This is a genomic window from Faecalibacterium sp. BIOML-A1 (assembly GCF_009679715.1).
Lineage (GTDB): Bacteria > Bacillota > Clostridia > Oscillospirales > Ruminococcaceae > Faecalibacterium > Faecalibacterium taiwanense.
Genome location: NZ_WKZJ01000002.1, coordinates 115344 through 229416, shown reverse-complemented (window position 1 = coordinate 229416; position 114073 = coordinate 115344). Strand labels below are relative to the sequence as shown.

The 114073-nt window shown below is 58.1% G+C and carries 106 protein-coding genes, 3 tRNA genes and 2 other annotated features (2 of these 111 only partly in view); of the genes, 53 read left to right on the top strand and 56 right to left on the bottom strand.

What is annotated here, in order from left to right; genetic code table 11:
• The 9 genes from GKG36_RS03320 to ybaK all read right to left on the bottom strand — a co-directional run.
• A protein-coding gene (locus tag GKG36_RS03320; RefSeq protein WP_154259103.1) for a phosphoribosylformylglycinamidine synthase crosses the window boundary here: on the bottom strand, nucleotides 1-394 show its 5' end (the start). It extends 3299 nt beyond the left edge of the window; 394 of the gene's 3693 nt are visible here — the first part of the coding sequence; the start codon lies at nucleotides 392-394; the stop codon falls past the left edge of the window.
• A 202-nt stretch (nucleotides 395-596) separates the two neighbouring features.
• Entirely contained in the window at nucleotides 597-1901 is a 1305-nt protein-coding gene (purD, locus tag GKG36_RS03315) for a phosphoribosylamine--glycine ligase (protein ID WP_154259101.1), read from the bottom strand.
• Between the two features lie 200 nt (nucleotides 1902-2101).
• Complete coding sequence (locus GKG36_RS03310) at nucleotides 2102-3283, bottom strand: phosphoribosylaminoimidazolecarboxamide formyltransferase (RefSeq protein ID WP_097775217.1); 1182 nt, start codon at nucleotides 3281-3283, stop codon at nucleotides 2102-2104.
• Between the two features lie 29 nt (nucleotides 3284-3312).
• A complete protein-coding gene (locus tag GKG36_RS03305) occupies nucleotides 3313-4119 on the bottom strand; it encodes an IMP cyclohydrolase (protein ID WP_097775216.1) in 807 nt (268 codons plus the stop codon).
• Between the two features lie 120 nt (nucleotides 4120-4239).
• On the bottom strand, nucleotides 4240-4836 hold the full coding sequence (gene purN / locus GKG36_RS03300) for a phosphoribosylglycinamide formyltransferase (RefSeq protein WP_005944461.1): 597 nt from the start codon (nucleotides 4834-4836) through the stop codon (nucleotides 4240-4242).
• The gene (gene purM, locus GKG36_RS03295; protein WP_097775215.1) at nucleotides 4830-5876 is read right to left on the bottom strand and encodes a phosphoribosylformylglycinamidine cyclo-ligase; all 1047 of its coding nucleotides are present in this window, start codon (nucleotides 5874-5876) and stop codon (nucleotides 4830-4832) included. The genes purN and purM overlap by 7 nt, the downstream gene beginning before the upstream one ends.
• Before the next feature lie 4 nt (nucleotides 5877-5880).
• Nucleotides 5881-7359 (bottom strand): amidophosphoribosyltransferase, encoded by a 1479-nt coding sequence (gene purF, locus GKG36_RS03290; RefSeq protein ID WP_097775214.1) that lies wholly within the window; start codon nucleotides 7357-7359, stop codon nucleotides 5881-5883.
• A gap of 10 nt (nucleotides 7360-7369) precedes the next feature.
• The gene (purE, locus tag GKG36_RS03285; protein ID WP_097775213.1) at nucleotides 7370-7870 is read right to left on the bottom strand and encodes a 5-(carboxyamino)imidazole ribonucleotide mutase; all 501 of its coding nucleotides are present in this window, start codon (nucleotides 7868-7870) and stop codon (nucleotides 7370-7372) included.
• Between the two features lie 446 nt (nucleotides 7871-8316).
• On the bottom strand, nucleotides 8317-8799 hold the full coding sequence (gene ybaK, locus GKG36_RS03280) for a Cys-tRNA(Pro) deacylase (RefSeq protein ID WP_005944468.1): 483 nt from the start codon (nucleotides 8797-8799) through the stop codon (nucleotides 8317-8319).
• A 363-nt stretch (nucleotides 8800-9162) separates the two neighbouring features.
• Here ybaK and aroF point away from each other — a divergent pair, with 363 nt between their 5' ends.
• Nucleotides 9163-10176, top strand: a complete 1014-nt coding sequence (gene aroF / locus GKG36_RS03275; protein WP_005944470.1) for a 3-deoxy-7-phosphoheptulonate synthase — start codon at nucleotides 9163-9165, stop codon at nucleotides 10174-10176.
• Between the two features lie 179 nt (nucleotides 10177-10355).
• Here aroF and GKG36_RS03270 read toward each other — a convergent pair whose 3' ends face one another.
• Nucleotides 10356-11711, bottom strand: coding sequence for a hypothetical protein (locus GKG36_RS03270; protein ID WP_154259099.1), 1356 nt, complete (start codon nucleotides 11709-11711; stop codon nucleotides 10356-10358).
• Nucleotides 11712-12594: 883 nt separating this feature from the next.
• Between GKG36_RS03270 and GKG36_RS03265 the strand changes: the two genes are divergently transcribed.
• The gene (locus GKG36_RS03265) at nucleotides 12595-13017 is read left to right on the top strand and encodes a DUF3783 domain-containing protein (RefSeq protein ID WP_154259097.1); all 423 of its coding nucleotides are present in this window, start codon (nucleotides 12595-12597) and stop codon (nucleotides 13015-13017) included.
• Nucleotides 13014-14096, top strand: coding sequence for an FAD:protein FMN transferase (locus GKG36_RS03260; RefSeq protein ID WP_005944473.1), 1083 nt, complete (start codon nucleotides 13014-13016; stop codon nucleotides 14094-14096). The genes GKG36_RS03265 and GKG36_RS03260 overlap by 4 nt, the downstream gene beginning before the upstream one ends.
• Before the next feature lie 54 nt (nucleotides 14097-14150).
• On the opposite strand, the gene GKG36_RS03255 is transcribed toward GKG36_RS03260, so the two are convergent.
• The 3 genes from GKG36_RS03255 to fucO form a co-directional block, all read right to left on the bottom strand.
• The gene (locus GKG36_RS03255; protein ID WP_154259095.1) at nucleotides 14151-15113 is read right to left on the bottom strand and encodes a calcium/sodium antiporter; all 963 of its coding nucleotides are present in this window, start codon (nucleotides 15111-15113) and stop codon (nucleotides 14151-14153) included.
• A gap of 239 nt (nucleotides 15114-15352) precedes the next feature.
• Nucleotides 15353-16660 carry a putative ABC transporter permease gene (locus tag GKG36_RS03250; protein ID WP_154259093.1) on the bottom strand — a complete coding sequence of 436 codons (1308 nt, stop codon included), beginning with the start codon at nucleotides 16658-16660 and terminating at the stop codon, nucleotides 15353-15355.
• A 236-nt stretch (nucleotides 16661-16896) separates the two neighbouring features.
• On the bottom strand, nucleotides 16897-18045 hold the full coding sequence (fucO, locus tag GKG36_RS03245) for a lactaldehyde reductase (RefSeq protein WP_154259091.1): 1149 nt from the start codon (nucleotides 18043-18045) through the stop codon (nucleotides 16897-16899).
• Nucleotides 18046-18306: 261 nt separating this feature from the next.
• On the opposite strand from fucO, the gene GKG36_RS03240 reads away from it, so the two are divergent.
• From GKG36_RS03240 to GKG36_RS03230, 3 genes are read left to right on the top strand one after another with little or no spacing between them, the layout of a single operon-like run.
• Nucleotides 18307-18684: a GntR family transcriptional regulator gene (locus tag GKG36_RS03240; RefSeq protein ID WP_005944480.1), complete on the top strand. Its 378-nt coding sequence runs from the start codon at nucleotides 18307-18309 to the stop codon at nucleotides 18682-18684.
• Nucleotides 18677-19378, top strand: a complete 702-nt coding sequence (locus GKG36_RS03235) for an ABC transporter ATP-binding protein (RefSeq protein WP_097775205.1) — start codon at nucleotides 18677-18679, stop codon at nucleotides 19376-19378. Before GKG36_RS03240 ends, GKG36_RS03235 begins: the two co-directional genes overlap by 8 nt.
• Nucleotides 19372-20172 carry a hypothetical protein gene (locus tag GKG36_RS03230; protein WP_154259089.1) on the top strand — a complete coding sequence of 267 codons (801 nt, stop codon included), beginning with the start codon at nucleotides 19372-19374 and terminating at the stop codon, nucleotides 20170-20172. Before GKG36_RS03235 ends, GKG36_RS03230 begins: the two co-directional genes overlap by 7 nt.
• Nucleotides 20173-20333: 161 nt before the next feature.
• Here GKG36_RS03230 and GKG36_RS03225 read toward each other — a convergent pair whose 3' ends face one another.
• The 9 genes from GKG36_RS03225 to GKG36_RS03185 form a co-directional block, all read right to left on the bottom strand.
• On the bottom strand, nucleotides 20334-21182 hold the full coding sequence (locus GKG36_RS03225; protein WP_154259087.1) for a sugar phosphate isomerase/epimerase family protein: 849 nt from the start codon (nucleotides 21180-21182) through the stop codon (nucleotides 20334-20336).
• Nucleotides 21183-21353: 171 nt separating this feature from the next.
• Nucleotides 21354-21761, bottom strand: coding sequence for an ATP synthase F1 subunit epsilon (gene atpC, locus GKG36_RS03220; RefSeq protein ID WP_154259085.1), 408 nt, complete (start codon nucleotides 21759-21761; stop codon nucleotides 21354-21356).
• Entirely contained in the window at nucleotides 21761-23173 is a 1413-nt protein-coding gene (atpD, locus tag GKG36_RS03215; protein WP_097775203.1) for a F0F1 ATP synthase subunit beta, read from the bottom strand. Before atpD ends, atpC begins: the two co-directional genes overlap by 1 nt.
• 33 nt (nucleotides 23174-23206) lie before the next feature.
• Nucleotides 23207-24088, bottom strand: a complete 882-nt coding sequence (gene atpG / locus GKG36_RS03210) for an ATP synthase F1 subunit gamma (RefSeq protein ID WP_097781573.1) — start codon at nucleotides 24086-24088, stop codon at nucleotides 23207-23209.
• Nucleotides 24075-25829, bottom strand: a complete 1755-nt coding sequence (gene atpA, locus GKG36_RS03205) for a F0F1 ATP synthase subunit alpha (RefSeq protein ID WP_005944488.1) — start codon at nucleotides 25827-25829, stop codon at nucleotides 24075-24077. Before atpA ends, atpG begins: the two co-directional genes overlap by 14 nt.
• Nucleotides 25819-26310, bottom strand: a complete 492-nt coding sequence (locus tag GKG36_RS03200; RefSeq protein WP_005944489.1) for an ATP synthase F0 subunit B — start codon at nucleotides 26308-26310, stop codon at nucleotides 25819-25821. Before GKG36_RS03200 ends, atpA begins: the two co-directional genes overlap by 11 nt.
• 15 nt (nucleotides 26311-26325) lie before the next feature.
• Complete coding sequence (atpE, locus tag GKG36_RS03195; RefSeq protein ID WP_005944490.1) at nucleotides 26326-26553, bottom strand: ATP synthase F0 subunit C; 228 nt, start codon at nucleotides 26551-26553, stop codon at nucleotides 26326-26328.
• 39 nt (nucleotides 26554-26592) lie between these two features.
• Nucleotides 26593-27276: a F0F1 ATP synthase subunit A gene (locus GKG36_RS03190; protein WP_154259084.1), complete on the bottom strand. Its 684-nt coding sequence runs from the start codon at nucleotides 27274-27276 to the stop codon at nucleotides 26593-26595.
• A 504-nt stretch (nucleotides 27277-27780) separates the two neighbouring features.
• Entirely contained in the window at nucleotides 27781-28245 is a 465-nt protein-coding gene (locus tag GKG36_RS03185) for a DUF2798 domain-containing protein (protein WP_154259082.1), read from the bottom strand.
• A 1163-nt stretch (nucleotides 28246-29408) separates the two neighbouring features.
• On the opposite strand from GKG36_RS03185, the gene GKG36_RS03180 reads away from it, so the two are divergent.
• The 8 genes from GKG36_RS03180 to GKG36_RS03145 all read left to right on the top strand — a co-directional run bounded on the left by GKG36_RS03180 (nucleotide 29409) and on the right by GKG36_RS03145 (nucleotide 35124).
• Entirely contained in the window at nucleotides 29409-29726 is a 318-nt protein-coding gene (locus tag GKG36_RS03180; RefSeq protein WP_154259080.1) for a hypothetical protein, read from the top strand.
• 19 nt (nucleotides 29727-29745) lie between these two features.
• Nucleotides 29746-30057, top strand: a complete 312-nt coding sequence (locus GKG36_RS03175) for a hypothetical protein (protein ID WP_154259077.1) — start codon at nucleotides 29746-29748, stop codon at nucleotides 30055-30057.
• 9 nt (nucleotides 30058-30066) lie between these two features.
• Nucleotides 30067-30288, top strand: a complete 222-nt coding sequence (locus GKG36_RS03170; RefSeq protein WP_120081217.1) for a hypothetical protein — start codon at nucleotides 30067-30069, stop codon at nucleotides 30286-30288.
• A 76-nt stretch (nucleotides 30289-30364) separates the two neighbouring features.
• Nucleotides 30365-30667 (top strand): Dabb family protein, encoded by a 303-nt coding sequence (locus tag GKG36_RS03165; RefSeq protein ID WP_097781569.1) that lies wholly within the window; start codon nucleotides 30365-30367, stop codon nucleotides 30665-30667.
• Between the two features lie 45 nt (nucleotides 30668-30712).
• Nucleotides 30713-30954 (top strand) — a binding site (T-box leader).
• A gap of 69 nt (nucleotides 30955-31023) precedes the next feature.
• Nucleotides 31024-33021, top strand: a complete 1998-nt coding sequence (gene metG, locus GKG36_RS03160; RefSeq protein ID WP_154259075.1) for a methionine--tRNA ligase — start codon at nucleotides 31024-31026, stop codon at nucleotides 33019-33021.
• A gap of 6 nt (nucleotides 33022-33027) precedes the next feature.
• The gene (locus GKG36_RS03155) at nucleotides 33028-33990 is read left to right on the top strand and encodes an EamA family transporter (protein WP_154259073.1); all 963 of its coding nucleotides are present in this window, start codon (nucleotides 33028-33030) and stop codon (nucleotides 33988-33990) included.
• On the top strand, nucleotides 33987-34802 hold the full coding sequence (locus GKG36_RS03150) for a TatD family hydrolase (RefSeq protein ID WP_154259071.1): 816 nt from the start codon (nucleotides 33987-33989) through the stop codon (nucleotides 34800-34802). The genes GKG36_RS03155 and GKG36_RS03150 overlap by 4 nt, the downstream gene beginning before the upstream one ends.
• Before the next feature lie 88 nt (nucleotides 34803-34890).
• Nucleotides 34891-35124: a hypothetical protein gene (locus GKG36_RS03145; protein ID WP_005944505.1), complete on the top strand. Its 234-nt coding sequence runs from the start codon at nucleotides 34891-34893 to the stop codon at nucleotides 35122-35124.
• Between the two features lie 148 nt (nucleotides 35125-35272).
• On the opposite strand, the gene GKG36_RS03140 is transcribed toward GKG36_RS03145, so the two are convergent.
• The 4 genes from GKG36_RS03140 to GKG36_RS03125 form a co-directional block, all read right to left on the bottom strand.
• Nucleotides 35273-36085, bottom strand: a complete 813-nt coding sequence (locus tag GKG36_RS03140; protein WP_347563021.1) for an ATP-binding cassette domain-containing protein — start codon at nucleotides 36083-36085, stop codon at nucleotides 35273-35275.
• 7 nt (nucleotides 36086-36092) lie between these two features.
• The gene (locus GKG36_RS03135) at nucleotides 36093-37037 is read right to left on the bottom strand and encodes an ABC transporter permease (RefSeq protein ID WP_154259067.1); all 945 of its coding nucleotides are present in this window, start codon (nucleotides 37035-37037) and stop codon (nucleotides 36093-36095) included.
• A 373-nt stretch (nucleotides 37038-37410) separates the two neighbouring features.
• Nucleotides 37411-38496: an ABC transporter substrate-binding protein gene (locus GKG36_RS03130; protein WP_154259065.1), complete on the bottom strand. Its 1086-nt coding sequence runs from the start codon at nucleotides 38494-38496 to the stop codon at nucleotides 37411-37413.
• A gap of 446 nt (nucleotides 38497-38942) precedes the next feature.
• The gene (locus GKG36_RS03125; RefSeq protein WP_154259063.1) at nucleotides 38943-41330 is read right to left on the bottom strand and encodes a YfhO family protein; all 2388 of its coding nucleotides are present in this window, start codon (nucleotides 41328-41330) and stop codon (nucleotides 38943-38945) included.
• Between the two features lie 131 nt (nucleotides 41331-41461).
• Between GKG36_RS03125 and yfbR the strand changes: the two genes are divergently transcribed.
• Nucleotides 41462-42052 carry a 5'-deoxynucleotidase gene (yfbR, locus tag GKG36_RS03120; protein ID WP_005944511.1) on the top strand — a complete coding sequence of 197 codons (591 nt, stop codon included), beginning with the start codon at nucleotides 41462-41464 and terminating at the stop codon, nucleotides 42050-42052.
• An 8-nt stretch (nucleotides 42053-42060) separates the two neighbouring features.
• Here yfbR and dusB read toward each other — a convergent pair whose 3' ends face one another.
• The 5 genes from dusB to GKG36_RS03095 form a co-directional block, all read right to left on the bottom strand.
• Entirely contained in the window at nucleotides 42061-43080 is a 1020-nt protein-coding gene (gene dusB / locus GKG36_RS03115) for a tRNA dihydrouridine synthase DusB (protein ID WP_154259061.1), read from the bottom strand.
• A gap of 198 nt (nucleotides 43081-43278) precedes the next feature.
• Nucleotides 43279-45093, bottom strand: a complete 1815-nt coding sequence (argS, locus tag GKG36_RS03110; protein WP_154259059.1) for an arginine--tRNA ligase — start codon at nucleotides 45091-45093, stop codon at nucleotides 43279-43281.
• 33 nt (nucleotides 45094-45126) lie between these two features.
• A complete protein-coding gene (locus GKG36_RS03105; RefSeq protein ID WP_097775187.1) occupies nucleotides 45127-45603 on the bottom strand; it encodes a DUF1934 domain-containing protein in 477 nt (158 codons plus the stop codon).
• 15 nt (nucleotides 45604-45618) lie between these two features.
• Nucleotides 45619-46446: a glutamate racemase gene (murI, locus tag GKG36_RS03100; protein WP_005944516.1), complete on the bottom strand. Its 828-nt coding sequence runs from the start codon at nucleotides 46444-46446 to the stop codon at nucleotides 45619-45621.
• The gene (locus tag GKG36_RS03095) at nucleotides 46439-47530 is read right to left on the bottom strand and encodes a D-alanine--D-alanine ligase family protein (protein WP_154259057.1); all 1092 of its coding nucleotides are present in this window, start codon (nucleotides 47528-47530) and stop codon (nucleotides 46439-46441) included. Before GKG36_RS03095 ends, murI begins: the two co-directional genes overlap by 8 nt.
• A 308-nt stretch (nucleotides 47531-47838) precedes the next feature.
• On the opposite strand from GKG36_RS03095, the gene rpmG reads away from it, so the two are divergent.
• From rpmG to GKG36_RS03055, 8 genes are all read left to right on the top strand, one after another.
• Complete coding sequence (rpmG, locus tag GKG36_RS03090) at nucleotides 47839-47988, top strand: 50S ribosomal protein L33 (protein WP_005920501.1); 150 nt, start codon at nucleotides 47839-47841, stop codon at nucleotides 47986-47988.
• Nucleotides 47989-48004: 16 nt separating this feature from the next.
• The gene (gene secE, locus GKG36_RS03085; RefSeq protein ID WP_005944520.1) at nucleotides 48005-48256 is read left to right on the top strand and encodes a preprotein translocase subunit SecE; all 252 of its coding nucleotides are present in this window, start codon (nucleotides 48005-48007) and stop codon (nucleotides 48254-48256) included.
• Nucleotides 48257-48286: 30 nt separating this feature from the next.
• Entirely contained in the window at nucleotides 48287-48820 is a 534-nt protein-coding gene (gene nusG, locus GKG36_RS03080) for a transcription termination/antitermination protein NusG (RefSeq protein WP_005944521.1), read from the top strand.
• A 136-nt stretch (nucleotides 48821-48956) separates the two neighbouring features.
• Entirely contained in the window at nucleotides 48957-49382 is a 426-nt protein-coding gene (rplK, locus tag GKG36_RS03075) for a 50S ribosomal protein L11 (protein ID WP_005920496.1), read from the top strand.
• Nucleotides 49383-49439: 57 nt separating this feature from the next.
• Nucleotides 49440-50132: a 50S ribosomal protein L1 gene (rplA, locus tag GKG36_RS03070; protein ID WP_005920494.1), complete on the top strand. Its 693-nt coding sequence runs from the start codon at nucleotides 49440-49442 to the stop codon at nucleotides 50130-50132.
• Nucleotides 50133-50411: 279 nt separating this feature from the next.
• Complete coding sequence (rplJ, locus tag GKG36_RS03065) at nucleotides 50412-50927, top strand: 50S ribosomal protein L10 (RefSeq protein ID WP_005944524.1); 516 nt, start codon at nucleotides 50412-50414, stop codon at nucleotides 50925-50927.
• A gap of 73 nt (nucleotides 50928-51000) precedes the next feature.
• Nucleotides 51001-51375, top strand: coding sequence for a 50S ribosomal protein L7/L12 (gene rplL / locus GKG36_RS03060; protein ID WP_005944525.1), 375 nt, complete (start codon nucleotides 51001-51003; stop codon nucleotides 51373-51375).
• A gap of 340 nt (nucleotides 51376-51715) precedes the next feature.
• Nucleotides 51716-52852: an aldo/keto reductase gene (locus GKG36_RS03055; protein WP_154259055.1), complete on the top strand. Its 1137-nt coding sequence runs from the start codon at nucleotides 51716-51718 to the stop codon at nucleotides 52850-52852.
• Nucleotides 52853-53008: 156 nt separating this feature from the next.
• Here GKG36_RS03055 and GKG36_RS03050 read toward each other — a convergent pair whose 3' ends face one another.
• Complete coding sequence (locus GKG36_RS03050) at nucleotides 53009-53668, bottom strand: GntR family transcriptional regulator (RefSeq protein ID WP_154259053.1); 660 nt, start codon at nucleotides 53666-53668, stop codon at nucleotides 53009-53011.
• Between the two features lie 343 nt (nucleotides 53669-54011).
• Between GKG36_RS03050 and GKG36_RS03045 the strand changes: the two genes are divergently transcribed.
• Complete coding sequence (locus GKG36_RS03045; RefSeq protein WP_097775183.1) at nucleotides 54012-54497, top strand: transcriptional repressor; 486 nt, start codon at nucleotides 54012-54014, stop codon at nucleotides 54495-54497.
• A gap of 14 nt (nucleotides 54498-54511) precedes the next feature.
• Nucleotides 54512-54774 (top strand) — a binding site (T-box leader).
• A 64-nt stretch (nucleotides 54775-54838) separates the two neighbouring features.
• On the top strand, nucleotides 54839-56413 hold the full coding sequence (asnB, locus tag GKG36_RS03040; protein ID WP_154259346.1) for an asparagine synthase B: 1575 nt from the start codon (nucleotides 54839-54841) through the stop codon (nucleotides 56411-56413).
• Nucleotides 56414-56909: 496 nt separating this feature from the next.
• Here the strand turns inward: asnB and GKG36_RS03035 are convergent, their stop codons facing one another.
• The 3 genes from GKG36_RS03035 to GKG36_RS03025 all read right to left on the bottom strand — a co-directional run bounded on the left by GKG36_RS03035 (nucleotide 56910) and on the right by GKG36_RS03025 (nucleotide 59514).
• Nucleotides 56910-57461, bottom strand: a complete 552-nt coding sequence (locus GKG36_RS03035; RefSeq protein ID WP_097776457.1) for a TetR family transcriptional regulator — start codon at nucleotides 57459-57461, stop codon at nucleotides 56910-56912.
• Nucleotides 57462-57557: 96 nt separating this feature from the next.
• The gene (locus tag GKG36_RS03030) at nucleotides 57558-58076 is read right to left on the bottom strand and encodes a transcription repressor NadR (RefSeq protein ID WP_005944532.1); all 519 of its coding nucleotides are present in this window, start codon (nucleotides 58074-58076) and stop codon (nucleotides 57558-57560) included.
• Between the two features lie 79 nt (nucleotides 58077-58155).
• The gene (locus tag GKG36_RS03025) at nucleotides 58156-59514 is read right to left on the bottom strand and encodes an alpha-amylase family glycosyl hydrolase (protein WP_154259051.1); all 1359 of its coding nucleotides are present in this window, start codon (nucleotides 59512-59514) and stop codon (nucleotides 58156-58158) included.
• Between the two features lie 236 nt (nucleotides 59515-59750).
• Here GKG36_RS03025 and glgB point away from each other — a divergent pair, with 236 nt between their 5' ends.
• From glgB to GKG36_RS02970, 11 genes are all read left to right on the top strand, one after another.
• Nucleotides 59751-61700 carry a 1,4-alpha-glucan branching protein GlgB gene (gene glgB, locus GKG36_RS03020; RefSeq protein WP_154259049.1) on the top strand — a complete coding sequence of 650 codons (1950 nt, stop codon included), beginning with the start codon at nucleotides 59751-59753 and terminating at the stop codon, nucleotides 61698-61700.
• 135 nt (nucleotides 61701-61835) lie between these two features.
• Nucleotides 61836-63755: a mechanosensitive ion channel family protein gene (locus GKG36_RS03015; protein WP_154259048.1), complete on the top strand. Its 1920-nt coding sequence runs from the start codon at nucleotides 61836-61838 to the stop codon at nucleotides 63753-63755.
• 36 nt (nucleotides 63756-63791) lie between these two features.
• Nucleotides 63792-64766: a trigger factor gene (gene tig / locus GKG36_RS03010; protein WP_005944537.1), complete on the top strand. Its 975-nt coding sequence runs from the start codon at nucleotides 63792-63794 to the stop codon at nucleotides 64764-64766.
• A 3-nt stretch (nucleotides 64767-64769) separates the two neighbouring features.
• On the top strand, nucleotides 64770-66140 hold the full coding sequence (locus tag GKG36_RS03005) for a 4Fe-4S dicluster domain-containing protein (protein ID WP_154259046.1): 1371 nt from the start codon (nucleotides 64770-64772) through the stop codon (nucleotides 66138-66140).
• A gap of 154 nt (nucleotides 66141-66294) precedes the next feature.
• On the top strand, nucleotides 66295-68328 hold the full coding sequence (locus tag GKG36_RS03000) for an ABC transporter substrate-binding protein (RefSeq protein WP_243138971.1): 2034 nt from the start codon (nucleotides 66295-66297) through the stop codon (nucleotides 68326-68328).
• Nucleotides 68329-68584: 256 nt separating this feature from the next.
• Entirely contained in the window at nucleotides 68585-69526 is a 942-nt protein-coding gene (locus tag GKG36_RS02995) for an ABC transporter permease (protein ID WP_097776451.1), read from the top strand.
• Nucleotides 69526-70557, top strand: coding sequence for an ABC transporter permease (locus GKG36_RS02990; RefSeq protein ID WP_005944541.1), 1032 nt, complete (start codon nucleotides 69526-69528; stop codon nucleotides 70555-70557). Before GKG36_RS02995 ends, GKG36_RS02990 begins: the two co-directional genes overlap by 1 nt.
• Nucleotides 70558-70569: 12 nt before the next feature.
• On the top strand, nucleotides 70570-71622 hold the full coding sequence (locus tag GKG36_RS02985; protein ID WP_005944542.1) for an ABC transporter ATP-binding protein: 1053 nt from the start codon (nucleotides 70570-70572) through the stop codon (nucleotides 71620-71622).
• Nucleotide 71623: 1 nt separating this feature from the next.
• Nucleotides 71624-72553, top strand: a complete 930-nt coding sequence (locus GKG36_RS02980) for an ATP-binding cassette domain-containing protein (RefSeq protein ID WP_154259042.1) — start codon at nucleotides 71624-71626, stop codon at nucleotides 72551-72553.
• Nucleotides 72554-72774: 221 nt separating this feature from the next.
• Nucleotides 72775-74511 carry a class I adenylate-forming enzyme family protein gene (locus GKG36_RS02975; protein ID WP_120081238.1) on the top strand — a complete coding sequence of 579 codons (1737 nt, stop codon included), beginning with the start codon at nucleotides 72775-72777 and terminating at the stop codon, nucleotides 74509-74511.
• Nucleotides 74512-74716: 205 nt separating this feature from the next.
• Nucleotides 74717-75754 (top strand): GDSL-type esterase/lipase family protein, encoded by a 1038-nt coding sequence (locus GKG36_RS02970; RefSeq protein WP_154259040.1) that lies wholly within the window; start codon nucleotides 74717-74719, stop codon nucleotides 75752-75754.
• A 62-nt stretch (nucleotides 75755-75816) separates the two neighbouring features.
• On the opposite strand, the gene GKG36_RS02965 is transcribed toward GKG36_RS02970, so the two are convergent.
• The 8 genes from GKG36_RS02965 to GKG36_RS02930 form a co-directional block, all read right to left on the bottom strand.
• Nucleotides 75817-77487, bottom strand: a complete 1671-nt coding sequence (locus GKG36_RS02965) for an ABC transporter ATP-binding protein (RefSeq protein WP_154259038.1) — start codon at nucleotides 77485-77487, stop codon at nucleotides 75817-75819.
• A gap of 2 nt (nucleotides 77488-77489) precedes the next feature.
• A complete protein-coding gene (locus GKG36_RS02960; protein ID WP_173012870.1) occupies nucleotides 77490-79220 on the bottom strand; it encodes an ABC transporter ATP-binding protein/permease in 1731 nt (576 codons plus the stop codon).
• Complete coding sequence (locus GKG36_RS02955; RefSeq protein ID WP_005944549.1) at nucleotides 79217-79621, bottom strand: MarR family transcriptional regulator; 405 nt, start codon at nucleotides 79619-79621, stop codon at nucleotides 79217-79219. Before GKG36_RS02955 ends, GKG36_RS02960 begins: the two co-directional genes overlap by 4 nt.
• Nucleotides 79622-79739: 118 nt before the next feature.
• Nucleotides 79740-79922 (bottom strand): FeoB-associated Cys-rich membrane protein, encoded by a 183-nt coding sequence (locus tag GKG36_RS02950; RefSeq protein ID WP_044954063.1) that lies wholly within the window; start codon nucleotides 79920-79922, stop codon nucleotides 79740-79742.
• Between the two features lie 33 nt (nucleotides 79923-79955).
• Nucleotides 79956-82142: a ferrous iron transport protein B gene (gene feoB, locus GKG36_RS02945; RefSeq protein ID WP_154259036.1), complete on the bottom strand. Its 2187-nt coding sequence runs from the start codon at nucleotides 82140-82142 to the stop codon at nucleotides 79956-79958.
• 25 nt (nucleotides 82143-82167) lie between these two features.
• Nucleotides 82168-82389, bottom strand: a complete 222-nt coding sequence (locus GKG36_RS02940; protein ID WP_005944554.1) for a FeoA family protein — start codon at nucleotides 82387-82389, stop codon at nucleotides 82168-82170.
• Nucleotides 82390-82471: 82 nt separating this feature from the next.
• Nucleotides 82472-82687: a FeoA family protein gene (locus GKG36_RS02935; protein WP_005944556.1), complete on the bottom strand. Its 216-nt coding sequence runs from the start codon at nucleotides 82685-82687 to the stop codon at nucleotides 82472-82474.
• 445 nt (nucleotides 82688-83132) lie between these two features.
• On the bottom strand, nucleotides 83133-83717 hold the full coding sequence (locus GKG36_RS02930) for a DUF3793 family protein (RefSeq protein ID WP_154259034.1): 585 nt from the start codon (nucleotides 83715-83717) through the stop codon (nucleotides 83133-83135).
• 446 nt (nucleotides 83718-84163) lie between these two features.
• Between GKG36_RS02930 and GKG36_RS02925 the strand changes: the two genes are divergently transcribed.
• Nucleotides 84164-84763, top strand: coding sequence for a uridine kinase (locus GKG36_RS02925; protein WP_154259032.1), 600 nt, complete (start codon nucleotides 84164-84166; stop codon nucleotides 84761-84763).
• A 279-nt stretch (nucleotides 84764-85042) separates the two neighbouring features.
• Entirely contained in the window at nucleotides 85043-85579 is a 537-nt protein-coding gene (locus tag GKG36_RS02920) for a hypothetical protein (protein ID WP_154259030.1), read from the top strand.
• A 96-nt stretch (nucleotides 85580-85675) separates the two neighbouring features.
• Here GKG36_RS02920 and rfbB read toward each other — a convergent pair whose 3' ends face one another.
• The 7 genes from rfbB to GKG36_RS02885 all read right to left on the bottom strand — a co-directional run bounded on the left by rfbB (nucleotide 85676) and on the right by GKG36_RS02885 (nucleotide 95394).
• Nucleotides 85676-86740 (bottom strand): dTDP-glucose 4,6-dehydratase, encoded by a 1065-nt coding sequence (gene rfbB, locus GKG36_RS02915; RefSeq protein WP_154259028.1) that lies wholly within the window; start codon nucleotides 86738-86740, stop codon nucleotides 85676-85678.
• 18 nt (nucleotides 86741-86758) lie between these two features.
• Nucleotides 86759-87676 carry a dTDP-4-dehydrorhamnose reductase gene (rfbD, locus tag GKG36_RS02910; protein WP_120020950.1) on the bottom strand — a complete coding sequence of 306 codons (918 nt, stop codon included), beginning with the start codon at nucleotides 87674-87676 and terminating at the stop codon, nucleotides 86759-86761.
• A gap of 21 nt (nucleotides 87677-87697) precedes the next feature.
• Nucleotides 87698-88585, bottom strand: a complete 888-nt coding sequence (gene rfbA, locus GKG36_RS02905; protein WP_005944568.1) for a glucose-1-phosphate thymidylyltransferase RfbA — start codon at nucleotides 88583-88585, stop codon at nucleotides 87698-87700.
• A gap of 329 nt (nucleotides 88586-88914) precedes the next feature.
• Nucleotides 88915-89706: a glycosyltransferase gene (locus tag GKG36_RS02900; RefSeq protein WP_154259025.1), complete on the bottom strand. Its 792-nt coding sequence runs from the start codon at nucleotides 89704-89706 to the stop codon at nucleotides 88915-88917.
• Nucleotides 89707-89711: 5 nt separating this feature from the next.
• Nucleotides 89712-92135 (bottom strand): glycosyltransferase family 2 protein, encoded by a 2424-nt coding sequence (locus GKG36_RS02895; protein WP_097775165.1) that lies wholly within the window; start codon nucleotides 92133-92135, stop codon nucleotides 89712-89714.
• A 130-nt stretch (nucleotides 92136-92265) separates the two neighbouring features.
• Nucleotides 92266-93315, bottom strand: coding sequence for a sporulation protein SpoIID (locus tag GKG36_RS02890; RefSeq protein ID WP_154259023.1), 1050 nt, complete (start codon nucleotides 93313-93315; stop codon nucleotides 92266-92268).
• Between the two features lie 156 nt (nucleotides 93316-93471).
• Nucleotides 93472-95394 carry an HD domain-containing phosphohydrolase gene (locus GKG36_RS02885; protein ID WP_173012869.1) on the bottom strand — a complete coding sequence of 641 codons (1923 nt, stop codon included), beginning with the start codon at nucleotides 95392-95394 and terminating at the stop codon, nucleotides 93472-93474.
• 351 nt (nucleotides 95395-95745) lie between these two features.
• Here GKG36_RS02885 and GKG36_RS02880 point away from each other — a divergent pair.
• Nucleotides 95746-95829: transfer RNA gene (locus GKG36_RS02880), tRNA-Leu, on the top strand.
• 332 nt (nucleotides 95830-96161) lie between these two features.
• Here the strand turns inward: GKG36_RS02880 and GKG36_RS02875 are convergent.
• Nucleotides 96162-97007, bottom strand: a complete 846-nt coding sequence (locus tag GKG36_RS02875) for a MurR/RpiR family transcriptional regulator (protein WP_097775097.1) — start codon at nucleotides 97005-97007, stop codon at nucleotides 96162-96164.
• Between the two features lie 473 nt (nucleotides 97008-97480).
• On the opposite strand from GKG36_RS02875, the gene GKG36_RS02870 reads away from it, so the two are divergent.
• The 10 genes from GKG36_RS02870 (at nucleotide 97481) to GKG36_RS02825 (ending at nucleotide 106506) form a co-directional block, all read left to right on the top strand.
• Nucleotides 97481-98830 (top strand): ABC transporter substrate-binding protein, encoded by a 1350-nt coding sequence (locus tag GKG36_RS02870; protein WP_154259019.1) that lies wholly within the window; start codon nucleotides 97481-97483, stop codon nucleotides 98828-98830.
• 112 nt (nucleotides 98831-98942) lie between these two features.
• Nucleotides 98943-99866, top strand: coding sequence for a sugar ABC transporter permease (locus GKG36_RS02865; protein ID WP_173012868.1), 924 nt, complete (start codon nucleotides 98943-98945; stop codon nucleotides 99864-99866).
• Between the two features lie 15 nt (nucleotides 99867-99881).
• Nucleotides 99882-100856 (top strand): carbohydrate ABC transporter permease, encoded by a 975-nt coding sequence (locus GKG36_RS02860; protein WP_005944590.1) that lies wholly within the window; start codon nucleotides 99882-99884, stop codon nucleotides 100854-100856.
• A 253-nt stretch (nucleotides 100857-101109) separates the two neighbouring features.
• Nucleotides 101110-102039 (top strand): dihydrodipicolinate synthase family protein, encoded by a 930-nt coding sequence (locus tag GKG36_RS02855; RefSeq protein ID WP_154259015.1) that lies wholly within the window; start codon nucleotides 101110-101112, stop codon nucleotides 102037-102039.
• 71 nt (nucleotides 102040-102110) lie between these two features.
• Complete coding sequence (locus GKG36_RS02850; protein ID WP_097776406.1) at nucleotides 102111-102560, top strand: YhcH/YjgK/YiaL family protein; 450 nt, start codon at nucleotides 102111-102113, stop codon at nucleotides 102558-102560.
• A 3-nt stretch (nucleotides 102561-102563) separates the two neighbouring features.
• Nucleotides 102564-103268, top strand: coding sequence for an N-acetylmannosamine-6-phosphate 2-epimerase (locus GKG36_RS02845; protein WP_097781539.1), 705 nt, complete (start codon nucleotides 102564-102566; stop codon nucleotides 103266-103268).
• 15 nt (nucleotides 103269-103283) lie between these two features.
• A complete protein-coding gene (locus GKG36_RS02840; protein ID WP_097781538.1) occupies nucleotides 103284-104213 on the top strand; it encodes an ROK family protein in 930 nt (309 codons plus the stop codon).
• Nucleotides 104214-104219: 6 nt separating this feature from the next.
• The gene (locus GKG36_RS02835; protein ID WP_154259013.1) at nucleotides 104220-104858 is read left to right on the top strand and encodes a GDSL-type esterase/lipase family protein; all 639 of its coding nucleotides are present in this window, start codon (nucleotides 104220-104222) and stop codon (nucleotides 104856-104858) included.
• A 561-nt stretch (nucleotides 104859-105419) separates the two neighbouring features.
• Nucleotides 105420-105899, top strand: coding sequence for a hypothetical protein (locus tag GKG36_RS02830; RefSeq protein ID WP_097775090.1), 480 nt, complete (start codon nucleotides 105420-105422; stop codon nucleotides 105897-105899).
• 298 nt (nucleotides 105900-106197) lie between these two features.
• On the top strand, nucleotides 106198-106506 hold the full coding sequence (locus tag GKG36_RS02825; RefSeq protein WP_005944609.1) for a DUF6465 family protein: 309 nt from the start codon (nucleotides 106198-106200) through the stop codon (nucleotides 106504-106506).
• Nucleotides 106507-106639: 133 nt separating this feature from the next.
• Here the strand turns inward: GKG36_RS02825 and GKG36_RS02820 are convergent, their stop codons facing one another.
• Both GKG36_RS02820 and GKG36_RS02815 read right to left on the bottom strand, forming a co-directional pair.
• Nucleotides 106640-107296 (bottom strand): metallophosphoesterase family protein, encoded by a 657-nt coding sequence (locus GKG36_RS02820; protein ID WP_005944611.1) that lies wholly within the window; start codon nucleotides 107294-107296, stop codon nucleotides 106640-106642.
• A gap of 37 nt (nucleotides 107297-107333) precedes the next feature.
• Nucleotides 107334-109259, bottom strand: a complete 1926-nt coding sequence (locus GKG36_RS02815) for a BMP family ABC transporter substrate-binding protein (protein ID WP_154259011.1) — start codon at nucleotides 109257-109259, stop codon at nucleotides 107334-107336.
• Between the two features lie 172 nt (nucleotides 109260-109431).
• Between GKG36_RS02815 and GKG36_RS02810 the strand changes: the two genes are divergently transcribed.
• From GKG36_RS02810 to GKG36_RS02795, 4 genes are all read left to right on the top strand, one after another.
• A complete protein-coding gene (locus tag GKG36_RS02810; protein ID WP_005944615.1) occupies nucleotides 109432-109995 on the top strand; it encodes a DUF1643 domain-containing protein in 564 nt (187 codons plus the stop codon).
• Between the two features lie 32 nt (nucleotides 109996-110027).
• Complete coding sequence (locus GKG36_RS02805) at nucleotides 110028-110564, top strand: phosphatase PAP2 family protein (RefSeq protein WP_243138972.1); 537 nt, start codon at nucleotides 110028-110030, stop codon at nucleotides 110562-110564.
• A gap of 144 nt (nucleotides 110565-110708) precedes the next feature.
• Nucleotides 110709-110782, top strand: a tRNA-Arg gene (locus GKG36_RS02800).
• An 8-nt stretch (nucleotides 110783-110790) separates the two neighbouring features.
• Nucleotides 110791-110867 (top strand) — tRNA-His (locus GKG36_RS02795).
• Nucleotides 110868-111451: 584 nt separating this feature from the next.
• Here the strand turns inward: GKG36_RS02795 and GKG36_RS02790 are convergent.
• The 3 genes in view from GKG36_RS02790 to GKG36_RS02780 are tightly spaced (at most 14 nt apart) and all read right to left on the bottom strand, a layout consistent with a single transcriptional unit that may run on beyond the window.
• On the bottom strand, nucleotides 111452-112816 hold the full coding sequence (locus tag GKG36_RS02790) for a cell envelope biogenesis protein TolA (protein ID WP_154259008.1): 1365 nt from the start codon (nucleotides 112814-112816) through the stop codon (nucleotides 111452-111454).
• A gap of 14 nt (nucleotides 112817-112830) precedes the next feature.
• Complete coding sequence (locus tag GKG36_RS02785) at nucleotides 112831-113016, bottom strand: hypothetical protein (protein WP_005944623.1); 186 nt, start codon at nucleotides 113014-113016, stop codon at nucleotides 112831-112833.
• Nucleotides 113017-113019: 3 nt separating this feature from the next.
• Nucleotides 113020-114073, bottom strand: partial view of a hypothetical protein gene (locus tag GKG36_RS02780; protein WP_120120597.1) — the 3' portion only. The gene runs 830 nt beyond the window's last position; only the last 1054 of its 1884 coding nucleotides appear in the window; its start codon lies off the right edge, out of view — the gene reads right to left on this strand; it ends in the stop codon at nucleotides 113020-113022.

The window sequence follows — 114073 nt, the reverse complement described above, 5'->3', positions numbered from 1 at the left end:
TGATCTCGGCCACCTGCTCGTCGGTCAGGGTGCCTTCCAGCAGATAGACGCGGGCAGAGCGCACCAGCGGGCGCTCGCCCTGACTGATGAGCTGGATGCACTCAGCAGCGGAGTCGGCGCGCTGGTCGAACTGGCCGGGCAGATACTCCACTGCAAAGGACACGCCGTCGCTGGCGGGCAGCTCGGCATAGGTGTTATCCACCGGCGGCTCACTGAACACGGTGTTTGCACACTGGTTGAACAGTTCTTCGTCGATGCCTTCCACATCGTAGCGGTTCAGCAGACGCAGACCGGTAAGCGACTGGATGCCCAGCAGGCTGGTCAGCTCATTTTTCAGGCCGGTGGCTTCCACATCAAAGCCGGGCTTTTTTTCCACATAAATACGATAGACCATTGGGTAGGTTCCCCCTTTGTATTCTTTGAACCGACCCTCTCAGTCACGGCTTACGCCGTGCCAGCTCCCCCGAAAGGGGGAGCTTTTTCTGCTGGCGGAAAGTACCGCGTTCGATGGCAAACCTAGGCTTGCCCATTTTCCCGCATAAAGCTCCCCCTTCGGGGGAGCTGTCGCCGCCAGGCGACTGAGAGGGTTTTCTTTCTTACTGCTTCTCTGCCAGTGCCTTCAGGGCTCGCAGGCCGATATCGCTGCGCTTGTGCAGCTTTTCAAAGCTGATCTTCTCTGCCGCCTCATAGGCATGGCTCAGCGCATTGGTCAGCCGCGGGCCGGTGGCGGTGACACCCAGCACACGGCCGCCGGCCGTGACAAGGGTGCCATCCTCGGTGATGGCGGTGCCGGAGTGGTAGACCGTCACATTCTCTTCGCCGGGCAGCTGGCCGTCCACAAGGCCGGTGATGGGCTTGCCCTTCTCGTAAGCCACCGGGTAGCCGCCGGAAGCCAGAATGACGCAGGCGGCAGCACCGTCCGAGAACTTGACCTCCTCGTTTTCCAGCGTGCCGTTGGTGCAGGCCTGCATGATGTGCAGCAGGTCACCTTCCAGCAGGGGCAGCACCACCTGCGTCTCCGGGTCACCAAAGCGGCAGTTGTACTCGATGACCTTCGGGCCGTCCGGGGTGAGCATCAGGCCGAAGTAGAGGCAGCCCTTGAAGGGGCATCCCTCGGCGTTCATGGCCTTGATGGTGGGCAGGAAAATTTTCTCCATGCACTCAGCGGCCACTTCCGGAGTGTAGTAGGGGTTGGGAGCAATGGTGCCCATACCGCCGGTGTTCAGGCCGGTGTCGTGGTCGTTGGCACGCTTGTGGTCCATGCTGGACACCATGGGCTTGACCACCTTGCCGTCCGTAAAGCTCAGCACACTGACCTCGGGGCCGGTGAGGAATTCCTCCACCACCACATGGTTGCCAGATGCGCCGAATTTCTTATCCAGCATGATCTCCTTCACGCCGTCCGCAGCCTGCTGCTCGTTTTCGCAGATGAGCACGCCCTTGCCCAGTGCCAGACCGTCGGCCTTGATGACCACCGGGTACTTGCCCTCGGCCTTGATGTACTCCATGACCTTGGCGGGGTCGTCAAAGGTCTCGTACTTTGCGGTGGGGATGCCGTATTTCTTCATCAGGTCCTTGGAGAACACCTTGGAGGCCTCGATGCGGGCAGCGGCCTTATCCGGGCCAAAGGCCGGGATGCCCACTGCTGCCAGCGCATCCACCATGCCCAGAGCCAGCGGGTCGTCCTGCGCCACCACAACGTAATCGAACTTTTCTTCTACGGCAAAGCCCACCATGGTGTCCACATCGGTAGACTTGATGTTTTTGCACTTTGCGTCATAGCTGATGCCGCCGTTGCCGGGTGCGCACCAGATCTCGCCGCAGTCAGGGCTCTTTTTCAGTGCCTTGATGATGGCGTGCTCGCGGCCACCGCCGCCCACTACCAGAATTTTTTCAGCCATATCATTCACCTTCCCGTTTTTGAATGTCCCTCTCAGTCATTGCTGCGCAATGCCAGCTCCCCCGAAGGGGGGAGCTTTTTTCTGCTGACGGCAGGAGCTGCATTCAACGGAATGCTTGTTTCTGTCCGTTTTCTCGCATAAAGCTCCCCCCTCGGGGGAGCTGTCGCCGTCAGGCGACTGAGAGGGTTCGTTCTTTTCCCTTAGTGATGGAACAGCCGCAGGCCGCAGAAGGCCATTGCGATGCCGTACTTGTTGCAGGTGTCAATGACCTGCTGGTCGCGGATGGAGCCGCCGGGCTGCACGATGGCGGTCACGCCGGAGCGGCGGGCACGCTCGATGTTGTCGCCGAAGGGGAAGAAAGCATCCGAGCCAAGGCACACGCCGGTCACTTTGCTCAGATATTCCTTCTTTTCCTCAGCGGTCAGCGGGGCGGGCTGCTCGGTAAAGGTCTCGGCCCACACATCGTCGCCAATCACATCCTCGGGCGTATCGCCGATGTAAACATCAATGGCGTTGTCGCGGTTGGGCTTTGCCACATCGTCGCGGAAGGGCAGGTTGAGCACCTTATCCATGTGGCGCAGCTGCCAGTTGTCGGCCTTCTGGCCTGCCAGACGGGTGCAGTGGATGCGGCTCTGCTGGCCTGCGCCCACGCCGATGGTCTGTCCATGATAGGTGTAGCACACGCTGTTGGACTGAGTATACTTCAGGGTGATGAGTGCAATGACCAGATCACGCTTCTGCTCCTCGGTCACGTCCTTGTTCTCGGTGACCCAGTTGTTCAGCATGGTGTCGGCGTTGATGACCAGCTCGTTGCGGCCCTGCTCAAAGGTGATGCCGTACACCTGCTTGTGCTCGATGGGAGCGGGCTTGTAGGCCGGGTCGATGGCGACCACATTGTAGTTGCCCTTTTTCTTGCCGGACAGGATAGCCAGTGCCTCCGGCTCGTAGCCCGGGGCGATGATGCCGTCGGACACCTCGTGCTGGATCAGCTTTGCGGTGGGCACATCGCAGATGTCCGAAAGGGCGATCCAGTCGCCAAAGGAGGACATGCGGTCCGCACCGCGTGCACGGGCATAGGCATTTGCCAGCGGCGACAGCTCCATATCCGGGGCAATGTGGTACATTTTGCGTTCCACATCGGTCAGGGGCAGCCCCAGCGCTGCGCCTGCCGGGGAAACGTGCTTGAAGGAAGCTGCTGCGGGCAGACCACAGGCAGCTTTCAGCTCCTTGACCAGCTGGATGGAGTTGAGCGCGTCCAGAAAATTGATGTAGCCGGGCTTGCCGTTCAGCACAGTGACCGGCAGGTCAGAGCCATCTTCCATATAAATGCGGCTGGGCTTCTGGTTGGGGTTGCAGCCGTACTTCAGTGCCAGTTCGTTCATTGGTGCATCCTCCTTATTTCTCTATTGTTTTAGTCCTGTTTTTCCTCTGCGTCAAGCTTTTTGAGCAGTTCCAGCTCTTCGGGCAGCAGCTCCGGCTCCTCGGGGTCGTCCAGATCGCTGCACACGGCATCGTACTTGTTAAAGATCATGTCGCCGGTCTCGCCGGAGTCCAGATCAATGACCCGGGCAAACAGGCTCACCTTGTTGTCCGGGTTCAGGCTGCTCCACAGACCCTGTGCAAAATCGCCGATGGTGCGGGGGCAGGCAAAGCGCAGCGGCTCACCCTCAAAGCTGGGGATGGGATTTCCGTTGTGCTTGTAGGTGCTGATGAAATGGCCCTCGCCTGCAACGGGCTGCGGGTAATCAAAGAAATAGCGCTGCACGCTGTCGCCATTGCCGTCCGCAGACTTGAGAATGCTCATCTGATAGCTGCCGTCGGCGTACACCACAGCGGAGATGCGGGGGGTGTAGTTGGGGCCGTCCGGCTCAAAGGTGCGGGTGCGCAGGGCATCGGCAAAGCTCTTACCCTGACTCATCAGGTCATAAATGGTATCGGTCTGGTCACCGTTGGTCACGATATGGGTCTTGCCCAGCGTCAGCACCGGATTGTAAATAATGAGGCTGGGGTCCTCCAGCTTTGCGGGGTCCGCTGCGATGGTGCAGATGCCGCCGCGCTCGGGCACGGGGTCAAACACGCGGTTGCGGCTGTTCTCGCTGCGGCCCATGATAAAGTAGCCAATGAACATCTGGCGGCCATCCGGAGCCATTGCCACAGCAATGCCGCGGCCGGGATACTCGTTGGATGCCAGATACTCGTTCAGGTTGATCTTTTCCATGTCAAATTCTCCTATTACGGAACTCCCCCAGTCGCCTGCGGCGACAGCCCCCTCGGAGAGGGAGCCTTGCCTCCCTCCTTGAGGGAGGTGGCACGCCGTCAGGCGTGACGGAAGGAGTTTTCACTCGATCTCTCCGCTGCACACCATAGCCACGGCCTTGGGCAGCAGCTTCCACTCGGCCTGCTCCATCACACGCTTCTGCAGCACCTCGGGGGTGTCGCCGGGCAGGATGTCCACGGCCTTCTGCAGCAGGATGGGCCCGCCGTCGCACTCTTCGTTCACGAAGTGGACGGTGGCACCGGTCACCTTGCAGCCCCGGGCCAGAGCCGCCTCATGCGGACGCAGACCGTACATGCCGGGCCCGCAGAAAGACGGGATGAGTGCCGGGTGCACATTCAGGATGCGGCGGGGATACGCTTCAATGACACTGGGCCCCAGCACGGACAGAAAGCCTGCCAGCACCACCAGATCGATGTTGTGGTCTTTCAACGTTTTCAGCAGAGCTGCGTCAAAATCCTCACTACTGGCGTAATCCTTGCGGCGCACCACGCAGCCTTCCACACCGGCCTTTGCGGCCCGTTCCAGCGCATAGACACCGGGCTTGGAGGCCACCACGAGGGTGATCCTGCCGTTGGGGTTCTCGCCTCGGGCTTCGCTGTCCAGCAGAGCCTGCAGGTTGGTGCCGCCGCCGGAGACTAAAACTGCAATGTTCAGCACAGCTCCACGCCCTCACCTTCTGCAATGACGCCCAGACGGTAAGCTTCCGGCTCGCCATTTGCGTGCAGGATGTCCAGTGCCTTGTCGGCCTGCTCTGCGGGGACGGTGAGCACCATGCCAACGCCCATGTTGAAGGTGTTGAACATATCGTGCTCGGAGATATTGCCGGTCTTCTGCATCAGCTGGAACAGAGCCGGGGTGCGGACATCTGCCTTGTTGATGCGTGCGCAGCAGCCCTTTTTCAGGCTGCGGGGAATGTTCTCGTAGAAGCCGCCGCCGGTGATGTGGGAAATGCCCTTCACATCCACCTCTTCCAGCACCTTGAGCACAGGCTTGACGTAGATCTTGGTGGGAGCCAGCAGGGCCTCGCCCAGCGTCTTGCCGCCCAGCTCTGCAGGGGCAGTGTGCAGCACATCGGGGTTTGCGTCAATGTCAAAGATCTTGCGCACCAGCGAGAAACCGTTGGAGTGCACACCGGTGGAAGGCAGGGCAAGAATCACATCACCGGCTGCCATGGTCTCGTTGCTCAGGATCTTTTCCTTATCCACAACGCCCACGGTGAAACCGGCCAGATCGTACTCCTCCTCCGGCATCATGCCCGGGTGCTCGGCAGTCTCGCCGCCCACCAGAGAGCAGTCGGCCTGCACGCAGCCCTCAGCCACACCCTTGACGATCTCTGCGATCTTCTCGGGAATGTTGCGGCCGCAGGCGATGTAATCCAAGAACACCAGCGGCTTTGCACCGGCGCAGATGACATCGTTCACGCACATAGCCACGCAGTCGATGCCGATGGTATCGTGCTTGTCCATGATCATGGCAATTTTCAGCTTGGTGCCCACGCCGTCGGTGCCGGAGATCAGCACCGGGTGCTTGTAGCCGGTGCAGTCCAGCTCAAACAGGCCACCAAAGCCGCCCAGACCGCCAATGCAGTGCTCGTTCATGGTGCGGGCCACATACTGCTTCATCAGTTCAACAGAGCGATAACCGGCGGTGATATCCACACCGGCGGCTGCATAGCTTTCAGAATAGCTTTTTTCCATGGTCTTACTCTCCTAACTTTTTCTCGTCCTTGGGACGGTCGTTCAGGTGGCGTTCGTGAATATCGGTGGAAAGCACCTCGTCCGGCTTCACGGCATATTCGCCGGTAAAGCAGGCGGTGCAGAATCCGCATTTTGCGTTCTTTGTAAGCTGGACAACATGCTCAGTGGAAAGGTAGCCCAGCGTATCGGCCCCGATCACTTCATTGATCTGCTCGACCGTGCGGCCGGTGGCCACCAGCAGCTTCTGATCCGGGATGTCAGTGCCGAAGTAGCAGGGGTACTTGAACGGCGGTGCCGACACCATAAAGTGCACCTCGGTGGCACCTGCGTCCCGCAGCAGCTTGATGATGCGGGCAGATGTGGTGCCGCGCACGATGGAATCATCCACCAGCACCACGCGCTTGCCCTTGACCGTGCTGGAAACGACGTTCAGCTTGATGCGCACGCTGTTCTCGCGCTGCTTCTGGCTGCCCTGAATGAAGGTGCGGCCGATGTACTTATTCTTAATAAAGCCGATGCCATAGGGGATGCCGCTCTCCTGCGAGTAGCCGAGAGCGGCATCCAGACCGGAATCCGGCACGCCGATGACCACGTCCGCTTCCACGGGGTGTTCCTGTGCAAGGAACCGGCCTGCCTGCTTGCGGGCCTCGTGCACCGAGCTGCCCTCGATGATGCTGTCCGGGCGGGAGAAATAGATGAACTCGAACACGCACATCTGGGTGTCCGGCCGTCCGCAGTGATCCTTGATGCTGCGCAGCTCACCGGTTTTTGCGTCTGCCACCACGATCTCGCCGGGCTCCACGTCCCGCAGCAGGGTGGCACCGGCGGCATCCAGTGCACAGCTCTCGCTGGCAAACACATAGCCGCCGCCGGGCAAGGTGCCGATGCACAGGGGCCGGTAGCCGCGGGGGTCACGCACTGCAATGAGCTTGGTGGCCGACATGATCACCAGACTGTAGGCACCCTCCAGCACATCCATCGTCTTGCTGATGGCGGTCTCGATGCTGCCCATGCGCAGGCGGTTGCGGGTGATCAGGTAGCAGATCACCTCGGTATCGGAGGAGCCGTGGAAGATGGCACCTTCATTTTCCAGCTGGCGGCGCAGCTCGATGGCGTTGGTCAGGTTGCCGTTGTGGCACAGTGCCATGGTGCCGCGGCCATGGCGCACTATCATGGGCTGTGCGTTGGCCCGCACACGGCTGCCTGCCGTGGCGTAGCGCACGTGACCGGTAGCCATGTGCGCATTGGGGTTTGCCAGACTTGCCAGCACCGCCGGGGTGAACACCTCGTTCACAAGGCCGAGGTCGCGGTGGCCGTTGATCACGCCATCATCGTTCACGGCGATGCCGCAGCTCTCCTGACCACGGTGCTGCAGGGCATACAGAGCCGAGTAGGCCGCAGCGGCCACATCCTCGGTACCGGCACGGTCGTAAATGCCGAAAACGCCGCATTCTTCGTGCAGCGGATATGCAAAATCAGACATTGGTTCTCCTTTACAGCTGGGCGATCTCAGCCTGCAGCTTTTCCTCTTTGGCAGCGATCTGTGCGGCCATGGCGGTGCGCTCTGCTGCCAGCTTTTCGGCCAGAGCGTCGTCACTCAAAGCCAGAATTTCCGCAGCCAGCCATGCGGCGTTCTTGGCACCGTTCAGAGCCACCGTTGCCACCGGGATGCCGCTGGGCATCTGCACCGTGGCAAGCAGGGCATCCATGCCGTCCATGGCACCGCCCTTCATGGGAATGCCGATCACCGGCAGGGTGGTGTTGGCAGCAAAGGCACCCGCCAGATGTGCTGCCATGCCTGCTGCGCACAGGATCACGCCGAAGCCGTTGGCACGGGCGCTTTTGGCAAACTCCGCTGCCCCGGCAGGGGTGCGGTGTGCCGAAAGGATGTGCGCCTCAAAAGGGATGTCCAGCGCTTTCAGCTGGGCACATGCGCCCTTTACCACCGGCCAATCGCTGTCAGAACCCATGATCACAGCCACTTTACGAACCATATCCAAACCTCTCTTTCTCAACCAACAAACAAAAAAGGCTGCGGTACACCCGTACCACGGCCTTTAATTCTGCGTATGCTCTCCCGACGCTTTGCACAAAGTTGCACGATGCCCCTGACATGCCCGAATGTTGTTTCGACCCATGAGACCCGGCAGCATCTTCATCATTGAAGTTCTCCTCCGCAGTTCCTTGTGCTTGCGTTTTCAGGCGGCGGAAAAGCCCTTTCTGCGGGCCGCCGTCCCTGTACTACATACAGTTTACGGCAAAAAAACATCTTTGAAAAGAGTGTTCCCACAAATTCTACCTTGTGTTTTCATGCCGTCAAAAAACTTTCAAAAGTTTTGTGCAGTTTCGACATTGTTTTTCTTTTTAAGTATGACTTATAGTTTAAGTATATTTTATGTAAATAGGATGCGTTAACTTTTTGTACAATAGACGGACTTTTTTAAAAAATAATTTTTGCTGTAATTGCCCGTGCAGCGCGGATGAGGTCCGCCGGGGCACAGCACACCTGCGTGCCGATGCGCCCGCCGGAGACATAGACCTTCTCCTGCGTCAGCACGCTCTCATCGAACACAGTCTTATACTGCTTTTTCATGCCTACCGGGCTGCAGCCACCGCGCACATAACCGGTGACCTTGTTGATATCGGCCACATGGATCATGGCAACGCTTTTTTCGCCCACACTGCGGGCAGCGGCTTTCAGATCCAGCTCTGCTGCCACCGGAATGACGAACACAAAATAGTTTTTGCTATTGCCCTGCGTCACCAGCGTCTTATACACGCAGGCAGGGTCTTCGCCCATGCTGCCTGCCACATCCACACCTGCCACGGCAACGCCCTCTTCATGAGCGTACTCGTGGGCGGTGTAGGGCACCTTCTCGCGCTCCAGAATGCGCATGGCATTGGTTTTTGCTTCTTTTCCCATCTCTGATATCCCCTTCTGATTGCATTGAACCCTCTCAGGCCGCTTCGCGTCCAGCTCCCCCAAAAGGGGGAGCTTATGCGCGGTAACTGGCAGATCCTCTTTCACCGTGAAGTAATGCCCCATAGAAAGCAGTAAAAAGCTCGCCCTTCGGGAGAGCTGTCATTGCGCAGCAATGACTGAGAGGGTTCTTTTCTATTCTACCACTTTCTTCAAAAAAATTCAAAATTCTCTTGACTTCAGTTTCCTGAAGTGATATCATAGCGTCACACACTTCAGAACCCTGAAGTTTGACACTGCAAGCTGCGGCAAAGGAGCCGGTCTCCCTCGCCGTTTCACACGATAAGGCAAAGGAGACAAAGCACTATGATCATCGTACTCAAACAGGACGCACCTGAGGTACAGGTACGCGAGTTCTGCCACGAACTGCAGGATATGGGCCTGCAGATCAACGATTCCAAGGGCAGTGAGAGCCACATTCTGGGCCTGATTGGCGACACCAAGGCCGTGGCCGAGAGCTGGGTGCTGGCAAACCCGGTGGTGGAGACCTGCCGCCGCGTGACCGAGCCTTATAAGAAGGCCAACCGCAAGTTCCACCCGGACGACAGCGTGATCGATGTGGACGGCGTAAAGATCGGCGGCGGAAACTTTGCGGTCATTGCAGGCCCCTGCAGCATTGAGAGCGAGGAGCAGATCACCTACTGCGCACAGCGCGTGAAGGCTGCGGGTGCTTCCCTGCTGCGCGGCGGCGCATTCAAGCCCCGCACCTCGCCCTACTCCTTTCAAGGTATGCGCAGCGAGGGCCTCGACCTGCTCAAGCTGGCACGCCGCGCCACCGGTGCTCCCATCGTGACCGAGATCATGAACACCGAGCACCTGCCCCTGTTCGAGAATGTAGACCTCATTCAGGTGGGTGCCCGCAACATGCAGAACTTTGAGCTGCTCAAGGCCGTTGGCCGTCAGAAGAAGCCGGTGCTGCTCAAGCGCGGCCTTGCCAATACGCTGGAAGAGTTCGTGATGAGCGCCGAGTACATCATGGCTGAGGGCAACGAGAACGTCATCCTCTGCGAGCGCGGCATCCGCACCTTTGAGACCAGCATGCGCAACACCCTCGACCTTGCCGGTGTGGTGATGCTGCACAAGATGACCCACCTGCCCGTTATTGTGGACCCCAGCCATGCCTGCGGCCACGCATGGATGGTGCCGGATCTGGCAAAGGCCGCTGTTGCTGCCGGTGCCGACGGCCTGATGATCGAGGTGCACAACAACCCCGCCAAGGCAAAGTGCGATGGTGCCCAGAGCCTGACCCCCGACCAGTTCGATGAGCTGATGCAGTTCATCGGCAAAGAGGTGGAGTTCTTCGGCAAGAAGCTGAACTGATGATTTGAACTATCCTCTGCGGAATTATTATTTTGTGTTTGCAACGAGGAAGATCCTGCGGGATCTTCCTCGTTGCTTTTTCACACTGCATCTTCCGGTTCTGCCCCTTTTCCTGTGAAAAAAACAACCCCGGGGCGCTTGCGGTCACCCCGGGGTTGTTACAAGAATGATCTACTTTTTCAGGAGATCAGGCTCTCTTCCTTGGCCTTATCCCAGACAAGGCAGGTTTGGAGCTTGGTCACATAGCGATAGGGGCGGAACTCGTTTTCCTTCACATCGTCCATCAGACCCTGCTCTTCCATCCAGCTGGCAGCCTGCCGCAGATGAAGGTCGGCGTCATCGATGTCGCTGAAGCTCTTCACCGTCTGCGGTTCCGGGCAGCCGGCCTTTTCCCAGATCAGGGTCGCCAGACCGGCGCGGTTGGAGGGCATGGGGACGTCGGGCATATTCAGCACGCGATAGATGCCGGTTCCGGTTTCGTAAATGCCCCACACGGCTGCACCGGTCAGCGCAACAGCCGCAATGCCGGCCACCACATCGCTGCTGCTGCCGCCGCCGGGATTGACAGGGTCAACATTTCCGCCCTGATACAGCGCTTCGACGGTCACGTTGCAACCGGGCATCTTAAACTGTGCAGTCTGATCATCGCCCAGATCCAGCTCTTTGCCATCGTCACGCACGGCGCTCCAGCCGAGGAACTCTGCGCCCTCTGCGCCCTCCGGGAGGTTTGCCGTCACGGTCACGGTGGTGTTTTCCGGCACAACGGTGGCAGTATCCAGCTCCTGCTCCCCGGCACCGAGGTCAGCGGTTGCCTTCGCATTTACAGCGTTGACGATGTTGCCGTTGGCATCTGCCAGATAGCGGTATTCCACGCCATCATCGCCGCGCTTATAGCCGATGATGTAGCCAGAATTCATGCTGAAGAGTTTCAGCTTGTTCTGATAGCTGAGATCCTCGTTTTCCAGCGTGATATGACGGCCGCGGCTTGGATCGTCGGTCAGGATCGTTGCCGTACCGGTAAAGGTCTTTTTGATGTTGATCGTCTGACCCTCACCCAGATGGATATTGCTTTGGGTGTTGTTCTCAAAGGCCGCGTTCTTCAGGGTCACTTCGGAACTGCCAAGGTCCGCCAGACGGATGCCGTCTTTTCCGCCCTTGATGGTGCCGCCGTTGATCTGTGTATCGCCGAAATCGCCGTTGCAGTCAATGCCCGTGCCTTCCGCATTCGAGGTAGCCACCGTGCCGCCGTTCATGCGCAGGCCGCCGCGGTTTTTGATGGTGCAGTCGGCATCCGAGGTAATGGTGCCGTCGTTGATCTCCACCCGGCCCCAGTTGTTATTGATGCAGCTGGCACCCTCAGACTCGAAGTTGCCTTCTGTTGTAGCGCCCTTGTTAATGGTCAGGTTTGCAGAGCTGTTGACAAAGCAGCTGTTGCTGCCGGTGGTTTTGAAGTCGCCGCCGTTGACGGTTACTGTACTGGCGTTGTTTATGACGACAGTCTTTACGGAGGTTGCGGTCACATCATTCAAAGTCACACTACTGCCGCCCTCACAAAAGAATGCAGATCTATCCTTCAGGTTTGTATGAGTATATTTGCCTCTATTAACTGTTACATTGCTGCTAGAGCCTCCTGCATAAATGCAGTAGCAGTTAGACTCCATCTCTGCATCATTTACAATAAGGGTTCCCGCCCAAACCATAATCGTATTGAAGGTTACTGATTTGTATCGGCCTTTCGTAATCGTCACCTGTGCTGCCGCATCTTTCACATACATGAAATGTCTCGCGACTGTGACACCGTCAACCTCATAGTTTCCTTCATTATTGATGTTTACGACACCTGCTTTTACAACATCAATAAAAGGGTCAGAACCCGTAACTTTTACATTTCCCTTAATGGTAATGTTCACAGGCTCCTTCGTATCCGTTACATCGATCGTAACATTGCCAGTATAAGTTTCCTCCGGGATCTCGTAATTGCCGCCTTCGGTGATTTTCATGCCCGTAGTGGGGATCGTCGTGGCCGTTTCCGCGTTTTCCTGCGCAGTTACGCCATTTTCAGACGTACCCCCCCAGAGCAAGTGCATTGACCGGAAGGACAGATGTCATCATGCATGCCGCAAGCACTGCACTGATGAGCCGCATCTTCTGTTTTTTCATCCTCAAAACCTCTGCTTTCTGTTGAATTTTACGAGACGACCGTCTCTTTACACTCAGTATAGCACCCGCATTTTGGGCAAACAAGCTTCATCTGCACTGAAATTTTCCTTGTAATTTCTTCTAATTTTTGTTACCTTTGTTCGAAATTTTACGAAACTTTAACCGGTAGTTCCGGAACAGTTCCCGCGCATTCCTTTTTTTGCGTATTTGTGTTATACTATAGTGTATTTGCAATCCACCCTGAAATGAGGTTTTTTTATGAAAGCACATATCGCACGCAACCAGAACGCCGGTGTCCCGCTGGTTCTGGGCTGGAATCTTTCCTCCGCCGACCGCGGCAAGCTGGAAGGCATGGCTCCTGCTTTTGGCATGAAGCTGCTGCTCGTCTCCCCTGCCGATGCGGGCAAGACCGTGGCACAGCTGCTGGGCGAGGTGGAGACCAAGGCCGCACGCACGCTGGTGCTGGAACCGGGTGCCTACCCGCCGGCAGTGGTTCTGGCCAACTTCAAGGAGAAGGACGTGGACACCCTGCTGGATCTGATGAAGCAGGCACAGGTCACCATTCCGCTCAAGGCCGTTGTGACTCCCTCCAACCGCAGCTGGGTGTTCGGCGATCTGCTGGCCCACCTGCAGGAGGAGCACGCCGCCTTTACCGCCGCAAAGGAGAACCACACCGTATGAAGACCCGCGCAAAACGTTTCGTCAGCGCCCTGCTGGCCGGGGTGCTCTGCCTGAGCCTGCTGGCAGGCTGTGCCTCCAAAAAGAAAGAGCTTACCCGCTATTCCACCGTTTTTTATGATGTGTTCGATACCGTAACGCAGGTGATTGCCTACTGCGAGAGCGAGGAAGAATTCAATACCCAGATGGATGCCCTGCACGCAGACCTTATTACCTATAACCAGCTGTATGATATCTACAACGATTACCCCGGCGTGACCAACGTCAAGACCATCAACGACAATGCCGGCAGCGCTCCGGTGGAGGTGGACGACCGCATCCTCTCCATGCTGGAGCTGGCCGACCAGATGTACCAGACCACCAACGGCAAGCTGAACATTGCCATGGGCAGCGTGCTGAATATCTGGCACAATTACCGCGAAGCTGCCGAAGCCGCCGAGACGGATGCCGACAACAAGCTGCCCACCATGGAAGAGCTGGAAGCAGCCGCCCAGCACTGTGATATCAACAACGTGATCATCGACGCAGATGCCAAGACCGTTTATCTGGCCGACCCGGAAATGCTGCTGGATGTGGGCAGCGTGGGCAAGGGCTACGCCGTGGAAATGGTGTGTCAGGCTGCCGAGGCCCGCGGCCTGACCAGCGCTCTGGTGAGCGTGGGCGGCAACCTGCGCGCCATTGGTGTAAAACCGGACGGCAGCCAGTGGACCGGCGGCGTGGAAAACCCATGGAGCTCTTCGGATGTATACACCTCGGATTCCATGCTGGACGGTGCCATCAACATGAGCGATATGGCCCTTGTGACCAGCGGCGACTACCAGCGCTACTACGTGGTGGACGGCAAGCGCTACCACCACCTGATCGACCCGGACACCCTGTTCCCCGCCGCCTACTTTAACGGCGTGACCGTGCTGTGCAGCGACTCCGGCCTTGCCGACTGCCTGACCACCGGCCTGTTCTGCCAGCCGCTGGAGGACGGGATGAAGATCGTGGAAAGTCTGGACGGCGTGGAAGCCATGTGGTGCACACCGGATCAGCAGGTCATCACCTCTTCCGGCTGGGATTCCCATTTGAAAAAATAACCCTTAAAACGGCAAAAGGCCGACGCAGTACTGCGTCGGCCTTTTGCTGTTTTATCAGATGGTGAACTGCACCACACAGAATGCCGCGTAAATGCACAGCAGCGCAATGCCCTGCGGGCGGCTCAGCTTGCCCTTGAAGAGGGCGGGCAGGGTGAGCAGCAGCATCACGGCGAACATGACCGGGAACTCCAGCACCAGCGATGCATTGTGGCCGAAGAGCATGGAGTTCTGCGGGATGGTGAAGGGTGCCACCGTGGCGGAAACACCGCTCACCAGCACCAGATTGAACACGTTTGCACCAATGACATTGCCCAGCGAAAGTGCACCGTGGCCCTTTGCCAGCGAGGTGATGGCCGTTACCAGCTCCGGCAGCGAGGTGCCCAGTGCCACAAAGGTGAGCGCGATCACCGACTCCGGCACGCCCAGTGCCTGTGCGATCAGGGTACCGTTATCCACCAGCAGGTTGGCACCCACGGCAATGAGCACAGCGCCCACGGCCAGCAGACCCAGCTCCTTGGCAAAGGATGCACTTTCTTCCGGTTCTTCCTCTTCTTCCGGGGCGGGGGCGTTCTTCATGGCCATCACGTTGCAGATGATATACGCTACGAACATGGCCAGAAGGATCAGGCCCACCGGGCGGGAGAAGTAGCCGGTGGTGTAGGCCACACCGGCATAGAAGGCCGCTGCCACAAAGAAGAACAGCACCGGCGTGCGCAGGCTCTTGGGGTCTACCTTGCCCGGCTTTACCGCAATGGTGAGGGCCGCAATGAGCGATGCATTGCAGATGATCGAACCGATGGCGTTGCCGTAGGCGATCTCGCCGTGGCCGGTAAAGGCCGAGGTGGTGGAGACCATCACCTCCGGCAGGGTGGTGCCGATGGACACCACGGTGGCACCGATGAGCAGCTCCGGCACATGGAAGCGGCGGGCAATGCCCGTGGCACCATCCACGAACCAGTCACCGCCCTTGATGAGGCACAGCAGGCCCACGATGAACAGCAAAACAGGAATGAGCATAGTTTTCTCCTTTTGTTTTTGGCAGAGCAGCAATAAAAAAGAGGCCTTTATTACATCCTGCCCAAAAACGGGAAAGTGTAATAAAAGTCTCAAGCTTCCGGTGACACAGCGGGCATTTCTGCCGGGATGTCGCTGCGCCACAGCGCACCGTTTTTGCAAAACGAGCGCCCTTTACTCCCTTTTATCCGAAAAACATTATACCGGTTTTTGCACCAAAGTGCAAGAGGAGCGTTGAAATTTCATCCGGCCTTGGTCACTTTCTTCGCGTTGGGATAAATACGCTCCATGCGGGCATCATCAAAATGCGCATCCAGCAGCATATCGATGCTGCTTTTGGGCGCTTCACCGCTGGTGCGGGCATCGTACCGGGCCAGCGCCAGCGCACTGGTGAGCATGTTCACCGCCATGAACACCGCCAGCAGGACGGTCATCCATGGGCGGACGCGGCTGCGCACCTTCTTCATGCCTCTGAGCACCAGCGGATAGCCGTAGCGCATCCATACCACCGCCGCAATGCCCCAGAAAAAGCAGTACAGCAGGTTGATGCGCCCGCCCAGATTGAACTTGAACTTGCTGTAGTCCCAGAACACGGTGCCGAACAGCAGCTCGGTGACGGCGCTGCATACGTATTCGTACACACCGCCCATGACGGTGCCGAAGGCGAACAGATAGCGGTCGCTCCGGTCCTTTTCCTGACGCAGCAGCACCGTTGCCAGCACCAGCGCCAGACCCCACACCACGCTGAACGGCCCCCAGACCAGACTGGAGCGGCTCATCCAGACCCCGGCGGTCACGCGGCAGAACACCGTCTCCACCATGTCGCCCAGAAACGCGCCGATCACGAACAGCCACAGCAGGTCGGACACGCTGAGGAAGTTCTTTTCCCCCTTCCGGAGCGCAGTCTGCTCCTGCCGGGCCGCAGCCGGGTAAGCATACTGGATGCGTTTTTCAATGTAAAGCGCGATCCTGCGGCGCAGCGTATCTGACCGCTCCCCCAGTCTCTGGTTGAGTTGCTCCAGCATCGGGTGCCGGGCCGCATACTGCTGCACCAGCACCGCCGAACCGATCTGGTCCAGCACCGCCACCGTCAGCGAGACCCATACTGCCGGACGCAGCAGCCAGACCGGGATATGCGCACACAGCCGCAGCAGCACATTATTGCCCCACAGCACACTTGCCGTGCCCAGTGCACCCCACAGCAGCGAATACTGCAGGCACACATAGCCGTTCAGATTGAATTTTTTGCCGGAATAGTCCCACCACTTGCGGCGGTGCAGGCGTTCCAACAGCTTGGCGGTGATCCATTCCATCACCGTTGCCGCCATCATACAGGCAAAGAACAGGTAGACCGGCTCGGTGCGCAGGTCGCCGAAACTCACGGCCAGCAGCACGCCGGTGGTACCGTAGATAAAGCAGAACGGGCCTGCCGCCGCACCGCGGTTGGCAAACCTTCCGCCCCGGATGGTCGCGACTACCGTCTCAGCCACCCAGCCCAGAAAGGAATATACAAGATAAATAACACTCAGAGTATAGAAGTTCAGCGTCATAAGGTTCCTTTCGCTTCCAGTTTTTTCTTACTGCATTGATTGTACCCGTTTTGGGCGCTGTGTACAAGAGCCGTGCAGAAATTTTGTCACTCTGCGACGCGGCAGGCTCTCCGGGCATCTCTGAAAAGACGAAGATCCGGTCTGTTGCTTTGTTTTCAGATACATCTTAGAAAAAGGCCCTGCCATCCCGAAGGACAGCAGGGCCCAAAATTACAGCTTGAATTTACAGAGCGGAATCACAGCTGGCTCTTATACAGCTCCACGATCTCTTCCACGCTGGTGTCGCGGGGATTGCCGGGACGGCAGGCGTCTGCAAATGCGGACTCGGCGAGGAACTGGATATCCTCTTCCTTCAGGATGCCGTGCAGATTTGTGGGGATGCCCACGTCTGCGCTCAGCTGCTTGACGGCGGCGATGGTTGCATCGGCGGCTTCCACATCGTTCATCTCATCGATGCCCACAACGCCCATGGCCTTGCCCACGGCGCGGTAGCGCTCACCGGCAACGCTCTTGTTGTACTCCAGACCCACCGGCAGCAGGATGGCGCAGGCCACACCGTGCGGGGTGTCATACAGAGCGGACAGGCCGTGTGCCATGGAGTGGACGATGCCCAGACCCACATTGGAGAAGCCCATGCCGGCGATGTACTGGCCCAGAGCCATGCCCTCGCGGCCTTCCGGGGTGTTCTGCACTGCGCCGCGCAGGCTCTGGCTGATGAGCTTGATGGCTTCCAGATGGAACATATCGGAGATGACGCAGTGACCCTTGGTGATGTAGCCCTCGATAGCGTGGGTCAGAGCGTCCATGCCGGTGGCGGCGGTCAAGCCCTTGGGCATGGAGGACATCATATCGGGATCGACCACGGCGATCTCGGGGATATCGTTGGTATCCACGCAGACGAACTTGCGCTTCTTCTCCACATCGGTGATGACGTAATTGATGGTGACCTCAGCAGCAGTGCCGGCAGTGGTGGGAACAGCGATGGTGAACACCGCGTGCTTCTTGGTGGGAGCAACACCTTCCAGAGAGCGAACATCCGCAAACTCGGGGTTGTTGATGATGATGCCGATGGCCTTTGCGGTATCCATGGAGGAGCCGCCGCCGATGGTCACGATGCAGTCAGCCTCAGCAGCCTTGAAAGCGGCCACGCCGTCCTGCACGTTGGCGATGGTGGGGTTGGGCTTGATCTCGCTGTAAACAGCATAGGCAAAGTTTGCAGCTTCCAGCAGATCGGTGACCTTCTTGGTGACGCCGAACTTGATCAGGTCGGGGTCGGAGCAGACGAATGCCTTCTTGTAGCCGCGGGCGGTCAGTTCGGGAACGATGTTCTCAATGGCACCGTGGCCATGGTAGGAGATGGTATTCAGAACGATGCGGTCAGCCATAGTTATTTTTCCTCCAAATCTCTTTTCCGCCGCTTTCCGGGCGGAGCTCTCTGTTTTTCAGCATAGCACATTGTCAAAAGCTTTGCAATGTGAAATTGTTTGAATTTATTGTAAATTTTCATCTATGTGCAGTGTTTTATGGGTACTTTTTTCCAATTTCCCGCAGTTTTATGGTGTTTTTTCTTTTTTCCCTTGACAAACAGAGCAAATCGTGTATTATTGTATCAAGCGCTTAATACAGCAAGACAAGGAGATGATACCATGGGCGAACAGTTTGATGCCAGCCGCCCGATCTATGCCCAGCTTGTGGAACGGCTGAAGGCCCGGATCCTGGCCGGCACCTACCCGCCGGGCGGGCATCTGGATTCGGTGCGTGATCTGGCCGCAGCCGCCGGGGTGAACCCAAACACGATGCAGCGGGCCCTTGCCCAGCTGGAGACGGAAGGGCTGGTGCGCACCGAACGCACTGCAGGCCGCTATGTTACGGAGGATACTGCATTGATCGAACAGCTTCGCGCCGACACCGCCCGGACGCTGGCGTCGGATTTTCTGGAAAAGATGCGCGGCATCGGCTACAGTCCCGCACAGGCAGCCGCGCTTTTGGAACACTGGGACGCAAAGGAGGACCGCAATGAATGAACTTTTGAGCTGTGAAGCACTGACCAAGTGCTACCAGAAGGATAAGACCGCACTGGAAAATGTAGACCTGCACATCGGCTTTGGCCGCATCGTGGGGCTGCTTGGCCCCAACGGCAGCGGCAAGACCACCCTCATCAAGCTGGCGAACGGTCTGCTGCAGCCCAGTGCAGGCAGCATCCGGATCGCCGGCATGACCCCCGGGCCGGACACCAAAGCCATCGTGTCCTATCTGCCGGACGCCGACTGGCTGCCGGACTGGATGCGTGTGGAGCAGCTGGTGGAAATGTTCCGCGAATTTTATGCCGATTTTGACCCCGCTAAGGCAAACGAAATGCTGGCCCGGCTGGAACTGGAACCGAAGGCACGGCTCAAGACCCTCTCCAAGGGCAGCAAGGAAAAGGTGCAGCTGATCCTGGCCATGAGCCGCGCCGCAAAGCTCTACCTGCTGGATGAGCCCATTGGCGGCGTGGACCCTGCCGCCCGGGACTACATCCTGAGCACCATCCTGAACAACTACAGCCGGGATGCGACCGTCATTCTTTCCACCCACCTCATCGGCGATATCGAGCCCATTCTGGACGAAGCCGTCTTTTTGAAGGATGGCCGGGTGTTCGCCCACCGCAATGCCGAAGAGCTGCGCGAGACCGAGGGCATGAGCGTGGATGCATATTTCCGGGAGGTATTCAAATGCTGAAACAACTGTTAAAATATGAATTCAAGGCCACCGGCCGCACCTACGGCGGGCTGTATCTGGCCCTTGTTGCGCTGGCAGTGCTGAGCGGCTTTTCCCTGCGCAGCTCTTCCAAGGACAACTTTGCATCTCTGCTGCTGTTCGCCTACATGGTCGTAGCCGTTGCGGTGGCAGTGGTGTCCGTGATGACCATTGTCACCCGCTTCACCCGCAATCTGCTGGGCCGCGAAGGCTACCTGATGCACACCCTGCCGGTGACGGAAAGCCAGCTCATCCTTTCCAAGCTGATCTCCAGCGTGGTTTGGATGCTTTGCAGCAGCATCGTGGGTATTTTCTCCTTTGCGGTGATGCTGCTGGCTCTGTCTCTGAACAGTGCGGCCCTGCAGCAGCTGCCGGAGCTGTGGCAGAAAGTGGTGGAGATCTTCCGCATGACCGGCAGCTCCGGGTGGCTCTGGCTGATCTTTGAAACGCTGAATGGGCTGGTGGCACTGGTGTCCAGCATCCTGTGCATCTATGCCGCATGCATGATCGGCCACCAGTTCAAAAAGCACATGGTCCCGGCCGGTATTCTGGCATTTTTCCTGCTGTCCTTCCTGCAGAACTGGCTGAGCTCCGGTGTCAGCAGTGCCGACATGCTGCAGGCTGTTTCCGATCCCACCCTTGGCGGCGTGGACATCTCCATCGCTGCGCCCAGTGCGTTCACCACCCTGTTCGGGCTGGCGGTCAGCATTGCCTTTGCCGCAGGATACTTTCTGCTGACCCGCTGGCTGATGGAGCATAAGCTGAATCTGGAATGATCTTAATGTCCTCCGCTTTCGTTCTGGGCATTTTCAGCGAAACTACTTCTTAATTGCAATTTGTAAAAGGCTGAACCATAAACTTCATCTGATACAAAAAACATCTGCAAGCTGCCCCATTCCGGGCAAAGCTTGCAGATGTTTTTCTTGTTATAAAGTGTTCAGCACTCGTCGTACTGCTTTTTCAGGTAGTTCAGGCATTCCACCGCGTTTTCCGGGGTGGTATTCTCCAGCGTTGCAAAGATATAGGGCTTTTCCTGCTTTGCAAAGCGCAGGATGGTGCGGTAGTCCTCCATGCCTCCCTGCCCTGCACCCGTAGCAGCCAGCTGGCCGCCCGCATCCTTGCGCAGGAAATCCTTAAAGTGGATCATGGCGATGTCCTTGCCCAGAAGCTCGATGGCCTCGGCGAACACTTCCTCGCGGCGGTCCACATTTTCCATGTTCAGCAGGTTGACGGGGTCGAACAGGATCTGCAGGTTCGGGCTGCCGATCTCATCCAGCACGGTGCGGGCGCGTCTGGCATCGTACACGATGTGCTTGACCACCGGCTCAATGGCAATGGTCACGCCGTACTGCTCGGCACAGCGCACCACCGGCTTGAAGTTCTTGATAAAGGTGGAAAGTGCGGCATCGCTGCGGCACTCCGGACAGAATTTGTACTCCGCGTTGGGCGCACCGGTCTCGGTGCCCACCATGCCGCAGCCCAGAAGACTTGCAAAGCGGATATGGGCATAGTATTTTTCCTGAATGGCGTGCAGGGCATCCGCATCCGGGTGGGCAAGGTTCAGGTAGTTGCCCAGCACGGCAATGTCGATGCCGTTTTTCTCAAACAGATGCCGCAGATACAGCGCATAGCCGGGGGTCAGGGCGCTGGGGGTGCAGGGCAGCTCCTTGAAGGATTTGCTCAGAGCCACATGGGCGCAGGTAAAGCCTTTCTGGCGCACCAGCGGCAGCACCTGTTCAACGCGCAGCTTTTCCGCGTCATGCAGACGCAGGCCGAATTGGATCATGGAAAACCTCCTCCTTTCCCGCACAACACGCGGGGTTGCATTGACCTTATTATACACGAAAGCTGCGTTCCATGGAACAGCCTGAAACAAAAAAGAGCATCACTTTGCACCCTCACCGGATACAAATGATGCTCTTTTTTCAGATCTGGTCCTGGCAGATGCGGCTCATTCTCAGCGCCGGTACTTTGCAGCGGCCTGCAGGCGCTGCATCGCACGGTCGAGCGCGATCTTGCTCTGATAATATTCATGCATGCTCTGCTGATGCTGCAAACGCTCCTCGGCACGGATGCGGGCAGCCTCGGCACGGTTCTTGTCGATATCCTCCGGACGCTCGGCGCTGTCCACCAGCACCATCACGTAGGCAGGCGTCACCTCGGCAATGCCATCGCCTACCAGGATGTCCTGGCTTTCACCGTTCACCTCAAAGTGCAGGATGCCCATGTGGATGGCCACCAGCACCGGGCTGTGTCCGGCCTGTATGCCGTACACGCCATCGCTGATGGGCAGCACAAGGTCTTCGCAATCGCCCTGATAGTACTCACCGCTGGACGCAGTGATGTTCAGCATGAACTTGTTCATCAGACGGCACCGCCCTTTTCCTCAGCCAGCTTTTCCGCTGCCTTCTGGCGGGCATCTTCCAGCGTACCAACGTTGAAGAAAGCCCACTCCGGCAGATCATCGGCCTCGCCGTCCACAATGGCGGCAAAGCCGCGCACGGTATCCTGCAGCGGCACATACTTGCCCTTCAGGCCGGTAAAGTTCTCGGCCACAGCAAAGGGCTGGGACAGGAACTTCTGCAGCTTGCGGGCGCGGGCAACGGTGAGCTTGTCGTTCTCGTCCAGCTCGTCCATGCCCAGAATGGCGATGATGTCCTGCAGTTCCTGATAGCGCTGCAGAATGGACTGCACCTTGCGGGCCACGCGATAGTGCTCCTCGCCCACGATATCCGCTTCCAGAATGCGGGAGGTGGATGCCAGCGGGTCCACGGCCGGGTAAATGCCCTGCTCCACGATCTTACGGGACAGCACGGTAGTGGCATCCAGATGTGCAAAGGTGGTGGCGGGGGCCGGGTCGGTCAGGTCGTCGGCGGGGACGTAGACGGCCTGCACAGAGGTGATGGAGCCTTCCTTGGTGGAGGTGATGCGCTCCTGCAGAGCGCCCAGCTCGTTGGCCAGAGTGGGCTGGTAGCCCACAGCAGAAGGCATACGGCCCATCAGAGCGGACACCTCGGAGCCTGCCTGCACGAAACGGAAGATGTTATCAATGAACAGCAGCACGTCCTTGTGGGTCTCCTCACGGAAGTACTCTGCCATGGTCAGGCCGGTCTCGGCAACACGCATACGTGCTCCTGGGGGCTCGTTCATCTGACCAAAGACCAGTGCGGTCTTATTCAGAACACCGGACTCGTTCATCTCGCCCCAAAGGTCGCAGCCCTCGCGGGAGCGCTCGCCGACGCCGGTGAAGATGGAGTAGCCGCCGTGCTCGGTGGCCACGTTATGGATCAGTTCCTGGATCAGCACGGTCTTGCCGACGCCTGCACCGCCGAACAGACCGATCTTGCCGCCCTTTGCATAGGGGGCCAGCAGGTCGATGACCTTGATGCCGGTCTCCAGGATCTCGGTCGCGGGCTTCTGCTCTGCAAAGCTGGGGGCCTTGCGGTGGATGGGCCAATGCGGCACATCATCCACAGAGCCCTTGCCGTCGATGGGTCTGCCCAGCGGGTCGAACATGCGGCCCAGCGTGGCTTCGCCCACCGGTGCGGTCAGGCCGTGGCCGGTAGCGGTCACGGTCATGCCCTTGCCCAGACCCTCGCTGGCGGAAAGCATGATGCAGCGCACAGTGGTCTCGTTGACATGCTGTGTCACTTCCATCGTGCGCTCGGTGCCCTCGGCGGTCACGGTAAGCGCTTCCTGCAGGGCAGGCAGCTTGCCTGCGGTGAACTGCACGTCCACCACAGGGCCGGCTACGCGAATAATAGTTCCCTGTATCATACGATTGCCTCTATACTAATTTGTAAATACGTTTTATTCCGCCCGGTTCTGCACGGCAGCCGCACCGCCGATGATCTCGGTGATCTCCTGTGTAATGGAGCCCTGACGGGTGCGGTTGTATTCCAGCTGCAGCTCCCGGATCATATCGTTGGCGTTCTTGGTGGCGGAATCCATGGCGGTCATGCGGGCGCTCTGCTCTGCGCAGAAGCTCTCGGTCATGGCACCAAAGATCATGCCGTGCATATAAATGGGCGCGATCTGTTCAAACACCGTCCATGCAGACGGGAACATCTCCACATCGCCCTTCGGATCGCCCAGACCCTTGGGGGCAGGCTGCAGATGGGCGCGGTCCAGCGGCAGCAGACGCACCATGGTGGGCTCGCTGGTCAGTGCATTCTCGATGCGGGTATAGATGAGATAGATCTCATCCAGCTTGCCGGTCTTGAAATCATCGATGGCGTCCATCGTGATATCGCGGGCACGCTGCAGCGTAGGCTCCGTGGCACCGTAGTGGAAATCCTCCACCAGCCGCGGATCCTTGTGGTACAGGGCGCGGTAGCCGGTCTGGCCGATCACATAGAACCGGTCGTTCTCATCCGCATTTTCCTTGAGGAACTTGATGATGTTCTGGTTGTAAGCGCCTGCCATGCCCTTATCTGCCGTCAGCACGATGTAGGCCCGCTTGGGGTTTGCGATATTACGCTCGTGGAAGAACGGATGCACCGGCTCTTCCGGCAGGTGGGGCACCACGCGGGAAATGGTATCGCGCATACGGTTGAAGTAGGGCGATACATTCTGGTAGTTCTTACGTGCCTTGCGTAGCTTGGACGAGGAGATCAGGTACATGGCGTTCGTGATCTTCATGGTGTCCTGAATGCTCTCGATGCGCTCCTTCAGCAGCTTACTGGACGGCATGGCTGTCGCCTCCCGCATAAGCTTTCCAGGCGTTCAGGATGGCATCGACCATTTCAGGTTCCAGCTTGCCGGTGGCGGTGATCTTATCCATCGTACCGGACACATCCGCGCGGAACTGACGCACAAATGCGGAAGTTTTGGCGCGCAGCTCGGCAGTGGGCAGTTCGTCCAGCACGCCGTGGGAAGCCAGCACCAGCGTGACCACCTGCTCGGCGTCGGACTTGGGCTGATACAGCGGCTGCTTGAGCATTTCCATCAGAGCCTTGCCGTGATCCAGCTGGCGGCGGGTCTCCGCGTCCAGATCCGAGCTGAACTGTGCAAAGGACTCCATATCCTTGTACTGTGCCAGCTCGATACGCAGGTTGGCGTTGGCCTTCTTCATGGCCTTGGTCTGGGCAGCGCCGCCCACACGGGACACCGACAGACCCACATTGACGGCCGGGCGGTTGCCTGCATTGAACAGGGCGCTCTCGAGGAAGATCTGACCATCGGTGATGGAAATGACGTTGGTGGGGATGTAGGCGGAAACATCGCCTGCCTGCGTCTCAACGATAGGCAGTGCGGTGATGGAGCCGCCGCCCAGATCGTCGCGCATCCGGCAGGAGCGCTCCAGCAGACGGGAGTGCAGATAGAACACGTCGCCGGGGTAAGCCTCACGGCCCGGAGAGCGGCGCAGCAGCAGAGAAATGGCACGGTAGGCCACTGCATGCTTGGACAGATCGTCGTAAACGATCAGCACGCTCTTGCCCTGACTCATGAAGTACTCGGCCAGTGCGGTACCGGCATAGGGTGCGATGTACTGCAGGGGAGCGGAATCCGAAGCAGTAGCCGCCACGATGGTGGTGTAGCTCATGGCACCGTGCTTCTGCAGATCGCCTGCCACGCGGGCAATGGAAGAAGCCTTCTGGCCGATGGCCACATAAATGCACAGCACACCGGTGTTTTTCTGGTTCAGGATGGCGTCCGTGGCGATGGAGGTCTTGCCGGTCTGGCGGTCGCCGATGATCAGCTCACGCTGGCCGCGGCCGATGGGGAACATGGAATCGATGGCGAGGATGCCGGTGTGGAGCGGGGTATCCACGCTCTGACGCTCCAGAATGCCGGGGGCCTGCTTTTCGATGGGGTTGTAGCCCACAGCTTCAATGGGGCCCTTGCCATCGATGGGCTCGCCCAGCGGGCTGATGACACGGCCCAGGAAGGCATCGCCCACCGGGATGCCGGCACGCTTGCCGCTGCGGGTCACCATGGTGCCCACACCGACGGTCTCAGCTCCGTCGAACAGCATGATGCCCAGCTGTTCGGGGTCCACGCTCTCCACCATGCCCTTGGCACCGTTGTCGAAGGTGACGATCTCGCCGTACACGGCGCGGTTCATGCCCTCGACGTGCACGATGCCGTCGGCAGAGGAGATGACCACACCGCCCTCGGCAGAGGTCTCGGCGGGCTTGTAGTCCTCAATGCGGGTCTTGAGGGTAGCCAGCGAGGGCTTGCCCTCCATCATCTTGTCCAGCTGATGACGGCCGGAGTTATCGAACACACGGTCGCCCACCTGCAGGACATAGCCGGACAGCAGGCTCTCGTCCACCGTCACGTTCAGGATGACCTCGGTGGCATCATACAGCTTGCGTACCTCGGCGCGGATCCGGTTCAGCTCCTCTTCCCGGGGCTTGCGGGCGCTGCGCAGCTCGGCCTTGACGATGCGGTTGTCCGCAAAAAATTCACGACTGAATTCAGTTGCCATTGCCTGCACCTGCTTTCTCCAGCAGATCGTCCAGCAGACGTGCGTCGTCCTGGGCGGTCAGATTGCGGGCCAGCAGCTTCTCGCACATCGCACGGGCCAGTGCCGTGGTCTGGGCATCGGCTTCCCGCAGCTTGCTCTGGCGTTCGGCCTCGGCGCTCGCCTTGCCGGCGGCCACGATGGCGTCCGCCTGCTTGCGGGCATCTGCCAGCAGCTGCTGCTTTTCGACCTCAGCCTGCTTTTCGTAGGCTTCGCGGCGGGCAGCGGCCTCATTGTCCACATTGCGCAGTTTTTCCTGCGCGGCGTTCATGGTCTCTGCGGCTTCCTTCTTGGAGGTCTCCGCATCGGCCAGGTTTGCGTCCACCATCTGCTGGCGCTTTGCGATCACGTCCTGAACAGGCTTGAACAGGAACTTGCGCAGCACCGCATACATGACGAGGACGTTCACGACGGTCCACAGCAGGTTAATATCCAACTTCAGCATTCGTCTGCGCCTCCGTTACTGACCCAGGAACAGGATGATCAGCAGTGCAACGACGAAGCCGAAAATTGCAGTACCCTCTGCCAGAGCAGCGCCCAGCAGCAGGTTGGTCTGGATCTTGCCGGATGCCTCGGGCTGACGGGAGATTGCCTCCGTTGCCTTACCCGTTGCGATGCCGATGCCGATACCGCCGCCAATGCCGGTCAGCGCTGCAATGCCAGCGCCCAGAGCAATCAAACCATTCATAGTAATAATCTCCTTTTAAATTCAGTAAATATCAATGGATCAGTCTTCTCCGCCCATGGTCTCTTTCATGAACAGCGAAGTCAGGAACACGAACACGTAGGTCTGGATCAGACCGTCGAACAGGTCAAAATACAGGCTGAACACCGCCGGGACGAACACGGGCACCACGAGCTTGATCAGCTCCATGATGACGAATGCGCCCAGCACATTGCCGAACAGTCGCATGCACAGGCTGGTGGGGCGGATGGCGATCTCGAGGATGTTCATAGGGGTCATGACCGGAGTGGGGGCAGACAGACTCTTGAGGAAGCCAACGCCGCCGCGTGCACGGATGCCGGCACCCTCGATCAGGACGATGCTCATCAGCGCCAGCGCTGCGGTCACATCCAGATCCTTTGTGGGGGGCTTGACGCCGAACACGCCGATCAGGTTGCTGAAGGCGATGTAGATGGCCACGGTCATCAGGTAAGGCACATAGCGCCTGCCCTTTTCGCCCAGCAGACCTTCAAAGAAATTAGTGCCTGCGAGGTAGGCCATTTCCAGCACGGCCTGACGCTTGCTGATATGGTCCACCTTCAGGTTTCTGGTAAGCAGGATCGAGCCGATGGTGACGATGGCCAGGATCACCCAGCTGATGACCACGGATTCCGGGATCTGCAGCGGGCCGACCTTGACGTATTCGACGGTCAGCTCTTCCATCAATGCTTTGGTCAGATTATTCAATTGTTTTTCCTCCTTCCTGAAGAATAGGGTTCCGGGGGTAAGACCGCCGCACCGCCCCGGCGGCGCAGCGTCCTTCTTATCGCTCGAAGAAAAGGCGCAGCTTTGTGAAAAAAGTAAGGAAGGTGTTCGGCTCTGTCCGGTCACACCCTCCCTCCTGCACGGGTCACTTCGTCTTTTTTCGTTGTGTATGATAGTACGATTGACGAAAATTGGCAAGTGGCTTTGTGCACATTCTACATTTTAGGTGGTTCTACTGCATTGATATACAAAAAAAGTTGTGCATCTTGTCCAATAAAACGTTCTTCACATGTACTTTTTCCACAAATTTCTTAGCCAATTCTTAGGTTTCAATGGCTTTTTCAGGGCATTCCGGGGAATATTTCCATCAAAAATGCCCCATTGTACATACTTTATATGCCCGATATATAAAATTCGTATAGGCGTCTCGTCCGGTATTACACCCGCTCCTATACATATTTATTATAACTGCATATCTAAAATCTGTCAGTCCGCCTGTTTTGCGCCGCGGCGGAACACCAGCCGGAAGATGGCACGGGCAAGCGGCCCGCAGTACAGCAGCTGCCAGCACAGGGCCATGGGCATATTGCAGCCCCATGTATGCGCCCAAGTGCCAAAGCCGGGTTCTTTAAACAGCACCGTTGCGATCAGGCTCATCACCGGGCACATGATGCACACGATCATCAGCGAGATGGCATAGGTGATGAACTGCGGACGATCTGTGGGCCGCATGAACATAAACGCCAATCCGGTGGCCAGTTTCTCCACCACGAAAAATTCCAGCACGCAGGCAATGGGAACCATGATCGGCATCTCGTGCAGAGCCATAACAAAGGTGGCATTGGTGACACCGCCTGTGTTCAGCGCCACATTGTAAACGATCATGCCATAGACCATAATTGCAGCCATGACAATGGTAAAGAAGATACGTTCCGGTAAAGTTTTAGGCATTTTGATTCTCCGTTTCTTTTGTGTCTAAATTTTTGCCGCAAAAAAGCCGCCCCGCGAAACTTTCATCTCGGGGGGCGGCGGCGACTACCATTCATTGACGCTATTTTAGCACAAATCGATCTGACGCATAATACCCTGTGGACACTTTCTCCCGTTTTGCGCAAAATCCTCCACAAACGGCCCGGAACTTCTGGGCAGCTTTGCTGTTGACTTCCTCGGCAGCCCTCCCTGCAGGGCACAGAGTTCCTCTCCAAAGGGCCCGATCGCCCGGGCACACCGCACAGAAAGCAGCATTTTGCACGTTCTATCTGCTGTTTTTCAAGAACTGCACAATTTTATATTTATATCCTTGTGCACTCTGCGAATAGACAAATCAATCAGGAATATGTATAATAAAGCCAGAAACCAGAGAAGTACAGCAGAAGCTCAAGAGAGAGCTAATCCCGCTGACTTGAAGCAGAAAGGAGCGAGACCGATGGTCGATATGGAACCCGCACAGCAGGGACAGGCTGTCGGGATTCGCTGAGAAGCAAAATAGAGGCTCACCACAAACGGGATGTTTCCCCCGTATAAAAACACAACAAAAATGAGCCAGTCTTGAGCATCAAAAATGCGATTACACGACAACCTGTCGATAAACTTAACCCCCAGCGATTCAAATAGATCCGCCGGAGATGATTCCTATGAAGGTATCTTTTGTACGGAGAACATTATTTGAATAGCAAAAAAGGAGTTCTACCAATGTACTAAGTAGTTTGCCCCTAGCGAATCTAACTCGAAAGAATGTGGTAATATGAAATTCATCTTTAGAATCTCGGTGCCGCACTCCATCAGTTAAGAGAAGGGTCAATCCAATGTACTAAGTAATCAGTCCCCTTGAAATAGATTCTCAGTTTCCAGTAGTTTCTAAGGAGAGTCACCCTATGAAACGTTTACTCCGAAAATGAGGAACCCCAAGGAGAAGAGGCTTATGACTCCGAAGAAGTAAGTATCCAGCCGGACGAGGGCTTGCAACCGCCTCGTCCGGCTGGTTTTATTTTGTGCTGTTTTCACCAACAGTCAACGCCCGATTTGTGCAAATTTTACGCTGCGCGGTTGAATACCGTCCTTTGTTTTTGCACTTTTCTGTGGTATACTGTGGAAAAAGATGGGAGGTGCATTTCATGGAGTCGTTCGTTTCGTTTTCCACTCTGTTCAACCTTGTGCTGACCGTTATCTGGTTCATCTCCGGCATTCGGGATCTTCAAGGCAAAGACCCGTTCCTCGATCTGCCGTTCAACCAGTATCACCGCGACCCGGAGTACCGCGCCTTCTGGCAGAAAAAGAACGGCGTGTTTTACATGCTCAACAGCATCGCCTTTCTGATCTTAGCCTTCACACCTGTTACATCGCTGATTTACCGTATCATCTTCGGCATCGCCATCGTGGGAGACCTTCTTTATCTTGTCGCTTACGAAAGCTGGAACCATAGTGCGGATTGACAGCCGGAAAGGGGCCACCATGAATTTGAATCTTTCGGACTGGGATTGGCTGAACGCCGCGCTGGGTGTGCTGTTTTTGTACCGCGGCATCCGGGATCTGTACAATGGCACCGGCACCGGATGGAGCACCGAGGACGAAAAGAAGCACTTCCGCAAATTTTACGGCATTGCTTCGATCCTTTGCGGTGCACTCTATCTGGTCAACACCTTTCTTCCCAGGGTCGAGCCGCTGCACTCCATTTTGATGGTGGCAGCGCTCGTGTTGTGCGCTGCCCTGCTGATCTCGTATCTGTGCTATACTCTGAGCAGGGACGACAAAAACAAAAAGTGAGAGGTTGCTATGGAAGTCATCTGTGCGATCTTAACCGCACTTTTCGGCATCGGGTTCGGCATTTTTATGGCGCTGCATCCGGAAGATGCCATTGCCCTGCGCTCCCGCAGGCGGTACACGCAGGTACCTGAGCCCACGGAAGAGTACATCAAATTGACCCGGCTGGAGGGCATCGTAGTTTCGGTGCTCTGTGCCGTGCTTCTGGTGGTTCTGCTGTTCGCACCCCAATAATACTTTGCAGCTTTCCTCTTGCGGATTTTTTCTCACCCTGTTACAATGAGAAAAAAACGCAGGAGGTTTTTTTATTATGGTCAAGCATGTGATCCTGTGGCAGCTGAAGGACGAGCTGTCCGATGCCGAAAAAGCCGCCGTCAAGGCAGGCATCAAGGAGGGTCTGGAAGGTCTGGCAGGCAAGGTCCCGGGCCTTGTGGAAGTGCATGTCAACATCAACGGTCTCCCCTCTTCCACCGCCGACCTGATGCTGGACACCACCTTTGAAAGCGCCGAGGCCCTCAAGGGCTACTCCGTCCATCCCGCCCATGTGGCTGTGGCCGACGGCAAGGTGCGGCCCTACACCAAGGCACGGTTCTGTCTGGATTACGAGATTTAATGTTGACAAACCCACCGTTTTTGCGTATTATAGACATAACAATGTAAATTGGCTGTGAAGAGAAGAGTACGCACCGTCTGCGCCTGACAGAAAGCCCGAAGGATGGAACCGGGCAGGCCGCGCGATGCCGAAGATGGTCTCGGAGCTGCGCAGGTGAAAATTGAGCCTGCGACGGGTGCGCCCGTTACCGCGCTGCGCCGTGCTTTTTGGCCCGGCAAAAGGCTGCGCCCGCAAGGGTGCGGCGAAGCAAGGTGGTACCACGAAAGTTTCAGGCTCTCGTCCTTGTCCGGCTCAGTCCGGCAGGATGAGGGCTTTTTTCGTCCCCCGCCAAATCAGGAAAGGAAGAGTATCAACCTATGAGTGAGCACAAGACATTCTACATCACCACTCCCATCTACTACCCCAGCGACAAGCTGCACATCGGCCACAGCTATACCACTGTCGCCTGCGACGCACTGGCACGCTTCAAGCGGATGCAGGGCTATGACGTCATGTTCCTGACCGGCACCGATGAGCACGGCCAGAAGATCCAGGACAAGGCTGCCGATGCCGGTGTGACCCCCAAGGAGTATGTGGACAAGATCGTAGCCACCGTCAAGGATCTGTGGAAGCTGCTGGACGTCAGCTACGACCGCTTCATCCGCACCACCGACGACTACCATATGGAGTCCTGCCAGAAAATTTTCACCAAACTGTATGAGCAGGGCGACATCTACAAGGGCGAGTACATCGGCCACTACTGCAAGCCCTGCGAGAGCTTCTGGACCGACAGCCAGCTGGTGGACGGCAAGTGCCCGGACTGCGGCCGCGAAGTGTACGACGCACACGAGGAAGCCTACTTCTTCAAGACCAGCAAGTATGCCGACCGCCTGCTGAAGCTCTACGAGGAGAACCCCCAGTTCATCCAGCCCGAGAGCCGCAAAAACGAGATGATCGCCTTCATCAAGCAGGGCCTGCAGGATACCTGCGTGTCCCGTACCTCGGTCAAGTGGGGCATCCCGGTGCCCTTCGACCCCAAGCACACCATGTATGTGTGGGTGGATGCCCTGAGCAACTATATCTCCGCGCTGGGCTACGGCAACGAAAAATATCACGACTACGACAAGTTCTGGCCTGCCGACCTGCACATGGTGGGCAAGGAGATCCTGCGTTTCCACACCATTCTGTGGCCCGCCATGCTGATGGCTCTGGATCTGCCTCTGCCCAAGCGGGTGTTCGGCCACGGTTGGCTGCTGATGAACGGCGGCAAGATGTCCAAGTCCGTGGGCAATGTGGTGGACCCTGTGATCCTGTGCGACCGCTACGGCGTGGATGCCATCCGCTACTTCCTGCTGCGTGAGATTCCCTTCGGCAACGATGGCATGTTCACCAACGAAGCCCTGATCACCCGCATCAACAGCGATTTGGCGAACGATTTGGGCAACCTGCTCAGCCGCACCGTTGCCATGTGCGAGAAGTACTTCGGCGGCACCGTGCACAATGTGGCCGGTACCGAAGCCATCGACACCGAGCTGGAGACCATGGTCAACGAACTGACCGCCAAGGTCACGGCCGACATGGACAGCCTGACCATCCCGCAGGCCCTGATGGAGATCTTTGCGGTCATCCAGCGCGCCAACAAGTACATCGACGAGACCGCTCCCTGGGCGCTGGCCAAGGACGAGGCCAACAAGGCCCGTCTGGAGAGCGTGCTGTACCACCTGTGCGAGGCACTGCGCGTGTGCGGCATCCTGCTGAACGCATACCTGCCCACCACCGCACCCAAGATGATGGAACAGCTGGGTCTGGACGCGTCTGCTCTGGACCTGACCAAGACCACCTACGGCGTACAGGAGACCTACACCGTGCACAAGGGCGAGGCACTGTTCCCCCGCATCGATGTGGCAAAGGAAATTGCCCACCTGAAGGAAGAGGACGAGAAGCGCAAGGCCGCTGCCGAAGCTGCCAACAAGGCCAAGGCTGAAGCTGAGAAGAAGGCTGCCGCCCCCGCCGAGGAGAGCACCGTGGACTTTACCCACGAGGAAGAGATCGACTTTGACACCTTCTGCAAGGTGGAACTGCGCGTGGCCGAAGTGCGCGCCTGCGAGAACCTGAAGGAAAGCAAGAAGCTGCTGCACCTGACCGTGTTTGACGGCGAGCGGGAGCGCTGCATCCTTTCCGGCATTGCAAAGTGGTTCAAGCCGGAAGACCTGATCGGTAAGAAGATCGGCATTGTGTGTAATCTGGCACCTCGCCCCATGATGAAGGGCAAGTATGTCAGCGAGGGCATGATCTTTGCTGCTGATACCGCCGACGGCGGCTGCTCCATCGCTTTCTACGGTGACGACACCCCCGTAGGCAGCCGCATCCACTGAGCCGCCATGCAGGAAAACAAAACGCTTTCCCGCGCGGAATGGCTGGATAAGATCTTCGGCACGCCGGTGTTCGCCGTGCTGCTGGCCATTTTCTGCAATGTGCTGTGGGGCTCGGCCTTCCCCTTCATCAAGCTGGGCTACCGGCTGTTCTCCATTGAGACCAGCAACACCGCCTCCATCTTCTGCTTTGCCGGTGTGCGGTTCATGCTGGGCAGCTTTCTGGTGCTTCTGGGCAGTGTTCTGCTGCAGAGCCGCCTGCCCAAGTTTCCCCGCGGCAAAGTGGCAGCGGAGTGCTGTGCTCTGGGCCTGTGGCAGACCACGACCCAGTACGCATTCTATTACATCGCTGTTGCTATGCTCACGGGTGCCTTTGGCGGCATCCTGAACAGCACCCAGAGCTTTCTGGGCGTGATCTTTGCCCACTTCATCTATGGCAATGCCGACCGCATGACTCCTGCCAAAACGCTGGGCTGTGTCATCGGCTTTGCGGGCGTGCTCATCGGCACGCTGGGCAACCACGGCAGCGGCAGCGGCTGGGGCGTGTTCTGCATGATGGCCGCTACCATCATCTTTACCCTGTCCGGCCCGTGGAACAAATCCGTGACCAAAAAAGCAGACAGCTTTGCCGTCTGCTTCATCAACCTGTTCGTGGGCGGTCTGGCACTGTTCGTGCTGGGCACTGTGCTGGGCGGCAGTCTCCATGTGCAGAGCGCACTGGCGATGGTGGTCATGCTGTATCTGGCCTTCATCTGCGGGGCAGGCTATGTGCTGTGGGCTCTGCTGATGAAGAACAACCCGGTCAGCCGCATTGCCATCTTTGGCTTCGTGAACCCGGTGGTCAACGTACTGCTGAGCGCCGTGCTCAACGGCGAACCCCTGTTCCGCTGGCAGTATCTGGCGGCGCTGGTGTTCGTGTGTGTTGGCATCTGGCTGGTGAACAAGGCCCCCGCCAAAAAGGAGGGCAAATGACCGGCCCCATTTTTGACACCCACGCGCACTACAGCGCCCGCGCCTTTGACGCCGACCGCTATCCCCTGCTGGACAGCCTGCCCGGTAAAGGCGTGGTGGGCGTGTGTGAACAGGCCACCCACTCCGGGGATGCACCCAAAGTGCTGGAGCTGGCGCACCGCTACCCGTGGGTGGTGGCAGCTGTTGGCATCCACCCGGAAAGCCTGCTGCCCGCCGCCGACTGCGGCGAGGAAGGCCCGGCTCCTACGGTCTCGGTGTACGGCGGAGACTGGGCCGCAGAGATGCGCGCTCTGGCCCTGTATTACGAGGACCCCAAGGTGGTAGCTGTGGGTGAGTGCGGGCTGGACTACCACTGGCCTGTGCCCAAGGATGCCCAGCTGGCCATGTTTGAGGCACACATCCGGCTGGCGCTGGAGCTGGACAAGCCCATCATCGTGCACGACCGCAACGCCCACGCCGACGTTTACGCCCTGCTCAAAAAATACCAGCCCAAGGGCATCGTCCACTGCTATTCCGGCAGTGCCGATGACGCGGTGTGGCTGGCAAAGCAGGGACTGTTCATCGGTTTTGGCGGGGCGTGTACCTTCAAGGGTGCCAAGCGGGCGGCAAAGGCCATCAGTGCCCTGCCGCTGGAAAGCATCGTGCTGGAGACCGACTGCCCCTACATGGCACCGGAGCCGGTGCGCGGCACCCGCTGTGACAGCTCCCTCATCCGCTATGTGGGCGAGTATATCGCCCAGCTGCGGGGCATCTCTGCCGAAGAGGTGTTCCGCACCACAGCCGAAAATGCCCGCCGGGTATACGGGCTGTGATCCGTTTTTCGCAAGTTGCACAGGTTTTTCTCTGTGCTTCTGTATAAATCAACAATCAAAATCCAAACTGTTATAAGGAGAACCTACCATGAAAGCACGTATTCCTAAGCACCGCGAGTTCATCATCAACTTCCCCGACAGCATCGACCAGAACAAGGCCAACGAGGGCTGGGCAAAGCTGCAGCAGATCGTTGAGGACTACAAAAAGGCCCACAACGGCGCTTCCGTCTACGCCCCCACCTTCATCGAGGACTGCGAGGCCGAGGTGAAGAAGCTGCAGGAAGAGTACGGCTTCGAGTACACGGTCGAATACGTTCAGTAATTTCTGATATTTAAAATCCCCTCTGTGCATCTGCGCAGGGGGGATTTGCAGTTTCAGGGGGAACCGCTTTTTCCCTGCGGTGTGCTCCTGCAAAAATACAGCCCCGGCAGACTGCATGGTCTGTCGGGGCTGTGCTTTCCTGTCCGGGTCACTTTTCCACTTTACTCAGCAGGATGCGGTCATTGTCCAGATTCTTGCCGGCATTCTCGCGGAACTTTTCAAGCAGGTCGTCCACGGTCATCCGGCTGCGTTCCTCGCCCTTCACGTCAAAGACGATGCGGCCGGAATCCATCATCAGGGTGCGGTTGCCCAGCTCCAGTGCCTGATGCATGTTGTGGGTGACCATCAGGCAGGTGATCTTCTTTTCAGCCACGATGCTCTTGGTCAGCTCCAGTACCTTTTCGGCGGTGGCGGGGTCCAGTGCGGCGGTGTGCTCGTCCAGCAGCAGCAGCTTGGGGGTGACGAGGGTGGCCATGAGCAGGGTCAGCGCCTGCCGCTGACCGCCGGAAAGCAGTCCCACCGGCTGCTTCATGCGGGCTTCAAGGCCCATATCCAGCAGCGCCAGCTTTTCGCGGAACACTTCCTTGTCCTTGCGGGAGATGCGGGAGAAGATGGCGTGGGGCGCGGTGCCGGCACGCAGATAGGCCAGTGCAAGGTTTTCCTCAATGGTCATGTTGGGTGCCGTGCCCTTGAGCGGGTCCTGAAACAGGTGGCCGATGACCTTGCTGCGCTGGTGCTCCGGCGCAAAGGTGATATCCTGTCCGCCCAGCAGGATGCTGCCCTCATCCGCGATGAAGCCGCCGGTGATGGCGTTGAACAGGGTGGATTTGCCCGCGCCGTTGGAGCCCACGATGGTGGCAAAGTCCCCGGCTTCCATGTGCAGGCTGACACCGTTCAGGGCCACTTTTTCATTGACCGTGCCGGGGTTGAAAGTCTTGTGCAGGTCGTTCAGCTGAAGCATTTCCATCTTACTTTTCCTCCTTGCCGGTAGTCACGCGGCGGCGGCATGCCCCATGCTTGCGCTGCTCAAAGGCGATTTTTTCCTTGATGGCCGGCATCGAAATGGCGATGGCCACGATGATGGCAGACACCAGCTTCATGGCGGCGGCAGGCACATTGAAGCGCAGGGCCACAGCCACGATAAAACGGTACAGGCAGCTGCCGAACACCACGCCGATGATCCGGCGCGGCATGGTGCGCTTACCAAGCAGAGTCTCGCCGATGATGAGGGAAGCCAGTGCGATGGTCACCATGCCGGTGCCCACATTGATATCGCAGCTCTTCTGATACTGTGCCAGCAGGCCGCCGGAGAGGGCGCACAATGCGCCGGAAATGCACAGGCCCACCGTAATGGTGAAAGCCGGGTTAATGCTGGAAGCACGCACCATAGCAGCGTTGTCACCGGTGGCGCGGATAGACAGGCCCAGCCGGGTGCCCAGAAAGCCCAGCATCGCCGCACCGGCAAGCAGGATCATGGCCAGCGCGATGGCCAGCTTATACCAGCCGCCAAGGAAGCTCAGTGAGCCCTTTGCCAGCGAGAAAACAGTGTCGGTCTTGACCAGCGACATGGTGGAGGAAAAGCCCATCACGGCCAGATTGATGGTGTAAAGGCCGGTGTTGACGATGATGCCTGCCATGATGCTCTCCACGCCAAGGCGGGTCTGCAGAAAAGCCGTAACAAAGCCGGAGCACACGCCTGCCGCCATGGCTGCGAACAGGGCCAGAATGGGGTGGCCGGTCAGTGCTACCTGACAGGCCACGGCGCAGCCCAGCGTGAAGCAGCCGTCAGTGGAAAGGTCTGCGATGTTCAGGATGGAATAGCTCAGGAACAGTGCCAGCGCCACCAGGGCATAGATACAGCCCAGTTCCAGCGCCGTCTGTAGGACGTTGAGCGAAAAGATACTCGCCAGCATGTGTGTGCTCCTTTTATGTTTCTTTTTGATTGGACGATTTAAAATGGCCTCCGCTTTTGCTCTGGCCATATTCAGCGGAATTGGGTTTTTATTCGGGATTCAGAAAAGCCTGCGGGCTTTTCTGAATCCCCTTTTCACGAGTAGGGTCGTGACGGAAAACGGCATTTGCAGCGCCGCTTTCTGCGAAAGCGCGGCGCTGTGGGCGGCGTCCTCGCCCTCTCAGGCGCTTACGCGCCAGCTCTCCCAAAGGGAGAGCCTCTGGCAAAGCTGCACACTTTGCAATTGAATCGAAAACTTTTCCTAAAGCCGCCAAAAGCTCCCCCTTTCGGGGGAGCTGGCAAAACCGTCAGGTTTTGACTGAGAGGGTACTTTTTTAAGAGAAGTTCTCTGCGGTGGTTACTTCCACGATCTCGGTGCAGTAGGGCTTGAAGGCCTCCTTCACGGTGTCGAGGTCAAGGCCCAGCGCTTCGCAGGTCTCGGTGTTGATGGTGACGATGCCGTTATCAAAGGTCTGGTAGGGCAGGTCTGCAGTGGTCTTGCCCTCGCACAGCAGCTCTGCCACCATATCGGCAGTGGCTTCGCCCAGCTGGACGTAATCCACGCCGTAGCCTACGAACGCACCGTTCAGTGCAAAGCTGTCGGCACCGGTGTAGTGCTGCACGCCTGCCTCGGTAAAGGTCTCGTAGATGGACAGCTCTGCGGTCATCACGGTGTTGTCGGTGGGGGTAAACACGGCCTTGACACCGGCGGCGATCAGAGCCTCAGCCGCCATCTGCACCTCAGCGGTGGTGGTGCCGTTCTTCTCAATGTACTTGATGCCGTTGGCATCACAGAAAGTCTTGGCATCGGCAATGGCCTGGGTGGAGGCATCCTGACTCAGGTCGTACAGCAGGCCGATGGTGTCAATATCCGGGTTGACAGCGGTGATCAGGTTCATGATGGCCTCGGTGTTCAGTGCGTCGGAGGTGCCGGTGATGTTCTCCTCGCCGTCAAAGCCTGCAGCGGCGGGGTCGGTGACAGCAGAGTAGACAACGGGGATATCGGTATCCTCCACAGCGGCCAGCATGGTTGCGGCGGTGGGGGTAGCCACAGCCACGATCACATCCACGCCGTCTCCTACGAGGTCGGCACCAATCTGGTTCAGGTTGGACTGGTCAGCCTGTGCATTTGCGTAGTAGTCGGCGTAGTCGAAGGTAACGCCCTTCTCTGCCCCCAGCTCATCCAGACGGCTCTCCACAGATTCCACGATCTGGTTGAGGGAAGCATGATCCACATAGTTGACGATGCCCACCTTGAAGGTCTGGCCGCCCTCGGCTGCTGCGGAAGAAGCAGTGGAAGATGCAGCCACGGTGCTGGAAGCGGAGCCGCCGCAGCCGGTGAATGCCAATGCAGAAACGGCGGAAGCAGCCATAGCGGCCTTGAGGAAGCTGCGGCGGGAGATCATGGTAACGTTTTTCATAATAGTAAACTCCTTTCCCGGAGCGGGCGGCAAAAGTAAAAGACCCGCTTCCCTTGCGGGACGGGTCTTACAAATAAAAACGACCCTGTCCCTGTGTGTTATCCACAAGGACAGGATCGGTAAAGTTCGATTCTGCGGTGCCACCTTGCTTGCCCTGCTTTGCAAACTGCAGAGCCTCTCACGGAGAGCCAACACTCCCCTGTCCTGTAACGGAGACTTCCGTCCAAAGCTACTAAGGCTTGCTGCCCATTTGCCCGGCCCTCGGCGGCCCACGAAGCTCTGCCCCGCTCTCGCCCGTTTTCACTGTCCGGGCTCACTGAAGATGCGCTGTGCAGGTTCTCTTCCGCCTCATCGGTTTGATTGCATTATACGCTTTATTGGCATAAAGTCAAGGGGAAATTTCAAAAATTTCTTTTTTCTACAGCACAAAGTCATTCTTCCGTGCATCAGGCCCGCTTTGTGCGGCGCTTGCGCCAGACGAAGTACGCCGTGTACGCCAGCCATACCACAATGCCGCCCAAAGTCAGCGCACGGCTCAGCCGGATGCCGTCGGGCTGGTAGACAAAATCGATGCTGTTTTCACCTGCCGGGCACAGCACAGCCATCAATCCCTCGTCCACCTCCACAATGTCGGCCTCCTGCCCGTTGACATAGGCCGTAAAGCCGTCATCGTAAGGCACGGAGAAGAACACGAGGTTCTCTTTTTCCAGCGTGATCTCGGCGTGGAAGCCCGAATTGTTCATCTGGAACACACTGGCAGCCGTGGCACGGCGCTCGCGGCAGTCCTGCACGTAGGACTCATAGTACAGCTCCTCCCGTCTGCCTTCCGGCAGATGGGTGAGGTACTTGCCGTAGACTGCAGCATCCTCGTCGGTAAGCACCAGTGCACGCATCAGGAGGTTTGCGCGGGTGGCCTTGGCTGTTTCCTCGTACTCGGTCTGGGTGAGGTAATAGTCATAGGCAAAGCCCATGGGCACGTAGTTCGTGTTGCGGTAGACCGCATAGCCGTCCTTTGCAAAGGCATATTCCCAGCCGTCGTCGGCTTCGTTTTCAAAGTCGGTCTGCTTTTCCGGCGTGGTGATAAGGTACTCCACACTCAAAAGGCCCCGCAGTGCATAATTGGAAAGCTCCGGCTCACTGCGCACATCCCGCTTGACCCCCAGCGCCGGGTAGAAGCTGAGGATGCTGGGGGCTGCCGTGCTGCCAAAATACTGCAGGCAGCTTTTATCCAGCCACATGCCGATGTTGTCGTGGATCTTGTACGTATCCACGCGGTAATCGCCTTCGGGCAGGTCGTTTTTCAACAGCAGGGCGTTGGTGTCCTGCTTCACAAGGTCGCTGTCGGTATACCACTGGCCGAACTTGCCAATGCCGATGTGCACCACGCTGAACAGGAAGGCAAACGCCAGCACTGCCGCCGTCAGGCGCTGGGCAAAGCGGCTGTCGCCCCGCCACTTCTGGCAGAGATAGCGGTACAGCAGCAGGCCCAGCAGGCCAAAGCCCAGCACCGCACAGTACTGACCGGGGTTCTTGAGCACGCCGAACGACCAGCTGCCGGTGTCGCTGTCCTGCACCGGCACCACCGCAAAGGCCACCGTGGCGATCATCAGCCAGCTGATGCCGCGGGCCGGGCTGTCCAGATCGGTGTTGTGGTCTTCCAGCGCGTTCACGGTCATTGCGGCCAGCACCAGCACCGGCATATAGTACCAGCGCGCATAGTAGCTGGAATTGAGGGCGTAGAACGCACTGTTCAGGATGGGCACCAGTGCGAACACGGCGCAGGTGCCCACGATGCGCTTTTTACTGTCGCCGCACTTTGCTTTCCAGTAGGCCACGGCACCGGCCAGACTGCACAGCGGCAGATAGGCCGACATGCTGGTCCACTTGATCACGCCCTCCGACCAGATGGATGTGAGATAAGGAGAATCCGGCGGCATGATCCAGCTGACGAGAATTGCAAGGTACTGCTGCACCTTGCTGTAGGTCAGAAAGCCCCAGCCGGAGGAAAGGTCGATGGTGCGCGGGTTCTGCAAAATGGAGAGCACCGCAGGCACCAGCAGGATGCTGCCCATGGCAGCGCCCAGCAGGCTTTCAAAGGCCAGCAGCCCGAACTTTTTTGCAGTGAGACGGAAGTCCCTTGTGCTGAGCTTGCAGATGAAGTAGATGGCCAGAAACACCACCTGACCGATGAAGAAGAAGTAGTTGTTGACAAGGTTCACCGCCACCCAGAACGCAAACCAGCTGCGGCGGTCGTTGTAAAGGGCCTCGTCCAGCGACCACAGCAGATACGGGAACAGCGCCACCACATCTACAAAGTGGTTGAAGAACACATTGTATACCGTAAAGCCGGAGAAGGTATACAGGCAGGCTCCCAGCACGGCGTAGTCGATATTTTTGACGTAGCGGCGCAGATACAGGTACGCACCGCCGCCTGCCACGGCAAACTTGAGCACCAGCAGCGGCACCATGAGGTAGGGCAGCCACCCCTGCGGGAAGAGCAGCGAGAACCAGAAGAACGGCGAGCCGTACAGGTAGAACGAATAGGCGTTCATCACGCCGCTGCCAAGGTCGGTAGCCCATGAGAAGGTATTGTGCACCGAGGTGAACGCACTGTCCGGGTAGCCTGCGCCCTTGATAAAGCCGTTCATATAGCGGTAAAAGCTGATCTGCTGGCTGTTGAAATCGCCTGCATAGTGGAAAAAGCCGCCGTCGATGATATAAAACGGCAGAAAGAACAGGGTCGCCGTGAGGGCACACAGGCCCACCGTCAGCCAGAATTTATCCTTTTTTTGTCCCAGCAGCTGCGGCTGCCGGGCAGTACCAGACCGCTCCATGGTTTCCTCTTTTCTCTGCCAAAGCGGCAGAAAGTTGGTTTGTTCTAGTATAGCACGAACACTGCGCAGAAAAAAGGGCTTGACAACGCTCTGCCGGACAGGTATGTTGGAGAAAAAAGGAGGAAGCTGCCATGCTGTACCCGTTCAGCGCCCTGCTGGCGCGCATGAAATACATTACCCGCTGGAGCCTGATGCACTCCACCCGGGCCGAATCTCTCAGCGAGCACACCTGCGATACCGCCCTGCTGGCCCACATGCTTTGCCTGATCGCACGGCGGTACACCGGCACGCCCTGCCGCCCCAAAACGGTAGCAGTGGCGGCGCTGTACCACGACGCGCCGGAGATCATTACCGGCGACATGCCCACACCGGTCAAGTACAGCAGCCCCACCCTGCGGGATGCCTACAAGGCGTTGGAAACCGAGAGCGTGCGCTGCATGACCGGCCTTCTGCCGGACGAGTTGAGCGAAGAGCTGTCCCCGTTCATCTCCGGGGAACTGCTCACCGCCGAGGAAAAGCGCCTGCTGAAGGCCGCCGACCGGCTGAGCGCCCTCATCAAATGCACGGAGGAGCAGCGCAGCGGCAACCACGAGTTTGACGCGGCGCTGGCCCAGCAGAAAGCGGCCCTGCAGGCCATGCACTGCCCGGAAGCCGACTGGTTCATAGAGCACTGTCTGCCCTGTTACACCCAGAATCTGGATGAGCTGACCCGGCAGCAGTAATATTCCCCTTACGGAAACGGCACCTCGCGCACGTCGTCCGGGTCGATGCCCGCTTTGCGCTGCTCTTCAAAAACAGCATCGATCAGCTCGTCTAGATCTTCCAGATGGGTCAGGGTGCAGCAGTAGCGGCGCAGATTGGCCGCACCTTTCAGCCCCTTCATATAGTGCATGGTCTGAGAGCGGGCCTGCGGCATGGCGACGAACTCGCCCTTCTGCTCCACCATCTCCTCCACCTGACGGCGCAGCGCATTCATGCGGGCCTGCAGGTTGGGTGCCTTGGGTGCGGGCAGGCCTTCAATGGCGGCGTTCACCCGCTCAAAGAGCCACGGGTCGCCCAGCGCGCCCCGGGCGATCATCACGCCGTCACAGCCGGTGGCCTGCATCATCTCCACCGCATCCTCTGCCGAGTGGATGTCGCCGTTGCCCAGCACCGGCACTCTGACGGCATCCTTCACCCGGGCAATGATCTCCGGGTCGATGCCGGGGGTGTACATCTGCTCCCGGGTACGGGCGTGCACCGCAATGAGGGCTGCGCCGGCCTGCTCACAGGCCTTGGCACACTCCACTGCAGTGATGTGGTCGGCATCCCAGCCCTTGCGCATTTTCACGGTGACAGGCCGTTTTGTATTTGCCACAACCTGCTCCACGATGCGCCCGCAGCGGTCCGGGTTCAGCATCAGCTTGCTGCCTGCGCCGCCGGACACGATCTTGGGGGCCGGGCAGCCCATGTTGATATCCACAAAGTCGAACTCGTACTGTTCGATGGCGGCGGTGGCTTCGCCCATGATCTCGGGCACTTCGCCAAAGATCTGCACGCCATAGGGTGCACCGTTGGGTTCGGCCTTGAGCAGGCTCACCGTCTTGTGGTCGCCGTACACCAGCGCCCGGCTGGACACCATTTCGCTCACAGTAAAACCCGCACCGTGCTGGGCCATCAGGCGGCGGCAGGGTGCATCCGTAAAGCCCGCCATCGGGCCGAACACCGCCCGGTGCGGCAGGATGATATTGCCGATTTTCAAAGGTTCCATTGGTTGTTCCTCGCTGTTATCGAAAAAAGCTCCCCCGCAGGGGAGCTGGGTATTACCGTGCGAATCCTTTCGGGTACGGCATAAGTCTCCCTCACTGAGGGAGGTGGCATCGCCGCAGGCGATGACGGAAGGAGTTTCTGTAGAAAACTCCCTCAGTCTCGCATTCGCTCGACAGCTCCCTCAATGAGGGAGCCTTTTTTACATCTTCTCCGGCACGTTGATCTTGAACATGGTCAGCACGTTGAAGATGGCATTCTTCACGCCGATGCACAGGGCCAGACGTGCCTGCTGCACAGCGGGGTCTGCACCCTGAATGCGGCAGCTGCCGTAGAAGCGGTGGAAGGCGCTGGCCAGATCAATGACAAAGCGGTTGATGCGGCTGGGGTCGTACTTCTCGGCCGCCATGACGATCTCCTGCGGGAAGGCTGCCAGCATCCGGATCAGATCCATCTCGGAAGGCTCGGTGAGCAGGGTGGCATCCACCTTCTCGGCACCGGCAAACTGCACGCCCTCGCTCTCCATCTTTTTCAGGATGGAGCAGATGCGGGCATGGGCATACTGCACATAGTACACGGGGTTATCGTTGTCGGTCTTGACAGCCTGATCGAGGTCAAAATCGATGCCGCTGCCTGCGTCGTGCATATTGAACAGGAAGCGTGCGCTGTCGATGGGCACCTCTTCCAGCAGGTCGGTCAGGGTGATGGCATTGCCGGTGCGCTTGGACATCCGCACAGGCTGGCCGTCGCGCATCAGGTTGACCATCTGCATCAGCACAACGTCCAGATCTTCGCCGTTCAGGCCGATGGCATCCATGGCTCCCTTCATGCGGGCCACATGGCCGTGATGGTCTGCACCCCAGACATCGATGGCCTTGGCAAAGCCACGGGTGGCCAGCTTATTGTAGTGGTAGGCGATATCGGCGGCAAAGTAGGTGGGGATGCCGTTGGCACGGACGAGCACTTCGTCCTTGGCTTCCTCCTCGGTTCCGTCCTCGGTCTTTTTCTTGTTCACCGTGCCGTACTTGGCAGCGTACTGGGCGCTGCGGTACATGATGGCACCGTCCTCCGCCTTATAGCATGCGCCCAGCTCCAGCAGCTTATCCACCACGGCCATCACCGCGCCGGACTCGTGCAGGGTGCTCTCATGGAACCACACATCGTAGTCGATGCGGTACTTGCCCAGATCGCGCTTGAGGGCAGCAATGTTCTTGGGCAGAGCGTAGGCCACCAGTGCGTCCTTCAGGGCGGCAAAGGCCTCGCTCTCGAACAGAGTCTCCTCGTCCATCCCCTTGCAAGCGGCAACGTACTTGTCGCCGTTCAGCTCGGCAAACTCACCGGCCAGCACCTTGATGTCGCCGCCCTGATAGCACTCGGCGGGCAGCGGATAGGCTTCCTCACCGCAGTATTTCTGCAGGTAGCGCACGGCAAGGCTCTTGCCGAACTTCTGGATCTGGTTGCCGGCATCGTTGATATAGAACTCACGGGTCACATCATAGCCGGACCAGTCCAGCACAGCGGACAGACAGTCGCCCAGAGCACCGCCGCGGGCGTTGCCCATGTGCATAGGGCCGGTGGGGTTGGCGGAAACGAATTCCACATTGTACTTGGCGCCCTTGCCGTGATCGGTGCGGCCATACTCCTTGTTGGAGCAGGCACCCAGCACCACACTGGCCCAGAAGGACGGAGCCAAAAACAGGTTGATGAAGCCGGGGCCAGCCACTTCCACCTTGGCAAACACACTGTTCTCGATGGAGGGCAGATGTGCCAGCAGCGCATCCGCGATCATCTTGGGAGCCTTGCGCCAGCTGCGTGCACCGGCCATGGCGATGTTGGAGGCGATATCGCCGTTCTTGGTATCGGCGGGGATCTCCACGATGAAGGCGGGCAGCTCAGCTTCCGGCAGAGCACCATCGGCCATGGCGGCCTTGGCGGCAGCGGTCAGCAGAGCGCGTGCCTCGTCCAGCGCAGCCTGACGGGGGTTATAGTTCTGGTAGGTCTTTTCAAATTCAGTCATTGGTCTGGTTCCTTTCACAGTCTGGGAAATATCTCAGTTTACGTGGGTCACGGTCACTTCAAGGCGGTTGCGGCTCACAAGCTCGGCGCTGTTGGCATCCAGCAGGTAGCCGAACTTTGCGGTGCCGCCCTTCTCGGTCAGGCCGCACTCGATCTCGTCGGCGGTCACGCCCAGCGTCATGGAGCCGTAGCCTGTCTCGTAGTGGCAGAGGTTGCGCTTGCCTTTTTCGATCAGCAGCTGGGTGCCGGCCCCGCCGCCCTTGCCAAACCGCAGCATCGCCACGCGGCTGCCGTCGGCGGCAATTTTCAGGGTGGTGGTGCAGCCCTCGTAGCCGGTGGTCTCGGTCTCTTTATAGGTAATGTAGTAGCTGCCGCCCTTCTGCACGAACTGGCCGCGGGTCATCAGCTCCACAAACTCTTCCTTTTCTTCCTGCTCCACAGGCTCTTTCACATGCTGCTCAATGCGGCTCTTGATGCGGATGATATAATCTTCCTTCAGCGGTTTGCTCACGTTTTTCTGTCCTTATCAATATTTATCAATGGCGATCTGATCCACCGGGCCGCCCTTGTACTCGCCCAGGAACAGGTCTGCCGTCTGCACAAAGCTGTCCGGCACATCGCTCACGTAGAAGTGCGCCTGACCCTCGTGCTCCTGCGCCGCTTTCAGGCCGCGCTCGGAGAGCATCTGTTCCAGATGGTGGGCGGCGGTCTTGGCCGGATCCACCAGCGTCACGCTCTGGCCCATGAACTCGCCGATCATGGTCTTGAGCAGCGGGTAGTGGGTGCAGCCCAAAATCAGGGTGTCCACACCGGCCTCACGCACCTCGGTCAGGTACTGAGCGATCACCAGCTTCGTCACCTGCTGTCGGCTCTCCTCGCTGTGGTCCACGTAACCGGCCTCCACCAGCGGCACGAACAGCGGGCAGGCCTGCGCGGTGATCTCCACCCCCGGCACCAGCTGACGCAGCAGCTTTTCGTAGCTGCGGGAGCGGATGGTGGCAGCGGTGCCGATCACGCCGATGCGGCGGTTGCGGGTAGCAAAGGCTGCTTCCCGGGCGGCAGCATCCACCACGCCCAGATACGGCACCGGCAGCTTTGCCGCTTCTGCAGCCGGGTAGGTACTGGACACGGTGCCGCAGGCCGCCATGATGCACTTTACATTTTTAGAGAGCAGGAATGCCACGTCCTGACGGGCATACTGCAGGATGGTCTCCGGGCTGCGGCTGCCATAGGGCACGCGGCCGGTATCGCCAAAATAGATGATCTCCTCGTGGGGCAGGCGCTTGCGCAGCTCCCGCACACCGGTCAGGCCGCCAAGGCCGCTGTCGAATACGCCGATCGGGCGGTTATCCATGCTGCTTTTCCTTCCTTTCCAGCGCCAGCGCGATCAGCCGGTCGATGAGCTGCGGCACCGGCAGGCCCTCGTGCTCCATCAGCTTGGGGTACATGCTGATGGACGTGAAGCCCGGGAAGGTGTTGATCTCGTTGATCAGCACCCGGCCAGTACCCTTTTCCACAAAGAAATCGCAGCGGGCAAGGCCCTCGCAGTTCAGGGCAGTGTAGGACATGGCGGCGTAGGTCTTCACCTCGTCCAGCTTTGCTTCCGGCAGGTGAGCCGGGATGACGGTCTGGCTCACGCCGTTCTTGTACTTGTCGTCGTAGGTATAGAACTCGGCACCGGCAAGGATCTCGCCCGGACGGGTAGCCACGGCGGGGTCGGAGCCGATCACGGCGCACTCCACTTCCTGTCCGTCCACAAAGGCTTCAAACACCACCTTGCGGTCGTTTTCCAGTGCAAGGTCGATGGCCTTTTTCAGCTCGTCACGGCTGGACACCTTGGAGATGCCCACGCTGGAACCGGCGTTTGCGGGCTTGACGAACACGGGCCAGCCCAGCTTCTTTTCCACACCCTCGCACACGCCTTCCAGATCGGACTCGATCTCCCAGCGGTCGGCAGCCAGCCATCTGGTGTGGGGCACACCGTTGGCCTCGAACAGAGCATTGGCCACGGCTTTGTCCATGCACACCGCGCTTGCCAGCACGCCGCAGCCCACGTAGGGGATGCCGGCCAGCTCCAGCAGGCCCTGCACCGTGCCATCCTCGCCCCACAGGCCATGGAGCACCGGGATGACCACATCCACATGCACTTTTTCCACATGGCCTTCCGGGGTGAACAGGATCATGCCGTGGTCGGCGCGGTCCGGACTGATGACGCAGGCCATGTTGCCTGCCAGCTCTTCCCAGCTGCCATCGGCCATCTGGGCGGCCGTGGCCTCGGTGTACAGCCAGCGGCCCTCCTTGGTGATGCCCACAGTGAGCACCTCATATTTTTCACGGTCAATGTTGTTGACGAAGTTGCCCACAGAAACGCGGCTGACCTCGTGCTCGCTGGACATACCGCCGAACAGCAGCACAACGCACATTTTTTCAGACTGCATGATAACTCTCTCCTATTTATAAAGCCCAAGACCTGGGTGGGATATAACCGGTAAAAATGCCGTTCTGGCTTATTATACAATATCTATGCGCGCGATGCAAGCAGAATGCCAAAAAGCTGCCGGTGGGTAAAAGAGATATTTTTCAAAAAAACTTTCCAAAAATCGAAGATTTCCGCTTGACGGATGGAAAAGTGCGTGGTACAATGATATCACCTCTTTTGCGGGGTTATTAAGTGCGCCTGTTTTACAGGTAACACCCGCAACCCGAGGGAGGTTCAAAACAACCGTTATAATGGAGGTGTCAACAAATGACCGTTAAAATCACTCTGGCCTGCACCGAGTGCAAGCAGCGCAACTACAACACCACGAAGAACAAGAAGAACAACCCCGATCGTCTCGAGATGAAGAAGTATTGCCGTTTCTGCAAGAAGCACACCGTTCATCGCGAAACCAAGTAAGAAAGGCGGACGCATCATGGCAGACAAAACCGAGAACAAGCCGGGCTTTGTGGCCAGAGCAAAGGCCGCTGTGAAGAACTTCTTTGGCAAGTGTGCCAAGTTCTTCCGCGACACCAAGAGCGAGCTGAAGAAGGTGGTGTGGCCGTCCAAAGAGGACGTTAAGACCAACACCGTCGTCGTGCTCGTGACCGTCGCCATCGCAGCGGTCGTGATGATCCTGCTGGATGCCATCTTCGGCGGCATCCTGGGCCTGATCATCGGCGCCTGAGAATCATCTTGAAACGGAGGGCAGACCAAAATGGAAGAACAATCCAATGAGGCACTTTGGTATGTAGTGCATACCTATTCCGGCTATGAGAACAAGGTCGCGAACGACCTGCAGACCATGGTGGAGAACCGTCATCTGCAGGATCTGATCTGCGATATCAAGGTTCCCGTCGAGATGGTTCCCGAAATTGACAAGAACGGCAAGCAGAAGATGGTGGAGCACAAGCTCTTCCCCGGCTACGTTCTGGTCAAAATGGTGATGAACGACGATACCTGGTACGTGGTGCGCAATACGCGCGGCTGCACCGGCTTCGTCGGCCCCGCATCCAAGCCCGTTCCCCTCTCTGCTGAAGAAGTAGAGAAGATGGGCGTGGAAAAGGCTGCACCTCTGGCAGTCGACTTCAACGTCGGCGACACCGTGCAGATCACCGCCGGTCCTCTGGAAGGCTTTATGGGCCTTGTGGAGGAGATCGATACCGAGAACTTCAAAGTGAAGCTCAAGGTCAACATGTTCGGCCGCGAGACCCCCGCAGAGGTGGAGATCGGTCAGGTCGAGCTGCCGTAACCAACCGGCACAAATCGTTTACCAAGGTAAGACCGCAGTGCGGTTCTTATAGAGCGTGTGCACTGTGCACATGCTCGTGGGAGGCACGGAGACACCGTGCCGCAACTCACCACAGATTTTTGGAGGTGCATTTATTATGGCACAGAAAGTTACTGGCTACATTAAGCTGCAGATCGAGGCCGGCAAGGCAACTCCGGCTCCCCCTGTTGGCCCTGCTCTGGGTCAGAAGGGTGTCAACATCATGGCATTCACCAAGGAGTTCAACGAGCGTACCAAGAACCAGATGGGTTATGTGATCCCCGTCGTCATCACTGTGTATGCTGACCGCTCCTTCAGCTTCATCACCAAGACTCCTCCGGCAGCCGTTCTGATCAAGAAGGCAGCTGGCATCAACACCGCTTCCGGCAAGCCCAACAAGGAAAAGGTTGCTTCTCTGACCGCCGCTCAGGTGGAAGAGATCGCCAAGACCAAGATGCCCGACCTGAACGCTGCTTCTCTGGAAGCTGCATGCAGCATGGTTCGCGGCACCTGCCGTTCCATGGGTGTCACCGTCGAGGGCTGAGACATAAACAGTGGGAGGGCATAAAACTGCCCGCATGACCACACAGGAGGATATACAATGAAACATGGCAAGCACTATGTCGACGCTGCAAAGCTGGTCGATTCTACTAAGGCATATGATGTGAACGAGGCTCTGGAGCTGGCTTGCAAGACCGCTTCTGCCAAGTTCGACGAGACCGTTGAGCTGCACGTCCGTCTGGGCGTTGACGGCCGTCACGCTGACCAGCAGGTCCGCGGCGCTGTCGTTCTGCCCAACGGCACCGGCAAGACCGTCCGCGTCTGCGCAATCGCCAAGGGTCCCGCAGCTGCCGCTGCTGAGGCTGCTGGCGCTGATATCGTCGGTGATGACGAGCTGATCGCAAAGATCGCCGGCGGCTTCATGGATTTCGACGTTGTCGTGACCACTCCCGATATGATGGGCCGCGTTGGCCGTCTCGGTAAGGTCCTGGGCCCCCGCGGCCTGATGCCGAACCCCAAGGCCGGCACCGTTGCTCCCGACCTGGGCAAGGCTGTTTCCGAGGCCAAGGCTGGTAAGATCGAGTACCGTCTGGACAAGCAGAACATCATCCATGTGCCCGTGGGCAAGGCTTCTTTCGGTGCAGAGAAGCTGTACACCAACCTGGACACTGTGATGGAGGCTATTGCCAAGGCAAAGCCCGCTGCAGCAAAGGGTACCTACTTCAAGAGCGCTACCATCGCCACCACCATGGGCCCTGGCATCCGTCTGAACACCCTGAAGTACGGTGTCTGATTTGAAGTTCTGATCGTTTTTCTGCCGTTCGTATGGGCGGCAGAAAAATTTTGTCAGAAAATTTCAAAAAAAGACTTGACAACTCCGCACGTTTGCGGTAAAATAATCATGCTGTTTTTGAGACAGCAGGTACTGGAGTCCAGTGTAAGGCTATGCCGCCTGCCGAGAAACGTGCGTAAAGTTGTTTTATGCTTCTTTCTCGACCAAGTGCGGGAAAGAGGCTTTTTTTCATACTTGCTCCGGTTTTCGATACAAGTTTTTGAAACGAGGTGAAACCGAATGCCCAGTGCAAAGATTCTTTCTGAAAAGCAGGCTTATGTCGCTGATCTGAAGGCAAAGTTTGAGAGTGCGGTTTCCGGCTGCGTCGTCGCTTACGGCGGCATTAACGTCGAGAACGACACCAAGCTCCGTAAGGAGCTGCGTGAGGCAGGCGTCGATTACATGGTCGTGAAGAACACCATGCTGCGTCTGGCTGTCAAGGGTACCTCTCTGGAGGGCCTGGCTGAGCAGTTCAAGGGCGATACCGCTATCGCTTTTGCTCACGAAGCGGATCCCATGTCCGCTGCCCGCATCCTGTGCAAGTATCAGGATGGCGATAAGTCCAAGAAGTTCGTCGTGAAGGCTGGCTTCATGGAAGGCAAGGTCATGGACGCTGCCGAGACCAACGCAATCGCAAAGCTGCCCAACCGCGAAGGCATGCTGTCCATGTTCGCAGGCGCCCTCACCAGCACTCTGTCTGGTCTGGCCGTTGCAATGCAGGCTTATGCCGACAAGCAGGAGGAGCCTGCAGCCTGATTGCTGCATGACCGCTGCTTAAACAAAACAAGAAACTAACAAACAAAACCATTGATATTGGAGGGTTACTACTATGGCTTCTGAGAAGATTACTGCCATCATCGACTCCGTTAAGGAGCTGTCCGTTCTGGAGCTGAAGGAACTGATCGACGCTTACTGCGAAGAGTTCGGTGTTTCCGCTGTTGCTGCTGCTGCTCCCGCTGCTGCTGGCGCTGCTGCTGCCGCTGAGGAAGAGAAGACTGAGTTCGATGTCATCCTGGCTGAGGCTGGCGCTACCAAGATGCAGGTCATCAAGCTGGTGAAGGAGATCACCGGTCTGGGCCTGAAGGAAGCTAAGGCTATCGTCGATGGCGCTCCCAAGGCTGTCAAGGAGAAGGTCTCCAAGGCTGAGGCTGAGGACATCCAGAAGAAGCTGACCGAGGCTGGCGCTAAGGTCGAGGTCAAGTAATTGAACCTCTTCTGAGAGTCGTTCATTCTTGAACAATGAGGTGCCCGTACCGAAAGGTGCGGGCATCTTTTTTTGTTGTGCAAAATTATTAGCAGCCTCGCCCTCTCCGTCATTGCTGACGCAATGCCACCTCTCCCAAAGAGAGAGGCCTTGGCATGGCGGCAAAGTTTCCGGCTCAAGTGCAAAGTGTGCGGGAGAGCTGCCGAACAAAGTGAGGCTAAGATGGCGAGCCCGTGATCCAAATGCAATTCGCCTTTTCTGCATTCAAAAACTATGCTATACTGTTCTCAACAGGAGGAACGGCAGAGCCTTTGTCCCCTCTGCCGCAAAAAGAGAGTTTATGGAACACCGCAACTGGAACAAAAACAACATCCGCACTTCCCTTTTGGGTTACGGCTGTATGCGTTTTCCCACCAAAGCCGACGGCACCATTGACGAAGAGCGCGCCGAAGCTTTGCTGAACACCGCTAAGGCCGCCGGTGTCAACTACTTCGATACCGCCTATCCCTATCACAACGGCCAGAGTGAGCCGTTTGTGGGCCGCGTGATCGCCAAATGGGACCGCAGCAGCTTTTATCTTGCCACCAAAATGCCGCTGTGGAAATGCAAAAGCCTGGACGATGCCAAGCGCATTTTTGAAGAGCAACTGCAGCGGCTGGGCGTGGACTACATCGACTTCTACCTGCTGCACTCCCTGCACAAGGCCCGGTACGAAAAGGCAAAAGCCATGGGCCTTGTGGACTGGCTGTGGCAGCAGAAGGCCGCAGGACGCATCCGGAACTTTGGGTTTTCCTGCCATGACAACTCTGCCGGATTTGAGTATATTCTGCGCGACCAACCGTGGGATTTCTGCCAGCTGCAATACAATTATCTGGACCGGGACGACCGTGCCGAGGAGATCAGCGGTGACCGGGGCTATCAGCTGACCGAAGAATGCGGCGTGCCGCTTATCATCATGGAGCCCATCAAGGGCGGCACGCTGGCATCCCTGCCTGCAGACGCCGCCGCACCGCTGCACGCCCTGCGTCCGGATGCCACCGATGCCTCCTGGGCGCTGCGCTGGGTGGGCAGCCACAAAAACGTGCATGTGATCCTCTCCGGCATGAGTGCTGAGGATCAGCTGACCGACAACCTTGCCACCTTTGGCCATTTTGAACCGCTTTCCCCCGCCGAGAATGCCGCTGTGGAAAGCGTAGCCAACGAGCTGCACCGCCGCATCAAGATTGGCTGCACCGGCTGCCGGTACTGTATGCCCTGCCCCATGGGGGTGGACATCCCGGACAATTTCAGCATCTGGAACAAGCTGGGCATGTTCGGCCAGAAGGATGCCATCAAAGCCCAGTGGACCACCTGCTTCCCGGACAGCGAAAAGGCCCTGCACTGTGTGCGCTGCGGTAAGTGCGAAGCCGTCTGCCCGCAGAAGCTGCCCATCCGCGATTCTCTGGCACAACTGCAAAAGGAGCTGGACGCACTGTAACTCCTTCCGTCATCGCTGCGCGATGCCACCTCCCTCAAAGAGGGAGGCTTTAAGGCCCCATCTCTGAGGGGGCTGTCGCCGCAGGCGGCTGGGGGAGTTTCATAACAAAAAAGACCGTCACACGTTTTTCGTGCAACGGTCTTTTTTATGCAGTTCTTACCACAGCCGGATGACCTTGATCACGCCTTCCGCCTTATCGCGGGCCAGCTCCAGATGGTGCTGCAGGGAATCTGCAGCACTGTCCCAGTTGTCGGCCAGAGCGGCATCCAGAATTTCCAGATGTTCGTCACAGGTCTGCTCCTGATTGATCATGCTCACCTTGCCGGTCATGATGCGGAAGCGGGTGTTCAGACCGGTGATGCGGTCATACGCCGAACGCAGGTACTTGTTGGGCAAAGTGCTCATGAGCAGTTCGTGGAACTCATCGTCCGACTCGCAGAAGTCGGTGATGCTGTCCGGGTGATGCATCAACTCGGCAAATGTCTCCAGCTGTTCCCGCGGGATGCCGCTGCCATAAGTACGCAGGGCGTAAGGCTCCACCAGCAGGCGCATCTCGAACATGCTGTGCACATCCTCCTCGGTGATGCCGGAAACCATCAGGCCCTTCTTGGGCAGAATGGTGATCAGGCCTTCCTGCTCCAAGCGGCCAAGGGCATCCCGCATGGGGGTGCGGCTGATGTTGCCCATCTCGGCACAAAGCTTCTGCTCGTTCAAAAACTCGTTGGGCCGGTACTCGCAGTTCAGGATCTTGGTCTTAAGGTACTGGTATGCCTGCAGCTTCAGGCTCGTTTTGGTCTGCGACTCCATTTCTTTCATGTTCTGCACAACTCCTATTCCCTTTTCCCTTGCAAAGAAAAAGGTTCTTCTCCTATAATACTCTGGGGCGCATGCTTTCTAACTTCAAAGCATCTTGTATTCTTGCTGCAATCCAAGTAGTATTCCAGTTCTATTATTTCATAATAGGGCAATTATTACAATACTTTTTTGTGAACTTTAGCGCGTTTTATGTTTTATCTAATTTTTATGTCCCATTTTTGCCAAAATTAACAAGTTTTTTGTGCTTGTAGCCAATGCCGCTTCTTTTGGCCCGGTTCTTTTGCATCCAATGCAAAAATATGCTACAATGTAAAAAATATTGAAAAGGGTGTGGATCTCTCTTATGGCACGAAGCGACGGCTACAATACCAAGACCCGTCAACTGATTTTAGATTATCTCATCAACAACCGGCAGCACGCGGTGAGTGCTTCCAACATTCTGGAGCATCTGGAAGAGCAGGGCGCAAGCCCCAACCCCACCACGGTGTACCGCTATCTGGACAAGCTGGCCGGGGAGCAGCGCATCATGAAATACGTTGCCGACAAGGGCGAAAAAGCCGTGTTCCAGTACGTGGACGAGGGCCGCCACTGCCGGGAGCATCTGCACCTCAAATGCGTGCAGTGCGGGCGCATCTATCATCTGGACTGCCACTTCATGGACGAGGTGCGCGCCCACCTGATGGCAGAGCATGGCTTTACCCTGCAGTGCGAGGGCAGCGTTCTGTATGGTTTGTGCCGCCACTGCGCCCAAAAAGAGGAACAGTCCGACTCTGATGGTCAAACCGCACAAAAATGCGCCTGCTGTGTTGACACGGACAAAAAGCCGTGATACAATGCATGCAAGAAAAAGCGTTGACCGGGAAAAGTAAGGTTTCAATGTCCTCTTTCAGAGAGTGCGGGTAGGTGGAAGCCGCGCAGAGAGCGAAACCCGAACGAACACCCGCAAGCTTCCCCCTGAACCTGTTTGTGCAGCAGTAGGGGCCGACGTGCGCCGCTCGTTATCGCGGCAGTGCTTTCAACGGGGAGAGCGCACAAAAGTGACTGGCATGGTTTTATGCCGGTAATTTAGGTGGCACCACGGATACGGCAGCTTATTCGTCCTAGCGATTGGGATGAATGAGTTGCCGTATTTTTTATTTAAAAAGAGGGGTAAGAAATATGTGTTGTGTTATGGGCTATACCGGGCACGATCTGAGTGCCGCCAAATTCAAGGAATACCTGCTGCGCACGGTCATGCGCGGCCCGGACGACCAACGTGTGGTGGAAGGGCCTTTCGGTCTGATGGGCTTTGGCCGCCTTGCCATCATGGGCCTGACCCCGGAAGGCATGCAGCCGTTCTACCGCGGTGCCGATTGCGTGGTGTGCAACGGCGAGCTGTACGGCTTCCGCTTTGAGAAAGAGATCCTCAAGCGCCGCGGCTACAAGTTCCAGTCCGACTGCGACTGCGAGATCCTGCTGCCGCTGTACTATGAGTACGGTCTGGATATGTTCCGCCACATGGACTCCGAGTTCGCGCTTATCATGTACGATTCCCGCAAGGACCGGCTCATCGCCGCCCGCGACCCCATCGGCATCCGTCCGCTGTTCTACGGCTACTCCAAGTCCAGCCACCAGATCGCATTCGCCTCCGAGATGCAGAACCTCATTGGCTGGTGCGACGACATCCGGCCCTTCCCCATCGGCAGTTACTACTGCGATGGCCGCTTCGTCCGCTATGAGGACATTGCCGATGTGCCCGTCCCCATGCAGGACGACATGGACACCGTGCTGCGGAACATCCGCGAAAAGCTGATCGCAGGCGTAGAGAAGCGTCTAGACGCAGATGCCCCTGTGGGCTTTCTGCTCTCCGGCGGTCTGGATTCCTCGCTGGTGTGCTCCATTGCCGCCAAGAAGCTTGGCAAGCCCATCCGCACCTTTGCCATTGGCATGGACACCGATGCCATCGATCTGAAATATGCGCGCCAGACCGCAGAATATCTGGGCAGTGAGCACCACGAGATCATCATCAACCGGGATATGGTCATCAACAGTCTGGAAGAGGTCATCCGCCTGCTGGGCACCTGGGACATCACCACCATCCGCGCCAGCATGGGCATGTACCTGCTGTGCAAGGCCATCCACGAGCAGACCGATGTCCGGGTGCTGCTGACCGGCGAGATTTCCGATGAGCTGTTCGGCTACAAGTACACCGACTACGCCCCCACCGCCGATGCCTTCCAGCAGGAGAGCCAGAAGCGCATCCGTGAGCTGTACATGTACGATGTGCTGCGCGCCGACCGCTGCATCTCCTCCAACAGCATCGAGGCCCGCGTGCCCTTTGGTGATCTGGATTTTGTGCGTTACGTCATGGCCATTGACCCGGAAAAGAAGCTGAACAGCTACGGCAAGGGCAAGTATCTGCTGCGCAAGGCCTTTGAGGGCGATTGGCTGCCGCCGGAGATCCTGTGGCGCGAAAAGGCCGCCTTCTCAGATGCTGTAGGCCACAGCATGGTGGACGATATCAAGGAGTATGCCGAAAGCCTTTACACCGACGAGGAGTTCCAGCTGCGCCGGGCAAACTATTCGGCCCACTGCATGCCGTTCACCAAGGAAAGCCTGTTTTACCGCGAAATTTTCGAGAAGTACTACCACGACCAGAGCCGCACCATCGTGGGCTTCTGGATGCCCAACAAGGCATGGCCGAACTGCAACGTCAACGACCCCTCGGCCCGCGTGCTGGCAAACTACGGTGCTTCCGGTGTGTAACGCCAGACCATTTTGAATGCGCTCCGCTTTGCTTTGCGCATGAATAGCGGAAAGAATATTCTATAATTTGTAGATCGGGAAAATCTGCGGATTTTCCCGATCTACTTTTTCACGAGAGGGAACCCTCTCCGTCATCGCTGCGCGATGCCACACTCCCCCTTTTGTCCCCTGCGGTGACATCTTCCCCCGGCGCGGGGGAAGTCTTTCCTCAAAGGGAGAGGCCTTGGCAAAGAGATGAAGTTTGCGTGGGCTGCCAAAGGCTCTCCCTTTGGGAGAGCTGTCAAGGCCGATAGGCATTGAATGAGAGGGCGAGCCCGCTATCCGCCGCGCCGCGCTTTCACAGAAAGCGGCGCTGCAGCTGCCCCCTGCCGTACAAGCTCCATCTGTGAAAATGCAATGCCGGGCGGTCCGCAGACCGCCCGGCATTGCTCTATTAAAATTATTTTTCCGCTATTCATGCCCAAAGCGCACGCGGCGGGCATTCTAAATTGTTGTGTTACATCCGGATCTTCTGCGCCGCGCGTGCAATGGACGCAAGCAGAGCCACCAGCCGCTTTTCGTCCATCTGGCCGCAGTAGCTGGTGAAGGTGTAGTAGCAGCCCTGCACGCAGAAGGAAAGCACGATCTTACGCACCACGTCGGCATCAAACGAGGGGTCGCTCTCCGAGATGCATTTGCTCATTGCAGCTTCCACGCGGTTGATGAACAGCCCCTGACGGGAGCCGGAAAACAGAATGCCGATCTCGGTCTGATTCCGGGTAAACGCCCGGAACATTTCCCGGGTCAGCCACTCGGTGCGCTCGCTTACATCACGGGCGGTCAGCTGCGGCAGGCTTTCCACCACCACCTCCACCATTTCGTCCTCCATGGCGTTGGCCAGCGCATAGATATCCTGATAATGCGCATAAAAGGTGGACTTATTGATGCAGGCCAGATCGCACAGTTCCTTGACCTTGATCTTTTCCAGCGGTTTCTGCGCCCGCAGCTCCATGAATGCCTGCTTGATGGCACGCTCCGTTTTTTCAATGCGAATATCCAGAAAACCCACCTCTTTTGCTTTTTCGTTGATTATCCAACCATTTTCCTGTTTTGCGGATAGACAAGGCCCTCAGCCTTTTTTATACTGGGTCTATCCCCATCCGCATCACTCCTTGCGGTACAGGATGCCTTTTTCTTCCAGCTCTTTTTTGATGCGCTCAAAGCTCCCGGCATCCGGGCAGTGCAGGGTGTGCAGATGCACGCCGCCGGTCATGCGGCTCAAAAGCGCTTCCGGCGTGTCCTTGGCCTGCTGGATGAAGTTGTCCACATCGTAGCGGCTGGCAAGGTTCAGGTTGCCGCGCAGCTCGCCATACAGGCTGTTCTCCACGGCCACATCCACCACGATGCCGCCCTGATCCACCACGGTGTACAGCTCGGTGCGCATCTCGTCCTCGGTGCTGTGCACGCAGGCCAGAATGGCGGTATAGCCTTTTTCCGCCGGGTGCAGCTGATAGCCCCGGGGCGTTGCATCGATCTGCGCACCGCCTGCCCGCAGCAGAGCCACATCCCCCACCACGATCTGGCGCGAGACCCCCAGCAAAGCCGCCAGTGCGCTGGCACTGACCGGTGCTTCGGCCCCGCTGAGCCGTTTCAGAATGGATTCTCTGCGCTGCGCTGCATTCATGGTTTTCAAAGCTTCCTTTCCGCTTTACGGTATTATGCTCTTATTGTAGCAAAAGACGGCGGATCATGCAAGAATGCGTTTACTTTTCCAGCTGCAGGATGGTAGCATAATTGGAGGGCAACTGCACTTTCATGCGGCCCCACTCCATGCTGGTCAAAACGGGCTGTGCGCCCACCGTGTCGGCCAACAGGTCCTTTGCAGAGGATGCCTCCACCGGCAGCTGGAATTCCAGCTGTGCGGGACTGTCGCCGTTGTTCAGCACCACGACGCAGGCCTTTCCATCCAGCACCCGGGCAAAGGCATAGCACTGGGTGGTGAGCTGCAGCTCTTTCACCTCGCCGTCGGTCAGCTCCGGCAGCTCCGCCTTCAGTCTGCCCAGTGCGGCATACACGCTGGTGACAGGGTTGGTGATCTCAGCATCCTTGAAGTCGGAAAGTTCCAGGCAGGGACGCAGCGGCCAGTCGCTTCCCCACTCTTTTTTGCCTTCAATGCCAAATTCTGAGCCATAATAGATGGACGGAATGCCCCAAAGCGTATATACTAGAATTGCAATGTGGCGGATGTGCTCCCGGTTGCGCAGCTTGTTGGGCAGGCGCTCCACATCGTGGTTGTCCGAGAACAGATACAGCCGGGTATCGTGGCACAGGCCCTGCAGACGGCGCATGGTGTGGGCGATCTCGAAATAGTTGTGGTCGTTGTGGCCGCTCCACAGGCCCTTGTGCAGCTCGTAGTTGGTCACCGAGTGCAACATCTCCGGGTTTGCCCAGCGGCTGTAATCGCCGTGGATCACCTCGCCCATGAGCCAGAACTCTGGCTTTACCTCGTTGGCAAGGCGGCGCAGACCTCGCATAAAGTCAAAGTCCAGCACATCAGCTGCGTCCAGACGGATGCCGTCAATGTCAAATTCATCCACCCAGAAGCGGATGGTATCGTAGTGGTAGTTCTGCACCTCCGGGTTGCGCTGGTTCAGCTTGACCAGCAGATTGAAGCCGCCCCAGTTTCCGTAGGAAAAGCCGTCGTTGTACTCGTTGTTGCCCCAGAAATTCACATCGCAGAACCAGTCCTTATAGCGGGCGTTCTCGCGGTTTGCCTTCAGGTCCTGAAACGCAAAGAAATCCCGGCCCACATGGTTGAACACGCCGTCCACGATCACCTTCTGGCCCCGGGCATGGCACCGGGCCACAAAGTCCTTGAATTCTGCGTTCGTGCCAAGGCGGCGGTCTACCAGCCGGTAATCGATGGTGTCGTAGCCATGGGAACCGCTCTCGAACAGCGGGCCGATATAAATGGCCGTGCAGCCGATGTCCGCTGCGTGCTCAGCCCATGCGTTCAGTTTATTAAACGCGCCGGGCACAGCCTGCCCATCGTTCTCGTGTGCGCAGCCGCACAGCCCCAGAGGATAGATGTGATAAAATACCGCGTTGTCATACCAAGCCATTGTTCATACCGCTCCCATACAAAAAAATCAGCCTCCGCCCACTGCGGCGGCAGGAATAGTATAGCACAGAATCTGTAAAGCATGTTAATTTTTGCTGATTTTTGTCAAGAATCTACAAGGATATCAGCCACTATGCCCCATTTCGTCTTGTTTTTATTGGATATATTGCCCAAACACCTGTGTCGCATGCAGTGCCGCCGGGCGCTGCCTATCATAGAATGTAAGGAGATCTTTGCATGAATTACCCCGCCATTCCCCGTGAATTCTTCAATGGAGACTGCTTTGATGCCTACCGTATCCTTGGTGCGCATCCCTGCTCCGACAACGGCACCGAAGGGTGGCGCTTTGCGGTGTGGGCCCCCGGTGCCACGGCAGTGGAAGTCTGCAGCGGCTTCGACGGCTGGGAGGCAGGCGTGCCCATGGAAAAAGCCGATACCGGCGTGTGGAGCGCATTCGTCCCCGGCCTTGCAGAGGGCGACCTTTATAAATACCGGGTGCATGGTGCCGACGGCAGTGTGGTGATGCGCAGCGACCCCTACGCATTTTCCACCGAGCTGCGGCCGGGCACGGCCAGCCGTCTGGCAAAGCTGGACTTTCACTTTGACGACAGCGCATGGATGGAGCGCCGCGACAAATGCCGCAACCGCCCGCTGAACATCTACGAGATGCACGTTGGCAGCTGGCGGCACAAGCCCGGCAGCAAGCAGGAGGACGGCTCCGACGGCTGGTACAACTATGAGGAGCTGGCCAAGGAGCTGATTCCATGGCTGCTGGACCATCACTTTACCCATGTGGAGCTGCTACCGCTGGCCGAACATCCCTTCGATGGCAGCTGGGGCTACCAGACCACCGGTTACTTTTCCGTTACCAGCCGCTACGGCACTCCCGCCCAGTTTGCCGGCTTCGTCAATGCCTGCCACCGCATGGGCATCGGCGTCATCATGGACTTTGTGCCGGTGCACTTTGCCGCCAACGCCGACGCTCTGGCAAAGTTTGACGGCACCTACCTCTACGAGTACGACAGCGATGTGGGCCACAGCGAGTGGGGTACCTGCAACTTCAACTACTACCGCCGCGAGGTGTGCAGCTTTTTGAACAGTGCTGCCGCCCTGTGGATGGACGTGTACCACTGCGACGGTATCCGTATGGATGCCATCTCCCGCGCGCTGTACTGGCAGGGCGACCCGAACCGCGGCGTGAACGAGGGTGCCGTGAACTTTCTGCGCAGCCTGAACCACGGCCTGAACGAGCGCTGGCCCACCGGCATCTACACCGCCGAGGACTCCACCAACTTCCTCAAGGTGACAGCTCCCACCCGCTACGACGGCGTGGGCTTTGACTACAAGTGGGATATGGGCTGGATGCATGATACGCTGGACTATTTTGCTACCCCCTTCGGTGAGCGGCCAAATGCCTACGGCAAGATCGTTTTCAGCATGCACTACTTCTACAACGAGCTGTATCTGCTGGCGCTGAGCCACGACGAGGTGGTGCACGGCAAAAAGACCATCATTGATAAGCTGTGGGGCACCTATGCGGAAAAATGCGCCCAGCTGCGCACCCTGTATTTTTATATGTACATGCACCCGGGCAAGAAGCTGAACTTCATGGGCAACGAGATGGGACACTTCCGGGAGTGGGACGAAAAGCGGGAGCTGGACTGGGACCTGCTGAAATACCCCTTCCACGATGCGTTCCAGAAATACTTTGCCCACCTGTGCCGGGTGTATTCCACTGAGCCTGCACTCTACGATGGCGAGTACAACCCCGACTGCTTTGAGTGGGTGGCCTGCGAGAGCCGCAACGAGGGCGTGTACGCATGGCTGCGCAAGGGCCGGGGTGAAAACCTGCTGTGCATCATGAACACGCAGGACCACGCCCACAAAAAGTTCCCGCTGTATCTGCGCTTTCCCTGCAGTGCCGAGGAGGTGCTGAACACCGAATCCCCCGAGTGGGGCGGTGCACTGAAGGGCCGCCGCAAGACAAAGCTTCACACCACCGATGGCGGTGTGTTTGGTCGGGACTATACCCTTACAGTAGACCTGCCTGCCATGGGCAGCTGCCTGCTGCGCCTTGCGCCGGAGGCCCCGAACCCCGATGCGGCCCGCATCAGCGCCAACAAAGCCCTGAACGCAAAGCGCCGCGCTGCCCGCAACACAAAGGCCGCAGCCAATTCCAGCAAGTAATATTCGTTTCAAAATGTCCCGTCTGCGTTCAAAGCGGCGGGACATTTTGTTGTTTTCCGTGCACAGCGGCTGGACAGTGCAGATTTTGCTTGCTATACTGTAGCTGTGATATTCTGCAGCTGAGAGGTTTTTGGGATGAGTGGAATCGTTTCCCGTCTGTCTGTCCTTGGCAAGGTCTGGCTGGGCCTTGCTGCCGGGGCACTGGCGCTTATTGTATTCGGCCTTGCCGCACCGGGCAGCAGCCTGTTTTTTCCGCTGGTGAGCCTGTGGTGCAATGCAGCACTGTTTGCACTGGCGCTGCTGGTGCTGCGCCGGGCCGGTATGGAGCTGGACCTGTTCCACAAGGCGGTGCTGGTGGGCCTGTGGGCAGCGGCCGTGCTTTACTTTTACTGGACCCTCGGCAGCCGCACCTTCCTCTACCACTGGGACTACGTAAACTACATTCTAAAGCAGTATCATGCCGAAGCCGCCTTTGCCCAGAGCACAGGCGCAGGCTTCCGGTTTCTCCTCGATTCCATCACCGAGGACTATACGAATTTCATCACCCTGTTCACCGAGTTCCCGTTCTGCCTGAGCGGAAAGACCGGCGACGACTACGCATTCTGTCAGGTATTCAGCGTACTGCCCAGCCTGCTGGTGCTGCTGGCGGGCCTGACGGTCAAGGTGGGCCGGATGCTACGGGTAAAGAACCGGTTCTGGTATTTCCTCATCGGCTTTTCGTGGTGCGCTACCTTCCCGTTCGTGCGCATGTCGGCGGTGCTGGGCCAGCCGGACTGGTTCGGGCTGATCTTTGCCTTCATGCTCATGCTGCTCACACTGGACTACCGCTTTGACGGCATCGACCTGCCCCGCTATCTGCTCATCTTCGCCGCCACGGCGGGCATCATCCTCACCCGGCGCTGGTACTTATATTTTGTGGTGGGCTACTGCTTTGCCTACGTGCTGCTGCTGGCAGTTTCCAGCATCCGGCTGGCAAAAGATGGCCAACCCAGCCGCGCTGTGCACCGCATGGTACGGCTGGTGGTGTTCGGCCTGTGTGCGGCCGGGGCCATGGTGCTGCTGCTTCTGCCCATGGTGCGCAAAATTTTAAGCTTTGACTACGCTGGGCGCTACTCTTACTACAACTTCGGCGGCATCACGCTGGAGCTGGCCGCACAGACACTGCGCATCGGTTTGCTGAACTTCATCCTCATCGGAATGGGGCTGTGGTTTGCCACAAAGCGCCGTCTGCCTGCCCTGCCCTGCCTTGCAGGGACAGAGCTGCTGGTGAGCCTTGTGCTGTTTACCCGGGTACAGAACACCGGCTCCCACCAGATGCTGCTGTTCATGCCGGGGTGGCTGCTGCTGTTCCTCGTTGGTTCCGCCGCACTGGCCGACGGCCTGAAAAAGCACACCGCCGTCAAGCTCTGCTACTGGGGCTTTACCATGGTGTTTGCGGTGTCCGTGCGCTGCTCGCCGCTGACCACCGTTGCTCTGCCGGGCTTTGTGGTGGATCATTTTCCCCTCAAGGCCGTGTCGGAATTCGTCCGGCTGGACAAGCTCACCTACGACCGCACCGATGCCGCCCAGATCCAGCGCGTGGACGACTGGATCGATGCCCACTGCGATGCGGAAAAGGGCGAGTTCGCCTACATGATCCCCCACGATATGCTGTATAACTCGGACATATTCCAGTACGCCGCCCTGCCGGACATCCAGCTGCAGGGCAAGCTGGCCGCCGGCATCTCCATCCCGGGCACCCACGAGTTCCCGGTGCGGTTCTTTGAGGCGAAGTACGTGCTCACTGCAGAGCCGCTCCCCCAGACCTTTGTCAGCGGTGGCGAGCTCTCCGGCCGGTGGAATGCCCTCTTCTGCGCCGCGCGGGATGAGCACTTTACGCAGGCCGCCAGCTTTGACATGGGCAATGGCACCGTGTTCACCGTGTGGGAGCGCACCGAGCCTGCCGACCGGACTGAGGTGGAGTATTATCTGGATGCCTTCGCGCAGGAGGATGCCCTCTACCCCGAAATGTTCTCGCAGGTGGCGGAAGCCTGGCTTGCCGGACATGGACTTTAAATTGCAAACGCTTTGGATATAAAAGGAGTATTTCCCATGGAACAGAATGCAAACGCCCTGCCCAAGGTCACGCTGGGCCAATACAAGGGGCTGGAATTCACCCGCCGGGTGCGCCCGGTATCGGAAAAGGCCGTGGAGCTGGAGGCGGCGAACCTCACCCGCACCCACGCCCCCTTTGCACCGGTGGAAAAGTCCGCCGCGCGCGGGATGCGCGTCACGCTGGATTTTGAGGGCTTCATGGACGGCGCACCCATCCCGGAAAGCAAAATGGAAAATGTGACCGTGGTGCTGGGCACCGGTCAGCTGATGCCCGCCGCCGAGGATGCTGTGTACGGCCACAAAGCAGGCGAGAGCTTCCGGTTCGATTTTACCTATCCCGCCGAGTTCCGGGTGCCGGAGCTTTCCGGCAAGACGGCGCAATTCGCCATCACCCTGCACACCGTGGAGCAAAAGCAGCCTGTACCGCTGGACGATGCCTTTGCCAAGACACTGGGCTTTGATACGGTGGATGCCCTGAAGGAGAGCATCCGCGAGAAAAAGCGCCGCTCCCACGAGGCCAACGCCGACCGAATTGCCGGAGCCGCCCTGCTGGGCATGGCCGGTGCCAACCTGACGGCGGAGCTGGATAACGCCATTCTGGACCAGAATGCCGACCATGACATGAACGCCCTGCGCGAACGGCTGCGCCGCAGCAAAATGACCATGGAGCTGTACTGCAAGGCAGGCCAGACCACACCGGACGAGGTGCGCGCCGCCTTCCGCCGGGATGCCGAGCGCAAGATGCGCAGCATCCTTGCGGTGCAGGCCATAGCCAAGGCCGAACAGATCACCGTGTCCAACGCAGAGGTGGATGCCGAGTACGTCCGCCTTTCCAAGCTGCACGATACCCCGGAAGCCGAGATCCGCAATGTGCTCAGCCGGGACGCTGTGGCCTCTGCCGTGACCACTCAGAAGGTGCAGCGTTTCCTGATCGACCACGCAAACATCACTTCGGTTGTGGAAAAGGAGTAAACTATGGGCTTTTTTACACGCACCGCGATGGATATGCTGATGAAAACTACCCATCCCGAGATCAACCGCCGCCAGTGCTGGAACCTGCATCCCCATCGCAAGCCCTGCACCGAGTGCAAGGATATCTGCCCCTATGGCGAACAGATCTTTACCCGCCCGAACCTTGTGAAGGACTGGGACCCCTGTACCGAGTGCGGCCTGTGCGTCTCTGCCTGCCGCAGCGGCTGCATCATCCCTTCGCCGGAGCAGGTGCAGCGGGACACCTCTGCCGCCGATACCGACAATGACACCATCTGGATCGGCTGCGAAAAGTCCACCCGCAAAAATTCCATGGTGCGCACCTGCATCTCTGCCCTCACATGGGAGACACTGGCCTACCTTGCCCTGAACAAAAAGATCGTGCTGGACCTGACCCCCTGCGGTGAATGTGAGAACGACCTGTGCGCCGCCCAGCTGCGCAAGGAGCTGACAAGGCTTGTGGATTTCTTTGGCCAGCCCATGTTCGAGGCACGGTTCACTCTGGCCTACGAGCCGGACGAAGCGCTCTACCACGTAAAGGAGCTGAGCCGCCGCGAAATGTTTGAGCAGGTGAGCCACGGCTCCAAAAGTGGCACCAAAAAGCTGCTGCAGATGCTGCCCGGCCTGCACAGCGAGGACGACGGCGGTGTGGATTTCCGCCTTTTGCTGCACCAGCGCACAAAGCAGCTGAAGGCATCCATGGAAACGCCGCTGAAGTACGGCTACTACCTGCCCAACTTTACCGATAAATGCTTTGGCTGCGGCAAGTGCGAAAAGGCCTGCCGCGCCGGTGCGCTGAAGCTGGAGGACCTGCCCGACGGCCAGACCCGCATCGTCATCACGCCGTGGAAGTGCAGCGAGTGCGAGGTGTGCGTGGCCTCCTGCTCCAACCATGGCATCGACGGCATGAAGCTGCGCCAGCTCACCACCCTTGGCCCGGTAAGTGTACACAAATGCACCAAGACCCTGTGCAAGGAATGCGGCAAGCCCATTGCGCCGGGCAGTGTGGATGGTGTGTGCACCGTGTGCCGCATCAAGGCCCGCACCAAAAAGCGGCAGGAGGAAGCCGCCGCCCGGGCAAAGCAGCTGCGTGAGGAGCGCGAAGCCAAAAAGGCTGCAGAGGAAGCCGCCAAGGCAGCAGCCGAAGCCGGTGCCGACGCTGCTGAGACAGCTGTACAGATGGCTGCCGCCCCCGCAGAAACCGCTGCGGCCGCTGCCGTGCCTGCTGCGGCCGGTTCCGTGATCACAGCACTGACCCCGGAAAAAGCAGTCCCCGCCGCGCTGGACGAAACCCCTGCTGCCGCACCGGAAAACACCGCAGAAAAGGATGTGCCCGACACACCGAAAAACGATTGACGGCGCACAGATTCAATGCTATACTGACCATAAGACCACGCACCGTGGCCACCGACTGTTACAAAGGGGTAACGGAGCTATTTCCGTTACCCCTTTCTTATCCCAAAGCACGAAGCAAGCTTTTGCCAAGATCTTACGAAAGAAGGATTTTACTATGGCTCATTCCATCTCCCGCCGCCAGTTCCTGCAAGGCAGCGGCGCAGCCGCCCTTTCTGTAGCAGCGGCTGGTCTGCTGAGCAGCTGCGGCGGCTCTTCCGCTTCCAATGGCGGCAGCACCGGCGCTGCCGGCAGCAGCTCCACCTACACCGTGCTGTATTCCCGTCAGCCCGCCACCCTGAACTATCTGGTCTGCTCAGCTGACCCGGACCTTTACCACGGCACTCAGTGCATCGACACGCTGGTGGAGTACGACAACCGCGGCAAGATCCGGGAGGGCCTTGCCACTGCTTGGGAGTGGGATGCCGACAGCCTGACATGGACGTTCCACCTGCGGGATGAGAACTGGGTGGACTGCAGCGGCGAGGTGCTTGGCCCTGTGACCGCGCAGGACTTTGTGGATGCGCTGGCCTATGTGCTGAACCCGGACTACGCTTCCTCCACTGCAAGCCTTGTCACCCCCTATGTGGCCGGTGCGGACGACTACTATAACTACTGCGTTTACCGCAACAACGCCAATAACGGCACCGTGGCCGAGGACGGCACCACCTACGCCATTGATGCCAACGGCACCGTGACCGCCGCTGCCGCCGATGGCACCACCACCGAATACCCGGCTGTGGATTTTTCCACCGTGGGCGTGAAGGCTGTGGACGACCACACCCTGACCTACACGTTGAACTTCGACTTTCCCGGCTTCCTCAGCCTGTTGAGCTACGCTCCCTACGAGCCTGCCTACGGCCCGCTGCTGGAGGAGTTTGCCGACCAGTTCTGCACCAGTGCCGAGACCGCCTGCAGCTGCGGCGCGTTCTATCTGGCCGAGTACACCCCGCTGGAAAACTGGGTGATGAAGAAGAACCCCGAAAACTACGATGCCGACAGCGTTTACATCGACACGGTGCGCTACATCTACAATCAGGAAGAGCTGATCAGCGGCCCGGAGATGGTCAAGCGCGGCGAGATCGATCAGGCTACCATCAGCTCCGACATTCTGGACAGCTGGCTGGCCGACGACACCACCAAGGACATGGTTTCCATGGAGCGCCCGGAAACCGGCAAGAGCTACTTCTACATCTTCAACTTCCTGCCCTACCGTCACGAGTTCTCAAACTGGACCGTGACCGGCGTGGATGCCCAGTACGAGCCGGACAATTGGGCCAAGGCCATCAACTCCACCAACTTCCGCAGGGCTTTCCTGTATGCCATCAATCCGTCTGTGACGCTGGCCGTCACCGCGCCGGAAGGCTACGATAACTACAAGCTGCACACCATCACTCCGCCGTCCTTCTGTGCCAACAGCAAAGGCGTGGATTATACTGAGTGCGGCGGCCTTGCAAACCTCTCTGACTTCTTTGACGAAGCCAAGGCCAAAGAGTACCGTGATGCCGCTGTGGAAGAGCTGACCGCCGCCGGTGTCACCTTCCCTATCAAGATCCAGTATCCGTACAACCCCGCTGTGGTGGACTGGGACAAGCAGTGTCAGGTGTTCAAGCAGCAGGTGGAAGCCGTGCTGAACGACGGCTTCGACTTCATCAGCATCATCATCACGCAGGGTCCGTCCGACAACTTCCTGAATGCGGTGCGCCGGGTGGGTGCCTACCAGCTGATGTCCTACTACTGGGGTGCTGATTACTCCGACCCCGAGACAGAGGTGTACCCCTTCTATCAGGAAGCCGGCGACCGCGGCACCTGCTACAGCTTCCTGCGCACCGGCGTGGAGGACGGCATCGTGACCGGCGAGACCGCCGACCTCGTGATGCAGTACATGTCCATGGTGGAGAACGCCAAGACCATCACCGAGGATCTGGATGCCCGGTACGAAGCCTTTGCGGATGCCGAAGCCTTCCTCATTGAGAACGCACTGGTCATCCCGCTGGGGATGCCGGTGCCGCCCTACATTGCCACCCGCCTGAACCTGTGGGAGGGCCAGTACGCGCCCACAGGGCTTTCCACCAACCGACTGAAGGGCGTGCACATCCTCGACCATTACGTTTCCATGGAGGAGTACAACGCCAACCGGGATGCGCGGTAAAAACTGAATCGGAAACTCCCCCAGTCTGCTGCGCAGACAGCCCCCTCTGGGATGGGGCCTCTGGCGAAACCGGAAACTTTCCCGTCATGCCAAGGGTTCCCTCCCCGAGGGAGCTGGCTTTGCGCAGCAAAGGCTGAGGGAGTTTTTGTTTGCTCCTCATTTTTCCCGCAAAAACTCACAAATCACTTTCCAAACGTAAGATTTTGCGTTATTCTATACTTATCTGTATTTATAAAGAAAAGAGAGGTGCACGGCTATGGTGCAATATCTCGCAAAACGCATCGGGCGCTCCATTCTGACCCTGTTCGTCATTGTGACGCTGGTGTTCTGCCTGCTGCGGCTCATGCCGGTGGAAGGCTACTTTGCAAACTACGAAAAAATGACCGAGGCACAGATTCAGGCCGGGCTGCAGTCCATGGGCCTGCTGGACCCGCTTCCGGTGCAGATCGGCCATTTCTGGCGGGATGCGCTGCACGGTGATCTGGGCGTGAGCCACATTTACAAGCTCAACGCTCCCGTGACCAAGATCCTTGCCCAGAAGCTGCCCATTTCCATCGAAATGGGTGTGCTGGCCATGCTGCTGAGCCTTGTGCTGGGCATCCCGCTGGGCCTTGTCATGGGCCGTTATAAGGGCCGCTGGCCGGATAAGCTGGGCACGGCATTCATCGTGCTCATTCAGGCGGTGCCTGCGGCAGTGTACTTTTTGTATATCCAGATGTACGGCACCACCGCCATGGGCGTGGGCCTGCTGTTCGATGCCGCCAACTGGCGCTATTGGGTGCTGCCGGTGTGCAGCATGAGCCTTGCAAACCTTGCGTTCTACGCCATGTGGCTGCGCCGCTATATGGTGGACGAGAGCAACAAGGACTACGTCAAGCTGGCCCGCGCCAAGGGCGTGAGCGAGAACAATATCGCCCTGCACCACGTATTCCGCAACGCCATGGTGCCGCTGGTGCAGTACATTCCCTCCGCATTCCTGAACACCGTCGTCGGCTCCATCTACATCGAAAGCCTGTACAGCATCCCGGGCATGGGCGGCCTGCTGGTCACCTGTGTGCAGCGCCACGACAATACCATGGTGCAGGGCATCGTGCTGCTGTACGCCTGCGTGGGCATCATCGGCCTGATTTTGGGCGATGTGCTCATGGTACTCATTGATCCCCGCATCAACTTTGGCAAGAAAGAAGGTGGACGCTGATGCTCTCTTTTCTGAAACGCGAAAAATCGAAGCAGCTGGAGGACCAGCTGAATGCTGCTCAGGCACAGCGCCGCACCGGCTGGGAAAATCTGCCGGAGGATGAGCTGTTCACCCCCGCCGGGTTCAGTGAGGAACAGGCCGAAGCCACCGCCAGCTCCAACTACAGCTACTGGGGCAGCACCTTCCGTGCCTTTTTCAAGAACAAGTTCGCCGTGGCCCTGCTGATCGCGCTGGTGGTCGTGGTTGCCTTTGCCTTCATCCAGCCCCACCTGCCCGGTCAGGCAGACCCGAACCTGTGCGCCGTGGACCCTGTGACCGGCATCCAGTACCGCAACATCGCCCCTGGGCAGGACGGCTTTATCTGGGGTTCCAACTCCATCGGTCAGGACCTGTGGGCACGCATCTGGGCCGGTGCACGCACCAGTCTGACTATCGCCTTCTTCGTGGCCCTCATCGAAGCTGTGGTGGGCATTACCGCCGGTGTGCTGTGGGGCTATGTGCGCGGGCTGGACTTTGTGTTCACCGAGTTGTACAACATCTTCGATAACATTCCCACCGCCATCGTGCTGATCCTCATTTCCTATGTAGCCACCCCCAGCATCTGGACCATGGTCCTTGGCATGGCCATCAAGGGCTGGATCGAAATGGCACGCTTCATCCGCAACCAGATCCTCATTATCCGCGACCGGGATTATAATGTGGCTTCCCGCTGCATCGGCACGCCCACCATCCGTATCGTGCTGCGCAACCTGCTGCCCTACCTCGTCTCGGTCATCATGCTTCGCATGGCCCTTACCATCCCGGAAGCCATTGGCAACGAGGTGTTCATCACCTACATCGGTCTGGGCCTGTCCGTGGAGACCCCCTCGCTGGGCAACCTGGTCAACGACGGCCGCAAGGTGATGATGCAAGCCGGGCTGCGCTACCAGCTGCTGTACCCCACCCTCATCCTGAGCTTTGTTACCATTGCGTTCTATCTGATCGGCAACGCCTTCTCGGATGCTGCCGATCCGAAGAACCATCTACAATAAGGAGGGGATATCATGGAACACAACCAGCTCATTCTCTCCGCAAAAGATGTCAACATCCAGTTCAACCTGCGTGGAAAAGTGCTGCACGCCATCCGTGGCATCGATCTTGACCTCTATCAGGGCGAGGTGCTTGCCATCGTAGGCGAGAGCGGCTCCGGCAAGAGCGTTTTTACCAAGAGCTTCATGGGCCTGCTGGATGCCAACGGCTCCATTACCAGCGGCACCATTGATTACTACGGCATGGCGGACGGCAAGCCGCTGCGCCTTTCTGACCTCAGAACCGAAAAGGACTGGCTGCGGGTACGCGGCCGCGAGATCGCCATGGTCATGCAGGACCCCATGACCAGCCTGAATCCGCTGAAGACCATCGGGGCACAGATCATGGAAGCCGTCGCCCTGCATCAGGGCTTAAAGGGTGCTGCCGCCAAGGAAAAAACGCTGGAATACCTGCGGGATGTGGGCATCTCTGACCCGGAAAAGCGCTTTAAGCAGTACCCGCACGAGTTCTCCGGCGGCATGCGCCAGCGTGTGGTCATTGCCATTGCGGTGGCCTGCAGCCCCAAGATCCTGATCTGCGACGAGCCCACCACCGCACTGGACGTGACCATTCAAGCCCAGATTTTGCAGCTTTTGAAGGAAATGCGGTTCAAGTACGATCTGACCATCGTCATGATCACCCACGATCTGGGCGTTGTGGCAAACATTGCAGACCGCGTGGCTGTGATGTACGCAGGCGACATTGTGGAGATTGGCACTGCTGACGAAATTTATTACGATCCCCGCCACCCCTACACATGGGCACTGCTTTCCAGTATGCCCCAGATGGGCGTGAAGGGCGAGGACCTGTTCAACATCGTGGGCACACCGCCAAACCTGTTTGCGGAAATTCGCGGTGATGCTTTTGCACCCCGCAACCCGCAGGCGCTGAAGATCGATTTTGTCAAGCGCCCGCCTTACTTTGAGGTAACGCCCACCCACAAGGCCAAAACATGGCTGCTGGACCCCCGGGCACCCAAGATCGAGCCGCCTGCTGCGGTAAAAATGCTGCGAGAGGAGGGGCTGTAAGATGGAAAATGAACGCGAAGTTCTTGTGGAAGTGAACCACCTGAACGTAACCTACGGCTCCGGCAAAAAAGCATATGAAGCTGTGCAGGATGCCAACTTTAAAATTTATAAGGGCGAGATCTTCGGTCTTGTAGGCGAAAGCGGCAGCGGCAAAACTACCATTGGCCGCGCCATCCTGCGCATTCTGCCCACCTCCGGCGGCGAGATCCTTTATAAAGGCCAGAAGATCAACGGCAGAATTTCCCGCCAGCTGGACAGGCAGATCATCAAAGAGATCCAGATGATCTTTCAGGACCCGCAGTCCTCGCTGAACGAGCGCGCCAAGGTGAGCTACATCGTGGGCGAAGGCCTGCAGAACGTCCGGCCTGATCTTTCCACCGCCCAGCAGGAGGAAAAGGTGCGTCAGGCTCTGCTGGACGTGGGTCTGCTGCCGGAATTTGCCTCCCGCTTCCCGCACGAATTTTCCGGCGGACAGCGCCAGCGCATCGGCATTGCCCGGGCCCTGATCGTGGAGCCGGAGTTCATCGTTGCCGATGAGCCCATCAGCGCACTGGATATGTCCATCCGTGCACAGGTGCTGAACCTGCTGCGCCGCCTGCAGAAGGAACGCGGCATCACCTACCTGTTCATCGCCCACGATCTTTCCGTGATGCGCTACATCTCCGACCGCATCGCCGTCATCCACAAGGGCCGCATCGTGGAGCTGGCCGGGGCCGAAGAGTTGACAGCCCACGCCATCCACCCCTATACCCGCAGCCTGCTTTCCGCCATTCCCATGCCGGACCCCCGCAGGGAGCGGCAGAAAAAGCTGCTGGTGTACGACCCCGCCATGCACGACTACTCCAGAGAGGCCCCCCAGTGGCGCGAACTGCGGCCTGAGCATTTTGTACTGTGCAGCGCTGCCGAAGCCGAGCAGTGGCTGCTGCGCTGACCCCCGACATTTCGGGCTGAATCGTTGTTTTACGGCACTTTTACGCAACGTTCATAGTTTATTTCTTGACATTCTCCGGCAGCTCCACTACAATAGAATCTGCATCGTTGATTCTGATTTTTGAGTTATTAGCGTGTTCTGACCGGCGGCTTTCATCTTCTTTGCAAAGTTGTCGGCTTTTGGCAATGAAAAGAAGAAGAAAGAAAAGAGGACTTTATTCTATGACTACTGAACAGCGTGAACCGCTCTATGCGTCCACTGCGAAGCCCTGGCTGAAGTACTATGACCAGAAATACATCGACATGCCCCTGCCCAAGTGCAGCGCCTTTGAGTATCTCTGCCATCAGAACAAGAACCATCTGAGCGAGACCGCTCTGGAGTATTATGGCCGCAAATTCACCTTTGCAGACCTCTTTGTGAATGTCAAGAAAACCGCTGCCGCCTTCCGTGCTCTCGGCGTGAAAAAGGGCGACATCATCACCGTTGTCAGCGTGATGACCCCCGAGGTGATCTATGCCTTCTACGCTGTCGATATGATCGGTGCAACGCTGAATCTGGTGGACCCGCGCTACAGCGTTGAGGGCATCCACGAGTACATCGAAGAGGTAGATTCCCGCCTGCTGATCTGCCTGAATGTGACCTATGAGCGCTGCCACAAGGCAGAAAAGCGCACCAATGTGGAGCGCGTTCTGGTCATCAGCCCCGCAGACTCTCTGCCGCTGCATCTGGCCGTCGGCTACAAGCTGACCAACCCCGATAAGAACCGCTACAAGTCCAATGTGATCCACTGGAAGGACTTTATTGCACAGGGCAAGGATCAGAGCATGAACGCCGAACCCTACGACCCGCAGCACGCCTGCGTGGTGGTGCACACCGGCGGCACCACCGGTTCGCCCAAGGGCGTTATGCTGACCGACGACTGCTTTAACTCTCTGGCCCACGAATTCATCGCCCAGAGCAACCTGTTCTGCCGCGGCCAGAAGCTGATGAACGTCATGCCTCCGTTCATTGCCTACGGCTATGCCTGCGGCGTGCACATGCCGCTGGTCATGGGCCTGCATGTCGTCATCATCCCCAATCTGGACCCCGACAAGCTGGGCGCACTGATCTGGAAGCACAAGCCCGAGCACATGTTCGGCGTTCCGGCCCACTACCAGCAGATGGCAGCTTCTCCGCTGCTCAAGAAGAAGAAGGATCTCTCCTTCATCCGCAACTATGCCGCCGGCGGCGACTCGCTGCCGCTGGGCGCTGAGCTGACCGTGAACGAGTTCCTGAAGGCACACAACGTGGAGTATCCGCTGGCCAAGGGCTACGGCATGACCGAGGTCGCCTCTGCCGCTACCGTTGCCGCCGGCAACGTGACCAAGCCCGGCAGCGTGGGCATTCCCATGCTGAACACGGTGGTGTCCATTTTTGAGCCTGGCACCGAGACCGAACTGCCCATCGGTGAGCGCGGCGAGATCTGCATCTGCACCCCCACCGTCATGAAGGGCTACTACAATAAGCCCGAGGAGACCGACATGATCCTGCGCCGCCATGCAGACGGCCAGATTTGGGCACACACCGGCGATGTCGGCTACATGGACGAGGACGGCTTTGTGTATCTGGATTCCCGCATCAAGCGCATGATCATCCGTCACGATGGCTTCAAGGTGTTCCCGTCCATGATCGAGAACGTCATCAGCCGCCACCCGGCCGTGCATCAGTGCTCGGTGGTGGGCTGCACCGATAAGGACCATGTGCAGGGCCGCCTGCCCTTCGTCTACGTGGTGCTGGACCCGGAAGGCGACAAGAAAAAGCGCCAGATCGTGCGGGAACTGCGCCAGCTGTGCAATGAAGAGCTGCCGGAGTATGTGCAGCCGGTGGGCTACAAGTTCATCTCCGAAATGCCCTTTACCCCTGTTGGCAAGGTGGACTACCGCAAGCTGGAAGAAGAGATCACTCCCCGCGATTACTGATCCTGAACTTCACTCTGTAATTTTTCAGACACGGAGCTCTCCCGAAAGGGAGAGCTTTTTTGTATGGAAGAAATCGCAGAATACGGACACAGCGATGGCCGCAATTTTTTGAATTTTGTCAATTGACAATTTTTACTTTCCATTTTATCATAGAGACAACAGCTGTGCCGCACAGGTGCAGTCATTCCAGAAAGAAGGAATTACAATGAAAAACAAAAAGTTTGCCAGCTTTCTGGCCGCAGCGGCAGCGCTTGTGCTACTGGCCATGCCTGCATTTGCTGCCGACGAACAGACGGAGCTGCCTGCCGCCGAAGCAGCAGAGGTGCAGCAGGAGCAGACCGCAGCGCCTGCCGAGCAGGAGACCGCCCTGCCCGCCGATGCCCAGACAGCCGGCGAACCGGAGCAGCAGCTCACCTATGTGGCGCTGGGCGACAGCATCACCTCCGGTGTCGGCCTTGCCGATATGAAATGCAACATCGCCCAGATCGGCTACGATCTGCAGCCGAACTTTGAGGGCTACCCTTCCCAATGCTACACCGCCCTTGTGGGCAAGGGCCTTGGGCTGGACCGCCAGCACGCGATCAATCTGGGCCTGCCCGGCCTGATGAGCCCTGACATGCTGGATATGGTGCAGAACAGCGCCATGCCCAAGATGAATCAGGCTTCCGGCGCATATTACGTCTACCCGGAATATCAGGAGTATCTGCGCAAGGCCGATATCATTTCCATCCAGATCGGCTCCAACGACGCGCTGGTGCCCTGCATCGTGGGTCTGGGCGAGGCCACCAACTGGAAGAGCGAGCAGCTTGCCGCACTGATGGTCAGCGGTGCCCTGCGTGATTTCAACTTCCAGAAGCTGGGGCTCTTCCTCGAAGCGCTGAACCGTATGACCCTTACCTTTGACGAAAGCCGCGCCACCAACCGCCTGCTGTTCCGCGGCATGGATGAGATCTGCGATCAGGCCTATACCAATGTGACCGCCAGCCTGCCGCAGATCGTGGCCGGTATCCGTGCACTGAACCCGGATGCCAAAATCGTGCTGCTGGGCTACACCAATCCCGTGCCGCTGCTGCCCGCATGGAACCGCTATTTCAGCAAATTGAACCGCTTTGCCAAAGACCTTGCCGCACAGGAAGGCCTGACCTATGTTGCCATTCCCCGTGCGCAGACCGCTGCCGACGGCCACCCCACCGTTAAGGGCCACCAGTACATTGCAAACCAGATTTTGAATGCTCTGAAGTGAGCTTTCCATCAAAAAAGCCTGTCTCATTTTACGAGACAGGCTTTTTTTGCGCTGTTCTGTTTTCAGCTCAGCCGGCCACTTTCCACCGAGAAGCTCACATCGGCTGCGGCCATCGTGGACTTGCGGTGGGAGACCAACAGCACCGTTTTGTCTTTGCACTCTGCCCGCACAGCCTTGAGGATCACGCCCTCATTCAGGCTGTCCAGATTGGAGGTAGGCTCGTCCAGCAGCAGGAAGGGTGCATCATGCAGGAAGGCACGCGCCACACCGATGCGCTGGCGCTCACCGCCGGAAAGTGCACCGCCCAGCTCACCCACCGGGGTATCATAGCCCTTGGGCAGGCTGTGGATAAAGCCGTCCAGCGCAGCCTTTTTGCAGGCTGCTTCCACCTCTTCCCGGATGGCATCCCGCTTTGCAATGCGGATGTTGTTCTCAATGGTATCGTCGAACAGCTCGGTCTCCTGCGTCACAAGGCTTTCCTGTTCGCGCAGGGCGGCGGTGTTCACGTGGCGGATATCCTCTGCGCCAAAGCGGATGCTGCCGCTGGATACATCCCAGAAGCGCATCAGCAGCCGCAGGAAGGTAGACTTTCCGCTGCCGGAGCGGCCGGTGATGCCCACGATCTTCTTTTCCGGAACGGTCAGGCTCAGGTCATGCAGCACCTCCTCATTGGCATAGGCAAAGTTCACATGCTCTGCCGCAGCACCTGCAAATGCGGTGTCTGTGCCGTCGGTCACATCGGCGGTGACGGGCTGTTCGTCCAGCAGGTCCAGCACGCGGTCTGCGCTGGCGAACACCTGCGTCAGGCTGGCACCAAGGTTTGCCAGCGCCACCACCGGGCCAAAGGAGCTGAGGGCCGAAAGGGTGCACACCAGTACGCCCTCCACGCCCATTTTACCGCTCTGGTAAAGGTTCAGGCTCACACCCAGCACGGCCAGCACCGTGAGCAGGATCAAGGTGTTCGTGATGGCCACGGTCAGGCCCTCGCGGTATTTCATCGCCTTCTGCTTTTCGCCCAACATCTCACTGTGGGCCGTGATGCCCTCGGCGCGGGCTGCGGTGTCCTGATACTGCAGGGTATCCTTCAGGCCGCGCAGGCTTTCCAGCACATAGCTGTTGGTATCGGCCAGTGCCTGACGGTACTCCCGGGCGGCACGGTCGCCGCGCTTTGCGCTCCACACCGGCAGGGCCACGCCCACCAGCAGATAGCCCGCCAGCAGCACCAGCGCAGGCAGGATGTGCCAGCTGCCCACAAAGCCCGTCATGCCGATGACGCAGATGCACGCGATGCAGATGGGCGAAATGGTGTGGGCATAGAACACCTCCAGCGCTTCGATATCGGCGGTGATGAGCGAGATCAGGTCACCGCGGTCACGGCCTTCCAGCTTTGCAGGGGTCAGACGGCGCAAGGCACCGAACACCTTATCGCGGATCAGGGCCAGCAGCTTGAAGGCGATATAGTGATTGGATGCCTGCTCTGCGTAACGCAGAACGCCGCGCAGCAGGGCAAACACCAGAATGCAGGCAAAGGCCGTGCCCACGGTCCTCACCGGGCTTGCAAGCCCCAGCGCACGCAGGATGCCAAAGCCGCCGAAGATGGTAATGAAGGTGGCGCAGAAGTGGCCTGCCACCCCCATCACGATCGCTGCCAGCATAACGGGCAGCATGGGCTTTACCAGTACGATCAGCCGTCCCACAATGGCAAAGGGGCTGCGATGATTGCTCTTGTTCATGCTCAGGCATCCTCCTCTTCCAGTGTTTCCAGCTGCCGCTGTGCCAGATACAGGCGGCTATAAGCCCCCTGCTGGGCCAGCAGTTCGGCGTGGGTGCCCTGCTCCATCACCCGGCCATTGCTCATTGCATAGATGCAGTCGCTGTGCACCACGTTTGCCAGACGGTGGGAGATCAGGATGATCGTCTTTTTTCCGGCAAGGCTGTGGATGGCCTGCATGATATCGTTCTCGCTTTCGGCATCCACATTGGAAGTGGCCTCGTCGAAGAGGTAGATGGGCGTATCGTGCAGCAGGGCGCGGGCCATGGCAAGGCGCTGGCGCTGGCCGCCGGAAAGATTGCTGCCGCCCTCATGCAGAGCGGTCTGCAGGCCGTTCTGGCTGCGGCAGAAATCGGCCAGATTCACCTGTTCCAATGCCGCCCAGAGCTGTGTCTCGTCCGCGTCCGGCTTTGCCATGCGCAGGTTGCTCTCCACCGTACCCTTGAAGATGGCGGCGTTGTGGGGCACCAGCGTCAGGGTGCGCAGACGCTGTTCCTGCTGCAGCTCCTGCACCGGCACGCCGCCCAGCGTCACGCTGCCGGTATAGCCGGTGCGGCTGCCGGACAGCAGCGCCGCAATGGTGCTTTTGCCGCAGCCACTCTCACCCACCAGCGAGACAAAGCTGCCCTGCGGAATGGTAAAGGAGACATCGTTCAGGATGGTGCGGTCCTTCTCGTAGCCAAAGGTGACATGCTCAAGCTTCAGAGTCGTATTCTCTCCGGGCACGCGGTCACCATCGGCAGGCTCTTCCGCTGCCAGAAGCTTGAAGATCTTCTCTGCCGAAGCGGCACCGTTCATGGCAATGTGGAAGTAGCTGCCCAGCAACCGCAGCGGCAGGAAAAAGTCCGCCGCCAGCAGCACGATGGTCAATGTGGCGGTCAGGGTCAGCCGGCCTTCCGCAAATGCAGCCACCGCGCTGATGATGCCAAGGCCCGCACCGCCGTAAGCCATCAGGTCCATCAGTGTCACCGAGTTCAGCTGCATGGTGAGCACCTTCATGGTGATCCTGCGGAAGCGCTCGGCCTGCGCATTCATCTGCTCGTGCTTCCAGCCGTCGGCCTGATAAATTTTCAGGGTGGTCAGGCCCTGAATGTTCTCAAGGAAGCTGTCGCCAAGGGTGGTGTATTCGCCCCAGTAGTTTGCCAGCAGCTTTTTGGCAAACTTCTGCACTGCCACAATGGACATGGGGATCAGCGGCACGCAGCACAGCAGGATGATGGCTGACCGTGCGTGTACACCCACCAGCAGCACAAACAGGGTAACGGGTGCCAGCAGGCTGTAAAACAGCTGCGGCAGGTATTTTGCAAAGTAGGTGTCGATCTGCTCCACCCCTTCGCTGGCCAGCATCACCACCTCGCTGGTGGCCGCCGTCTCGGTGTAGTTGGGGCCAAGGCGGGCAAGCTTTGCGTAGATGCTGCTGCGCAGGGTGCGCTTGACATCCTTGGAAGCCTGATCGCTCATGGCCGATGCCAGCATGGTAAAGGCAAAGCGCATGGGCACCGTGGCAAGGCAGAGCACAAGGTTCTGCCACAGCTGTGCACTGGTCAGGCTGCCCGCAAAGGCTGCGCCCACCAGCTGGGCAATGGCCCGCACAAAGATCACGTTGCACAGCATCCCCAGCCATTGGAAAGCCACATTGGCTCCCACATACCGCAGCGCACCACGGTCAAAGGAAAGCAATTTTTTATTGATCACTGGGCTTTCTCCGTTTCTGCTTTTTCTGCATCACTGCCAAACAGACGCTCATATTCGCCGGTAAAGATGCGCTCCGGCAGTGCACTGGTCATGGCAAGGGCAGCGGTAAAGCGCTCTTCTTCGCTCAGCGGCTCACTGACCGGTGGGAAATGGGTCAGGATCGTTTTCAGCTCCCGATCCACCTGTTTTGCCACCCAGATGCCCCGGTCTGTCATATAGATCTTGCCGTAGTGCTCCTTTACGATCATGCCGCGCTCCATGAGCAGATTCATGATACGCACTACCGAGGGCTTGGTCACGCCAAGCTTTTCGGCAATGCTGCGGGAGCTGATATCCAGATGGGTCTGTGAGACTTCGTAGATCGCCAGCAGATAGCGCAGATGCGCCGACGTAAGTTCCATCCCGATCACTCTCTTTCGTTCTGAATTTCCAATGTTATCCAAAGCTAACTTTTTGTTTTTGAAAAAAGGGCGCGAGCCGAATGTACCAGCCCGCGCCCTTTGCGGATCATTTCAATGCTCAGTGACAGCCGCTGCAACCGCTGCAGCTGCCATTGCAGCCGCCTTCGCCGCAGCCGCTGCACCCACTGCAGCCGCCGCCATGCTTGTGGGAGTGCCATGTGATCCAGCCCACACCGCCAAACACGATGACTGCCACAATGATCGTGGGCAGATTAAAATTTGCAGCGAGGAATTCCATCATACAAAACACACCCTTTCCGTGCAAAGCGTTCTTTTAAATCTTGGAGATGTCGATTTTGACCTCGTTGTCACCAGCATACTTGTTGGGACGGACCAGCAGGTAGATGAAGCCAACCAGAACAACAGCAGCCACGATGGTGAAGAAGTTGAAGCCAATCTCACCGGTGATCAGGCCGCCCAGCTGGTACACCACCAGAGCGGCGCAGTAAGCCAGAGCGCACATATAACCAATGGCGATGGCGGTCCACTTGCCGTTGTTCATCTCGCGCTTGATGGCGCCCATAGCAGCGAAGCAGGGAGCGCACAGCAGGTTGAAGATCATGAAGGCGTAAGCCGACAGAGCGGTGTAGTCCTGCGCAACAGCAGCCCAGATCTCATCGCCGTTCTCAGACAGCTCGCCGCCGAAGTGATACAGAACACCGAAGGTACCAACCACGTTCTCCTTTGCGATCAGGCCGGAGACGGAAGCGACAGTTGCACGCCAGTTGCCGAAGCCCAGAGGTGCAAAGATCCATGCGACCTTGGTAGCGATCGCAGCCAGCACGGAGTTGTCCTGATCCTCGACCATGCCGAAGACACCGTTCTCGAAGCCGAATCCCTGCAGGAACCACAGCACAACGGTAGCGGCCAGAATGACGGAGCCTGCGCGCTTGATGAAGGACCAGCCGCGCTCCCAGGTTGCACGGAACACGTTGCCCCATGCAGGCACATGGTATGCGGGCAGCTCCATCACGAAGGGAGCGGGATCACCTGCGAAGAGCTTGGTCTTCTTCAGGATCACGCCGGAGCAGATGATGGCAGCCATGCCAATGAAGTAAGCAGAGACAGCCACCAGAGAAGAACCGCCGAACATCGCACCTGCGATCAGGCCGATGATGGGCATCTTTGCGCCGCAGGGGATGAAGCAGGTGGTCATGATGGTCATGCGGCGGTCGCGCTCGTTCTCGATGGTACGGGATGCCATGACGCCCGGGACGCCGCAGCCGGTACCGACCAGCACGGGGATGAAGCTTTTACCGGACAGGCCGAACTTGCGGAAGATACGGTCCATGATGAAGGCGACACGGGACATATAGCCCACATCCTCCAGAATGGACAGCAGGAAAAACAGCACCAGCATCTGGGGAACGAAGCCCAGAACTGCGCCGACACCGGCAACGATGCCGTCCATGATCAGGCCGTACAGCCAGCCTGCCACGCCGATGCTCTCCAGCAAGCCGCCCAGAGCATTGGGAACAATTTCACCGAACAGGACATCGTTGGTCCAGTCGGTGGCAAAGGTACCAATGGCCCAGCCGCCGTCTGCAATGGAGGTGCCCATGGACAGGGAGTACATCAGGAACATGACCAGTGCGAAGATGGGCAGAGCCAGAATACGGTTGGTCACGATCTGGTCGATCTTATCGGAAACGGTCAGGTGCTCCACGCGGGCCTTTTTCTTAACAGCTTTGCCCACGACGGTGTTGATATATGCATAGCGCTGGTTGGTGATGATGCTCTCAGCGTCATCGTCCATCTCCGCTTCGCAGTCCTTGATGTGCTGGTCGATGTGGTCGATCAGGCTCTTGTCGAGCTTCAGCTCGTCCATGACCTTCTCGTCGCGCTCGAACAGCTTGACGGCATACCAGCGCAGGAAGCGGTCATCCACCTTGCCCTGAATGGACTCTTCGATGTGGGCAATGGCGTGCTCCACGCTGCCGGTGAACACATGGGGCAGCTCAGCAGCCTTGGTAGCCTTTGCAGCAGCCACAGCAGCCTTTGCAGCAGCCTCGGTGCCCTCGCCCTTCAGTGCGCTGATTTCAACAGCCTGACAGCCCAGCTCTGCGCTCAGCTTCTTCAGGTCGATCTTATCACCGTTCTTGCGCACCAGATCGATCATGTTCACAGCCATGACCACCGGGATGCCCAGCTCGATCAGCTGGGTGGTCAGGTACAGGTTACGCTCAATGTTGGTACCATCGATGATGTTCAGGATGGCATCGGGCTTCTCCTTGACCAGATAAGTACGGGAAACCACTTCTTCCAGCGTGTACGGAGACAGCGAGTAGATGCCGGGCAGGTCCTGAATGATAACATCCTTATCGCCCTTCAGCTTGCCTTCCTTCTTTTCCACCGTAACGCCGGGCCAGTTGCCGACATACTGGTTGGAGCCGGTTAGATTGTTGAACAGGGTCGTTTTACCGCAGTTCGGGTTGCCGGCAAGTGCAATTTTAATGCTCATTGCTTAATCCTTCCTCCCTTTGGGATCAGACTACTTCGATCATTTCAGCATCGGCCTTACGCACGCTCAGCTCGTAGTTGCGCACGGTCAGCTCCATGGGGTCGCCCAGAGGTGCCACCTTGCGGACATAGATCTCAACACCCTTGGTGATGCCCATGTCCATGATGCGGCGCTTGACCGGGCCTTCACCGTGCAGCTTTGCCACAGTAGCAGTCTCGCCGACCTTTACGTCTTTCAGAGTTTTCATACTTAACCATCCTCCTCTGCTTGTCTTTATAGAGAGACTATTCCAGTTTCGGAGCAGCTCCCAAACAGCGCCGGGGCACTGTTCAGCCAATCATGATACGGTTTGCCATGGTCTTGTCCAGCGCGATGCGGCTCTCCTTGACCTGAATGATCAGGTTGCCTGCGATCTCGTTGACGACCGTTACCTCACTGTCCACCACAAAACCCAGCTCTGCCAGATGCAGCCGGATCTCGTCCTTGCCGGTGATCTTTTTGATGGTGACGGTCTCCCCTGCTTTTGCCATTGTCAAAGGCATCATACTTCCGCTTCCCTTCCTGTTTGAATCTGGGATATCGCTGCGGTTAGTCAGCCGCAACTACCAACGTGGATAGTTTACGCTCACTAACCTTTTATGTCAATAGTTTTTTCATAATTAAAAGTTAGTTCATATGAACAAACAATTTTTCTGCCCGATTTTTTCCGTTTTTTCACCACAATCAACAACAACTAACTCAAATTATTGAATTAAAGTTAGCCATTGTTTACATTTTCTTGTTCTTTTTTGGCGGCATCTTGTAAACTATCACAAAGCTTTTTCTCTGCTCTGCTGTGCTCTTTTGCTGCAAATGACACAGCCGCGCGGTACAGTGGTCAGTCTGCACCGCGCGGCCGCGTGTCAAAAGGAGGATTTCTTTCCTGCCAGTGCGTGGACACCAGCAGGTGCCAGGATAAAAAGAGAGTATTTGAAAAGAGAATGACAAATTTTAAGCCGCCACGGCAAGGCGGAGAATGGGTGTTCCGCTGTGGAACAGCCGCAGATAGACTGCTGTGCACTTGCTCAGCTGGTCAAAGTGCTTCTGCGCTGCATCCGGGTCGCCGTAGGACTTCCAGCAGCCGCAGCAGGTAAAGTTCTTGCCGCGGTTCTCGATAAAGCCCACAACATCGCCCAGCGGATAGCCGAGGAACACCCCGATCTCATGCGGAAATTCTGCCGAACAGCATAGCTTGCGGGAAAGCTGAGTGAGCATATTACCCACATCCGGTGCTTCGCCCGCTTCCGGCAGGCGGTAGCCCTCCTGCCGCAGAAAGCTCTGCACCTTTTCATCTGCCAGCACGGCAGTCAGCCTGCTTTCGCGGTAGACATACACAAGATACCGGTGGTTGAGCACGCAGCCCTTGAGCACCCGCACACGCAGGCCCTTGGGGTTCAGCTGAGTGTTCCAGTTTTTCACCCGGCGTGCAAGGTCGGCGCAGTCGCGGGTCTCATAGCGGAACAGGCCTGCCGGTTTCAGGCTTGCCAGCACCGGGGCACACTGTTCGATCATGACCGTTTCAAAATTACGCTCCATGTCTGCGCCCTCCCGCCTTGTTTCTCCGGGCTATTGTTCCCCGGATGCGCCGTGGTTATAAGTTAGATATTCCTAACCCTGATTCCAAAAAAGAAGCAGCTTTGCGCGGAGCATTCAAGGCTTCGGCCTGCCGATCTGTTTCTTGCGGTTAGTTATTTCTAACGTGACTGTATCTTACCACAGCGGTGGGCCGTTGTCAACACTTTTCTTGAAAAAAGTTATTCGTGGCAAACCACGGTTTTCTCCACCTCGCTTTTTGTGCATTCTACCGTTTTGGCGCAGGCTGTGGTATAATAAGGAAAACCCTCTCAGGCGCTAACGCGCCAGCTCCCCGAAGGGGGAGCTCTTTATAGAGTCAGCGCATTCAAAAGCTCTCCCCTTCGGGAGAGCTGGCATTGCGCAGCAATGACTGAGAGGGTTCTATCTTATAAAAGGAGCACGCATCCATGCCACAGAACATTGCACCGCCGGGCCTGATCTCCCTTCTTGCCGCCGCACTGGCACAGCAGCCCACAAAGCCGCTGGTGCTGGCGCTGGATGGCCGCTGCGGCAGCGGCAAGACCACCCTTGCAAATACGCTGGCCCGGCAGTTCCCGGCCAGCATCACCCTGCACACCGATGATTTTTACCTGCCGCCTGCACAGCGCATCCGCGGCTGGGAGAAAACGCCCTGCGCCAATATGGACCTTGACCGCCTGCGGGACGAAGCCCTGCGCCCAGCCTACGAGGGCCAGCCGGTGCAGTACCGTGCCTATTCCTGCCGCGAGGGTGCGTACCTGCCCGCGCGGGAGCTGGCCGCGCAGCCGCTGGTGATTTTGGAGGGCAGCTACAGCCACCACCCGCTGCTGACCGGCTGCGAAACGCTGCGGGTGTTCCTGACCTGCGCAAAAGAAGAGCAGACCCACCGCCTGCAGGCGCGGGAGGGGGAGCGATATGTAAACTTTGCCGCCCGGTGGGTGCCGCTGGAGGAGGGCTATTTTGCCCAGTACCACATTGCGGAGACGGCAGATTTTGTGGTAGACACCACCCAAAGCGAGACGATTTGAAATGGCTTCCGCGCCGCTCTAGCCATTATCAGCGGAAGGATCATTTATAATTTCGGAACAGCGGAGCGTCTGCGGACGCTCCGCTGTTCCATTTTCACGGGGAGGGGCTCCCTTTTTGCGCACCTTGCCCAAAAAGGCGGGAAATATTTTTCTCTTCCTGCGTGAATGGGGGGTTATTTTGCATCAAGTCGCACTTGCGGGGGGTGGGTAGCATCTGTTAAACTTATAGTCACGAAGAAAGCAACGCCACGCTACAACAAAGAACGGAGGATGACCCTTATGAAAAAACTGGCAAGACTGACCGCCCTTTTGCTCACCGGTGCGCTGCTGCTGATGCTGACCGCCTGCGGTGCTGCGCCGGGCGGCAGCGCTAGCATGACCCCCGAGGAAATAGCGGCAAAGCAGCGGCTGCTGGGCGAGATCAACAGCTACCGCGCGACCCTTGAGTTTGCTGCGCCGCTTGAGGAAGTAAAACAGCTCTCTGATGCCGAGCAGATCTGGGTAGAGCAGTTCCGCGCCGCCGGCAAGACCAAGCTGCCAGAGAGCACAACGAACGAAACCCATCAGAAATGGGCAAGCATGACCGGGAACTGGACGCGTTGTGATACTTTCGGCTTGGGTATGAAGAAAGATGCGAGTGGCGAGTTGATCGACATTCTGCTTGCCAAGGTTCCAGCCAATACCCCGGAGGGCAAGGCAGAGCTGTCGGAAGCCTTGAACCATCATGCCTTTAATCTCAGCGCTTGCACAAGAATCGGCATTGCCGTTGTGACCATTGACGGACAGATGTACTGGACCTGCAGCGTGTATTACTGATCTCCCCTTTCCGCACGGAAGAACACCCCTTGAACAGAACAAAGCCGGACAGCTTGCGGGCTGTCCGGCTTTTGGTTTTGCTTGATCTACAGGCTGTTACTTATTCTTGTACATATCCTGATAGTAGTTCTGGTAATCACCGCTGGTGACATGGTCCATCCACTCCTGATGGTTCAGGTACCAGTCGATGGTCAGCACGATGCCCTTTTCAAAGGGGGTCTCGGGGTACCAGCCCAGATCGTTCTTGATCTTGGTGGGGTCGATGCCGTAGCGGCGGTCGTGGCCCAGACGGTCGGCCACATGCTTGATGAGGTCCTCGCTGATGCCCTCGTCCTGCAGACGGTCATGCAGCTGGTTGATGATGGTCTTGACGATGAAGATGTTGGGGCGCTCGTTGTGGCCGCCCACATTGTACACCTCACCGATCTTGCCGCCGTTGGCCACCATGTCGATGGCCTTGCAGTGATCCTCCACATACAGCCAGTCGCGGATCTGCATACCGTCGCCGTAGATGGGCAGCTGCTTGTGGTGTTTGACGTTGTTGATCATCAGAGGGATCAGCTTCTCCGGGAACTGGTAGGGGCCGTAGTTGTTGGAGCAGCGGGTGATGTTCACCGGCATGCCGTAGGTATCGTGGAATGCCATAACGAACATATCGGCGCTGGCCTTGGAGGAAGAATAGGGGCTGTGGGGGCACAGGGGGGTGGTCTCCATAAAGTAGCCGTCCGCACCCAGTGCGCCGTACACCTCATCGGTGGACACCTGCAGGTACTTCTTGCCCTCTTTCCAAGTCTTGGCATCGGCATCATACCATGCTTCCTTGGCGCGCTGCAGCAGGTTGACGGTGCCCATCACGTTGCTCTGCACAAAAATTTCGGGGTTCTTGATGGAGCGGTCCACGTGGCTCTCGGCGGCAAAGTTGATGACGTAATCGAAATCGTACTTCTGGAACAGGCCTTCCACCAGCTCCTTGTCGCAGATATCGCCCTGCACGAACACATGGCGGGGGTCACCCTCCACATCCTTCAGGTTTTCCAGATTGCCGGCGTAGGTCAGCTTATCCAGATTGACCAGCAGGATCTCCGGGTATTTCTTGAGCATATAATGCACAAAGTTGGAGCCAATAAAACCGGCGCAGCCGGTGATCAGATAGGTTTTCATAGGTTCAATTTCCTCTTTTCAGTCTTTCATCCCGTTGTCGCCGTCCCAGTGGGCGAAGAAGCAGGCCAGAGCGTCTCTCCAGTCGCGCACATCGTTGCCCACGGTGCAGCGCAGCATCCGGTTGTCCAGTGCGCTCCACTTGGGGCGGTCGGCGCTTTCCGGGTGCTTTGCCTTGTATTCCTCGCTGGTGCAGGGGGCAACGGTAGCGTCCACACCGGACAGGCGGATGATCTCGGACGCAAAATCATACCACGAGCAGATGCCCTCGCCGGTGCAGTGGTACAGGCCGTACTCGTGGGTCACGCACAGCTGCAGGATCTCGTGGGCCAGATCCACCGCATTGGTGGGGTTGCCGCACTGGTCATTGACCACTTCCAGCTTGCCAAACTTCTTGCCTGCGTTCACGATGGTCTTGACGAAGTTTTTGCCGTAGTAGCTGTAGAGCCACGCGGTGCGCACGATGAAGTGACGGTGGCAGAACTGTTCCACGTACTTTTCACCCATGAGCTTGGTGGAGCCGTAGGCGCTGATGGGGCCGGGAATGGTGGCTTCGTCCTGTGCAACGCCGCCGTTCTCACGGCCGGAGAACACATAATCGGTGGAGACGTGTACCAGTCGTGCACCGGTCTTTTCCGCTGCCTGTGCCAGATTGCGGGGGCCGAGGGCATTTGCCTTGAAGGCGGCATCATGGTTCACTTCGCAGCCGTCCACATTGGTGTAAGCAGCGCAGTTGATGATGACATCCGGGCGGTTGCGGCGGATGAACTCGTCCACCATTTTGTAGTTGGAGATATCCAGATCCGGCAGGTCCACGGCGATCACCGTGGCATTGAGCAGCTTTTCGGGGATGGGGCCGATCTCGCTGCGGCCTTCGCGCAGCTGCTTGAGGATCTCGGTGCCCAGCTGACCCTTGCAGCCGGTAACAATGATTTTCATATGGGTATGCCTCTCTTTTGCTTAATAGCGCAGCTTGCCGTCTGCAACGTTCTTCAGGTGCTGGCCGTAAGGACTCTTGCCGTAGCGCTCAGCGCTTTCCAGCAGGGTGTCGCGGTCGATCCAGCCGTACTTGAAGGCGATCTCTTCCGGCGCACTGATCTTGATGCCCTGGCGCTTCTCGATCATGCGCACAAAATCGGCTGCTTCCACCAGACTGTCCATGGTGCCGGTGTCCAGCCATGCAAAACCGCGGCCCAGCAGCTGAACATCCAGCTCGTCCTTCTTCAGATACATGTCGTTCAGGGTGGTGATCTCCAGCTCGCCGCGGGCAGAGGGCTTGACCTGCTTTGCCATCTTCACGACCTCTTTGTTATAGAAGTACAGGCCGGTGATGGCGTAGTTGGACTTGGGATGCTGAGGCTTTTCCTCCACGCTGAGCACCTTGCCGTCCTTGTCGAACTCCACGATGCCAAAGCGCTCCGGGTCCTGCACATAGTAGCCGAACACGGTGCAGCGGCCTTTGTTTTCCGCATTGGCGGCGGCGGTCTTGAGGATCTTGGAGAAGCCGTTGCCGTAGAAGATGTTATCGCCCAGGATCATGGCGCAGCAGTCGTCGCCAATGAACTCTTCGCCCAGAATGAAGGCCTGTGCCAGACCGTCCGGAGAGGGCTGAACTTTATACTGCAGATGGATGCCGTACTGGCTGCCATCACCCAGCAGCGCCTCAAAGCGAGGCGTATCGGTCGGGGTGGAGATGATCAGGATGTCCTGAATGCCTGCCAGCATCAGCGTGGACAGGGGGTAATAGATCATCGGCTTGTCGTAGACCGGCAGCAGCTGCTTGCTGGTGACCATAGTCAGCGGGTAAAGCCGGGTGCCGGCACCGCCGGCAAGAATGATACCTTTCATATTTGTGCACTCCTTTAAAATAGATTGAAAAGTTGTGCAGCTGTACGCCGCCCAGACGGGAGACCGCCCGGATGACGTATGGATTCAAAGCGGAGCTGCGTCCGCTGTAAACAAATTCAGGAGCCGCTCTCCCCTGCCCGGAACGGCAAAATGGGAATAACAGTTCACTTTATTTTACTATCAAATCACACAAAAAGCAAGAAAGAACGGCTTTCCCGAAAAATTTTCCGGAAAAGCCGTTCTGAAACTCCTTCAATCTCGCATTTGTTCCGCTCAAAAGGCCCCCTCTCCGAGGGGGCTGGCAATGCCGCTGGCATTGACTGGGGGAGTTACCACGCAAAGCCCCACTTGGAGAAATAGCGCAGCAGGCTGCGCAGCTGCCACAAAAAGGGCTTCAGGCTGCGGTGCGCGGCGCGGTGCCATGCATGGATGGCGGTGTACTGGGGCACCAGATACGCCTTGCCCCGGGTGCGCATCTTCTGGGTGAGGTCGGCATCCTCCACGTACATGAAGTAGTCCTCGTCAAAGCCGCCAACAGCCTTGAACACCGCAGTGTCCACGGCCGAGAAGCTGCCGGTGCAGAACTCGATCTCGGTGGGGCTGGTCAGGTCTTTGTCCGCCATGAGATAGCGCTCGTTGTACTTTGCCCAGAATTTCAGGCAGGGCAGCTGGCGGTACACCATGGCCCGCACACTGCACCGGCGCAGCGGCAGGCGCTGGGGCCTGCCGTCCGGGAAGGTGAGTGCGGGCCGCGCCATCACCACGCCGGGGTGCTGTGCCATCCAGTCCGCAAGGTCACTCAGCGTATCCGCAGTGAGCTGGATATCCGGGTTCAGGATAAAGTGCACCCGGCTTTGCAGCAGGCTGAGCACCGTGTTGTGGCCGGTGCCAAAGCCGCCGTTCTCTGTGCGGCAGAGCACCTCCACCTTCTGGTCCTCGCGGATGTGCAGGGTGCCGTCCTTCGCGGCCTTTGCAAGGCACTGGCCGCTGCCGTCCGGGCTGGCGTTGTCCACCAGATACAGTGTCAGCGGGTGGCGGCGGGTGCAGTCCAGCACGGTCTGTGCCGCCCTGAGCGCTTCATCCGCGCCGTTATAAACTACAATACAAGCAGAAAGTTCCATGTCGTTCACTCCAGCGGTTTGATGTCAAAGCTGAAGTCCTCTTTCATCAGGTCAAAGTTCGGGTTCATGCAGGGGTCGCCTGCGGCCAGCTGCTTTGCCCACCGCTTCTGGAAGCGCTCCACCTCCGAGATGAAGCGCTTGCGCTTGACCGGGTTCTCGTCCAGACCGCGGCTCTTGCTCTCGTAGTGGTACAGCTGTGCAAAGGGGGTGAACACGTTGGTATAGCCCGCTTCACGCACGCGCACGCAGAAGTCCACATCGTTGAAGGCCACAGCAAAGCTCTCGTCCAGACCGTTCACCTGCTCGTAGACGCTCCTGCGCACCATCAGGCAGGCGGCAGTGACCGCATACACATCCTGTGCATAGACCAGACGTCCCATATAGCCGGGGTGGCCCACCGGGAAGTTCTTGTGCATGTGGGCCGCAAGGGTCAAAAAGCCGAAGCCGATGCCCGCGTGCTGGATGGTGTTGTCCGGATAAAGCAGCTTTGCGCCCACGCAGCCCACACGGTCCTGCTGGGCGTACATGAGCATTTCTTCGATCCAGCGCGGAGAAATGACCTCGGTATCGTTGTTGAGCAGCAGCAGGTATTCGCCGGTGGCTTCCTTTGCGCCAAAGTTGTTCAGGGCGCTGTAGTTGAAGCCGGTGCCCTGCCATGTGATCACCTTCAGGTTCTTGTGCTCCTTCTGCAGCTTTTCATAGCAGCGGAAGGTGGCAGGCTCCCTGCTGTTGTTCTCGATGACGATGATCTCAAGATCCTCATAGGTGCTCCTGCGGTAGATGGACTCCACGCAGGTGCGCAGGTCGGAAGAATGGTCGCAGCTGGGGATCAGGATGCTGACCCGGCCCGGCTTTGTGATGGTATAGTCCGTCTTATAGAAGCCCGGCGTACCCGGGATCATGGAAACTTCATCCACCGGAACACCCACACGCTCGTAGTGGGCATACAGGGCCTTGACCGCAGCTTCCAGACAGTAGGTCTTGGCCGAAATGTTGCTTGCCACGCTGGTGGGGCTGGAGCGCCAGTAGTACAGCAGGTGCGGGATATGCACGATCTTGTGCGCCTTTTCGGTCAGGCGCAGGTAGAGGTCATAGTCCTGACTGCCGTTGTAGGCTGCACGCTCATCGCCGCCCACAGCGGCCAGCAGCTTTGCGCTGAACACGCTCAGGTGGCAGATATAATTGTTGGAGCGCAGATTATCCAGCATATAATCCGGCTTGAAATGGTAAACGGTCAGGTGGTCGATGTCGCCCTCAAAGGTCACTTCATCCGTATACACAAAGTCTGCGCCCTGTTCGGCAATGGCCTGTGCCACGTACCACAGAGCACAGGGGTGCAGGATATCATCGTGGTCCAGCAGGGCGATGAACTCGCCCGTTGCCAGTGCAAAGCCCTGATTGGTGTTGCCCGCAATGCCCTCGTTCTTTTCCAGCTTCTGGTAACGGATGCGGGGGTCTTCCGCAGCACGGGCTGCTACGGTCTGGCCCACCGTCTCGTCCTGTCCGGCGTCCACAAGGCACAGCTCCCAGTTCTGATAGGTCTGGTTCTGCACCGAGTCCAGCAGCTCCACCAGAAACTGCTGCGGCGTATTGTACAGCGGCACCACGATGCTGATGCGCGGCGCGGCGGGCTGGTCGGCCGCCTGCCTTACCAGCAGCTCTGCGCTGGCAAAGCGGTCGGCGCGCATGGTCCTGCCCGGGAACAGTTTCGCATATTCCTTTTTGGCCTTTGCCTGCGCACGCACGCCGGAAATGCCCACCCGACGCAGCTGGCCCAGAAAGACGAACGGCGGGAAGGTGTGTGCCAGCTGACGGCCCTTGCTGACAAAGTAGCGCAGCGGCCAGCTCATCTTCCAGAAAGTAGAACTGGTCACATTGTTCAGTGTCTTTTCCAGATCCTGCTCATGGCTGCGGCTCAGCGAAAGATCACTGCGCAGGCGTTCCAGCTGAGCCGTCTGCTCTTCGCCAGTGCGCTCGGCCTGCTGCATCCGCTCTCGCAGATCGTCCAGCGTCATCTCGTAGCCTGCCAGCAGCTGCTGTGCATCCTGCACAGCGGCGCTGCGGCAGAACAGCGCGGTCTGCTGGGCTTTGCCACGGTTCTTCCACTCAAAATCCCGGTACAGGCCCTGTGCGGCCAACTGCTTTGCACAGTCAGCCATGGCCGATGCATCGGTGCATACCAGCAGCACCTGTGCACACTGCAGTGCGGGCAGATCCACCCATTCCGGGTCCTCCACCACCAGCAGAGCAGCGGTGCCCTGCTCTGCATTCTCCGGCAGCAGCTGTGCGCCGGCCTTTTCCAATGCTTCGGCCAGTGCGCCGCTGCCGCCCAGCACCTGAATGCTGGCAGGGGTCAGCTCCCGCACGATGCGCTGCGCCAGTGCACGGCAGCGCTCGGCCTGTCGTTTGGTTTCTTTTTCCTGATCCATTCCGATCTCCGCTCCTATGGAACTTTTTTATCTTAAAATGATCTCTCAAAAAATCACACGATTTATAGTATACCAAATCCGGCATGATTTGAGAAGGTTTTGCGCGCATTTCTTTGCAGTTTTCCACTGCTTACCAGTGGAACAGGCTGTGCAGCCAGCCAAAGAACCCACCGCCGGAGCTGCCGGAAGTGGAAATGCTCACACCCGTGTAGTAGTGGCTCAGGATCTCCCGGTAGCCCATGCCCTGCTCCTGTGCGTAACCCACAGCACCGCACTGGCTCATGCCCACGCCATGGCCAAAGCCGTAATAGGTCATGCAGGGGGTGCCGCTTTCGTCCGCGCCAAAGTCGAAGCAGTAGCGGGAGGAAACGAACTGGCCGATATAGCGGTAGCTGCGGCCATTGGAAACAAAGGTGTTGTACTGCACAAAGCCGCCCAGATCCTTGTGGGTGGTGTCGGCGCTGACGTAGGGCTCGCCAGTGCGGCTGTCGTTATACTCTTTATAGGTATAGTCTTTTCCGATGACCCGGCGCAGCTTGTTGTGGTACTGCTCCTCGTAGGGGCTTTCTACGCTCTGCAGATACGGCACATCGGTGCCCCATGCGTCCCGGCTGGAGCAGGTGCCGTACACGCCGGTCTGGGTGTTATAGCCCGCACTGGCCGACCACACGGCATCGCAGACGCTGCCGTTGCAGGTAAGGATCTCATTTTTCACCGGTTCCACCGCCCTGCGGATGGCTTCCCGTGCCGAGGATGGGATCTGATCCACCGGAGTGTAGATGAGCGCATTGGCAGAGGCACCGTACTGCTTGTGGTATTCCAGATAGGAATGGATGGCCACCGCCTGCGCCTTCCACGCCTGCTGGGCGGCGCTGGCGCTGACATAGCTGCCAATGGAGCCAAGCTCCGTGTAGGTAATGCCCACAAGGCAGTCCACAAGGTTCAGCGTGACATTGCGCTGCAGGCCTTTTCCCTTGATGTTGAGGTAAGGCATGGTGATGGTATCACTGGTGCCAAAGAGCCATGCAAGGCAGTTTTCCTCCTCGGCAGGGATCAGGGTCGTGTCCGCGCCGCCCATAGTGGTGGCTGCCGAAGCCGCCGGGGCCAGCACGCAAACGCACAGCGCTGCTGCCAGCACAAACGCCGCCGCGCGGCGCACAAACCGATGCAGATGTTTCAAAAGTGATCTCCTCCTGTTTTTTTGCAGATTTCTGACTGTGTTTTTTACAGTGTAACACAGCCTGCGCCTGCGGGCAAGGACTGGACTTTCGTTTTCACATCTGGACAAAGAAGAAACCGGAGGGCCTTTCCCGTTCGGGCAGCTCTCCGGTCTGATTTATAAGGTCTCCGGCCGACGACGCATGGCATCGTCGATCTCGTTCTCGATCTCCCGCAGGCAGTCCAGCAGCACCGGATTGAACGCCCCGGCCTCGCCGGTGCAAAGCATCTGCACTGCAGCCGCGCAGGGTACCGGCGGCTGGCTTCCGCTGCCAGTGGTCAGCGTTTCGTAGGCATCCGCAAGGCCGACCACCTGTGCCGCAATGGGGATCTGTTCGCCAACCAGCTGGTCCGGGTAGCCGCTGCCGTCGTACCGCTCGTGGTGCCAGCGGCAGATCTGATAGGCTACCCGCACAAAATCTTCGTCGCGGTAGGCATCCAGCTCTTCCAGCATCCGTGCACCCAGCAGGGTATGCTGGCGCATGGTTTCTTCATCCTCCGGCGTGCGCGGCTCCGGGCTGTTCAGGATCTGCTCCCCGATCTCCATTTTGCCAATGTCGTGCAGCACCGAGGCCATGCTGATGGTACGGCGCATCTCCTGCGTCAGGGGGTAAGTCTCGGTCTTTTGCACCAGATGGTCCAGCAGCATTCCGGTCAGGGTGCTGATGTGCTGCACATGGGTGCGGCTCTCGCCGTTGCGTCGCTCCACCACCCGGCTCAGAATGCCGATCATCATTTGGCTGCGCTTTTCCTTTTGCGACACCTGATCCGCCACCATGGCGCTCAGGCGGCGCTGCTTTGCATACATGCGGATGGTGTTGGTAATGCGCTGATACACCACCCTTGCATCAAAGGGGCGGCTGATATAATCGGACGCACCCAGATCAAAGGCGCGGCGCACCGTGTCCACATTGTCCTCGCTGGAGATCATGATGACCGGGATCTCTTCCAGCATTCCGCGCTGGCTCATGGCTTCCAGCACGGTAAAGCCGTCAATGCCGGTCATGTGGATATCCAGCAGCACAACGGAGATGCCGGTGGGGTTCTGTTCCAGCAGGCGCAGGCAGTCCTCGCCGGAAGCCGCTTCGGCAGTGTCGAACTGGCTGTTCAGCATCTGGCTGAGCAGCATCCGGTTCATGGCCGAGTCGTCCACGATGAGCACACTCTGGCGGCTGTGGGTGGGCTGCAGGGCGTGCGGCTCCGGCTGACGCTCGGTGATCACGGTGTTTTTCTGGATGCGTGCATAGTGCATCAGTCGTTCCGCGTGCTGCACCGCATCGTCCACATTTTCGTCGTCGATCCACACGCCGCCAATGCTGGCCGACATGCGGATGCGGGAGTAGCCCGGCACGCTGGCCGCCTGCAGCTGCAGACGGATCTGTTCCAGACGCGGGCTGAGCTGTTCCTGCCGGATGTCCGGTAGCAGCAAAAGCAGCCTGCCGCCGTCGTAGCGGATCAGGCGGTCTTTTTCCGAAAGGCCGCGCCGGATGGTGCTTACCGCCGTTTCCAGCACGCTGTTGCCTGCACCGGAGCCGTAAACATCGTTGGAGAACTTCAGATCGTCCATATCCAGCATCGCCACACCGGCGGTAATGCTGCGGTAGCGGTAGTTCTCATCATAATAGGTGCGGTTGTAGGCACCGGTCAGCGGGTCGCGGTAGCGCTTTTCCCGCTCGTCGGTAATACTGTTGAGCAGCCGCTCACCGTTTTCCGGGTCCAACAGAACGCTGCGGTCGATCTTGCGGGTCAGCTCCAGCACACAGAGTTGGCCATCCACCTGCACACAGCTGGCCGTGATCTCGTACAGCTCCTGCCCAAAGTATTCCAGCCTTGTTTTCCGGGTGTTCTTTTCCAGCGCCTGCCTTGCCACGCAGTTTTCACACGGACGGCTGCGCCGCCACTGGGCATAGCAGGGCGCGCTGCCCTTTTTGCCGCCCTGCACCTCGTCTGCCTTCATCAGGCGCACCGTCATGAACACCTTGCGGAGCTGGCGCATTTCCTCTTCCATCTGCTGGCGTGTTCTGTCTTTTTTGCTCATCATCGCATATCCCCCGCTGCAAAACCGCGCGTTTTGGGCCGCACGGCATTCCTTCACGAATAACATTATACTATTTTTTACCAGAATACGTCAATCTTCACCCCTTGCAGCCTGCGGTGCGGAATGTGTCGTTTTGATCCTGTAAAATCAACGTAAGCTCTTTATTTTTGCCAAATTTCCTCATCAGACACCGTACTGTGCCGCACAAAGTGACGCAAATTGGGGAGTGCAGTTTTCCGGCCGTCTGCTGCCCGCTCTGCCCGGGAACAGTCCACATGTTTCCGCCGGAAACTCAGTCTTGATTTTGTGCGCAGAATCCGCTATAATAGTAACGTTCTTTTGAATTGCATATCAGCCGGTGTGTCGGAATGGCAGACGAGGGGGACTCAAAATCCCTTGTGCTAATAACACGTGTGGGTTCGACCCCCACCACCGGCATAAAAAGGAAGCCCTCCAGCTTGTCTGGGGGGCTTTCTTTTTATCTGCGGCGTGTGAGCGGGTCGAACAGCACGACCCTGCACAGCAGGGGAGCAATCAGCCCTGCGGGCTGTTGCTCAGTGCGCGGGAGACCCCCACCACCGGCATAAAAGCCCATCAGGCATTCGCCCAATGCCGTTAAGTTAAGAGGCTAAAGAAAAATAGACTTCATCGAAAAGATGAGGTCTATTTTTTTTTGAAAAAGATCAGAAACAGATTTTACGCACCCTTTGCCGGATATGCCAAGGCCCCCACAGAACACGGGATCTGCAGGGGCCTTGCGGGCAATATTTTTACAGCATTTTGACCGCCAGTGCTTCACTGGTGCGATCCTGTGCGGCGTTGGCATTTTCGGGGTCGTCCATGGTGTAGCGCAGCACAAGCACTTCAGCCACATACAGCAGCGCCACCTTGACCGGGATGTTGCCGGAGTCCAGCGGGCTTTCCTGCGCACCACACAGCAGCACGATATCCGCCAGCTTTGCGCCTGGCGAATCCTCATAATGGGTGAGCAGAATGATCTTTGCGCCCGCCGCCTTGGCCGCGCGCAGCGTTTCCAGCATATCGCGGGTAGCGCCGGAATAGGAAACGAACAGCACCACATCCTCCGGGGTCATCAGGCTGGCCGTGATAAGCTGCATATGGCTGTCGCCTGCCGTGCGGAACTTGGTGGAGATGCAGGCAAAGCGGGCGCAGATATCATTTGCAATATACATGCTGCCGCCCTGACCAAGGCAGTACACCTGCCGGGCCTTGTGCATCAGCTCCGAAGCCTTGTCCACCGCCTCCGGCGAAAGATTGTTTTGGGTGCCGTTGATAGTAGTCATCAGCAGGGCGCTGGCGTGCTCGCACAAAGTTGCCGTGTCGGCATCCGGCTCCGGCACATGCTGGTTGACCAGTGCACCGGTGGCGTTGGCCTGCGCCAGCGCAATGCGCATTTCATGATAGCCCTCAAACCCCAGCGCCCGGCAGAAGCGGAACACCGTTGCCTCTGCCACACAGCACTCCTTTGCCAGCGAGGAGATGGACAGATACTGTGCCTCTGCCGCGTGCTGCACAAGATAGTCCGCCACGGTGCGGCCCGATTTTGTCAGGTCGCCCTGATGCTGCTGCAGCAGCTCCCAAAAATTCGTTGCCATTTTTCTTTTTCCTCTTTTCCGGCGCAGCAGTTCACCGACCCGGATCAGCTGCCGACCGTTTCATTCACCTTTATAAAAAGTATAAAAGAATCGTCCCCGCTTCGCAAGAGACGCATTGCCCACATTTTGGCCCGCAGTTCTGTGCAGAGCACACAGTTTTGGCGGAAAAACCGGCCATTCTGTGAAAATATCTTTCAATTTTGCATTTTTGTTTAGAAAAACATTTTCACTATCGTTTTTGTGGGTTTGTACCATTCTGTAATATTTTCAGAAGAGTAAAGCAAGGTTTTCTTTGCATTTCAACATATATCCCACGCTTTTGTGCACAATGTACACCGTCATTCTGAAAATTTATGAAAACCATGAATAGACAAAATGAAAATATTTTTCTATAATGGAGCCATCAAGAGCGGCCGCTGGCACGGCAGGCCGCCAACAACGTGAAGCATCTTGAATGCGAAGGAGAAACTACTATGAAAAACTGCATTTCCCGCCGTTCGTTCCTGAAGGCCGCTGGCATTCTGGGCGCAGCCGGCGCTCTGGCCGCATGCGGCGGCTCTTCTGCAAGCACCAGCACTGCTGCTTCCACCGCAGGTTCTACCGCTGCAAGCGCAGCTGCTTCTTCCACCAGCATCAAGCTGTGGACATACCCCATCGGCGGCTGGGGCAATGACGACACCGTTCAGGGTCTGATTTCCAGCTTCAACGCAAAGTATCCTGACATCAAGGTCACTGTGGAGTATCTGGACTACACCAACGGCGACGATCAGGTGAACACCGCCATCGAGGGCGGCAGCGCACCTGATCTGATCATGGAAGGTCCCGAGCGTCTGGTTGCAAACTGGGGCGCAAAGGGCGTTATGGCTCCGCTGAACGACCTGTGGACCGATGATGCCAAGAAGGACATTTACGAGTCCGTTGAGTCCGCCTGCAAGGACACTGCCGGCAACTACTACGAGTATCCCCTGTGCATGACCGCGCACTGCATGGCCGTGAACATGACCAAGGTCAAGGAAGTGGGCGCTGACCAGTACATTGATACCGACAAGCATACCTGGAGCACTGACGGCTTCCTGAAGACCGTTGATGCCCTGTACAACGGCGGATACGAGAACGTTGCAGCCATCTACTGCGCAGGTCAGGGCGGCGACCAGGGCACCCGCGCCATCATCAACAACATGTACGGCGGCACCTTTACCGATGCAGCCCACACCAAGTACACTGCCGACTCCGCCGAGAACATCAAGGCGATCCAGACCCTGCACGACACCAAGGGCATCAACTTTGACGCTTCCATCGCAGGCGGCGACGAGATCACCCTGTTCCGCAACGGCACCCTGCAGATGGCATTCTGCTGGAACATTGCACAGCAGGCCAACAGCGACAACAACGCCGCCGGTCTGACCAACGATGGCGACGAGATCTTCCCCATGGCCTTCCCCACCGACAGCGGCGACCCGAAGCTGTGCGGCGGCATCTGGGGCTTCGGCATCTTTGATAACGGCGACGAGGCCAAGATCGAAGCAGCCAGGACCTTCATCGACTTCATCGCTGCCGACCCCGATCAGGTCAAGGACAGTGTGCTGGCTTCCACCTACTTCCCGGTCCGCACCAGCGTGGGCGATATCTACGCCGACAACGAGATCATGAGCGAGTACAGCAAGTTCATGGCTTATCTGGGCGACTACTACCAGATCACTCCGGGCTGGGCAACCGCACGTACCGAGTGGTGGAACATGCTGCAGCGCGTCGGCTCCGGTGAGGATGTCGAGACTGCCGTCAAGACCTTTGTGGACAACGCAAACGCTGCCGCACAGGCATAAGCCCATCCACTCTGCCGGGGGCAGATAATTATTGACGCTTCGCCCCTTCCTCGAAGATCCCGACGAGGGAGGGGCTTTATTTGTAAAAAAAAAATCATAACCGAAAGGAACGGTGATTCTCTTGGCTGCAAAAACGGCGATCAAAGAGCCTAAGCGCAGCAGTGCGCTGGTACGGCGCGAGACCTTCGCTTCCTATTGCTTCCTGCTGCCCAGCCTGATCTTCTTTCTGGGCTTCGTCATTTACCCCATGGTGCTGTGCGTGGTGACCAGCTTCTTCGATTCCACCATGAACCGTGCCGACATCTTTGTGGGGCTTGCAAACTATAAGGAACTGTTCACAGACCCCATCTTTCTGGGTGCCTTAAAGAACACCTTCATCATCGTGGTGGTGTCCGTGCCCGTGACCTGCGCCTTCTCGCTGTGGGTCTCCTCTGCCATCGTAGACCTGCCCGAGTGGGCTACCAGCCTTTTCCGCTGCGTGTTCTACCTGCCCGTGGTCACCGGCTCCGTGGCTGTTACCGTGGTGTGGAAGTGGATGTACAACAACTACTATGGCATCTTCAACTATCTGGGCAAGACTCTGGGCCTCATTGACAAGAACATCAACTGGCTGGGCGATGAGCGCTTTGCTCTGGGCTGCATCATCCTGATCCTGCTCACCACCTCTGTGGGCCAGCCCATCGTGCTGTACGTTTCCGCTCTGGGCAATGTGGACCAGTCCATCGTGGAAGCTGCAGAAGTGGACGGTGCCACCGATTTCCAGTGCTTCTGGAAGATCAAGTGGCCCGCCATCATGCCCACCACCCTGTACATTCTGGTCATTACCACCATCAACTCCTTCCAGTGCTTTGCGCTGATCCAGCTGCTGACTTCCGGCGGCCCCAACCACAGCACCGATACCATCATGTACTACATCTACTACACCGCCTTCAAGCTGTACCGCTACGGCTACGGCAACGCAATGGGTGTGGTGCTGGCAATCATCATCGCCATTCTGTCGGCTGTCCAGTTCAAGCTGGGCAACCAGGATAATTAAAGGAGGTGCCGGACAATGAGTGCAAATGCCGCTGCAAAAAAGCAAAAACCGTTGAAGCGTCACCCCAGCAAGCTCAAGAGAATGAGCGCCTACATGATCCTGACGCTGATCCTCATCAGCATCGTTGCGGTGCTGTTCGCCTTCCCGCTGTACTGGATCATCACCGGTTCCTTCAAGACCGGTGCCGCCATCAACGCCACCACCCCGGAATGGTGGCCCAGCCAGTGGGTGCTGACCAACTACCAGAAGCTGTTTTCCGGCAAGAGCGCCCCGCTGTGGCAGCTGGCTGTGCCCTTTGGCTCCAAGTTCAGCGCTAACGGCGAGCCCATCTACTTCTCGGTAGGCCCCACCGCTCCCGCTGCCATCCGCTGGATGATCAACACCGTGTTCATGGCCGTCATGTCCATGATCCTCACCTGCATCACAGCCGCCATGGCCGGCTATGCACTGGCAAAAAAGCGCTTTGTAGGCCGCAAGCTGCTGTTCACCCTCATCGTGTGTGCAATGGCTCTGCCCAAGCAGGTCATTCTGATTCCCCTGCTGCGCGAAATGAGCAGCCTGAACCTGTACAACACCATCTGGGCCGTCATCTTCCCCATCGTGGGCTGGCCCTTTGGTGTGTTCCTGATGAAGCAGTTCAGTGAGGGCATCCCCACTGAGATGCTGGAAGCGGCCCGCATCGACGGTGCAAGCGAGGCCAAGACCTTTATCGACATCGTGCTGCCCATGGTCAAGCCGGGCATCGGCGCACTGGCCATCTTCACCTTCATCAACAGCTGGAACGACTACTTCATGCAGTTGATCATGCTGTCCAGCACCAGCAACCTGACCATTTCTCTGGGCATTGCAAAGCTGCAGGCTGAGAACAGCACCGACTTTGGCCTGATCATGGCAGGTGCCGCACTGGCTGCTGTGCCTATCATCATCATCTTCCTCATTTTCCAGAAGTACTTTACCAAGGGCATCGCAATGGGTGCTGTTAAGGGCTAAAATCCCGACCGCCGCCTGCGGGCAAAGACTTCCCCCGGCCGGGGGAAGATGTCGCGCAGCGACAAAAAGGGGCATGCAGGGAGGGATTTTTGGCGCAGCGGTCTGCAAGACGCAAGGCCCGCCCAAGGGCCGAAGCGGATGCAGGGCACCGCAAGAGGGCGCTGATGCCGCTGCCCGGAACAGAAAGCGTACGAGCTTGATGCAAAACCATTTCATCTGTATTTATTACTATTTTTAAAGAAGGGTTTGGAACATGAAAGATATCAAAAAATATCAGGGTGTCATCCCCGCCTTTTACGCCTGCTACGACGCAGAGGGCAATATTTCTACCGAGGGCGTCAAGGCCCTTACCCGCCATCTGATCGCCAAAGGCGTCAAGGGCGTGTATGTGGGCGGCTCCTCCGGCGAGTGCATCTATCAGCACGTGAATGAGCGCAAGGCCGTTCTGGAAGCCGTGATGAGCGAAGCCAAGGGCAAGCTGACCGTCATTGCGCATGTCGGCTGCAACAATACCGCCGACAGCGTGGAGCTGGCCCGTCATGCCGAGAGCGTGGGTGTGGACGCCATTGCATCCATTCCTCCCATCTACTTCCACCTGCCGGAGTACGCCATTGCAAAATACTGGAACGATATGTCCGCTGCTGCTCCCAACACCGAGTTCGTCATCTACAACATCCCGCAGCTGGCAGGCACCGGCCTGACCATGAGCCTGCTGAAGGAAATGCTCAAGAACCCCAATGTAGTGGCTGTGAAGAACAGCTCCATGCCCACCCAGGACATCCAGATGTTCAAGGATGCCGGCATCGCCGCCCGCGGCGAGGGGAATTTTGTGGTGTTCAACGGTCCCGATGAGCAGTTTGTTTCTGGCCGCGTGATCGGCGCAGACGGCGGCATCGGCGGCACCTACGCCGTCATGCCCGAGCTGTATCTGGCCATGAACGACCACATCAACAAGGGCGAGATCAAGCAGGCTCAGGAGATCCAGTACGAGGCCGACCGCATCATCTACAAAATGTGCGAAGCCCACGGCAACCTGTACGCCGTACAGAAGGAGATCCTGCGCCGGATGTACGGTCTGGAGCTGGGCGGCGTGCGCGAGCCGATGCCCGGCCTGATCCCGGAAGATGAAGCCATCGTGGCCGAAGCACAGGCCATGATCGAAGCTGCCATCGCAAAACTGTAAAATTGAAGCAGCGCCCCTCTCCGTCTCTTTTCAGAGGGGAGAGCGGGCGCTTGTTTTTGGAGGGACGTTTTATGATCTGTGATACCCTGCAGCACCTGACGCGCTACAAGGGCCTTTGCAAAAATCTCGACACGGCCATTGATTACCTGCTGACCCACGACCCTGCCAGCCTGCCTCTGGGCCGCACCGAGGTGGATGGCGAGGAGGTATTCATCAACACGATGGATGCCACGCTCCATTCCGACCACGGCTACCACCCGGAATATCACAAAAAGTACGCCGACCTGCAGCTCGACATCACCGGCAGCGAGGGCTGGGGCTTTACCACAAATCCCGGCAGGGAGATCGGCGATTTTACCGGCGACTGCGGTTTTCAGGACAGCGCCAGTGTCGTGACCGGCACACTGGGCGAAGGACGCTTTGTGCTGTTCTTCCCCACGGAGCTGCACAAACCCGGCCTTGTACAGCACGGCTGTGTGGGCGTGCGCAAGGCTGTTGTAAAGATTCGGATGGAGGATTGAACGATGGATAAGGAAAAACTGTTTGCTCAGATCAAGGGCGGTCTGATCGTCTCCTGTCAGGCACTGGAGACGGAGCCCCTGTACACGAAAGAGGGCGGCGTGATGCCGCTGATGGCGAAAGCCGCCGCCATGAGCGGTGCTGTGGGCATCCGTGCCAACACCGTGCGCGACATTACCCAGATCAAGCAGGTGGTGGATCTGCCGGTCATCGGCATCATCAAAAAGGACTACCCCGGCACGCCCATGTACATCACCGTTACCATGAAGGAAGTGGACGAGCTGGTGGCCTGCGGGGTAGACATCCTTGCCGTGCAGGGCACCGGTGCCCTGCGCCCGGACGGCTCCACCTCCGCCCAGTTCATCCGCACCATCAAGGCAAAGTACCCCGACCAGCTGGTCATGGCCGACTGCGACAACTTTGAGAATGCCATGGCCTGCGCCGAAGCCGGTGCCGACTTTGTGGGCACCACCATGCGCGGCTACACCCCGGAGACAAAAGGCATTGACGATATCGACTTTGATTTTGTCCATAAGCTGGCCGCAGAGTGCCCGGCAAAGGTCATTGCCGAGGGCCACATCCACTACCCGGAGCAGGCGGTCAAGGCGCTGGAAGCCGGTGCATTCGCACTGGTGGTGGGCGGTGCCATCACCCGCCCGGCAGAGATCACGGCCCGCTTTACCGGTGCCATCAACGCCGCAAAAAAGTAAAATGGAGTGTGCCGGATGAAACAGTATTTTGGCATTGATATCGGCGGCACAGCCGTCAAGCTGGGCATCGTGGACGAGACCGGCAGGGTGCTGCTCAAGGGCGAAGAGAGCGTGAGCTTTGACGGCTACCAGACGCCTGTTCTCACCACCGTGCGCAGGGCCGCAAAGGAGTTTTTGACTGCAAATTCCATCCCGGTGGAAAGCCTTGCGGGCATCGGCGTTTCGGCCACCGGTCAGATCGACAGCCGCAAGGGCATCGTGGCCGGTACCTGCGGCAACTTTCCCAATTACATCGGCAGCCCTATCAAGTCTGCGCTGGAAGAGGACTTCGGCCTGCCCGTCACAGTGGCCAACGACGCCAACTGCATGACGCTGGGTGAAGTGTGGGTCGGCGCCGCACAGGGCTGTACGGACGTGATCGGTGTGACCCTTGGCACCGGCGTGGGCGGCGGCATCCTGACCGGAGGCCATTTGTTAGAGGGTGCACGGGGCCTTGGCGGTGAGCTGGGTCACTACCGCACCCACGCACTGGACGGTGTGGACTGTACCTGCGGCGCAAAGGGCTGCTGGGAACGCTACGCTGCCACCACCGCGCTGGTGCGCGCCGCACAGGAAAAGAGCCCCGATTGGAAGGATGGCCGCGCCATCTTTGCCGCAGCCGAAGCAGGCAACGAGACAGTTCTTGCCCTGCTGGACCACTGGACGGACGAGATCGCACAGGGCCTTGCAGGCATGGTGCACATCTTCAACCCGCAGCTCATTCTGATCGGCGGCGGCGTGAGCGCGCAGCAGAAACTGCTGATCGAACCCATTGCCGCAAAGGTGAAAGCATCGGTCATGCCCGCCTTTGCAGAGGGGCTGGAAGTACGTGCCGCTCAGCTGCACAACGACGCCGGTATGGTGGGCGCAGTGTACTACTTCCGGCAGACCATGGAAAAGGAGTAATCATATATGAAAACACATATCCTCTGTCTGGGCGATTCCAACACCCACGGCTACTGTGCCGACCCGAACGACTGCGCCGACCACGGCATCCGCTTCAATGAAGAGGAGCGCTGGACCTGCCGCCTGCAGAAGGCGCTGGGCGACGAATACCTTGTGACCGAAGAGGGTCTTTCCGGCCGCACCACCGTATTTGTGGACCCCATCCACGAATCTATGGATGCCCTCAGCGTTATCTATGCCCTGCTCAAGAGCCACGAGGTCATCGACCTGCTCATCATCATGCTGGGCACGAACGATGTGAAGGAGCGCTTTGGTGCCAATGCCGCCTGCATTGCTGCAGGCATGGAGCGGCTCATCCTCAAAGCAAAGAGCGTAGACTGCTGGGGCACCAAGCAGCCCAACATTCTGGTGGTGGCACCTCCTCCCATCGGCGCAGGCTTCCACGACGCTGTGATGGGCGATGGCTGTGTGGAGAAGTCTGCCGGTGTGGCAGAGCAGCTCCGCATCATCTGCGAGCGGCAGGGCGTGCACTTCCTGGACGCAAAGGACTGCGAGTTCAACAAGGTGGACTTCATGCACCTGACCCGCAAGGGCCACGCACAGCTGGCGGAGCTGCTGGCTGCAAAGGTTCCTGAGTTGGTTTAATTTCATCTTTTGTCCCCTCGAAAGAGGGGACTTTTATTTTAATATTTTTTGTAGAGCACAGTCGCGTACTTAAAGTTTCGCGCCTTTTGCAAAGAACATCTCCGCCGAGTATGTACTCTTTTGCGCGCACAAAAGAGTACCAGAAAGGACGGCGGTGCCCGCAAGGCATGAAAGCCCCAGTGGGGCTTTTAAGCCGCAGACCGGTTTGCAAAGCAAATGCCGCGTGTTCAGCGCGGCAAGGTCTCCGCTACTTTCGAGGCGCGGGAGGCGGCGGGTTGCGGCTTCCTGCGTCTGCTTCGTGCCTTGCGCGGCACTCGCATCCTGCAGGCCGCTGCCCCAACAGCTCCTCCCTGTTTCGGCCGCTGGCCGCGGTCGTCGCCGTTGCAAACTAGGGGCTACTCGCCCCTAGTAACCCCAAAGCAGTTGGGCTCCATACAAAAAATCCAAGTCGCTACGCTAGAGGATTTTTTGTGTTCCGCCGATTTAAATATTCCCCGCTTGTAAACAGCCATAAAATCGGCTATACTTTCCGCAGAAAGAACCATTGAAAGGAACTGTGCCATGCCTGAACTTTTAAAAGCGCCTGTCACCCCTGCTCAACAGGCAAGAGATGCCCTTTTAGGTGCCCTTGTGGGCCTTGCAAGGGCCACCACCAACGAGCCCAAAACGGACGACACCGACGAGGTGCTGAACGCCGGTCTGCGCCTTGCCGCGCAGCCGGATGCACCGGAGGAAAGGCTGCAGCGGATGCTTGCCATCGTCCAGACTGAAAAGCACCGCGTTGCCCCGGGCTGCGCCACCTGTGCCATGCCCTGCGGCAACACGAACGATTACGATTTTGTCCGCCTGTGGGCTGCGCCCGAGAGTATCCGCACCCTCAAGCTGCAAATGCTTTCTGCCGCGTTTGCGCTGGCCCAAAAGCGCCCGCAGGGTCAGGCGCAGGCCGCCGTTTATCAGCTGCTGTTCACCCTTGCCGAGGACTGGGACGAGGAGCTTCTCACCCCTGTTGTGCAACACGCCGAGGAGCTTTGCCGGGAGTAAATCCGGGCCGGAAAGCCGCCGCTTTTACCCGCCGGGTTTGTAGCGGGAGCGTTCTCGGCGCAAACCAGAAAGGTCCGCCTTTTTTGCGTGTTTTTGTGGCAGTTCCGTAATACTGTTGCATCAAAATGCATTCCAGTGAGTTTCACACCCGATTTCCTGCCTTTTTCCGAAAGTTTTTTGCAAAAAAGACTTTACAAACCATTTCTAAAAACTTATTATATAAGTAATATATTTCATGGAGCCAATGCTGTGCAGCCCCCTGTGCAGCATTCAAATACGATCAAGGAGGGGTTTATCTATGCCCGAAAAGAAAAAGACCGCAGCGGCTGCTCCTGCTGTGGAAGCTCCTGCCGCTGAGGCCAAGGAGTCTAAGACCCGTAAATCTGCCAAGGCCCCTGCACGCCGCGGCCGTCCCCCGCTTGCACCGGAGCTGTACGTGGAGTTCAGCGGCAAGCAGTATAACGTGACCGATATCATTGACCGTGCCAAGGCCGATTACCGCGCTACCCACAAGGTTGGCGTGCAGTCCTGCAAGGTATACGTCAAGCCCGAGGAAGACGCTGCTTATTACGTGATCAACAAAGTCTCCGGCAAGCTGGAGCTGTAACTTTTCCTGTCTTCTTTTCTCCTGCTGCAAAGCACTCCGCACCTATTTTGCGGCAGGTTGTCCGTTCCCACACAAGGCTCCATTTTAAACCGTAAAAAAAGCTGCCCTGCATCCAAAAATGCAAGGCAGCTTTTCATTTTACATCAAACCATCTTTTCCAGAACGGATAATGCTGGATCACGGGGTCCGGGTCCGGGATCTCGAACACATAGCGCTCGGTAGCGTTGATCACGGTGGTCTTGCCGCGGGTGCACACGCGCGGCAGCTTTGCATCATAGTTCAGGTGCACATGGCCGTGCACGAACCACTGCGGCTCGTATTCATCCATCAGATCATTGAAGCACGCAAAGCCCTTGTGAGCATGATCCGTGCTGTCGTTCAGGCCAGCCGCCGGGGAGTGGGTGAGCAGCAGGTCGATGCCGCCCACATGATGGGCCTTGCGCCAGAGTTTGCGCACACGGCGGCGCATTTCCCTTTCCGTATACTGGAAGCTGTCCTCCCGGTTATTGTAGCGGATGCTGCCGCCCAGTCCCATAATGCGCAGGCCCTTCCACACATACACGCTGTCGTCCACACAAATGCATCCGCCAGGTTCATTTTCCCTGTAACTGCCGTCGTGGTTGCCGTGGACATACAAGATGGGCGCAGCCGTAAAGTTCGTAAGATATTCCAGATACTTCTGCGGCAGATCCCCGCAGGAAAGGATCAGGTCGATGCCTTCCAGATGTTCGCGGGTACCGTAGTCCCACAGTGCTTTAGAGGGCACATCCGAAATTGCAAGAATTTTCACATCGGTTTGCTCCGTTCTCTCTCGGCCTGAGGGCCGCTTATTTCACAAACCCTTTCAGGGTATTGAGGCCGTTGATCGCCATAAGCACATGCGTTTTTACATCCAGTTCATCGTAGTGCGGCAGCGCACCTTCCACGCATTCGTCCAGCCAGTCCATCTCCATCAATTCCTTGGGACTGTAGACCACGGCCTCCGGCGAGTGCAGCACATGCCCCTGCGCGTACAGGTCTTCCGGGAAGATGCGCAGGTCATCCTCGTGCAGCATCTTTTCCATCAGGTCCAGCAGCTGTAAAGTGCCTGCGGGCAGGTCTTTGCTGTAATCGATCTCCTCTGCGCCGCTGCGCATGCCCCACCAGTAATTCACCGCCCGGGCACCGGCAGCATCGCTGTCCCATGCACCGTCAAAAATGGAGCGGATGATCTCGATATAAAACGTATCCCACCGCCACACCGGCAGGCCCAGCGGCTGCAAACTGCCGTCCGGCATGCGGCGCACAAGGCCGTAGTCCCGGTGGGTGCCTTCCGGCTCCCGGTTATCGCGGGCATAGAAGATCTCCACATCCGGCCGGTCAGAGAAATCCAGCGGGTGTGCCGGGTCCGGCAGGCAGGCCCAGCGCAGCACCACCTTTGCGTCCGGGCGCACGGTCTTCAGGCCCTGCGCATAGGCGTTTACTGCCGCCGGGATGCCATACACCGGGTTTGCCGCCACATAGCCTACGCGGTCGGTCCTTGCCATCACGCCGGCCAGCATTCCCAGCAGATAGGTCACTTCATACGTGCGGGGATAGTAGGTGCGCACCAGCGGATGCGGCGCGTTGAGCGAACAGTTCAGGATGCGGGTCTTGGGATGCTGGGCCGCCACCTTCAGGCAGGCGGTATGCATCCGGGCACTTGAGGTGAACACCACGTCGGCATTGTCGTGAGCCACATCCTCCAGCACCTGCTCCGCGTCCACCTCAGGCTCGATGTTCTCTTTGCGGGTGATAAATACCCGGTCCGGGAACGCCTGCTGCAGCGCTTCGATGCCCTTGTCGTGGGCACGCACCCACGCGCTGCTCTCGGCATTGTACTCGTGCAGGAACACCACCTTCAGCTCGCTGGGCTTTGTAAAGATGTTCAGCTTTGCCAGCAGCGGTTCGCCGGGGCCCTGCTTCGGCTCCAGCGAAAGGGCCACGGCCTGCGGCTCGGTGAGCACCTTCACCTCATCCCACAGCTTTTCCAGATTCTGCTTCATCTGGCTGGGCGTGCTCTCGCAGGCATCCGCGTAACGGTAGACCGACAGATACACCAGCATGGCATCGCCGGCAGTCAGATTCAGTCCGCCGCCGCCCAGAGCCAGAAACTGCTGGCGGAACATGGTATAGAAGGAGGAAAAGCTCAGCCGGTCATCATCCGTCCAACTTTCACCGCTGGCCTTGCACACCAGCGTCTGCAATTTTGCGTAACCCCCCAGACGGGAGAAATGCACATCGTTGACCTTGGAGAGCTTATAAAAATCCAGAAATTCGTAGTAGATACGGTTTTCCAGACTGTCGTTCCGTTCCGGGACGAGCCGCGTGACCGTGCCCGCGATCCTGACCGCATCAAAATACTTGAGCACCGATACCCGCTTGTTGCCTTCCTGCACATAGAATTTGTTCAGGAACTCGTAGGCGATGATGGGGGTGTGGATGCCCTCTTCCAGATGTGCATCGCAGAGGTTTGACCACTTGCCTGCAAACTCGGTGTCCGGCTCCAGCAGGGGCATAAAGTTCGGTGCAAAGGCGGTGTGACGGCCGCTGGTCTTTGTGCCGACGATGCTTTCCGCCGGGATCTCCACAAGGCCCAGCGGCTCCTGCGCCACGATGTTCACATTGACCAGAATATCGTCCAGCACCGCAAGATACGGCGACTGGCCGCGCGCCACACAGGCACGGTAAGCACGCTGGCCGCTCTTCAGTGCGTTCTTGTAATCTTCCAGCATAGTTGCTCCTTTTTCTCATCTGCAATGCGCTGCAGCCAGCTGCCGCAGCGTCCTTCTTTAGTATACCATGAAATTTGATTTTATGGGAGGATTTTCCGCACAAAAGAGTTGATTTATCCTGCAGTTTCAGGTACGATAATAGAAAGCAAACAATGATAGGAGCATTCTTTCCATGCAGACCGAACAGATCCCCGTACTCAAGGCCGACGAATATCCCGGCGGCATCTGGTATTACGAGCCGCATACATATCAGCCTTACCGTTACGTACTGGGCCGCGTTGGCACCCACCCGCTGGTATGCATTGGCATCAACCCCAGCACCGCCCAGCCCGGTGCGCTGGATCCCACCTTGAAAAGTGTGGAGCGCCTTGCCGCCGCCAACGGCTTTGACAGCTGGATCATGTTCAACGTGTATCCCCAGCGCGCCACCGACCCTAACGATATGGACCGTGTGCCGGACCGCGCCCTGTGTGACGAAAACCTGCGCTGGCTCAAAGCCGTTCTGGCCCAGACCGAACCCACCATGTGGGCAGCGTGGGGCACGCTGATCGAAAAGCGGGACTATCTGCCCGGCCTGATGCGGGAGATGGTGGCCCTGACGCGGGAGCGGGAGATCCCGTGGGTCACCTTTGGCAGGCGCAGCAAAAAGGGCCACCCCCACCACCCGCTGTACCTGCGCAAGGATTCCACCCCGGAACCCTTTGATGTGGAAAATTATCTGGACACCTGCTTTTAATTTTTCAGGTGCTCGATGCGGAGGGATCTTTTTTGACCGCAGAACATTATCACGCCCTGCACAGCTGGATGGATGCCCACCCCACAGCCAAGCGCTGTGTGGTGGCACTGGACCGCTGGCTGCCGCTCATCCCTTTTGTATGTTATCCGGTGCTTCTCTGCCTGCTGAACGTCCGGCTGTTTCGGCTGCTGGGCAGTCAGCGTCAAGCCGCGCTGGACCTCACCGCCGTCATTGCGCGGACGGTGTTCGTGCCGGGGCTTACCTTCTGGGGCGGCACCATCCTGCGGGACAGGCTGAACCTGCCGCGTCCCTATGAACAGCCCGGCTTTGAACCGCTGCGGCACAAGGAGACCCGGGGACACTCCTTCCCATCCCGCCACGCGCTGAGCGCTTCCGTGCTGGCCATGGCATGGATGTATTTCTACCCGAAGGCGGGCTGGGTGATGGTGGGCATCACGGTGCTCATCTGTGTTGGCCGTGTGCTGACCGGCGTGCACCATATCCGCGATGTCGTGGGCGGAGCCGCGCTTGGCTTTGCTTTGGGCTTTGCTGGCATGTGGCTGCTGTAAAGCAGTGCTTTGCGGGCTTTGAAAAAAGAAAAAAGATTTTTGCATTTTTTGCTTGACAGAATGGGACCTGTATGGTATTATACTTCTCGCAGCGTGTGCCGACACACAGCTGCCGCCATAATGGAACCCATGGGATTACAACGTGCGCCCGTAGCTCAGGTGGATAGAGCAACTGCCTTCTAAGCAGTGGGCCGGGGGTTCGAGTCCCTTCGGGCGCATCTATGTGGTGCCCATAGCGTAGTCGGTTAACGCGCCAGATTGTGGATCTGGAGACCGTGGGTTCGAGTCCCACTGGGCACCCCACCAAAAAATCCGCTGATGCTTTGCATCGGCGGATTTTTTTATTTGGCGGGGTGCCCTAGTGGGGCTCGAACAAGGCGGCTCTGACGCATCAGCGGCAGAGCAACCAACAGCCCAGTGGGCTGTTGGTTAGCCTGCGGGTTCCAATCAGTAGGAATGTCTACCAAGACAAATGCTGTGCTGATGCTTTGCATCGGCGGATTTTTTTATTTGGTGGGGTGCCCAGTGGGACGAGAACAGCAACGACGACGACCGCGGCCTGCGGCCGAAACAGGGAGGAGTTGTTGGGGCCGCGTTCTGATTTTTCAAAGCCCTGCCAAGGGGCTGCGGAAAAATCAGCAAACGCAACCCGTAAGGCCCTGACCGTCAGATTCTGCTGCGGGTTCCATCCCTTAGGAATGTCTACCGGGGAACCTTCTGCCGCTGTTCAAAACAGCGGATTTTTTTATTTGGTGGGGGTATCCCAGTGGGACTCGAACAGCACGCCATTATTTTCTGCTAAAAAAGCATGTGCAGAACACCTCTGGCCGGAACGGCTCCTGTGTGCTCTGCACATGCTTTTTATTGTTTGGTATCCACCCGAACGGTCAGCGCCTCATCTGCTGCAGGATCTGTGCGATCTCTGCGCTGGAATAGCCATCCTGCCGCAGTGCGGTGCTGATGCTGGTATCGCTCTTGCCCTGGCTGCGCATCAGCATGGCCATGTAGGGCACCGTCACATTCCGGGAGGTGTCACTGCCCAGACGGGTGGCAGTGCCCGTGCTGCGGCTGGCTGTACCGGAGGACGTACTGCCCGTGCCAGTGCCGCCAGTCTTACTGCCTGCCGCCGTGCTGCCAGCGCGGCTTGCTTTCTGCGCTGCATTGGACTTTTTCAGGTTCCACTCGCCCAGTGCGATGTTCAGCTTCTGGCTTGTGACATCGTTATTGAATTTCTGCTGGTTGAGTTTGTCCTGATACTCCCGCTCGCTCGTCTCGTTCTCGTAGCGCTGCTGGTTCAGGCTGTCCTGATACTGCCGCTCTTGCAGCTGCTGGTTCCACTGAGTGTCCGCACGGTCTGCCTCGTACTGACGGTTGCCGGAGTAGATGTTGTAACCGGTATTCAGCAGGCCGCTCAGCATGGAGCCAACGCCCGTGGTGCCGCTGAGAACGATCTGCACCGCATCGCCCAGCACACCCAGCACGGTCATCACATTGCTGAACACCTGCTGGCGGCGTGCTGCCTGCTGCTGTTCCTGCGCGGAGTAATAATCGTGCAGGGTGCCCAGCTGGCTCAGATAATCCTGATACGCGCCGTAGTCCTGCGCATAGGCGTTGTTGTATGCTTCGCCCTTCTGCTGCAGCTGGGTGTAGTAGTCCGAGAGCTTGTTGTTGTACTGCTGCTGGGCATCCTGTTCGCTGTTGTTCAGCTGATCCAGCTGGCTCACCAGCTCGTTGCCGCCGCTGGTATACGTATCCAGTGCCAGACTGTACAGCGTGGGGATGGCGCTGCTCAGCGCACCGATCTGCTGCTGATACGCCTGCTGGGCGGCGCTCGTGGCATAGCTGGAGCCATAACCGCCGGTCAGGGCTGCAGCCTGCGCCGCAGCATCTGCGCTGGCATTGCGGGCGTTCTGCAAATAGTTCTGCTCGTACTGGCGGTAGAGCGGATCCTTGGTGTAGCTGTACTGGAAGCTCTCACGCTGCAGCAGCTGGTTCAAAAGCTGGTCGATCCGCTCCTGATAGCTGCTCTGATAATCGCCCGGGCGGTTTGCCTGCCACTCCTTCAGCGCATCTGCGGCATCCGTCACGGTCTGGCTGGGCTTGTAGCTGGAATTTGCCAGCGCGTTTTCCACCTCCGAGCGGCTGTCCAGTCCCGCTGCCGAATAGCCGCTCTGCACGGCAGGCTGGCCGCTGCCCTCCGTCTGCGCCTGCACAACGGCAAGCGCTTCTTCCTTTTTCTTTCTGTTTGCCATATATGATCCTTTCCTTATAAATTCTGCAGTTTCGTGCGCATCTCGTCGGACATGTTCTCAACGTCCAGATTGCTCAGCACATACTGCAGCTGTTCCTGCATTTGGTACAGGTAGCTGCGCAGGGCACGGGCATCCTCCGGGTCCATGTTCTCGCTGAGCTTGGGCAGGCCGATCTTGTTAATGCCCATCACGCTTGCCATTCGTCACACCTCCCCGCCTGCAATGCCGCCCTTGGCAGCGGCCATTGTTTTTGCAATGCTGCGCAGGGTGATCTGTCCCCTGCCCTTCAGGCGCAGCCGCAGGGTGCCGTGCCTCCGGGGCACGAACGGCAGATCAAAGCTGCGCCGCTTGTCCTGTGCCGTCAGGCTTGCCACCGTCTCCCATGGGCCGCCGTCATAGCTGGCGGCCACCTCCACCGTACTGCTGCACTCGGCATCCAGCCGCAGCGTCAGTCGGGAAAGATACCGGTCCTCGGCCCCGTCCAGCCCAATGTCACCAGTGGTCAGCTCAAAGTTCAGCTTTTCCTCCACACCGTCGGTGGCCTGCCAGTCCGCTTCGCGGCTGGGATCTGCGGCCCACAGTGCCTGCCCGTCCCACAGATAAAGCTGTCCGCCGGTGCTGGTCATCTCGTAGGAACACACGTTTTCTTCGCTCCAGAGCGCGCGCTCGGTATCGTACACCAGCAGCCTTGCCGTATTTTCGCCTGCCGCCGTGCGGGCCACATGCAGGTAATAGCGGCCATCCAGCGCACTGCCCACCGCGCTCTGCACATTGGCCAGTCGGCCCGAATCCAACGCGCCGGACACTTTTGTTGGAATGCTGCCGTCCCATGCCATCACTCCGTCCGGCGAAAGATAATAGAGCGTCTCGTTCAGCACACACAGGCTGCGCGCCGCGTTTTTGGCAACGCCCCGGCAGCGCAGCGAGGTGAGCTGAAAATCCGAAGGCTTGGAGCCATAGAGCTTGTGCAGTGTGTTCTCCTTAAAGAACAGCGCATAGCCCATGCATGTGGCCGCGCCGGTAAACGCACCATCGCTGCCCACCGTCACTGCGTAGCTGTCTGCCGCAATGCCCCGGTAGGAAAACCAGTTGGTGGGGTCGCCTAAGCGGCAGGCATAGATCACGTTTTCCTTGCTGCTGCAGCCCCATACCCGGTTGTCGCACTCGGTAACGTAGTCCAGATCCGGCACGCGGCGTTCCATCCGCACCGGCGTGCTCACCGCAAAGCTGCGTGTCTCCTTGCCGTCCAAGCTGGTC

What these genes read in the sequence shown, in the direction of transcription:
- purD (WP_154259101.1), bottom strand. Translation starts at nt 1,901, where the DNA reads ATGGCTGAAAAAATTCTGGTAGTGGGCGGCGGTGGCCGCGAGCACGCC.
- GKG36_RS03310 (WP_097775217.1), bottom strand. Translation starts at nt 3,283, where the DNA reads ATGAACGAACTGGCACTGAAGTACGGCTGCAACCCCAACCAGAAGCCC.
- GKG36_RS03305 (WP_097775216.1), bottom strand. Translation starts at nt 4,119, where the DNA reads ATGGAAAAGATCAACCTGAACGAGTATCTGGCATCCAACGAGTATCCC.
- purM (WP_097775215.1), bottom strand. Translation starts at nt 5,876, where the DNA reads ATGGAAAAAAGCTATTCTGAAAGCTATGCAGCCGCCGGTGTGGATATC.
- purF (WP_097775214.1), bottom strand. Translation starts at nt 7,359, where the DNA reads ATGTCTGATTTTGCATATCCGCTGCACGAAGAATGCGGCGTTTTCGGC.
- purE (WP_097775213.1), bottom strand. Translation starts at nt 7,870, where the DNA reads ATGGTTCGTAAAGTGGCTGTGATCATGGGTTCTGACAGCGATTGGCCG.
- ybaK (WP_005944468.1), bottom strand. Translation starts at nt 8,799, where the DNA reads ATGGGAAAAGAAGCAAAAACCAATGCCATGCGCATTCTGGAGCGCGAG.
- aroF (WP_005944470.1), top strand. Translation starts at nt 9,163, where the DNA reads ATGATCATCGTACTCAAACAGGACGCACCTGAGGTACAGGTACGCGAG.
- GKG36_RS03265 (WP_154259097.1), top strand. Translation starts at nt 12,595, where the DNA reads ATGAAAGCACATATCGCACGCAACCAGAACGCCGGTGTCCCGCTGGTT.
- GKG36_RS03260 (WP_005944473.1), top strand. Translation starts at nt 13,014, where the DNA reads ATGAAGACCCGCGCAAAACGTTTCGTCAGCGCCCTGCTGGCCGGGGTG.
- GKG36_RS03255 (WP_154259095.1), bottom strand. Translation starts at nt 15,113, where the DNA reads ATGCTCATTCCTGTTTTGCTGTTCATCGTGGGCCTGCTGTGCCTCATC.
- GKG36_RS03250 (WP_154259093.1), bottom strand. Translation starts at nt 16,660, where the DNA reads ATGACGCTGAACTTCTATACTCTGAGTGTTATTTATCTTGTATATTCC.
- fucO (WP_154259091.1), bottom strand. Translation starts at nt 18,045, where the DNA reads ATGGCTGACCGCATCGTTCTGAATACCATCTCCTACCATGGCCACGGT.
- GKG36_RS03240 (WP_005944480.1), top strand. Translation starts at nt 18,307, where the DNA reads ATGGGCGAACAGTTTGATGCCAGCCGCCCGATCTATGCCCAGCTTGTG.
- GKG36_RS03235 (WP_097775205.1), top strand. Translation starts at nt 18,677, where the DNA reads ATGAATGAACTTTTGAGCTGTGAAGCACTGACCAAGTGCTACCAGAAG.
- GKG36_RS03230 (WP_154259089.1), top strand. Translation starts at nt 19,372, where the DNA reads ATGCTGAAACAACTGTTAAAATATGAATTCAAGGCCACCGGCCGCACC.
- GKG36_RS03225 (WP_154259087.1), bottom strand. Translation starts at nt 21,182, where the DNA reads ATGATCCAATTCGGCCTGCGTCTGCATGACGCGGAAAAGCTGCGCGTT.
- atpC (WP_154259085.1), bottom strand. Translation starts at nt 21,761, where the DNA reads ATGAACAAGTTCATGCTGAACATCACTGCGTCCAGCGGTGAGTACTAT.
- atpD (WP_097775203.1), bottom strand. Translation starts at nt 23,173, where the DNA reads ATGATACAGGGAACTATTATTCGCGTAGCCGGCCCTGTGGTGGACGTG.
- atpG (WP_097781573.1), bottom strand. Translation starts at nt 24,088, where the DNA reads ATGCCGTCCAGTAAGCTGCTGAAGGAGCGCATCGAGAGCATTCAGGAC.
- atpA (WP_005944488.1), bottom strand. Translation starts at nt 25,829, where the DNA reads ATGGCAACTGAATTCAGTCGTGAATTTTTTGCGGACAACCGCATCGTC.
- GKG36_RS03200 (WP_005944489.1), bottom strand. Translation starts at nt 26,310, where the DNA reads ATGCTGAAGTTGGATATTAACCTGCTGTGGACCGTCGTGAACGTCCTC.
- atpE (WP_005944490.1), bottom strand. Translation starts at nt 26,553, where the DNA reads ATGAATGGTTTGATTGCTCTGGGCGCTGGCATTGCAGCGCTGACCGGC.
- GKG36_RS03185 (WP_154259082.1), bottom strand. Translation starts at nt 28,245, where the DNA reads ATGCCTAAAACTTTACCGGAACGTATCTTCTTTACCATTGTCATGGCT.
- GKG36_RS03180 (WP_154259080.1), top strand. Translation starts at nt 29,409, where the DNA reads ATGGAGTCGTTCGTTTCGTTTTCCACTCTGTTCAACCTTGTGCTGACC.
- GKG36_RS03175 (WP_154259077.1), top strand. Translation starts at nt 29,746, where the DNA reads ATGAATTTGAATCTTTCGGACTGGGATTGGCTGAACGCCGCGCTGGGT.
- GKG36_RS03170 (WP_120081217.1), top strand. Translation starts at nt 30,067, where the DNA reads ATGGAAGTCATCTGTGCGATCTTAACCGCACTTTTCGGCATCGGGTTC.
- GKG36_RS03165 (WP_097781569.1), top strand. Translation starts at nt 30,365, where the DNA reads ATGGTCAAGCATGTGATCCTGTGGCAGCTGAAGGACGAGCTGTCCGAT.
- metG (WP_154259075.1), top strand. Translation starts at nt 31,024, where the DNA reads ATGAGTGAGCACAAGACATTCTACATCACCACTCCCATCTACTACCCC.
- GKG36_RS03155 (WP_154259073.1), top strand. Translation starts at nt 33,028, where the DNA reads ATGCAGGAAAACAAAACGCTTTCCCGCGCGGAATGGCTGGATAAGATC.
- GKG36_RS03150 (WP_154259071.1), top strand. Translation starts at nt 33,987, where the DNA reads ATGACCGGCCCCATTTTTGACACCCACGCGCACTACAGCGCCCGCGCC.
- GKG36_RS03145 (WP_005944505.1), top strand. Translation starts at nt 34,891, where the DNA reads ATGAAAGCACGTATTCCTAAGCACCGCGAGTTCATCATCAACTTCCCC.
- GKG36_RS03140 (WP_347563021.1), bottom strand. Translation starts at nt 36,085, where the DNA reads ATGCTTCAGCTGAACGACCTGCACAAGACTTTCAACCCCGGCACGGTC.
- GKG36_RS03135 (WP_154259067.1), bottom strand. Translation starts at nt 37,037, where the DNA reads ATGCTGGCGAGTATCTTTTCGCTCAACGTCCTACAGACGGCGCTGGAA.
- GKG36_RS03130 (WP_154259065.1), bottom strand. Translation starts at nt 38,496, where the DNA reads ATGAAAAACGTTACCATGATCTCCCGCCGCAGCTTCCTCAAGGCCGCT.
- GKG36_RS03125 (WP_154259063.1), bottom strand. Translation starts at nt 41,330, where the DNA reads ATGGAGCGGTCTGGTACTGCCCGGCAGCCGCAGCTGCTGGGACAAAAA.
- yfbR (WP_005944511.1), top strand. Translation starts at nt 41,462, where the DNA reads ATGCTGTACCCGTTCAGCGCCCTGCTGGCGCGCATGAAATACATTACC.
- dusB (WP_154259061.1), bottom strand. Translation starts at nt 43,080, where the DNA reads ATGGAACCTTTGAAAATCGGCAATATCATCCTGCCGCACCGGGCGGTG.
- argS (WP_154259059.1), bottom strand. Translation starts at nt 45,093, where the DNA reads ATGACTGAATTTGAAAAGACCTACCAGAACTATAACCCCCGTCAGGCT.
- murI (WP_005944516.1), bottom strand. Translation starts at nt 46,446, where the DNA reads ATGGATAACCGCCCGATCGGCGTATTCGACAGCGGCCTTGGCGGCCTG.
- GKG36_RS03095 (WP_154259057.1), bottom strand. Translation starts at nt 47,530, where the DNA reads ATGCAGTCTGAAAAAATGTGCGTTGTGCTGCTGTTCGGCGGTATGTCC.
- rpmG (WP_005920501.1), top strand. Translation starts at nt 47,839, where the DNA reads ATGACCGTTAAAATCACTCTGGCCTGCACCGAGTGCAAGCAGCGCAAC.
- secE (WP_005944520.1), top strand. Translation starts at nt 48,005, where the DNA reads ATGGCAGACAAAACCGAGAACAAGCCGGGCTTTGTGGCCAGAGCAAAG.
- nusG (WP_005944521.1), top strand. Translation starts at nt 48,287, where the DNA reads ATGGAAGAACAATCCAATGAGGCACTTTGGTATGTAGTGCATACCTAT.
- rplK (WP_005920496.1), top strand. Translation starts at nt 48,957, where the DNA reads ATGGCACAGAAAGTTACTGGCTACATTAAGCTGCAGATCGAGGCCGGC.
- rplA (WP_005920494.1), top strand. Translation starts at nt 49,440, where the DNA reads ATGAAACATGGCAAGCACTATGTCGACGCTGCAAAGCTGGTCGATTCT.
- rplJ (WP_005944524.1), top strand. Translation starts at nt 50,412, where the DNA reads ATGCCCAGTGCAAAGATTCTTTCTGAAAAGCAGGCTTATGTCGCTGAT.
- rplL (WP_005944525.1), top strand. Translation starts at nt 51,001, where the DNA reads ATGGCTTCTGAGAAGATTACTGCCATCATCGACTCCGTTAAGGAGCTG.
- GKG36_RS03055 (WP_154259055.1), top strand. Translation starts at nt 51,716, where the DNA reads ATGGAACACCGCAACTGGAACAAAAACAACATCCGCACTTCCCTTTTG.
- GKG36_RS03050 (WP_154259053.1), bottom strand. Translation starts at nt 53,668, where the DNA reads ATGAAAGAAATGGAGTCGCAGACCAAAACGAGCCTGAAGCTGCAGGCA.
- GKG36_RS03045 (WP_097775183.1), top strand. Translation starts at nt 54,012, where the DNA reads ATGGCACGAAGCGACGGCTACAATACCAAGACCCGTCAACTGATTTTA.
- asnB (WP_154259346.1), top strand. Translation starts at nt 54,839, where the DNA reads ATGGGCTATACCGGGCACGATCTGAGTGCCGCCAAATTCAAGGAATAC.
- GKG36_RS03030 (WP_005944532.1), bottom strand. Translation starts at nt 58,076, where the DNA reads ATGAATGCAGCGCAGCGCAGAGAATCCATTCTGAAACGGCTCAGCGGG.
- GKG36_RS03025 (WP_154259051.1), bottom strand. Translation starts at nt 59,514, where the DNA reads ATGGCTTGGTATGACAACGCGGTATTTTATCACATCTATCCTCTGGGG.
- glgB (WP_154259049.1), top strand. Translation starts at nt 59,751, where the DNA reads ATGAATTACCCCGCCATTCCCCGTGAATTCTTCAATGGAGACTGCTTT.
- GKG36_RS03015 (WP_154259048.1), top strand. Translation starts at nt 61,836, where the DNA reads ATGAGTGGAATCGTTTCCCGTCTGTCTGTCCTTGGCAAGGTCTGGCTG.
- tig (WP_005944537.1), top strand. Translation starts at nt 63,792, where the DNA reads ATGGAACAGAATGCAAACGCCCTGCCCAAGGTCACGCTGGGCCAATAC.
- GKG36_RS03005 (WP_154259046.1), top strand. Translation starts at nt 64,770, where the DNA reads ATGGGCTTTTTTACACGCACCGCGATGGATATGCTGATGAAAACTACC.
- GKG36_RS03000 (WP_243138971.1), top strand. Translation starts at nt 66,295, where the DNA reads ATGGCTCATTCCATCTCCCGCCGCCAGTTCCTGCAAGGCAGCGGCGCA.
- GKG36_RS02995 (WP_097776451.1), top strand. Translation starts at nt 68,585, where the DNA reads ATGGTGCAATATCTCGCAAAACGCATCGGGCGCTCCATTCTGACCCTG.
- GKG36_RS02990 (WP_005944541.1), top strand. Translation starts at nt 69,526, where the DNA reads ATGCTCTCTTTTCTGAAACGCGAAAAATCGAAGCAGCTGGAGGACCAG.
- GKG36_RS02985 (WP_005944542.1), top strand. Translation starts at nt 70,570, where the DNA reads ATGGAACACAACCAGCTCATTCTCTCCGCAAAAGATGTCAACATCCAG.
- GKG36_RS02980 (WP_154259042.1), top strand. Translation starts at nt 71,624, where the DNA reads ATGGAAAATGAACGCGAAGTTCTTGTGGAAGTGAACCACCTGAACGTA.
- GKG36_RS02975 (WP_120081238.1), top strand. Translation starts at nt 72,775, where the DNA reads ATGACTACTGAACAGCGTGAACCGCTCTATGCGTCCACTGCGAAGCCC.
- GKG36_RS02970 (WP_154259040.1), top strand. Translation starts at nt 74,717, where the DNA reads ATGAAAAACAAAAAGTTTGCCAGCTTTCTGGCCGCAGCGGCAGCGCTT.
- GKG36_RS02965 (WP_154259038.1), bottom strand. Translation starts at nt 77,487, where the DNA reads ATGAACAAGAGCAATCATCGCAGCCCCTTTGCCATTGTGGGACGGCTG.
- GKG36_RS02955 (WP_005944549.1), bottom strand. Translation starts at nt 79,621, where the DNA reads ATGGAACTTACGTCGGCGCATCTGCGCTATCTGCTGGCGATCTACGAA.
- GKG36_RS02950 (WP_044954063.1), bottom strand. Translation starts at nt 79,922, where the DNA reads ATGATGGAATTCCTCGCTGCAAATTTTAATCTGCCCACGATCATTGTG.
- feoB (WP_154259036.1), bottom strand. Translation starts at nt 82,142, where the DNA reads ATGAGCATTAAAATTGCACTTGCCGGCAACCCGAACTGCGGTAAAACG.
- GKG36_RS02940 (WP_005944554.1), bottom strand. Translation starts at nt 82,389, where the DNA reads ATGAAAACTCTGAAAGACGTAAAGGTCGGCGAGACTGCTACTGTGGCA.
- GKG36_RS02935 (WP_005944556.1), bottom strand. Translation starts at nt 82,687, where the DNA reads ATGATGCCTTTGACAATGGCAAAAGCAGGGGAGACCGTCACCATCAAA.
- GKG36_RS02930 (WP_154259034.1), bottom strand. Translation starts at nt 83,717, where the DNA reads ATGGAGCGTAATTTTGAAACGGTCATGATCGAACAGTGTGCCCCGGTG.
- GKG36_RS02925 (WP_154259032.1), top strand. Translation starts at nt 84,164, where the DNA reads ATGCCACAGAACATTGCACCGCCGGGCCTGATCTCCCTTCTTGCCGCC.
- GKG36_RS02920 (WP_154259030.1), top strand. Translation starts at nt 85,043, where the DNA reads ATGAAAAAACTGGCAAGACTGACCGCCCTTTTGCTCACCGGTGCGCTG.
- rfbB (WP_154259028.1), bottom strand. Translation starts at nt 86,740, where the DNA reads ATGAAAACCTATCTGATCACCGGCTGCGCCGGTTTTATTGGCTCCAAC.
- rfbD (WP_120020950.1), bottom strand. Translation starts at nt 87,676, where the DNA reads ATGAAAATCATTGTTACCGGCTGCAAGGGTCAGCTGGGCACCGAGATC.
- rfbA (WP_005944568.1), bottom strand. Translation starts at nt 88,585, where the DNA reads ATGAAAGGTATCATTCTTGCCGGCGGTGCCGGCACCCGGCTTTACCCG.
- GKG36_RS02900 (WP_154259025.1), bottom strand. Translation starts at nt 89,706, where the DNA reads ATGGAACTTTCTGCTTGTATTGTAGTTTATAACGGCGCGGATGAAGCG.
- GKG36_RS02895 (WP_097775165.1), bottom strand. Translation starts at nt 92,135, where the DNA reads ATGGATCAGGAAAAAGAAACCAAACGACAGGCCGAGCGCTGCCGTGCA.
- GKG36_RS02885 (WP_173012869.1), bottom strand. Translation starts at nt 95,394, where the DNA reads ATGATGAGCAAAAAAGACAGAACACGCCAGCAGATGGAAGAGGAAATG.
- GKG36_RS02875 (WP_097775097.1), bottom strand. Translation starts at nt 97,007, where the DNA reads ATGGCAACGAATTTTTGGGAGCTGCTGCAGCAGCATCAGGGCGACCTG.
- GKG36_RS02870 (WP_154259019.1), top strand. Translation starts at nt 97,481, where the DNA reads ATGAAAAACTGCATTTCCCGCCGTTCGTTCCTGAAGGCCGCTGGCATT.
- GKG36_RS02860 (WP_005944590.1), top strand. Translation starts at nt 99,882, where the DNA reads ATGAGTGCAAATGCCGCTGCAAAAAAGCAAAAACCGTTGAAGCGTCAC.
- GKG36_RS02855 (WP_154259015.1), top strand. Translation starts at nt 101,110, where the DNA reads ATGAAAGATATCAAAAAATATCAGGGTGTCATCCCCGCCTTTTACGCC.
- GKG36_RS02850 (WP_097776406.1), top strand. Translation starts at nt 102,111, where the DNA reads ATGATCTGTGATACCCTGCAGCACCTGACGCGCTACAAGGGCCTTTGC.
- GKG36_RS02845 (WP_097781539.1), top strand. Translation starts at nt 102,564, where the DNA reads ATGGATAAGGAAAAACTGTTTGCTCAGATCAAGGGCGGTCTGATCGTC.
- GKG36_RS02840 (WP_097781538.1), top strand. Translation starts at nt 103,284, where the DNA reads ATGAAACAGTATTTTGGCATTGATATCGGCGGCACAGCCGTCAAGCTG.
- GKG36_RS02835 (WP_154259013.1), top strand. Translation starts at nt 104,220, where the DNA reads ATGAAAACACATATCCTCTGTCTGGGCGATTCCAACACCCACGGCTAC.
- GKG36_RS02830 (WP_097775090.1), top strand. Translation starts at nt 105,420, where the DNA reads ATGCCTGAACTTTTAAAAGCGCCTGTCACCCCTGCTCAACAGGCAAGA.
- GKG36_RS02825 (WP_005944609.1), top strand. Translation starts at nt 106,198, where the DNA reads ATGCCCGAAAAGAAAAAGACCGCAGCGGCTGCTCCTGCTGTGGAAGCT.
- GKG36_RS02815 (WP_154259011.1), bottom strand. Translation starts at nt 109,259, where the DNA reads ATGCTGGAAGATTACAAGAACGCACTGAAGAGCGGCCAGCGTGCTTAC.
- GKG36_RS02810 (WP_005944615.1), top strand. Translation starts at nt 109,432, where the DNA reads ATGCAGACCGAACAGATCCCCGTACTCAAGGCCGACGAATATCCCGGC.
- GKG36_RS02790 (WP_154259008.1), bottom strand. Translation starts at nt 112,816, where the DNA reads ATGGCAAACAGAAAGAAAAAGGAAGAAGCGCTTGCCGTTGTGCAGGCG.
- GKG36_RS02785 (WP_005944623.1), bottom strand. Translation starts at nt 113,016, where the DNA reads ATGGCAAGCGTGATGGGCATTAACAAGATCGGCCTGCCCAAGCTCAGC.